The sequence below is a fragment of the Psychromonas arctica DSM 14288 genome (genome assembly GCF_000482725.1).
Classification (GTDB): domain Bacteria; phylum Pseudomonadota; class Gammaproteobacteria; order Enterobacterales; family Psychromonadaceae; genus Psychromonas; species Psychromonas arctica.
Genome location: NZ_AXWP01000025.1, coordinates 1 through 115,343, shown reverse-complemented (window position 1 = coordinate 115,343; position 115,343 = coordinate 1). Strand labels below are relative to the sequence as shown.

The following is a 115,343-nucleotide window of genomic DNA, read 5'->3' as shown; positions in this document are numbered from 1 at the left end:
TTTATCACAATACTTTTCATGATAACTGGTGTGTTGGTATTGCCATTGGCAGTGAAATAGAAAAATTTACAGATAATCAGTTTATAAATAATATTCTCTGGAATAATCAAGGATTAGGTGCAAGCCAATGCAGTGATAACAATGCAAAACAACTACTGTTTCGGCAAAAAGAGGGGGATGAATGGTTTGTTAATAACAATATCGGTAGTCACCTCAGTGATAAAGTGATTGGTTTGTGGGCAAATCCACGCGAGATGAGCGTGTATGACTTTGAAGGCAGCTTTATACCGGTTCGCTTTAAGGACACCTTAGCCAGTGATCCCTTGTTTGTTAATCAAAAACAGCATGATTATAGATTATCAACCGACAGCCCGATGCTTGATACTGGCCTACATCTAAGTAAAATCATAAGCGCAACGGGGGAGGGGGATAGTTTTCAAGTACAAGATAGTCAGTTCTTTTACGACGGAGCAGGGATTACTAATGAAACAGGGGATCAAATTATGGTTCGCTCAGCGTCAATCGCATCTAAAAAGCCACAAGTTGCAACAATTGTAAAAATTGATAGGCTGTCTAATAAAATATACCTAGATAAAAACATAACTTGGGGAAAAGGCGACTTAATTTCTCTCTCTTATAATGGTCTAGCGCCGGACATTGGTGCGTTTGAATCAAAGTGATTCTTGCTTTCATTATGCAGAACATTTTATGATGAAAAACCATTTTATTATGGGTAACAATTTGATTATGAACAACAAAGGCTAACGAACCAATATTAGCCTATTTTATGAAGTCTAATTTATTTTTATAATGATCAAATTCCCCATTAAATACATCAAGAAAAGTGAATACTATGAATAACCGTAAACTTGCTAATAAGCTGGATCAGTTTTTAGAAATACATCAATTTAAAGATTATTGCCCTAATGGTCTACAAATAGAGGGCCGTGAGCAAGTCAAAAAAGTGGTGACCGGGGTTACTGCTAATCAGGCATTAATTGATGCGGCTATTGCCCATAATGCGGATGCAATTTTAGTGCATCACGGTTTTTTCTGGAAGGGGGAAGCACAACAAATTGTTGGCATGAAATATCATCGCATTAAAGCGCTGATAGAGAATGGCATCAATCTTTATGCCTACCATTTACCCTTAGATGTACATCCTGAATTAGGCAACAATAAACAATTGGCTGAACTACTCAATATTATTGATAGACGACCACTTGAACCTTGGGATAAACGCAGTGTAGGCCGAGTTGGGAAATTTGAAAATGCGATTACGCCACAAACACTGGTTGCCTCTATTACCCAACAGTTGCAACGAGCCCCTTTATGGATAGATGGTGGTAAACCAGAGATTAAAACCATTGCTTGGTGTACAGGTGGCGGACAGGATTACATTACTATTGCTGCAGAACAAGGGATTGATGCATTTATTAGCGGCGAGATATCTGAACGTACTACGCATATTGCTAAAGAAATGGGGATTCATTACTTTGCGGCGGGGCATCATGCAACGGAACGTTATGGCGTAAAAGCCTTAGGTGAATGGTTAGCTGTAGAAATGGATCTTGATGTGATCTTTATAGATATTGATAATCCTGTTTAATATTCACTTATTTTGCTTAAATATGCTAAAAAAGTGTTTCAAAAATTGAAACTTAGTGTGCTTTTACTTTATTATGCCAAGCATGCTTACCCGTTATTATTCAAGATCTAAAAACCAGCAAGCTGTGAGTTGAAAAGATTCTAGGCTTAAGGTTAAAAAATGACGAGTATAAATACAATTCGATAATTCATTTAGGGAAAAAAAATGACAACATATAACATTGCTTTACTAGCAGGTGACGGTATCGGTCCTGAAGTAATGAAAGAGGCAGTAAAAGTTTTAAAGTTAGTTGAACAGCGTAATGCAGATGTTAACTTTGAATTAAACGACGTTTTATTTGGTGCCGCTGCTTATTTTGCTACTGGTAAAGCTTTCCCTGAAGAAACTAAAGCAGCTTGTGACAAAGCTGATGCAATTCTAAAAGGGACAATTGGTTTAAATCATGAAGACTCTAAAAAAATTCCTGTAGATGAGCAACCTGAACGTGGTGCTTTATTGCCATTACGTCGTCGTTACAATACCTATGCTAACTTCCGCCCTGTTTACTTACCAAAAGGCCTAGCTCACTTTTCTCCATTAAAAGAGTCGGTAGTGGGTGAAGGTATTGATATCATGTTAATTCGTGAACTAGTAGGTGGCTTATACTTTGGTGAAAAAGAAACTGGCGTAAATGCTGATGGTAAACGTTTTGTTCGTGAAGTATTAGAATACGATGAAGATCAAATCCGTCAAATCGTTCGTGTTGGTTTTGAAGTTTCAATGAAACGTAAAAAAGTGATGCACAATATCCATAAATCAAACGTGTTAAAATCAAGCGTTTTATGGAATGAAATCGTAGAAGAAGAAAGCAAAAACTTCCCTGAAGTGGAAGTGATCAACATTTTAGTTGATGCTGCTGCGACATACCTATGTCTAAAACCAACTATGTTTGACGTAATGGTAATGGAAAACATGTTTGGTGATATTTTAAGTGACCAAGGCGGTGGTATTTTAGGTTCTTTAGGCCTAATGCCTTCTGCGTGTAAAGGCCCTGAAAAATCTTACTACGAACCATCTCATGGTTCTGCGCCAGATATCGCTGGTAAAGGTATTGCAAACCCATACTCAATGATCGGTTCTGTGGCGCTGATGTTAGAGATGAGCTTTGGTATGGAAAAAGAAGCTAAAAACCTTTGGAATGCAATGCAAAGCGTATTTGAAAATGGTTACTCAACATCAGACCTATCTAAGCCAGGTGAAGCAAATTTAGTTAGTACTGCTGAGTTTGGTGATATGGTATGTGAAGAATTGGCGAAAATGCCTGTATAATCATTTTATCAAGTGATTAAATAATTTTAAACCACGTTTTATAACGTGGTTTTTTTTTGGAGAAAGATCATGGCGTTAAAGCCTACTATTTTTAAAATGAACATTAATGTTTCTAATTTAGATCAAGATGTTTATGAAACTATTCCGTTAACTATTGCACAACACCCATCGGAAACAACGGAACGCATGGTGACACGTATTCTTGCATTTGTACTTAATAACCAAGAGTTTTTAAGTTTCACTAAAGGCTTGAGTGAGGCCGATGACCCAGATATTTGGGCTAAAAATTATAGCGATGAATTTTTGTTATGGATTGATGTCGGTGAACCTGCTTTTGATCGTATTAAAAAAGCTAGTCGACAAGCTAAACAGACAATCGTTTATACGTTCAACACTAAATCTGGTGTGTGGTGGAAACAGTCAAAAAAAGATTTTGCTACTATTAATGCAGAAGTGTTTCAATTTGAATTTGAGCAAATTCAAGTTTTGGCCGCTTTAGTTGAACGTACAATGGATTTTAGTATGACGATTACTGACAATGTTTTGTATATTGCAGCCAATAAAGGCAGTTGTGAAATCAACTTAAAACGATTACAGCCCGAGTAAAGATTGCGCACAACAATGTAGTGCGTATAATTCGCACTTCAAAATTATTACAGTCCTGAATTCAAGAGTGGTACCCATGAAATTTATCGTCAAACTTTTTCCAGAAATTATGATGAAAAGTAAACCTGTGCGCAAGCGCTTCAGCAAAATGTTACAAGGCAATATCCGTAACGTACTTACTCGTCATGATGAAGAAATAAAAGTGATTTTAGAGTGGGATAAAATTATTGTACGCAGCGAAAATAATGATCCTGATAATAAAGCGAAGGTGATTCATTATTTGCAAAGTACACCTGGTATTGCACATTTTTTAGAAGTAAGCGAAAGTACTTTTACCGATATTCATGATATTTACGAACAAACTAAAGTCAGTTTTGGTGAAAGTTTAGCGGGTAAAACATTTTGTGTTCGTGCTAAGCGTATCGGTACCCATGATTTCGGCTCAAATGAAGTAGAACGTTATGTTGGTGGTGGTTTAAATCAGCATACGGATGCGCTTTCAGTTAAATTAAAAAATCCTGACGTTACTGTTAACATTGAAATTAATGAAAATAAATTATTCATGGTTGATCAACGTTATAAAGGCTTAGGCGGTTTCCCACTAGGAACACAGGAATCAGTGTTATCCCTTATCTCCGGTGGATTTGATTCAGGCGTCTCTAGTTACAAATTATTGAAACGTGGTTCTCGTGTACATTACTGCTTCTTTAATTTGGGCGGTGCAGCTCATGAAATTGGTGTGAAGCAAGTCGCTTATCATTTGTGGGAACGCTTTGGTGCTTCTCATCGTGTGAAATTTGTTTCTGTGCCTTTTGAGCCTGTTGTTGCTGAAATCCTAGAAAAAGTAGATAACGGCCAAATGGGGGTTGTACTGAAACGTATGATGATGCGTGCTGCACGCAAAGTGGCTGATAATTTAGCAATTGAAGGATTGGTAACAGGTGAAGCATTAGGTCAAGTTTCCAGTCAAACATTACGTAACCTATCTGTGATTGACCAAGTGACTGACATGCTGATCTTACGTCCGCTAGTTGCAACCGATAAACAAGAGATTATTGATTGTGCACGTGAAATTGGTACTGCAGAAATTTCTGAAACGATTCCTGAGTACTGTGGTGTTATCTCTCAGCGTCCAACGGTTAAAGCGGTGATGAGCAAGATTGAGAATGAAGAAGCTAACTTTGATATGTCATTAATTGATAAAGTTGTGGCTGAAGCGCAGACTCTCGATATTAAAGACATTGCAACGGCAGCAAAAGAACAAGTGACTGAAGTCGAATCAGTATCAGGTTTCTCTACTAATGATATTGTGTTGGATATTCGATCTGCCGATGAACAAGAAGATAAGCCATTACAGTTAGATGGGGTTGAAGTACAACATCTTCCTTTCTTTAAACTGGGTAGCCAATTCGAAACACTTGCTCAAGATAAAACTTATTTACTGTATTGTGACCGTGGTGTGATGAGTCAATTACAAGCTTTGTATTTGAAAGAAGCGGGTTTCAATAATGTGAAAGTGTATCGTCCTTAACTTTTACATGACGCAATAAAACTTTATATACGCCTTCGTATATTATTGTTTATGTTGAAATGCTTTGATGAGATGGTAAATACATTAAGTACGGCCGATTAAATGCCGTATTTTTAGTCATCCACACTGTTTATTCACAATTTTGTCTATAAATAATAGGCCTTTACGCTAATTCATCGTATGCTGAAATGACTTCATAAGCACGATTAAAGGATATTAATATGCCAAATTCAATTGATAGTTATAAACTAATCACGGGTAAAGATGACGCCGAGTTTTGCAGTCGAATCACTAAAGTATTAAGTGAAGGTTATGAACTATACGGTTCACCAACCATGACCTTTAATGGTGAGCATGTTGTTGTTGGGCAAGCTGTAATTAAAAGGCCATCACAACTAGTCTAAATGGGTTAATTACTTATTTACTACTATATATTGCCAATCAAAACAGTTGCTCAATACCCACATAATAGTCAAATAAAGTCTGCTCTTGCAGACTCTTTTGTATATCACTAAACCTTTAAATTTTATCTTTCGCTTTTCACTCATTAGTTTCTATGGCTTATTTATCTATGCTCTACTCTTATAGTGGTAGTTATGCCAGTCTAAGTAATTATCTAGTCATTTATGCTTGTTAAAATGAATCCTAGCTTCGTTGTTGATTTGATTCAGAACACCCTGTTCTTCACCACTCAGGGGCCACCTAAAGCTGTTCAAAATTATTCCATACTATTTTGTGTTAAGAATAACTAGTTACTGCAATCAACGCCTTGCTATCATCCATTTTCTCTAACACCTAAATAGACCATTTATTTATCCAGATTGGTATTATTTTAATCAGCTAGTGTCCTAACCAACCATTGTTGTAAAAAACCGAGGTACTCGTGTAAAGCGACTTGTGATTTATACAACTGATAAGCCGATGGAATATAATAATAGGTGGGTAGACTATGTGTGTTTTCTTTAGCAATATACATCGCCGGTGCGGCTATTGGATATTGATTATAATGCCTGAATAAAGCCATGGCTCTTGGCATATGCGTTGCTGAGGTTACTAGCGCTGCTTTTTTACCTTGTATCAGTGTAGACATTTGTTGCGCTTCTTGTTGTGTGTCCTTACTGCTATCTAATCGTATGATTCTTTGCTCAGGTATTGTAAATGTTAAAGCCAGTGTTTGTAATAATTGCGCATGGCTCTTTGTATCTCCAAAGCCTGAGCCTGAAACGACAAGGATGGCATTAGGGTTCGCATAATAGAGCCGTAATGCTTCACTAAAACGACTTAGTGCCGTTGCGGAAAGTTGTCCTGTAATTGGCAAGTTTTTATCATTTATACCCGATGAACCCAATACTAGAATATAGTCCAAAGATTGTTCTGCAACTAGCAATGGAGGATATTGGCGCTCTAGAGGTTTTGCTAAGTGATAAGCACTTGGTAATAAGCTGAACACAAAGAGAATGATGAAACTAAATAACGCGAGAACTTTAGCTAATAGCTGACGTCGACTAAAAAAAAGCAGTAATAAACTGACTAATAATAATAATAAAGAGAAGGGCAGTGGCATTAATAACCCTCCAATCCATTTTTTTAATACAAATATCATGTATGACCTTTATTAAATCTTATAATTTCTTTTCAAAACATAATGCATCTTGACCATCAGCGTAATAAGCGGGTTTGATATTGAACTGTACATAGCCTATTTTTTGATACAACCTTATAGCATTAGTATTGCTTACCTTCACTTCTAATCTAATCAAATGGCGCTGATGATGCTGTGCAACTTGTTCTAGCTCGCGCATCAATTTTTCACCACAACCTTGGCCGTGAAAGTCAGGGTGAACTGCCAATGAATATAAACGAGCCCTGTTGCTGCCTTTACGGTAAAGCAATAACCCGTATGCGCTTATTGTATTGTTTCTTAGCTGCATAATAAGGTCACAGTGACCTTGTTGTATAAAATAATGAAAATTTCTACGGGTCAGCTGGTCATAATTAAAATTTAAATTTTCAATGTCCAGCAAGCGCTTAATATCTTCTATTTTTGCCTTACGATACTGCATATTTAACTTTCCTTATTAATCCTTTAGGTTCAGAATCGGCTCAATTATATAGGAGAGGAAATTTTGTGGATAACTTTATTGTAGTCGTTGATAAAATAGAAGATTGGCAACCGTTTTTTCCTACTGAACAAGTGGTAACAACCGATAGTTACTTATTTGATCAACAATACCAAAATGCTAAAAATCTTAGGGTTTTAAACTTATCAAGAAAGTATAAGTATTTGTCTCATGGGTACTATTGTAGTCTCTTAGCGGAAGCGAGAAACCATAAAGTATTACCCAATTTAAAAACAATCAATGATCTCAGTAAAAAAAGTTTATACATTAATGATCTTGATGCGTTACAGCAGATCACTACTAATATAAGTAGTAAATTTCTTAAGCAAGAAGGTGACATTAAGAAATTAAGCTTTAAAGTTTATTTCAGTAAATCGCAAATAAAAGGCTTCGATAAGCTTGCTCGTCAAATTTTTGAGTATTACCCATGCCCGATTTTAGAGGTGACATTAATACAAAATACTTTCTGGCAGATTGACTCCGTTGTACCGGTTAATATCAACCAACTCTCCGACCTAGAGCAAGACTTTTTTGCTAGTGCTTTAGGAAAGTACAGCAATAGAATGTGGCGTACACCTAAAAAACAAAAAGCGTACCTTTATGACCTTGCTATTTTAGTTAACCCTGAAGAAAAAATGCCGCCCAGTGACAAGATAGCCATTGAAAAATTTATGGGATCTTGTGAAAGACACGCTGTTTATTCAGAGTTAATTACGAAAAAGGATTTTGCTAGAATAAATGAATTCGATGGGTTATTCATTCGTGAAACAACTTCGATTAGTAACCATACTTATAAGTTTTCAAAAGTGGCAGCCTCGGAAGGGATTGTTGTACTGGATGATCCCAATTCTATTTTAAAATGCACTAATAAAATTTTTATGGCTAATCTATTAGACCGTTTAAAACTACCTGGTATTCCAGGGCGATTTGTCTCAAGCGCTAAAGCATCAGTATTAAACGCATTAATTAATGAATTTGGTTTTCCGCTGGTGGTAAAGATCCCCGATGGATCTTTTAGTATCGGCGTTAAAAAAGTTGATGATGTTGATCAATTGAAAGTTGTGCTCGAACAAATGCTGAAAAAAAGTGACTTGATCCTGGTACAAAAATTTCTCTATACAAAATACGATTGGCGAGTTGGTGTATTAGGCGGTGAAGGCTTGTTTGCTTGTAAGTATTTTATGAGTGAAAACCATTGGCAAATATACAATCATGAAAAAGATAAAGACAGCGACCAATTTAGTGGTGACTCTGTTACTTTAGCTTTTGAAGACGTGCCAGAAAAGGTTAAAAAGGTCGCAATAGCCGCTGCTAACGGCGTTGGGAATGGATTATATGGCGTTGATTTAAAAGAAGATGAACAAGGTAATGTTTACGTCGTTGAAGTAAATGATAACCCTAGTATCGACCATCAAGTCGAAGATGATTTCTTAGGTGATAAGTTGTATGATCGCATTATCACTTGGTTTATTGAGCAGATGAAATCTAAAAAATAACGTTAATTTATTATAAGAGGCAGCTGTATTGATAATACAGCTGCCTCTTTTTTATGCCTGCTTTTTAGTTTATGTTTGCATAATAAGTGCAATTTTTAAGGAAAATGCTGTTAATTCAAATAAGTCACGTTAATTTAGGTAAATAAAGGCAATTTTAAGCGCCTCCTCCCTTTAACAAAAACCAATAAAGATGAGAATATAATTTAGTGATTGATCATAATTTTGACCCTATAGCACAAAAATTTATTAATAATATTTATGGAAGCGATAAAGGTGCAATCCGAAAAGAGGTTGTTTGGCGAGAGTTGTTAGCGTGCATGCAGCGATTAAACAAACCAACATTACGTATTTTAGATGCTGGCGGTGGTTTTGGTTATTTTAGTCAAAAACTAGCTGCTTTAGGTCATCAAGTGGTGTTATGTGATATTTCTGGTGAGTTACTTACGGTCGCTAAACAACAATTAGCGGATAAACCCTATAAAAACAATGTAACCGTATTACATTGTGCGATTCAAGCGTTAAATGAACATATTGAGGGACAGTTTGATTTGATTCTAAATCATGCGGTATTAGAGTGGTTAGCTGAACCTGAATTGACCTTACATAGTTTATTAAACTGGCTCAATGATGATGGCTTAGTGTCATTGATGTTTTACAACAAAGAGGCACAACGTTTCTTTAATTTAGTATCGGGTAATTTGAATTTTGTCGCGTTAGGCATGCCACGGAAAAAGGTAGTGCGCTTATCACCTACGAATCCCTTATTTGAAGCCGATGTACTTGATTGGCTTAAACGTGCAAACATGTCTGTCATAAAAAAAACCGGCGTCCGCGTTTTACATGATTATATGAAATCTGCAGACTTTTCTGAACATAATTTTGAACAGTTATTGGCAATGGAACTGAAGTATTGTCAACACGAACCTTATGCGTCATTAGGACGTTATACTCACTTGACCATTACTAGGAGTTGTAATGAAGCAGTATCATTTTAGAATAAGCATCAGTTACCAAGAGTTTGAAAAATTATATCGTGTTCCTAATACGGTAGTGAAAGTGCGTAGCGAACAAGGCGCAATGTTGCAGTTACCTGCGATGCGTTTTGTCCCTTTTTTTACTCAGCTAGGTGTGCGTGGATATTTTGAATTACAGTTAAATGATGACAATAAATTTCAAAAGCTTATTTGTTTATATAATTAAGATAATACTAACGATTTATTTTGTGAATTTTTTGAGCGTTATTAGGCTGTTTTTACAATGAACTCTGTTATTTTAAAACCCTGTAAGTAATGGATCCGTATATTTTGATAGCGCATGAGTTATTTATAAAAATAGTGATTTACGTAAGTGGGCAGTAATTCAGCTTGAAACGCTTTTTATAGTGACATTATTGTTCATTGATGAAATGTCCCCTAAGCGCTGAAAAAACTATAAAATCGAATTGCTCGTTTGTTATTGTTTTTTTTATGTCATAATTGAGTTTGTTTTTTTATAATTAATTAAAACAGTTGCTTATGATTAATTTAGAGTTTGATAGTGCAATTTTTACTGCTATTATGGCCTCCTTATTCACTAACCCATCTTCATTCTATTAACTTTCTCATTATCTGTTTTTATTTTATGACTTTTTATTTCTCTCGTTATTATTTAAACTTTATTTAATTGTTATCGGAGTGATATTGTCAATGATCTTTCCCGTAAACTAGCTATTATGTAATAACAATAGAAATTACGCTTATCTTCAACGTGATAAGTTGATTTTTAATTAATAAAACTGTCATAATTGATAAATTCAAACAATAATGTTTTTTATATATAATAAAACTACGTAACCTACACTCGTTAGTCAGAACATGTGAGAGTAAGTTGAGACTTTGGCTTTTAACTATTTTAAAGTTGAATTAAGATCAAAGAGTTAAATAACTGACTTATGTATATTAAGCATTGAATAACTTGTAAGGCTCTGAAATGAAAAAAGTGTTAACAGTCTTCGGTACACGCCCCGAAGCAATAAAAATGGCGCCTTTGGTTCATGAGCTTGCCGCAGAGCCTGGAATTGAGAGTAAAGTATGTGTGACTGCTCAGCATAGGGAAATGTTAGATCAAGTCTTGCAGTTGTTTAACATTAAGCCCGATTATGATTTAAATATCATGAAGCCAGGGCAAGATTTGTTCGATGTAACCGAAAATATATTGAATGGCCTCAAGCAGGTACTGGATGACTTTAAACCTGATGTTGTACTTGTTCATGGGGATACAACGACGACTTTCTCTGCCTCATTAGCTGCTTTTTATAAGCAAATTGATATTGGTCATGTAGAAGCAGGATTGCGTACCGGTGATCTGTATTCTCCTTGGCCTGAAGAAGCAAATCGAAGATTGACTGGGGTATTAACCCGCTATCATTTCGCCCCTACCGAATTATCAAAATCTAACTTACTTAGAGAACATGTTCCCAATGACCATGTTGTTGTGACGGGTAACACTGTTATTGATGCCTTGTTATGGGTTAAACAAAAATTAGAATCGGATACTGGCTTACAAACTTCTCTGGCTGAGCAGTTTCCCTTTTTGGATAGTAATAAAAAAATGATCTTAGTGACAGGACATCGTCGAGAAAGTTTTGGTGGTGGATTTGAACGTATTTGCGAAGCATTGGCTAATATTGCTAAAGCACAACCCGATGTGCAGATTGTTTACCCAATGCATATGAATCCCAATGTAAGAGAGCCTGTTAATCGTCTATTAAGTACATTGAATAATGTGTTTTTAATTGAGCCTCAAGATTATTTGCCCTTCGTATATCTCATGAACCGCTGTTATCTTATTATTACCGATTCCGGTGGTGTACAGGAAGAAGCCCCATCTTTAGGTAAACCGGTTTTAGTGATGCGAGATACCACCGAAAGACCTGAAGCTATCGAAGCTGGCACAGTAAAATTAGTCGGCACGGACGTTCAACGTATTACTTCAGAAACTATTTTGTTATTAACTGATGATGAAAAATATCAAACAATGGCTAAATCGCATAACCCTTATGGTGATGGTTTTGCATGTGCTCGTATTGTTAAAGAATTATTAAAGGATTAAATAAAAAATGCCATTTAAAACTATATCTGTTATCGGTCTAGGTTATATTGGACTACCTACCGCTGCTGTGATTGCCTCTCGTGGTTTTGACGTAATAGGCGTTGATGTTAATGCCGATGCGGTTAATACCATTAATGCAGGTCAAATACATATTGTAGAGCCTGATTTAGACATCGTCGTTCGAAGTGTTGTAACCACTGGCAAACTTCGTGCGACAACAACCGCTGAACCTGCGGATGTATTTATGGTCGCGGTGCCGACTCCTTTCAAGGAAGACGCTACGTCATCTCATTCGCCTGACTTATCCTATATCGAAGCCGCTGCAAATATGATTGCTCCCGTGCTAGTTAAGGGTAATCTAGTTATTTTAGAATCAACTTCTCCTGTTGGGACCACTGAAAAGTTAGCGGGTTGGTTAAAGTTGGCTCGACCTGACTTAACTTTCCCTCAGGATAAAGGCGACGCTGCCGATATCAAAGTGGCTCACTGCCCTGAACGAGTTTTACCTGGACATGTATTAACTGAACTCGTTTCAAACGACCGCGTGATTGGTGGCATGTCTGACGCATGTAGCCAACTGGCGATACAATTGTATGAACAATTTGTACGTGGTGAGTGCATTGTTACCAATGCGCGTACAGCCGAAATGGCAAAACTGACTGAGAATTCATTCCGTGATGTTAATATTGCCTTTGCTAATGAACTTTCTGTTATCTGTGATAAGTTAAAAATTAATGTGTGGGAACTGGTTAAGCTAGCGAATCGACATCCACGAGTGAATATTCTTAACCCTGGACCGGGTGTTGGTGGGCATTGCATTGCTGTTGATCCTTGGTTCATTGTTGATAGTTGCCCTGAAGAAGCAAAAATAATTAAACAAGCACGTTTGACTAATGATGCTAAACCACATTATGTTGTGGATCAGATATGTAAAGCCGCAGATGAATTCAAACGTCCTGTTATTGCTTGTTTAGGATTATCTTTTAAAGCAGATATTGATGACTTGCGAGAAAGTCCTGCGTTAGAAATCGTTAAAGACCTCGTTGCTAAAGGGCTAGGCGATATTATTGCCGTTGAGCCTAATATTAAGCAACTTCCTACTTCTTTGTCAGAATCTGGTGTAACACTTTCTTCCTTGGGCGATGCTTTAGACAAAGCAAATGTTGTCGTCGTCTTAGTGGATCATAAGCAATTTAAATCAACAGATCGCACTCAGTTTGCAACAAAAGTGGTGATAGATACACGCGGTATTATTTAATACGTGCATTAAAACCGTTTATAAGTTGAAATAATACCCATATATGACTACTTTTATGGCTTCAACTTATCGAAAAAAATGTTTTAAAGGGAAGTAAATGCCTGTTCAACACAATGTTAAAGATAATAGTGCTCATGCATATTCAGCATTATACCGTTGCATTGATTTTGTCATTATCCAATTAACTCTGTTTTTAATTGTTCACTTTAAAGGTGAACAATTAACAGATACTTATTTGGTGGTTGGCTTAATCGCTTCACTTGGTTTTGCATTTTCTGCTGAAAGCCAAATGCTCTACCGTAGCTGGCGAGTGGGAGAGTTCTCTCGTATCACCAGTTATACTTTTTTATCCTGGGTGGCAGGCATTTTTAGTGTCGTTATCTTTCTATTCTTTAGTAAAACCAGCGTAGATATTTCGCGAGTGATTATCGGCTCTTGGATCATCATCAACTGTTTTGCACTGGCTGGTTGGCGAATTCTTTTTTACCTGTTTTTATTCAAACGAAGACGAGCAGGGTATTACACTAAGAAAGTCGCTATTTTTGGTTTAACATCTTCGGGTGAACTATTAGCAGATGAACTTATTCATAAGCCTGAAACTGGGTTTACATTACTCGGCTTTTACGATGATCGAGCTGATCATCGTTCTACCACCAAGCACATGGATTGCTTGCTAGGAGATATTAGCCAAGGGTTAGCATCTGCGCAGGCCGGAGAAATCGATGTCATCTATATTGCACTCCCTTTGGCTGCTCAAAAGCGCATTGAGGAATTGCTTCGATCATTAGGTGATACGACGGTTGATGTGTTTTTAGTACCTGACTTTTTTACTTTTAATTTAATTAACTCGCGCTTATCTAATGTGGGTTCGATTCAAACTATTAGTGTCTATGAATCACCAATGACAGGGCCTGCAAGTTTAATCAAACGTATTGAAGATGTAGTCGGTGCAGTATTGATTTTATCTGTCATTGCTTTACCGATGTTAATCATTGCCTTGCTTATCAAAAAAGATTCTCCTGGGCCGGTTTTTTTCAAGCAAATGCGTTATGGTTTAGACGGGCGGCCTATTAATGTATGGAAGTTTCGTTCCATGAATTCGATGGATAATGGTTCTTTTGTGAAACAAGCGGTAAAGGGGGATTCTCGTATCACCAAGTTAGGGCATTTCTTACGTAGAACGTCGTTGGATGAATTACCACAATTCATTAATGTGTTGTCTGGCAGTATGTCATTAGTTGGGCCTCGCCCACATGCTGTTGCCCACAATGAAGAATATAGAAAGTTAGTTGATTTTTATATGTTACGCCATATCGTCAAACCCGGTATTACGGGCTGGGCGCAAATTAATGGATGGCGTGGTGAAACGGATACACTTGATAAAATGGAAAAACGCGTTGAGTTCGATTTAGAATATATTAGAACTTGGTCAATTAGTTTTGATATAAAAATTATTTTCATGACCGTTTTCAAAGGTTTTGTAAATAAAAATGCCTACTAAATATAATCGCTTATTTTTTATTATTGCTTAACCCTTCAGGTATCAAACACTGCTATCAATGATTGATTAGCTGGCCCCTAAAGCCAGCTAATCTTATTTTCAAGCATTAACACGTATAATTACTGTTCAAATAGATTCTTATCTATGATCAGATCTCTTGGCAAACTATTTTTAATACGGTTATCGAGTGATTTACCTAGGCCAATAATATACCCCTGATAACTCAGCAACACTTCGCCCTTGCTATTTTTAGTATCGATATCATGGATATCTCTACCTTGAAAGTATTCTCGTGCTTGATGTGCTAATAGGTTAATCGATGATGTTGTTTGTTGGCCATAACAGGTGGCAAATTCATGGGTACATTTGAAGCCTGATTTGCGTCCTTTGCCAAATTGCTCGGCAATTTTTATTCCTAATCTAGAAAAACGTAACTCATTAATCAAAGGAATTATATTTTCTGGGAATAACCAAAACTCATCATCTCGTTGGTATAAAACCCCCTCTATTTCGGTGATACCAAATTGTTGCTGAAAATAGTTAAATAATTTTTCTTTCGTTGTTATAGCGGCAGGCTGAAAAGGAAACTTACCTAAGCGTTTATTTGCTTGAGGGGATTCAACATGACCAGTCTTTTTAATGCTTGCTACAAAGAACCCCTCTGTATCATAAACTTGCGGCCATATATGTAAAAAACCTTGCTCTGTTACTGTTTTATCTGCCCCTTTAAATAAATCACCTAATGATAAGAATTCAACTTGCTCAGGGTAGGTTTCCTGTAGGTGCAAACAAACCTCTTGGTTCTCTTCTAGACTTAAAGTACAGGTTGAATAGACCATTACTCCGCCGGGTTTAAGCGCCTGAAATGCACTTTCAATGAGTGTTTTCTGAGTGGCTGAAATGCTTTCAATCGCACCTTGCCCCCAGTTTTTCATTGCTTGTTTGTCTTTTCGTACTGTGCCTTCACCAGAGCAAGGGGCGTCTAACAAAATAGCGTCAAAAGTGTTAGGTAACCATTGCCCAAATACGTTGGCATCAAAGTGTGTCAAGGCAACGTTTTTAATACCACAACGTTGTATATTTGCGTGCAACATTTTGATCCTGCTTGATGAGTATTCATTAGCAATGATCAAGCCCTGATTGTTCATTTCGGCTGCTAATTGTGTTGTTTTGGAGCCAGGTGCGGCTGCGGCATCTAATAAGGTGGATTGTGCTGAACCTTGGAAGTGGTGGGTAAGTGCGGACACCGGCATCATTGAACTTGCTTCTTGCACATAGAATAGGCCTGCCAAGTGTTCCGCACTATTACCTAAAGGGCATTGCTGTTCATCAAGTTCTATCCAAAATCCATTTGTACACCAAGGGATAGGCGTCAATTGCCAATTCTTATTTTCAGCAATGACCAAAAATGCCTCAATACTGATTTTAATCGTATTAATGCGGATAGCTCGGCGTAGAGGGCGTCGGCAGCTAGCCACTAAATCGTCAATATTTAAATGAGCTGGCAAAATCGTACTCATTTTATCGATAAATGCTTGTGGTATAAACGTATTACTATCCATTTCAATCCTTAAAGAGTGCTCACTAATACCAATTCACTTACGTTACCGATCATTTTGGTGGTTAATAAAGTTAATAAAGTTAATAAAGTTAATAAAGTTAATAAAGTTAATAAAGTTAATATTTGTATTGATCTCAATGCCAATAATTAGCTATTGACCGAGTGGATACATTAACTTCTAAATCAAAACACTGACCATTTCAGCAGCGTAATGGTATAAAAATTCGCGAAAGATAACATAAAGTTAAATTAATTACCGTTGGGAATTTTCATTTTCCATTGTAACCATTCATCCTCTATTTCTATTTGCAGTTTAAAGCGAGAGAATGCATTGCTTGCGGGTTGTAATTTTTGGTCATCAGGCGTACTCATATTAATGCCACCTTTAAGCAGTGAGGACAGTGATGTTGATTTTAATGCCGCACCGGTAATGCCAATGTCTAAGTTAAAACCAGAAGCAGGCCAAAAAACACTATTAGTACGGATCAAGTGTGCATATTGAGGGTATATGTTAATAACAATTTCAACACCCGATGCGTTGTTATTTAAACGTTTATCGATGACTTCCCCAATTTGTATTTGACGATGATAAACAGGACTTGAAACATCAGTAGAGCCAGCATTATTGGCTAATAAAGTGATTGGCAGACCGGTTTTATGCTGTGCTAATAAGGGTTCATTTGTTTCACCCTTAAAGGTTGTCATTGCATTGCCTTTGCCGGGTGATACATTAATAAACACACCACTAATTAAGGTGTCTAAATTTTTAGTGCCTGATAATGAAATATTACTGCGTACAATCCAGAATCTACTCCCTTGCTTAGCTATTTTATTAAAATATTGAGGCTCTATATCCAATGAAACAATGACTTTATTGTGCTTGCTAAGTTTAAGCTGATTGACTTTACCGACCACTAAACCTTGCAGTTTTACTTGATTACCCGTTTTTAGGTCATAGGCGTCGTCATAGGTCAGTGTTAATTGTTTAGGCGGATTGGTTGCTTGTTGGAAACTATCAAATAAACGATACTGGCCTGTGCTCACTTTATTACCGGTTGCTTTTGAAGAAAGTTCAAGTGCGATACCGCCTGCAGCTATAGCTAACAAAGAATCTGTATTGATATTGATACCGGAAAGGCTCGCGTCAACCTTAATACCACTAATATTCCAAAAGACGGTGTTATCTGAAATTAAATGTTTGAACTGTGGATTAATTTTAAGGCTCGTTTGCATTAAGCTTGAATCATGCAGTGCTAAAGCGCTTACTTCACCGACTTGTAGTTTATGATAATAGACTGGTGATCCGACACTGACAGAAGGTAACTCTTTACTTAGCAATGAAACATTAAGTGGTGAAGCAAATGCATTTTTACCAAGCTTAGCCGTTTCTTTAGATGAATATAAATAAAAAGGTGTATTAAATGTATTGCTTGCTGAAGCTTGCTTTTCAAAGACCTGTTTTTTTAGTACTCGCTGGCTATTATATAAGGTAATGCCTCCTTGGATAATATGTTGTATCGGTTTACTACTTAGCTCAAGCCCAGTTAAGGATGCCTTGAAATCTAGACCACTTGATAAGTGAAATTTACTTTGTGGGGTGATCAAGTAAGCAAATTGATTTTGTATATTGAGCAACACTTTAATATGTTGACTGTCTTTGCTCAATTGTAGTGTACTTATTTTGCCAATGCTTAGGCCTTTATAGGTGACGGGTGCACCTTCCGTTAAACCGTCAGCATTGTCGGCTGTCAGCGTGACTGTCGTATATTCGTTGTGTGAATCTTTATGCTGTGCTAATACAAATTCCGATTGTGGCACTTCTTGTTGGTAATGTTGACTGTGTGTGAAGCTAATATAATCGCCAGTAATAATATTACCTAGGTTTTCTATTTTAGAAAATGAAAGGGTCGTTTTTTCTATCCAAAATTGTGCGTTTTCTGTCATCATTTCAGAAAATGCGGGGTTAATCGTTGCTTCAGCTAAAAATAATTGGCTATTACTGTCGTAACGAATTTTATCGATTCGTCCAATACCATGACCCTTAAATAAAATGCCTGCTCGGTTTGGTAAATTATGAGTGTTTTTTAATTTTAATAAAATCGACAAGCCTTGCTCGCTGTCGTGAATATTATCAAATAACTGATATTGCTTATCGGCTTCCGGTGGTGAAGAAGCTGCAGGGCTATTAAAAGTAATACCTCCAGCAATGAGCGCGGTTAAGCTATCTAGTTTAAAATCAATACCTGCACGCGACAGGTTGGCATTTAACCCACTAATATTCCAGAAACGGCTTTGTTGCTTGACCAGATGACTATATTTACTTTCAATAAATATTTGAATATTGATAAATTGCCCTGACTTATCAATGCGAACGCGGGCGACTTCCCCAACTTGTATCTTTTTGTAGAAAATAGGGGTACCTACATTGATTGACGCTGCACTTTTACTTCTAAGCGTAAGTAATAATGCATTTTCAGGAATATTAATAGGCTGTTCATTAGTGGCATTAAATTCGTTTTCTGGTTCACCTTCACCGGGTAATAAATTGATATAGCTTCCTGAAAATAAAGTATCTAAACCTGATATTGACGTTAATGAAGCTTTTGGTGAAACTAACCAAAATTGACTTTTCTTTTTCAATAGAAATACGGCATGAGATTCTATTTCTGCAATAACATTAACGCCATCTACTTCATCGAGCTCCACTTTCTTTACTGTTCCAACAATGACACCTTTATATCTCACTTTTGTTTTATCAACGATAATACTGTCGGCACGCTTAAAGTGAATAGTGACTTGTTCATTTTTATGGGTGATATTTTGAAATAAAATCCAGATGCCTAATAGGGCTGCAATACAAGGTAAAAACCAAATTGGGGAAATTGAACGTGACTTAGCAATAATTGCTTGGTCAGTAGGGTTATTTTGCATTGGTGTTAGCATCCCATATTAAACGAGTATCAAAACTCTGCGCAGCAAATAATGTGGTGATAACCACAACGGTAAATGAAGTAGCTGCGATACCTGGGTAAACAGACAAAAAGTTTCCCTTATCGAAGACGGCTACCATGATTGATATAACAAATAGGTCGAGTACTGACCAACGTCCTACCCAGTCAACTATTTTGAAAGCAAAAAGTTGTTTTTTAGGTGACAGCTGCCATTGAAAATGCACTGCGAGTGAAATGAAAGAAAGTGCAATAATCTTTAAAATAGGTACCAGAATAGAGGCAATAAAAACAATCAAGGCAATGCCTATCATACCACTTTCAAATAAGCTGATTATACCTGAAAAAATAGTATCAGGATAAAGTGTACTATTTTTTAGTAAATAGGTAATAGGGTATAGGTTGGCAGGGATTATAAAAACCATCGCGGTCAGCAGCAAGGCCCAGGTTTTTTGTTGGCTATGTTTGATGCGCACTGAAATTGGACTACCACAATAAGGGCAATGCGTTGTGTTAGCTGAAATCGAAGAGTCCATGGTACAGACCCTGCATAATTGCGTACCCTGTTGCATGGCGCTGATACCGGGTTTTAATAGCTTACTCATTACGTGAATATTCCCAATATTTTGTATTACTATATTCACAGAGCATCGTCATATTTAGTATCAGTAATGCCACAAAAAAATACAGTCCACTATTAAAATAGACATCAGCATAACTAATTAATTTAAAAACAGCGACCATAAAGCTAACGAGATATACCTCTAACATTGACCAGTGGAATAAAATAGCAGTTAACTTAAGTACAGAGTTTAATAAAGAGGGACGTTTGTTAAACACCACACAGCCGCTACTAAAGGCAATACATACAGTTAACAATGTTGGCGCAACAACCGCACAAAATAGCACCACAAAAGAGACAAGAGGAGCAATATCAATCATCATTATTGCACCCTGTAATAGATTCGCTTCTTCTGTAACGCCTAATAAGTGAATAGATATCAGAGGTGATGAAAAGGCCGGAATACAGATCAGTAAAGCCGTTATTGATAAGGCAAATAACTTATTCGCATTAACCGCTTTATTTTTGTAAAGAATACGCTCGCAGCGTGCACATTTTGCAACATAGCCAGGCGCTAAGATTGGTTTTTGTGATACTAAGTCACAGTGACTGCAAATAATTGTCTGCATTGTTTATTATCAATAATTTTACATTAATGGAGGATAGCAAACTAATTTTAAGATGACAAAAGTTGCATTCTATTACAAATAGTTTTACTGTATATAAAACCATGTTTAATTCGTTATTAAAAGAGGCCACCGTGGCAGTCATCATTAAATACATAGTAGAAAGAAAAGGTGTTGAAAAAATGACCTTTACCAGTAAGAAAGAAGCAGATGCATACGATAAAATGTTAGATAGCGCTGATCAAATTGCATTGTTCTTAAGCCAGAGTCCAGTTTCATTGGATGACCAGCAACTGGAAGAGTTAGGGTTATATGTTGCAAGTAATAAAGATGTATTACAAAACCTATTCAAGGGGCAATTGTTTGACCAAGAGATGATTGATAAAGCCGAAGTATAAAAGAAGTATAAAAATAGATAGAATTTAGGGGAGTATTGATAAATTAACCTTCAATACCTTTTATTGTGCTCCTTAATACATTAAAATACGTTCCTCATTTTTAACAAATACAAATGCTTTTTGGTTGGAAGCATCACTGTGAGGAATTAGCATGCCAATTATTACTCTTCCCGATGGAAATAAACGTCAATTTGACAACACTACTTCAATTATGGAAATCGCTGCAGATATCGGTCCTGGACTTGCAAAAGCCTGTATCGCTGGACGTGTTGATGGAAAATTAGTGGATGCAAGTGATCCTATTGATCACGATGCAAGTGTTGCAATTATCACCGCTAAAGATGATGAAGGTTTAGAAATTTTACGTCACTCATGTGCGCATTTATTAGGTCATGCAATTAAGCAACTTTATCCAGATGCTAAAATGGCAATAGGACCAACCATTGATAATGGTTTCTACTATGATATCGACCTTGATGTCACCATCAATGATGAAGAGTTAGCTAAAATTGAAAAACGCATGCAACAATTGGTAAAAACAAATTACCAAGTGGTTAAAAAGAAAGTATCTGTTGATGAAGCGATTGCGGTATTTAAAGAACGTAATGAACCTTATAAGTTAGAAATATTAGAAGGTATCGATAAAGACGACCGTCCTGGTTTATATCATCATGAAGAATATGTCGATATGTGTCGTGGTCCACATGTACCGATGATGAAATTTAGTCAATGGTTTAAATTGATGAAAGTGTCTGGTGCTTATTGGCGTGCAAATTCAGACAACAAAATGCTACAACGTATTTACGGCACTGCATGGGCTGATAAAAAACAATTAAATGCTTATTTAAAACGTCTTGAAGAAGCGGCTAAACGTGACCACCGTAAAATTGGTAAACAATTAGATTTATACCATATGCAAGAAGAAGCACCGGGTATGGTGTTTTGGCATCCAAATGGTTGGACTATCTTCCGCGAGCTTGAAAGTTACATTCGTGAACAAACCGTTGCTTTTGGTTATCAAGAAGTGAAAGCTCCACAAATTTTAGATCGTTCTTTATGGGAAAAATCTGGTCACTGGGATAAATACAAAGACGGCATGTTCTGTACTTGTAGTGAAAACCGTGATTATGCAATTAAACCAATGAACTGTCCTGGTCATGTACAGATTTTTAACCAAGGTTTAAAATCGTACCGTGACTTACCATTACGTTTATCAGAGTTTGGTTCATGTCACCGTAATGAACCATCGGGTTCTTTGCACGGTTTAATGCGTGTTCGTGGTTTCACACAAGATGATGCGCATATATTCTGTACAGAAGCTCAAATTCTTGAAGAAGTATCTGCTTGTATCAATATGGTATTTGAATGTTATAAAACATTCGGTTTTGAAGATATTGTGGTTAAATTATCTACTCGTCCTGAAAAACGTGTGGGTGATGATGCTACATGGGATAAATCTGAAGCGGCATTAGCACATGCATTAGATGAAAATGGTGTTAAGTTTGAGTATCTACCAGGCGAAGGCGCTTTCTATGGCCCTAAAATTGAATTTACCTTGTATGATTGTTTAGGTCGTGCATGGCAATGTGGTACAATACAGTTAGATTTTTCAATGCCGGGTCGTTTAGACGCAACTTATGTCGGTGAAGACAACGAACGACATACTCCAGTTATGATCCACCGAGCAATTCTTGGTTCATTAGAACGTTTTATTGGTATCTTAACTGAAGAGTACGCAGGTATTTATCCAACTTGGTTATCACCTCAACAGGTGGTTGTGATGAATATTACTGACAAACAGTCAGATTTTGTCACGGAAGTAGTAAATAAATTGAAAAAATCGGGTGTTAGAGCAATTTCGGACTTGAGAAATGAGAAGATAGGCTTTAAAATCCGCGAGCATACATTAAAGCGCGTTCCTTACTTATTAGTTGTGGGTGACCAAGAGGTCGAAGCAAATGAAGTTGCAGTAAGAACACGTAAGGGCGATGATCTTGGTAAAATGCAGGTTAATGATTTTGTTGACCATGTAAAACGAGAAATCATTGCACGATCATAAATCACTTGGAGGAATTTGTTATAAAAGGTGCAAAAAAAGCCCCGCAAACGGGCAATAAACATCGTTTAAACGATGAAATAACTGGTACTGAAGTACGTCTTTCTGATTCAGAAGGTAAGCCGGTAGGTATTGTTTCTTTAGATGAAGCAAAAAACATGGCGTTTGATGCAGATTTGGATTTAGTAGAAATTAGCCCAAATGCTGAGCCGCCAGTTTGTCGCATCATGAACTATGGCAAATTTCTCTTTGAAAAGAGTAAATCCGTTAAAGAACAACGGAAGAATCAGAAACAGGTTCAGTTGAAGGAAATAAAATTCCGTCCTGGGACTGATGATGGCGATTATCAGGTAAAACTACGCAGCCTGATACGCTTTCTTGAAGAGGGTAACAAAGCCAAAGTAACGCTACGTTTTCGTGGTCGTGAAATGGCGCATCAATCACTTGGGATGGAATTACTTAATCGCGTTAAAAACGATTTAGCTGAAATCTCAACTGTCGAATCTTTCCCTAAACTGGAAGGTCGTCAAATGGTGATGGTACTTGGCCCTAAACGTGCTAGCTAAGGCATAAAGTAGTATTGATGTGCGGATATGAGAATATTCGCACTATTTACTCGCCTTACTGGTTTAATTTAATATTTTAACAATGCGGAGTTCGCAATGCCTAAAATGAAATCTAACAAAGGTGCTGCAAAGCGCTTTAAAAAGACTGCTTCTGGTGGTTTTAAACGTAAGCAATCTCACTTACGTCATATCCTTACTAAGAAATCTACTAAACGTAAACGCCATCTACGTGCTCAAAGCATGGTAGCTAAAGTAGACGTACCTAGTATTAACAGAATGTTACCATTCGCTTAAGTAAGGAATATATAAAATGCCAAGAGTAAAACGCGGTGTACAAGCTCGTGCACGCCATAAAAAAGTCTTAAAACAAGCTAAAGGTTATTACGGAGCTCGCTCACGTGTTTATCGCGTAGCAGTTCAAGCAGTAACTAAAGCTGGTCAATACGCTTACCGCGACCGTCGTCAACGTAAACGTCAGTTCCGTCAACTATGGATTGCACGTATTAACGCTGCATCTCGTATTAGCGGATTATCTTACAGCCGTTTCATCAATGGTCTTAAAAAGGCTTCTGTTGAAATCGATCGTAAGATCCTAGCTGACATCGCTGTATTTGATAAAGCAACATTTGCTCATTTAGTAGAAGTTGCAAAAAAAGCGCTAGCTTAATCATTATTGATTAACAGAATTGAAGAAGGAGGCATTTTGTCTCCTTTTTTTTTGATTTAAAATTTCTTTCCTCTCTCTCCCTACTTTGATGACATCATTTAAAATTTATACCGATTACATTAAATAAGTGCTCTAAATTTTGCGCAGGAAAAATGACTTAGTTTAAGGCGTAAATTGAGCTAAATGGTTGTTCCCTTTACGAAATTTACAACGAAGAAATAAATTATTTTAACAAGTAAAATAGAACAGTTAATTAGTGTGATTGGTATTACCTTACTAAAGAGGGAAATTTTACTGAAATACTATCCCTAACCCCAAATCTATAGTTCAATATTTGTAACGTAATGCTTTATCCCTTTGTTACTTTATAACCTGGCTGTGATGCCTTTTAACTAGCAAGATTGATCGGCTATTTAACGGAGTTAATGGTATAAATGTCAGTATCAATAACGTTGTCATATAACTGTCACAAAATAGCAATATAATCGTGCCCATCAATTATGTTGGAGATAGTAAATGGAACGTGATTTAGCGACCACGCTGCAAGCGAATAAAAAGCGTGTGGTTAAGGATAAGTTAGTTAAATATGGTGTAACAGGAGGCGGCACTTTGGTGCTTGTCGCATTGTTATTAATTTTTGGGTATCTATTGTATGTCGTGTTACCTATTTTTGCGCCCGTGAGTATCGAACAAACACAATCTTTTCAACGTAAAGATTCAACTGCCATTTATGCATTGGGCCTCGATGAGCAAAATGAAGTTAGCTATCAATTAAATGAGAAAGGGTTGTTAAGCTTTTATTCATTGAGAAACGATGATTTAGGTGAAAATTTATTACAATACCAAGCTTTTACTAACACTCATAACATTGCTAAAACAATGGCTTCAACCGGTATTTATGCGATCAGTAATGAACGCGGTGAAGTCAAAATTGTTAAACCCAGCTTTGTAACATCTTACCCTAATGATAAACGCTTAATTACGCCTGAAGTCAGCTTTCCATTAGGTGAACAGGACTTTATTGTTTCTGAAGATAATCAACCATTGACTCATTTAGCCTTTGAAATGAATCCTGAATATGCAGGTTTAGCTGGCGTACAAAGTAATGGTGAAGGGCTTTTCTTACTATTAACAGCCGAAGAAAATATGATGACTGATGAAGTTGAATGGGAACAGTCATTATTCAAGTTGCCTTCATTTCCTCAGCAAGTTGAACAGTTATTACTCACACCTAATCTGAGTAAATTGTTTGTACGTAGCGGTAATGACTTATTAGTTTACGATGTGTCTGATAGTGACAATATTCGTATTACTGCGGCATTTAAAATCAATGCGCCTGGCAGTAACGTGACTAAGATGCAATTATTGACGGGTGCTAGTTCTTTACTTGTTGCTAATGAAAATGGTGTGATTAGCCAGTGGTTTGAAGTGTTAAATGACAATAAACGCGAGTTCACCTTAATTCGAGATTTTAAAGCATCATCAGGCGTGACAAGCATAACACCTGAATTTTTCCGTAAGGGATTTTTAACAACTACAGCATCAGGTGACTTATCTATTTTTCACACTACCGGTGAAACTGAACTATTAACTGAATCGATTACTAAAGCAGGGTCATTAGTTGTTGCTATTTCACCTCGTGCAAATGCAATTCTTGCTGCTGATAGCAATACCATTAAACTTTACCATGTTGATAATGAACATCCTGAAATTACTTGGTCTGCCTTATGGCAAGAAGTTTGGTATGAAGGCTACCCAGAACCGCAATATGTTTGGCAATCAACGTCAGCTAGTGATGATTTTGAAGCCAAAATGAGTTTAGTTCCAATCTCGTTCGGCACTATTAAAGCCGCATTTTATGCGATGCTATTTGCTGTGCCTATTGGTATTTCTGCTGCTATTTATACAGCTTATTTCATGGCACCAAGTATCAGAACTTATATCAAACCGACCGTTGAAATAATGGAAGCATTACCGACGGTTATACTTGGATTTTTAGCAGGGTTATGGTTAGCACCGATTGTTGAAAACCAATTACCGGGGATTGTCTTATTATTAATCACCTTACCTGCGAGCGTGTTAGTCGCGGCAATGATTTGGTCTAATCTGCCAAAATCACTAAGTGATAAAATCAGTGAAGGCGTATTACCGTTAGTACTCCTGCCAATTCTTGTTGTTACTGGCTATTTGTCGATGGCCTTTAGTGACACGCTTGAATTATGGTTATTTAATGGTGATACCCGTATGTATTTAACCAATGAGTTAGGTATTAACTTTGATCAACGTAACTCGCTTATTGTTGGCATTGCGATGGGGTTTGCGGTGATCCCTACTATTTTCTCGATTGCTGAAGATGCCATCTTTAGTGTGCCAAAGAGTTTAACAATGGGGTCGTTAGCGTTAGGTGCAACACGTTGGCAGACATTGTCTAAAGTAGTTATTTTAACGGCGAGCCCAGGTATCTTCTCTGCAGTAATGATGGGAATGGGGCGTGCAGTGGGTGAGACCATGATTGTACTGATGGCAACGGGTAATACGCCAATTATGGATTGGAACATCTTTGAGGGAATGCGTTCTTTATCAGCGAACATCGCTGTAGAAATGCCTGAGTCTGAAGTGGGTAGCTCACATTACCGTGTGTTATTCCTCGCTGCGTTTGTATTGTTTATCTTCACATTCTTTTTCAACACCATTGCTGAGTTTGTTCGTCAGCGTTTGCGTGAAAAATATTCAAGCCTATAAATAGGAGTTAGTTATTATGGGTAAGTGGTTTAAATCAGGCACACCGTGGATTTGGATGACCGGTGGTGCTGTAAGTTTGAGTTTGATTGCAGTAATAGGTTTGTTTTTATTAATCGGATGGAGAGGATTAAGTTTCTTTTGGCCTGCGACTGTGTATGAGTTTGATATGCAAAATGAGCAAGGTCAAAAATCAGTATTAATAGGTGAAATATACGACACTGAAGATGTACTAAAACAACAGTTACTCGATGCAGGTGTAACTGGTCTTGACAACGAAGGTGATTCTTTACAACGTTTCTTGATTAAAATAGGTAATCGTGAATATGTTGATTTAGATTTTCAATGGATATTGGAAACTATCATTAAAGATAAAAAAATTGCCAATGATATTGTGGTGTTTGAAAGAACTAAAAACGGTAATTTTTACGGCTACCTAGAGGCTATCAATGAGGGCGAGCAAAAATTAAATATTGAAAAAAGTGCATTAGTTGGTGAGTTAAATAAACGCATTGAACGTGCGCTTGAGTTTAGAGATAAAGAGCATGGGTTATTGACTGGTGATATCGGGCGTATCAACTATGACTTAGATCGAATTCGCTTAAATAAACGTAAATTAGAGCTTGATGGCAGTCTAACACCACAAAAGGTCGCTGAATTTGCTGCTCAAAGTGATAGCTTACGCGCCGAGTACTTAGCATTAGAAAATGAGTTATTTGATTACCGAGATCAAGCTAAACGCGATAGTGTGGTTGTAAAAGATATGACTGGGCGTTTAGTCACTATGCCGCTTTCATATATTTTAGATTTTTACCAACCTAATGATATGAGCTTTGTGGAAAAGGTAGGGCATTGGTTTCATCAAGTTTATAAGTTTGTAAGTAGCGACCCGCGTGAAGCTAATACCGAAGGTGGTGTTTTCCCTGCTATTTTTGGTACTGTATTTATGGTGATGTTAATGGCGGTGATCGTGACACCCTTTGGTGTGGTTGCTGCTATTTATCTGCATGAATATGCCGGCAAAAATAATATTACTAAATTTATTCGTATTGCTGTGATTAACTTAGCGGGGGTTCCGTCAATTGTTTACGGTGTATTTGGTTTAGGGTTTTTTGTCTATATTCTAGGTGGCAGTATTGACCAACTACTTTACCCAGAAGCATTACCTACACCTACTTTTGGTTCACCTGGTGTATTGTGGTCAGCATTAACTTTGGCTATTTTAACCTTACCCGTGGTTATTGTTTCGACAGAAGAAGGCTTAAGCCGTATTCCAAGTACGCTGCGTGAAGGATCGCTAGCATTAGGCGCGACCAAGTCGGAAACGTTATGGCGTATTGTTATTCCAATGGCGAGCCCTGCAATTATGACGGGACTGATCTTAGCCGTTGCTCGTGCAGCCGGTGAAGTGGCTCCTTTAATGTTGGTTGGTGTGGTGAAGATAGCACCTACATTACCTGTTGATGGCAACTTCCCATTCTTGCACTTGGATAGAAAGTTCATGCACCTTGGTTTCCACATCTATGATGTTGGTTTCCAAAGCCCAAATGTTGAAGCAGCACGACCACTGGTGTATGCCACTTCATTCTTATTAGTGACTGTGATTATTGGCTTAAATTTAGCGGCCATTTCAATCCGTAATAATTTACGTGAAAAATACCGCTCATTGGAGCATTAAAAGGTAGCGATAAAATAGGTAGGTAGCGTTGATAAGAATCTCGCATGGTTACACATTATCTATCAATAACACATTTTAAAAACAGACACAGTCTTGTGTGTGAATAAAGATTAGGAAAGACAATGATTGATTTATCAAATTTGAATGTAAAAGGTAGTGATTTAAGTGCTTTAACCGCTGATAATACAGCATTGGAAATTAAAAACTTAAATCTTTTTTACGGTGAAAAACAAGCGTTATACAACGTATCGATGAAAATCCCAAAGGGTAAAGTAACCGCATTTATCGGACCATCTGGTTGTGGTAAGTCAACGTTATTGCGTTGTATTAATCGCATGAATGATTTAGTAGAAATTTGTCGAGTGGATGGCAATATTGAGCTACAAGGTATTAACATTTATGATAAATCGGTCGATGTTGCTTCATTACGTCGTCGAATTGGTATGGTGTTCCAGCGACCAAATCCTTTCCCAAAGTCAATTTATGAAAATGTAGTTTACGGTTTACGACTACAGGGAATAAACGATCGCCGTACCTTAGATGAAGCCTGTGAGACATCACTGCGTGGTGCTGCTTTATGGAATGAAGTAAAAGATAGACTGCATGATAATGCATTTGGTCTTTCTGGTGGTCAGCAACAACGTTTAGTCATTGCACGTGCGATTGCGATTGGGCCAGAAGTGTTGTTATTAGATGAACCAACTTCTGCACTGGACCCGATTTCGACATTAACCATTGAAGAACTGATCACTGAGCTTAAGAAAAAATTTACCGTGGTGATTGTGACACATAACATGCAACAGGCGGCCCGAGTCTCGGATCAAACGGCTTTTATGTACATGGGTAAATTGATTGAATACTCAGATACGAATACATTGTTTACTTCACCAAAACAAAAACAGACAGAAGATTACATCACCGGTCGTTACGGTTAGATAAGGAAATAAAATGGAAAACTTAAACTTAAACCGTCATATTTCAGGACAATTTAATAGTGAACTGGAAAGTGTGCGTAACCAAGTTATGCAGATGGGTGGACTCATTGAACAACAGTTAGGCGATGCTTTATCAGCCATGGCGGATAATGATTTAGAGCTGGCACGTAAAGTAATAGTGAAAGATAATGAAGTGAATCAATTTGAAACCAAAGTGGATCAAGATTGTTCACGAATCATTGCTAAGCGCCAGCCCGCCGCTAGTGATTTACGCTTAATACTGACCATTATGAAAACGATAACTGAACTTGAAAGAGTCGGGGACAGTGTTGTTGCGATCGCTAAAATGGTGATTGAGAATCACGGTAAAAAAGTGCCTTCATTAATTGGATTAGAGAACATGGGGCAGATTGTATTAAAAATGTTACATAATGCCTTAGACGCATTTACGCGTTTAGATATTAATACCGCTATTGCGGTGCATAATGAAGACAAAAAAGTAAACCGTCAGTACGAGAGTATTCTGCGTGAACTGATGACGTTTATGATGGAAGATCCGCGTTCAGTACCGTTTGTTTTAAATGTATTAGCTTCTGCGCGTGCTATAGAACGTATTGGTGATAGATGCCAAAATATTTGTGAGCAAATCGTGTACTTAGTAAAAGGGATTGACGTTAGACATGCAACGGAAGAAGAGATTAATTCATTGATTGAGTAAAACTCGATAGCGTATACCTGAAACGCTTATATTTATGTTTTAAAGGTTTTTTGCCGTTTATAAAAGCGAAGTTGAATACAATCAACTTCGCTTTTGTATTTCTGTAGCTTTTAAAATCGAGAAACCTTTTCAGCCCATGTGGCATCAGGTATACTGCGCGTTTTATTTACTGGAACCGTTACATGAAAGTTGCTGATTTTTCTTTTCACCTTCCTGAAGAATTGATTGCGCGTTACCCAACGCCTGAGCGTACCCATAGCCGCTTACTTTCATTACAGGCGAACTCGGGCGAATTAAGCCATTTAAACTTTACTGATATCATTGATTTAGTTAATGCTAATGATTTACTCATCTTTAACGATACACGGGTTATCCCGGCGCGTTTATTTGGTAGTAAAGAAACGGGTGGCAAAATTGAGGTACTAGTGGAGCGGGTGTTAGATGAACAGTCTTTTCTCGCCCATGTGCGCAGCTCAAAATCGCCTAAACCAGGTTGCCAGTTATTATTAGAAAATGACGTTAAGGCTGAAATGGTGCAGCGTCAAGGCCCATTATTTGAAATTAAAGTTGATAGTGATGAGACGGTATTACAAATATTAGAACGTATTGGCCATATGCCTTTACCGCCTTACATCGATAGACCCGATGAAGATGCCGATAAAGAACGCTACCAAACGGTATATAATAAAAATCCAGGTGCGGTTGCTGCGCCTACTGCCGGATTGCACTTTGATCAAGCCATTCTAGATAAGTTAACGGCAAAAGGTACTGACTTTGCCTTTGTTACATTGCATGTGGGAGCTGGGACTTTTCAGCCCGTCAAGGTTGATAATATACTCGATCATCAAATGCACAGTGAATATGCTGAGGTATCGCAACAAGTTGTGGATAAAATCAATGCCACTAAAGCGGCGGGAGGCCGAGTGATTGCAGTTGGAACAACGTCGGTACGTTCCGTGGAAAGTGCGGCTAGTGTGACCTTAGCAAACGGGCTGCCGCTAGCACCGTTCTTTTCTGAAACCAGTATCTTTATCTATCCGGGTTATCAGTTTCAAGTAGTTGATGCCATGATCACTAATTTTCATTTATCAGAATCAACTTTATTAATGCTGGTTAGTGCTTTCTCTGGTAAAGAGAATATAGATAAAGCTTATCAAACTGCGATCGAAGAAAAATATCGTTTCTTTAGTTACGGTGATGCGATGTTTTTGACCAAAAAAACTAACTAAAAATTAACTAAAAACTAATTAATAAAGCCCTAAAAAGAGATTTTTAAGCTATTAATCTAAAAAAGTAAGACATTAAAACTCGAATCGATGACTAAGATCAAAGGGCATGATTCAGTTCGTTTTAATAATTGTTCAATCAAAAATCAGACTGTTTCTCTGATAAGGAAAACCATGAAATATGAATTAATAACAACCGATGGACGCGCTCGTCGTGGCCGCTTAACTTTTGAACGTGGTACGGTGGAAACACCTGCGTTTATGCCAGTCGGTACCTACGGCACGGTAAAAGGCATGACGCCTGAAGAAGTACATGACACAGGCGCAGAAATATTATTAGGCAATACATTCCACCTGTGGTTACGCCCAGGGCAAGAAGTGATCCGCCAACACGGTGATTTACACGACTTTATGAATTGGAGTGGTCCGATATTAACTGATTCAGGTGGTTTCCAAGTATTCAGCTTGGGTAAAATGCGTAAAATAAAAGAAGAGGGCGTTTATTTTAGAAGCCCTGTCAATGGCGACCAAGTATTTTTATCTCCAGAAGTCTCTATGGATATTCAGTATGACCTAGGTTCAGATATCGTAATGATCTTCGATGAATGTACTGCGTATCCTGCAACAGAACAAGAAGCAGACGTGTCAATGAAGCTTTCTCTACGTTGGGCTGAACGCAGTCGTCAACGTTTTGATGAGTTACAAAATCCTAATGCGCTGTTTGGTATTATCCAAGGTGGCTGTTTCGAGCACTTACGTGATGTGTCGTTAGATGGTTTAACTAAGATTGGCTTTGATGGTTATGCTATCGGTGGGCTAGCAGTAGGCGAGCCAAAAGATGATATGCACCGTATTTTAGAATACATTGCCCCTAAAATTCCAGAAGACAAACCGCGTTATTTAATGGGCGTGGGTAAACCTGAAGATTTGGTTGAAGGTGTGCGTCGTGGTGTTGATATGTTTGACTGTGTGATGCCAACAAGAAATGCGCGTAACGGTCACTTATTTACTACCGATGGTGTGATTAAAATTCGTAATGCCAAACACCGTGAAGATACTAGTCCATTAGATGCAGAGTGTGATTGTTACACTTGTAAAAACTATACGCGTGCTTATTTATACCATCTTGACAAGTGCGGAGAAATACTGGGAGCACGCTTAAACACGATCCATAACTTACGTTATTACCAACGTTTGATGAAAGGTTTGCGTGATGCGATTTCAGCAGGTACATTAGACGAGTTTGTTGATATATTTTATAAGCGAATTGGAAAAGAAAAACCAGTTCTAAATAATTGATAACACAATACAATTACCATACTATTACATAGTTTAATTTTTATACAATAAAGGATATAACATGAGTTTATTTATCTCTCAAGCACATGCAGCAGCGGAAGGTTCGGCAGATGGCGGCGGCATGCAAATGATTTTTATGTTAGTTGTTTTTGCAGCTATTTTCTACTTTATGATCTACCGCCCTCAAGCGCGCCGCACTAAAGAGCATAAAAGCCTGATGGAAAGCATTAGCAAAAACGATGAGATACTAACATCTGGTGGCCTAATCGGTCGTGTTGTTAAAATCAGTGCTGAAAGTGAATACGTTCAAATAGAGTTAAATGAAAATAACACTATCGTAATCAAAAGAGATTTTATTTCAGCGGTACTACCTAAAGGTACGCTTAAATCAATCTAAATAAGAAGGGCAGGTTATCCTGCCTTTTTTGTTCTCTTTACCTTTAGCATCTAATAAAGGACATTATTGTGTTAAACAAATACCCTCTTTGGAAATATTTACTACTTGGGTTTATCGTTTTATTTACTCTCGTTTATGCTGCACCCAATCTCTATGCAGAAGATCCCGCTGTGCAAGTTTCTGCAACACGTGGTGCTAAAGTTGAACTATCTACTTTAGACAAAGTTCAAGATATTTTAAAACAAGTTAATATCTCACCTAAATCAACTGTCTTAGAAAATGGTCAAATATTAGTACGCCTTTCTTCTAGCGAAGATCAATTAATTGCCCGTGAAACTATCAGTGCACAAATCGGCGATGGTTTTGTGACAGCACTAAATTTAGCCCCATCGACACCAGCTTGGTTAGAAGCGATTGGTGGTGGTCCTTTAAAATTAGGTCTTGACTTACGTGGCGGTGTACATTTCTTAATGGAAGTGGACATGGATGAAGCGATCAGTAAAGAACAAGATCAAATGGTACAAGACTTACGTGCTGAATTACGTGAGCAAAAAATACGATTTCGTGGTATCGAAAAAGCATCTACTGAAACTGGCGTAATATTGCGTTTTACGTCACAAGAGATTCTAGATAGTGCAATTGATTACTTAAAACCGATTAACCCAGGTTTTGTGTTTAGCGAAAAAGAAAATAACGGCGCTTTCTACTTAACCATCAGCATGACAGAACAAAAACTAAAGTCTGCAAAAGAAGATGCATTACAACAGAATTTGAGCATTTTACGTAACCGTGTTAATGAGTTAGGGGTTGCAGAACCGCTCGTTCAACGTCAAGGTGTGGACCGTATTGTGGTTGAATTACCGGGTATTCAAGATACAGCTCGTGCCAAAGAAATATTAGGCGCAACGGCGACTCTAGAATTCCATCCTGTTGATTCTGAAACCGATTTATCAGATGCTTTAGCAGGTCGAATTCCAGCTTCTTCTATTTTATATAAAGAGCGTGATGGCACTCCTGTTGTTATCAAGAAAAAAATCATCTTAACCGGTAACCATATTGTTGATGCTCAATCGAGCGCTGATGAATATGGACGTGCACAGGTAAATATTTCTTTAGACTCTAAAGGCGGCAGTAAAATGTCACGTTTTACTAAAGATAATATCGGTAAACCGATGGCTACGTTATTTATTGAGTATTTACCAACGGGTAAAAAGAAAGCTAATGGAAAATCAGAAACTAAAAAGCGCATAGAAGTGGCTAACGTCGCGACTATTCAAGCTCAGTTGGGGCGTAGTTTCCGTATCACAGGTTTAGATAATACGGCTGAAGCGCATAACTTAGCGTTATTATTACGAGCAGGTGCATTAACAGCGCCGATTCAAATCGTGGAAGAACGTACTATTGGTCCAAGCTTAGGTCAGCAAAATATTGATAATGGCATGAAAGCAATGATCTATGGCTTGTTAGCCGTGGTCATCTTTATGTTTATTTACTACCGTAAATTTGGTGCAGTTGCAAATACAGCACTGATACTTAATATTGTTATGATCGTTGGTTTGATGTCGATGATCCCGGGGGCAACATTAACCTTGCCGGGTATTGCAGGTATTGTACTAACAATTGGTATGGCTGTTGATGCCAATGTACTTATTTTTGAACGTATTCGTGAAGAGTTACATGCTGGTAAGTCGGTTCAACGCGCGATCAATGAAGGTTATGCTAATGCGTTCTCTACCATTGCTGATGCGAATATTACGACCTTTATTACCGCCGTTATTCTGTTTGCTGTAGGTACTGGCTCAATCAAAGGTTTTGCTGTGACACTGGCAATCGGTATCTTAACTTCAATGTTTACTTCTATCTTCGGTACCCGTGCAATTGTTAATGCACTTTGGGGTGGCCGCAATGATATTAAAAAACTTTCAATCTAAGCAGGGTCAACTATGTTGGAATTAATTAAATCGAAGCAAACTATTCGCTTCATGAAATATGCAAAGCCTGCAACTTGGTTATCCATTTTATTAGTGGTTATCTCGGTAGGGTCGTTAAGTACAAATTGGATAAATTGGGGATTAGATTTTACCGGTGGTACATTAATTGAAGTTGGCTTTCAACAACCTGCTAACTTAGAGGATGTGCGTTTAACATTAAGTGAAGCTGATTTTTCCGATGCTGTTGTTCAGCATTTTGGTAGCAGCCATGAAGTGATGGTTCGTTTAGCACCACGCGAAGGTGTTAAAGGCGAAGTGATCGGTAATCAAGTGTTAAATGCACTAACTGCTGGTGATTTCGGTGATGTGGATATGCGCCGTATCGAGTTTGTTGGCCCAAATGTGGGTGATGAACTGGCTGAGAATGGTGGTATTGCTATCATCATCGCACTTATCTGTATCATGTTATACGTGAGTATGCGGTTTGAGTGGCGATTAGCGATGGGCTCTGTATTAGCCTTGGGACACGATATTATCATCACGTTAGGTGTTTTTTCGTTATTCCAAATTGAATTTGATCTTACCGTCTTAGCGGCTTTATTAGCGGTGATAGGTTATTCACTCAATGATACGATCGTGGTATTTGACCGTATTCGCGAAAACTTCAGACTCATTGCAACCGCAACACCTAAAGAGATCGTTGACCAATCTTTAACACAAACATTAAGCAGAACAATCATCACATCAAGTACGACTATTTTTGTATTGATTTCACTGTTTGTTGTTGGTGGCGCGCTTATTCACGGATTTGCGACTGCGCTGTTAATTGGTATTTTTGTTGGTACTTATTCTTCAATTTATGTGGCCAGTGCGTTAGCGATTAACTTAGGTATATCGCGTGAACACATGATCCCTGAAGTGATTGAAAAAGAAGGCGCTGATCAAGACGCCTTGATGTAATCAATTTTATAACCTGTTTATAGCAATTAAAAAAGCACTGCATAGCAGTGCTTTTTTGTATCCATTGAATGGGTTTACTTCGTTGGGTTTATATCATTGGTTTTAAAAAAAAGATATAACAGCCTTTATTGCTTGGCTCTATATTACTTACCCTTTATTTTTACTTCTGGAGTACCAAGCAATAAGTGCTAGATAGTAAAAGGCAAAACGCGCTAAGCCTATTACCTATCGGTACAATTTTTAGTCATCCCCACTCTTTTATTGTAAATATTTTGTCATAAATAAGCCTTATTCCGTGAAAAATAGTGATTATTTATTGAATATAATGGGTAAAACTTTACATTATCAATGATATGGTACACTCTTGAAAATCTTGTTTATAAGGGTTCAACGATGCGATTATCTTTTAATAAATGGGCTATTGTCCTGTCTTTTGCCACATTGACTGCGTGTTCAAACAATCAACATGAAAGTAAAAGTTATACTTTAGAAGCTACCGGTAACGGTAATTCAGTGTTTCCTCTCGCGACTCCTCTACAAATAACGTACCAAGATGAAGTCAAATTATTACGTATTAATCAATTAATTGCCGACAAAGATAAAGTCGATGATAAGCAACGCGCTGCTTTATTGTATGAGCGTGGATTGATTTATGATCGAATGGGGCTTAATGCACATAGTCGCTATGATTTTACTCAATCGATTCAGATTGATCCAACCTTTGCTCAATCCTATAACTCTTTAGGTGTTTATCTATTAATGGGTGAAGCCTATGACGAAGCTTTTGACGCTTTCGATTCAGCGATTGAACTCTCCGATAAAATGCAATACAGCTACCTTCATCGTGCGATTGGTTTATCACTAGTTAAGCGTTATGATGGCGCGCAGAAAGATATAGAGCATTTTTACGAGCTTGATAAAAGTGATCCTTATCGTTCATTGTGGCGCTATATTATTAATGCACACGTGGATCAAAAGCTAGCAGAAGGGCAATTGAAGGCAACACAACCGGAAGAGCAAGATAAACGATTTGCATGGGCGATTATTGATGTTATCAACGGTGATTTATCTGAAAAAGACTTTTTTGACAATATCGCAAACGGTGTAGAAACAAATGATGAGTTAGCACAACGTTTATGCGAAGCTTATTATTACTTAGCACATTGGCATATGAATAATAATCATCTTAACAAAGGTATTTATTATTTAAAATTAAGTGTTGCAACCAATGTAAAAGATTTCATTGAGTATAAATATGGGTTGATTGACTTAAGCCACATTCAAGAGAAACTACAGGCGCAAGCGTTAAAACTACAACAAGCTCAGAAAGCCATTAATCCAAGCAGCTAAGCTGAATTAAAAGCTCACTCCGGTGGGCTTTTTTAGTTTTATTGTTCTATTTTATGCCTAGAATGATAGTGATTATTTGGCAAATAAGAAGTTAGTAACAAAGCGGCTAAAGGCTAAAGTATCTATCTTAATTTCTTCTTTTATTGTCGCGCTTCAATTTCATCTTGTTGAAATATATCTAAACGCACCACTCATACACCACATCTATGTCTCGAAATATTGGATCTGCCGCCGACTGTGAATGTATTTCTAGTCAACAAGTGCGACAGCAATGGCGAAAACCACGAACGAGAGTGAGAGCATTGATCAAACTGGGAGTCAGTGAACGTTTAGCTATTTCCTGTGCCAGTGGGTTTATAAAAGTACCAGTAAAGGACCTTGTCGTAGTTCGAAAACCAAAGGGATCAATATAGCGATCAGTAATGAGTTTTTAGCTAGACAAGGTTTGATATCATTAAAGGATCTGTGGATTAATATTCACTATTAATCATAAGATGAACCGCCCTGTGCGGAGCCGCATGCAGGGTGGTGTGGGGGCTGGAGGTTAGATACCTCCGGCTACCCGATTAGGCAATTATTTTTGAGTGTAACCCTTGACTTTCGTAGGGGCTAAAGTTTCCTTTGAAACCAATAAGTCTTAAGAAATATTCAGTTACTATATCTCTACAATCTGCATAAATAGAGACCTTTTCATCAATCGACATTTTACTAAGTCCCGAATGTATAATTTCATTTCTTAAGTTTTTAATTTTCGTAAGACTAACATCCATTTTTACCACACAAAACATTTCAAGGAGTAAAGATTCAAAAGTGTAATTCTTATTATCAACTGTTTTATAGCAACCTTTGAACTTATAGCCTTGGGAGTCTGCATATGTAGATTTCAAATTTTCTAACAAAATAAACATAGTTGCTAGTTTGAGTTCTAGTTGTAAGCTATTAACCTCTGGAGTATTAAGCATATCAACAACTACGTTTAATGCTCTGAGTTGATGAATTTCAGAGTAAGATTCATAGCAAGACTCTATTAGCATTTTTATACTACTAGTATTAACACAACAGAATGGTGCTCTAAAGGAACAATATCTTGCTCTTACACTCCATTGATGTGATTGGTGAGTCCCATCAATACTCCAACCATAAAAACAAACTTCAGAGCTAGTAGCGAATGAGAGCAAATTGCTAATATTTTTTACAATAGTAAGTACTGGTTCTAGATTACTTTCATCAACATTTTTTACTATTAACTTAGTAGACTCTACAAATTGCCCTCTAAGTTTGGTTTTATTGATGTTAATGAATTTAGGATCCTGAATAATTTCAATATTCAATCCAGCTACAGATAATGGTATTTTATTTCTTATCCATCCACCGTTTTCTTTTTCTGTAGTTTCTATACCTACAACCAAAAAGTTTGATAAATAACAGACTAGTTCCAATGAAATACCTCGATTGCCTAGACATAATGACTTCCCACTAAGGTGCTAGCCTCTACAGTGGGTTAGTTTTTCAACCAGAGCCATAATATATCTATCAACAATATAATGTGGAGGCTAGCATGAATAAACATAGCATACTTTTCATTGGGTTAGATACTCACAAAACATTTACTGAAGTCGCATATATCGAAGATGTTCGTGGTGCAAAACCACAACATTTAGGTCGCATACTCAGTAACAAATCAGCATTTAAAAAACTCGTTAGGCAACTGCAATCTAAATACCCGCAAGCAACACTGCATTTCGTTTATGAGGCTGGCCCTTGTGGTTACTGGATATATCGATTACTCACCAGCTTACACCAATGTTGCTACGTGATTGCTCCTTCACTCATTCCAAAGAAACCTGGCGACCGTGTAAAAACAGATAAACGTGATGCATTGAATCTTGCAAAGTTACTTAAATCTGAAGACCTTACACCTATTTACGTACCTGAGCCAGAAGATGAAGCGATGCGGGATCTTTCTCGCGCACGCGAAACAACCATGAAGGATCTCAAAGATGCAAAATATCAGCTTAAAGCACTCCTTTTACGCAATAACATAAATACCACAATAAAAGATAATTGGTCATCTCAACACCTGAGATGGTTGGCTGAATCGCAGAAATCGCGGACACCCATTAATTTGAATAATTGTAATAGTTAAACTATCTTTTAGAAATGCTTATTTCTGCATTTAGGAGTGGTTTATTATGACTCAATCTCGCCAATCACAAGTATCGCTATCTGATACGCCTTATTATCATTGTATTTCACGCTGTGTTCGCCGTGCTTATTTATGTGGTGAAGATAAATACACTGAAAAGTCTTTTGAACATAGACGCCAGTGGGTTGTTGAACGATTGCATTACTTAGCTTCACTGTTTAATATCGACATCTGTGCTTATGCAATTATGTCTAATCACTATCATTTGGTATTACATGTTGATGAGATATTAAATGAAAATCTAAGTCATGAAGAAGTTTGTGAGCGTTGGTGTCAATTATATTCAAAACCAGTATTAATTGAACGCTGGCAATCAGAGCAAGCAACATCAGAGGCTGAGAACAAAGCGGCCTTAGCTATTATCGAAGGGTGGAGAGGGCGCTTAGCTGATATTTCATGGTTTATGCGTTGCTTAAATGAGTTTATTGCGCGTAAAGCTAATAAAGAAGATGAATGTTCAGGCCGTTTCTGGGAAGGTCGTTTTAAATCTCAAGCGTTATTAGATGAAGATGCTTTGCTAACTTGTATGGCTTATGTTGATTTGAATCCAGTACGTGCAAAGATGGCGGATAGTATTGAAACCTCTGAATATACATCCGCTTACGAACGCATTCATGGCGTTGCTCAAGCGAAAGAAAAACCGTTAGAGTACTCTTTTACTAAAAAATCTTTATTTGGTTTCGTTGGTGATGAAAGCGAGAAATCAACGAAAGGTATCCCATTTTCATTATTAGATTACATAGAGTTAGTGGATTGGAGTGGTCGCATACTAAGAGAAGATAAACGCGGTGCAATTTCAAGCCAACGTCCCAGATTACTTTCCACGCTTGGGTTAGATGATAAAACTTGGTTATCACTAGCAAGTAGTTTTGGTAAAGATTATCACGGAGCTGTTGGTTCATTAGAGGCATTAGCAGCTTATGCCAGTAATACAGGGAAACGTTGGATAGCCAGTAAGAACCAACTGCGACTGCATTAACTAGCGTAGTTTACGAAACAAAATTCAATAAATCCGCAATTAGCTACCGCTAAAATTTGTTATGCATGAGAAAGCTATTATTTGTTTAAAACTCCCAGAAATTTATAACCTTTACGTTTCAATAAACTATTTCCGTTATGACTTTTATTTTTCACTTACGAAAATAGTTTTGTTTTTAGTTATTTAAATTATTGGCTGTCCAGAGCTATTCAGAGCTATTATAAATCTGCAATTAGCTACCGCTAAAATTTGTTATGCATGAGAAAGCTATTATTTGTTTAAAACTCCCAGAAATTTATATCCTTTACGTTTCAATAAACTATTTCCGTTATGACTTTTATTTTTCACTTACGAAAATAGTTTTGTTTTTAGTTATTTAAATTATTGGCTGTCCAGAGCTATTCAGAGCTATTATAAATCTGCAATTAGCTACCGCTAAAATTTGTTATGCATGAGAAAGCTATTATTTGTTTAAAACTCCCAGAAATTTATATCCTTTACGTTTCAATAAACTATTTCCGTTATGACTTTTATTTTTCACTTATGAAAATAGTTTTGTTTTTGGTTATTTAAATTGTTGGCTGTCCAGATCTATTTTTTTCTTATATGTTTTCCGAGGACTTTCAGGCTCTGCACCTAAATGAGCTTCTTGAAGAGCAAAATAACACTCATCATTGCCAATATGTGTCCAACGATAACTAGTAGGTGATTTCACATCTTTTCTTACTTTAAAATCAGGTGCGACAATTTGAATAAATTTAATCGCTTCATCTATATCTGGAACAGTGATATTTAAATGTTCTATTTTCGACACGAATAACTCCTAAAGGTATAACAGCTTTATTAACTCACAAAATGTCATTTTAACGGTGGAAAAACGACAAGAGTTAATGATTAAAATATTATTATTACTTTACGTTGGTTTATCTATAAAACAAATAGATATAGTTATTTGTGAATTTTTAATCATCTAAAAGCGTGGGACGTTGCAATATTTACGGTGGAAATACTGCAGGTGAGAGAGATATCACAAAATTTTTGGACAGCCATTCATTGAAGTTAGTTCGAAAAATAAAGGGATCAATATAGCGATCAGTAATGAGTTTTTAGCTAGACAAGGTCTGATATCATTAAAAGATTTGTGGATTAATATTCACTATTCATCATAAGATGAACCGCCCTGTGCGGAGCTGCATGCAGGGTGGTGTGGGGGCTGGAGGTTAGATACCTCCGGCTACCCGATTAGCTGTACTTACTCTTGAACGATTTTATTCAAATGCCAAAGCTTATAGGTGAGTTTAATAGCGCCTTGATCCGTATTGGGGGATGAACCAAATAGTTTGCTAAAGTTATCGTGAACAGACTTAACAAGCGAGTTTAAATTAATATTACCATCTTGTTTTAACTCTTCAATTGCCATCAATGCGTACACACCATTTACGGAGTCATTAATCTTAATATCTTGGAATGAAACCTTTTTAAAAGGTTTGTTTTGTCCTTGAATTCTGCCGCTTTGGTAAAGGACTCTTGCAGCGTTTTTAGGGCAAGATTTTTTGCCACTATCTTCGCTTTTTCCACCTAATTCCTGATACGTTTTTAACCAAGCTTTATTCCAATTTTCATTGTTTTTTACTTTGCTAATTGTACCTATAAGCCAATCCTCAAGGTTGACTCCGAACATTACTCTATCCATGTTAATGACTCCATATTCGTGGTACAGCTAACAAACAAGGATAGGTGTCGCGCAGCCGACACCTTATCTGGTCGTTGAACAAGCCCATCCGAGATTGCATCTTATTATAGTAAATAGTTATTTTAAAGGTAGGATTGAGGCACACAGGTACTTTTCTTCAGGCGAGTTTCATCATGATATAATTAATAAGGTAACTATATCAGCCTGTTACATGTTAGTTGATTGCCATTACACCTCTTTGTATTAGATTTATTCTTTTAGACTTAAAGCCATCGTGGTTGTACATTAGTTTCTCAGTCGGTTCACGCCTAAAAAATGCATTTCATACTGACAAAATGGGCAAATACATACAGCATGTTTCATCACTTTTTGTTGTTTATAGACTTTGCCGACAATAACTCCAAGTAGAAGTGAGATCTTTAACCTTAACTGTTTTGCGTTACCTCTTAAGAAACCATAATCTCTGACGCGCTGTAGCCCTTTAGGCAATACATGTTGTAAAATTAACCATAAAAACTTTAGCACTGGCAGTTCGCGCGTCTTAATGATATCGGTTTTCCCCTCTTTATATCTGAAAGTCACATTTTCATCGGTTATATTGATAATGTCTTTATCAGGCAAAACCCCTCTATAAAGATAACGAGATAGGTATTGTAATGAAGACAAACCGAACCCCACCTTACGACAATCAACGACCCATTTTTTAGGAATTTCATTGGGTAGTGTTAACTCTATAGCGTGATTAATTGCATCAAGCATCCTTGCTCTCCACACTTTCGCCAATGAAAAAGCGTTAAATAGATAATGGTTATCACCTTTATGCCACTGTTGTTTGCCAGCATCGTACCGCCCACAGGGAATAATAATATGTAGGTGAGGATGCAATTCTCTTTTACGGTTATGTGTATGCAGTACGCTGGTAAACCCTAAACTACCTTTATCCTCTCTTGATGCAAAATCTTTGAGTAAGTTCGATGTTACTTTAAACATCAATTGATATAGGGTTTTAGGATGTTTTCGAGCAAGTATTCTGAACTCATAGGGTAAGGTAAACGTCACCATAAAATAGTGTACGGGTAATAATTTATCGGTTTGTTTGGCCAACCAATTTGATGTGGTTTGATGCAAACATTGTGGGCAACTTCTATTACCACACGATGTAAGGAGTTGTTGATCATGCTGACAATGCCCGCAATGCCATTGGGTGTAACGAGTGGGATCACTCTTACAATGTAACATATCAGTGATTGCTCGGCGGATATCTTGCGTCAATAATCCACCATAATGTAGTTCCAATTGTTGATGGTAACGTTGAAGTAATGTAATAAATTGACTCATAACGTCCCCCAATCAATCTGCAATTGATCTGTTAATTGATTAAGTGCCTTTACGTTGTTTTTTTGTTTGGGTGCTGTGAGTTGAGTATATCTTGCAGTAGTGTTGAGGTTATTATGGCCTAAGAGTATTTGTAGGGAACGCAGGTCAACGCCTTGCTCTAAAAGATGCGTTGCAAAACAGTGTCGTAACGAGTGTGGGCTTATGCTCTTCTTAATGCCCAATTCAGAAATCACTTTTTTCAACGCTTTTTGAACACCACTTTTATCCATGGGGACGTCGTCAACGATGAGTTGTTTCTTTTTACCGAAACGAGGAAATAACAACACAGGGTGACGATGTATTTTCCAGTAATAACGCAAGGCATGTAATGTACGTTCGGGTAATGGTACTAAACGATCTTTTCCACCTTTTCCATTTCGTATATGAACTTGCATCATTTGGCTATCAATGTCATTCACGGTTAAACTAAGCGCTTCACTTAGTCGTAAGCCCATACTGTATAGCACTAGAAAAAAGACCTGATAACGTAAAGAGTAAGTGTGGCTAATAAGCAAACCAATTTGTTTATTCGTAATAATGTCTGGAATGCGTTTTACTTGCGGCGGTTTGACAATACTTAGCCATTCCCATTCGCGCTCAAGAGTGTATCGATAGAAAAACTGTAAGCCATTACGATCTAACTTTATGATGCTCCATGAGTGAGTTTGCAGCAATTGTGCAAAGTAGTATTTTAAATCAGCTTTGGTTAACGTATCAGGTGTACGATCGAAAAAGGAGGATATCCTACGCACGGCACGAGAGTAAGCATCAATAGTGGCAGGACGCTTACCTTGTAGTGTTAGGTTAGTTAAATGTTGTTGATATAAAAGGTCAAAGTGTTGCTTTTCTGAAGTATTCATTGCTTAAACTCCTATTAAGCATCACCGGAAAAGTGATGTAGGAAGTAAGTATGAATGATATTTAAGTTTTGTTCCTTCTGCCGCAAAGCGGCTTCGTTCAACAGTATAACTAAGCCAAAGTATTCCGTATTTATGGTGGAAATACGGAATAGTTTAATTTGATAAATTAGAGGCTACTTTAGTGTAATAGAACATTAAATCAAGAAATTAAATAAAAACATAAAACCTTTCTCATGTGGAAAGGCGGAAAAGTTCCGTATTTACAGCAGAAACACGGAATTAAGTTTTCTGTAGATAATAAAATATTACTTAATATGGCTACGACATCGCCACCGTTGAGCTTTCCCAAATAATACATTGCTTTTAGCAAACCCAAACAGGATGTTTGGGGGAGGCTCGTTCTGGCCATGGATGGCCAGCAAGAGCCGGTGCGTTATAAAAGCAATTTAGTATTTGGATAAGAAAGCGATTAGGTGTGCCTTTTTCTTTGGTTACTTTCATTTGGGCAAGCAAAAGAAAGTCACTCGCCGACAGGGCGAAAACACAGTAATTAACAATCGAGATGACTGGACGAGCGAAGACGAGCCTAACCAAAAAGTAAAATAAGATATAGTATGAATCCCCACGGAGAACATGGGGACTAGAAAATAATGAAGCATCGTGAGCATGGGAATTAGGGATAAGTTTGGCAGGATAAATCCTGCGCCCCAAAATCAGCAGTACCATTCCTGCACTGAATAACTACTTCCCTAATGTCGCTTTAAAATCCTCATACCCAAACTCATTTAATACTTCAATATCACCATCAACTCTTTGAAAATAAATACTCGGCATTTTTAAACCATTAAACCAGTTTAACTTCACCATTGTGTAACCTGCACTATCTTCAATATGTAGCTTTTGGCCTATTTTTAAGGGCTGTTCAAACTGTGCTTCACAAAATTGATCACCGGCCAAACAAGAGCAAGATCCAATCACATAATTGTATGTAGCACCTTTTGTTGCTTCTCTAATCGTCGCAGGTTCGTTATAAATGAGAGTATCTAGGCGATGCGCTTCGGTAGCGCTATCAACGATCGCGGTCTTTTTGTCATTTTCAACAATATCAATCACACTAACCACTAAATCTGCAGTACGTGTAATGATTGCTTCACCGGGTTCTAAATAAACTTGCAGGCTATGTTTTTCAGCAAACACTTTTAAGGCTAACCCTAGCTTTTCAATAGGGTAGTTTGGATAAGTAAAAAAGATACCACCGCCTAAACTAAGCCAAGTTAATTGATCAAGGTATTCAGTGAAGGTCGTTGATATATGGTCGAGTACTCGAATAAACGCATCGACATCTTTATTTTCACAGTTCATGTGAAACATAAAACCATCAACTTTATCCAGTACATCTACACTTAAAAGCTGTTGTTTAACGCCCAGACGAGAATAAGGGCGTGCTGGGTTGGCTAAATCTTGTCCTGCAACACTCATTTCTGGGTTGATACGTAAACCTAATGAAGCACTGTCTTTACAGTTTTCATAATGTGCTTCAAGTTGTGAAAGTGAATTAAAGATGATTTTATCTGAAAGGGGCTTAACCGCTTCAATATCAGCATTGGAATAACCCACGCTATAAGCATGCGTTTCACCACCAAACTTTTCATGCCCTAATCGTACTTCATAAGGCCCTGAGCTTGTTGTACCGTCTAAATAAGGTTTGATGGTGTCGAAAGTTCCCCAAGTTGAAAAGCATTTTAAAGCGAGCACTAATTTAGCGCCTGATATCTCTTTCAACTGTTTTGCTTTTTCTAGGTTATCAATCAATGCTTGTTCATTGATCATAAAGTAGGGAGTATTTAAATTCTTCATTTGTTACCAAGTATTAAATTAAATTATTGTAGATAATAAATTGCTAGATAAAAATAATCCACTGGTAATTACACTCTAAAATTTGTCGAATATATTTACAATACTTTATTAACCCACGTTATGGTGCTAGGCTTTATAAGGGGTTGTAATTTTGGCTTGATATTTGCTTTCATATATTTTTAATTACCTTTGCAATCAGTTACTTTCTTAAATTTAACTAACCACTTGGCGTTGCAAATGATGGCTTTCGAAATAACATTAAGAGATGAAATATGAATAAAAGGATTTTTTTACTAACAGCAACTGTTCTGTTAACTCAACCACTTTATGCGGGCACAATAGCTGAAGTAGAATCAAACTCAACCCTGTTTACCGCTCAAAATATAGATGGATCATTCAGTACCGGTGTAAATGATGATATTTATAATGCGAGTGCGCTTGATTGGGAATGGAGTTCAATAGCTTCTTTAGACGGCGATGGAACCTATGATTATTATTCATTTACCGCATTAGCAAACCAAAATTATATTTTTGATATTGACTATGGTATGCCAAATTTAGATGCTGAAATTGGTTTATGGTCAATTGATGGTACTATTTCAGGTTTACTTGCTGAGCAGGATGATGGTTGTGTCGAAAACGGAGTATCGTTTTGTAGCATGGTAGATAATGGTTCTGTGCATTCATATGATCCTAAATTCTCTTGGCAATCAAGTTCTGCAGGCCTTTATGTTATTGGTGTTGCTCGATTCTCTACAAGTGCAAACGATAGTGGCTTTAATGGTAACGCACCGGTTGCCGGGGATGACTACACTTTACAGGTCTCTCGAGATCTTGCGGTAGATGTACCAGCACCTGCTGGTGTTATGTTGTTTGCATTAAGCTTGGTGGGTTTTGCAGCGACACGTAAAGTAAAAAAATAATATTCCGACTTTAGTTTTTAATTAATGGAACCCCTTTAATTATAGGTGCACATTAATTATTAATGTAATAATTAAAAAATCCTGAATTCATATTCAGGATTTTTTATATTTTAGACAGTATTAATTTTATTTAAATAAGTTTTAATACTTTTTATATCTGTTTCATTTATTACGTTAATTCTAATATGTCCCAGCTAAGACCAATTTTAGGCATTAATTCCAAGAAATGATCTGGGTTTAGTTGTTCAACGTTGTATAAACCTTTATCGCTCCATTTACCTTGAAAATAAAGTAAAGCTGCTGTGATCGCTGGTACACCTGTTGTGTAAGAAATCGCTTGGTGCTCTACTTCATTGTATGACTCTTTATGGTCACAAATGTTATAGATAAAGATACTTTTCGCGACACCGTCTTTTTTACCGCGTAACCAAGTACCAATACAGGTTTTACCCGTGTAGCCAGGTGCTAAAGAAGTTGGGTCTGGCAAAATAGCTTTCAATACTTTAAGCGGTTCAACAGTAATACCATCGCAGGTTGTTACAGGTTTTGTATCTAACAAGCCGATGGTACGCATTACGTTGAAGAAGTTTAAGTAGCTGTCTGAAAATCCCATCCAAAACTCAATACGTTTAGCGGGAATAAATTCTGCCATTGAACGTACTTCATCATGCGCCATAGAATAAACTTTTTGTTTACCGACAACAGGAAAATCAAATTCCATCATACGACTATGGCAAGGCACTTGGTTCCATTCTCCATTTTCATAATAGAAAGAGTCACCTTGAATTTCTAACATATTTGTTTCAGGGTCAAAATTAGTTGCAAATTTTTGACCATGGTCGCCCGCATTTACATCCATAACATCTATGCTATCGATTTCATCGAAGAGGTGTTTATGAGCGTAAGTAGCAAATACACTTACCACACCGGGATCAAAACCTGCACCTAAAATACCAGTAATACCTGCTTCTTTAAAGCGCTCCGCAAAAGCCCATTGTGGATCATATGCTTCAGGTACTTGTTGTCCTGGACTACAAAGATCAGTCGCAACAGAGGTATCTAGATAAGCAGTTTTAGTTTCTACACATGCTTCCATGATCGCCACGTTCACCCATGGAGGTCCAGCGTTGATCACTAGATCGGGTTGCACTTGATTAATCAAAGTAACCAAGGCTGCAATATCGTCGGCATCAATTGCTACCGCGTTGATACTTTTGTTGGTGTCTTTAAGGTTATTACGATCTTTGATCGAGGTAATAATTTTTTCGCATTTAGAAATAGTGCGAGAGGCAATTGTAATATCGCCAAATACATCATTATTTTGTGCGCATTTGTGAGCAATAACCCAGCCTACGCCACCGGCGCCAATTTGTAGTACAGACATTTTTTTAGTCCCTATTCATTAATTTTATTGCTTAGCTAACTACTACTTAACGTTAAGTTAGTGTTAGTAATCTCATGTGTGTGCTCTGTACTGCTTAATTAACAGTTAGCTAGTTTGTTATTAACAAAGCTAGCTAACTTTATTGTTAACCGTATGTAATTAGAACGGATTAACTACTTTTCTATTTATTCATTCATTTTTTTTGAGCATCGCTTGTAGTGCGTTTTCTATTTTTTCGATTAGCGTATCAAAATCATGCAAGGTTAAACATGGGTTTAACAGTGTGAATTTTAATGCTAACTGCCCATTAACTTTTGTTTCAGCAATCACTGCTTCACCACTTGTTAATAGTTTTAAACGCAATTTTTGATGCAATTGATTAAATTCCTGATCAGTTAAATCACCCTGTAAAACAGGCGACAAACGGAATAACACTGTTGATAATAGCGGTGTACAGCATAATTCAAAGTGTTTATTTTGAGCAATTTTAACTGCAACTTGCTGCGTTAAGTTTAATAAATAATCGTAAAACTCACCGAGTTGTTTTGCTCCGACGGCTTTGAGTGTCATAAATAGCTTTAGTGCATCAAAACGCTTTGTGGTTGCAATGCTTTTGTCGACTAAATTAGGTAATTCATCGCCTTCACGATTTAGGTAATCTGCATGATGCAATAAAGTATTAAAGTTAGCTTTATTTTTAATAAGCAGGGCACCACAACTGATTGTTTGATAAAACAATTTATGAAAATCTACGCTAACAGAGTCTGCTAATTCAATGCCTTTTAAGCGAGACTTATGTACTTGGCTAAGTTGTAGCGCTGCACCATAAGCACCATCGACATGCGACCAACAACCCGCTGCACGTGCAATTTCAACCACCGCTTGTAAATCATCAATTGCGCCATGATCTGTTGTACCTGCCATTGCTACGACAGCAAAAGGTAGTAAATCTTGTGCTTTTAATGCATCAATGGTCATTTGTAGTTCATTAATATCGATTTGGCCTTGTACATTGGTTTTAACTAACACCACACTGCGTTCGCCCAAGCCCATTAATGACGCAGATTTTTGTACTGTAAAATGGCTTTTATCTGAACAGATGATACGCATTTTTTGTGCGTAATCAGGTAAACCATCTTGCTGAACATCATGTTTTGATTGATTATAAGCAAACCAATCGCGAGCCAGTAATAAACCCATTAAATTGCTTTGTGTGCCACCACTCGTGAATACACCGTCAGCGCGTTCACCTAGTTGGTAAGTTTGACACAACCAATCAACCATTTGCTGTTCAACAAAAGTTGCTGCGGGAGCCTGGTCCCACGAATCCATTGATTGATTTAATGCGGCAATAAAATGCTCAGCGACAATTGATGCAATCAATGGCGGAGTATGCAAATGTGCAATCGTATGAGGGTGTTGCACTAATAGAGAATTTTTAGCGATTAATTCATTGGTGGTTGCTATCACTTCCTGTAAAGGAGCTGCTTGCAAAAAATCCACCGCATTAATTTGCTGTTTTAATAGCGCAGGCTCGACACCTGAATAGGCATTTTGTGAATGCCTAAACAAACTATTGATTGCATCTTGTGTTTGCTGGGTCGCTTGCTCAAAAGCTTGGTTTTCACCAAGCTGAGCGAAATAATGTGACCAGTTGTTCGTTTGGGTCATTATTGTGCTTCCACTGCAATTTTAATTGCTTTTGCCATGGTTGTTGCAACAAACTCTATTTGCGTTTGACTAATAATAAGGGGTGGCAAGAAACGTAATACCGCACCACGACGACCGCCTTTCTCAATGATTAAGCCTAACTCTAGTGCTGCACGTTGAATCGCAATCGCTAATGTTGGATCGGCTTCGGCTTGACCAAGGCTATTTAATACACCCGGTTTAACAATTTCAATACCATTCATTAAACCACGGCCACGTACTTCACCAATTTGTGGGAAGTCAGCTTGAATATCGCGTAAAGCTGTTCGTAGTTGTTCACCGCGTTCCGCTGCATTTTTTGCTAGGTTATCACGTTGGATAATTTCTAGTGTTTTTGCACCACTTGCCATTGCTAATTGATTGCCACGGAAGGTGCCTGTGTGCTCGCCTGCATTCCAGCAATCGTATTTTTCATTAAATAAAATAATCGACATTGGCATACTGCCACCAATTGCTTTAGATAAGATAAGCACATCTGGTTCAATACCTGATTCTTCAAATGCAAAGTGGTCGCCACTGCGGCCAATACCACATTGAATTTCGTCAAAAATCAGTAAAATACCGTGCTCAGTGGCAATACGACGTAATTCTTGTAACCATTTTTTGGGAGCAGGTAATACGCCACCTTCGCCTTGAATTGGCTCAACGATGATCGCAGCAGGTTTAGTGATACCTGATTCATCATCACATAAAACAGATTCAAGATAACGAATGCTTTGTGCAGCACCTTCTTCACCACCTAAACCAAATTTACAACGGAAGTTGTATGGGAAAGGCATAAAATGTACATCTGACATTAATCCAGTACGGCGGCTTTTAGAGCTTAAGTTACCGGTTAAAGAGAGAGAGCCATTGGTCATACCATGGTAAGCACCGTGGAATGAAACCATGGTATTACGTTTGGTGTATAACTTAGCCAGCTTGATAGCCGCTTCTACTGCATCAGCGCCAGATGGCCCACAGAATTGAATACGCGCTGTTTTAGCAAAGTTAGCCGGTAGAAATTGCATCACAGCTTTGATGAATGCATCTTTGCTAGGTGTCGTTAAATCCAATGTTTGGTAAGGCACACCTGCATTGATTTGGTTAATCAATACTTGGTTGATTTCACTATGGTTGTAACCTAATGGTAATGCGCCAGCGCCAGCTAAACAGTCCAGGTATATCTGTCCTTTAGTATCCTCAATAATGGCACCACGGCCACTTTTGATAGCGATAGGTAAACGTCTAGGATATGAACGAACTTCAGATTCATAATGTTCTTGGCTTAATAACATTTCATCTGGTGTTAAGTCATATGGTGTTGTAATAACTGGGACTTCTAGTTCGTTTGTTAATTTGCACTCTGGTGCTAAATTAAGGACGTTTTGCATTTTACGCTCCACTAATTGGAAATAAATAAAGTACGAAATTGGTTTATCAGCAGATAAACAGAATTGTGTAAATAAGGTATAGCAATAAATTTAATTACAAATATACGTTGCACTAAAGGGTTTTAAGCGTCTTAGCTCAAGGTTCTACTGTGCGTCCAGGATACTGTAATAAGTATTGATTTTGAGGTGTGAAATAACGATTCAAAGGTTCAGATGAGTCAATGTAAGTGTGTTGCATTGTTTGAGCCTCCGTATTGAGTTAATCGTTATAATAAAATTGATTGAGTGTTAAAACGCGCGCATTTTATCATCCATTTTTGCTATAGCAAGGGTAAAAACTAACTAAAATTAACCTTTTTTTTTAACATACTGATTAATAATTATATTTTTTATATAAAGCGCAAAAAATAAACACTTTAAACACACTCGAGGTTTCCTATCTTTAACACTACCCAATGTTGGGTTATTTGGGTATTCTTCGCATCACAGACAGCAATAAAGTGGGGGTAATAGTGAGTAACATAAAACAGATATTAGTAGTTGATGATGATCAAGATATTAGGGAATTATTAGCACAGTACCTTTCGAAAAACAGTTTTGATGTGATCACTGCTGCGGAAGGCATTGAAATGGATTCGTTATTAACACAACATACACCTGATTTAATTATTCTGGATATTATGTTACCTGGTGATGACGGGTTTACGCTGTGTCAACGCATTCGTCAACATTCAAATGTACCGATTATAATGCTCACAGCAAACTCAGATGAAATGGATAGAGTATTAGGATTGGAGATCGGTGCTGATGACTATATTGCGAAGCCTTTCAGTCCTCGCGAATTATTAGCTCGTATTAAAGCGTTATTAAGACGCACTCATTTCTCCCAACAACAAAATACTGAGCAAAAAAATCAGGAAAGTAAACGTTTTTATTCTTTTGCTCATTGGCAATTAGATACACAACAACAAGTATTAATAGATGACCATCAAAATGTATTCACATTAACTGGGGCGGATTTTCAATTATTAATGTTATTTATTTATAGTAACAATCAGCCTATTTCCAGAGATCAGATCTGCCAAGCATTGCATGGTCGAGATGCCTTTGCTAATGAGCGTGGTATTGATGTTCATGTTAGTCGTTTACGACACTTTTTAGGTGACGATGCCAAAGCCCCTAATATAATTAAAACCGTGCGTGGCAAAGGTTATTTATTTATTGCGCCGCTTAAAAGTGCTGATTAATGTCGATGTTTAAATTATTTTTTCGCTCACTTATATCACGCATGTTATTACTGACGATTTGCTCTGTTGTCGCAGGACAAGCTATCAGCAGCTTTTTTTGGGTTCACCAGTTCTCCGAGAGTGAAAAAAAATCGGTGATTGCTAATGCTCAACATCTCGCTGAAAGCGCGCTAAGTACGGTCGTGTTTTTTAATGATTTACCCCTTAAATATCGTCATCTTGTGCTTGAACAATTGCGGGGCATGGGAGGGAGTCGTTTTTTTGTTTCTCTGAATAGTGAAAAAATACATATTAATCCTATTCAAGATAGCAAATTAAAAAGGCAAGTTATTGCAACCGTCAGCGAAGTATTAACTGCGGGGATCGCCGCAGATAAAAATTTAGAAATTGAATTCTCGTCTCCAGATGATTTACACGTTTTAAAAAATGATATTTTATTAAAAGATCTGCCACCTTCATGGGGCGCTTACTCGCTCATTATTCCAACTGCAGAGCCACCTATATTGGTGTTGCAAATTGAAGTAGAAAGCAATGAGTGGTTGTATTTAGCCGCTATTTTACCCCCCCCTTATTTACTTTCGGATAACCAGTTGATCTCCGCGCAACAGATTTTGACCTTGTTTTTTACAACATTATTATTATTGTTATTTATCTATTTATTATTTAGACAACAAACTAAACCCTTACAAAAATTAGCGAAGGCAGTCTCTGTGATGAGTATTGACCTAGACCAAGCACCGCTAAAAGAACACGGCGCCACAGAAATTGTTGATGCAACCCGTGCTTTTAATCGTATGCAACAAAAGTTACAACGTTACATACAAGATCGTGAATTGTTATTTCGCTCCATATCACATGATTTAAAAACGCCCATCACTCGTTTACGATTACGCGCCGAGTTATTAGATGATGAGCAACAAACAGAGCGCTTTAACCACGATTTAGATGATTTAGAGATCCTTGTAAAAGGGGCGATACAAAGCGTTCAAGACACAGATATTCATGAGAATATTCAATATGTTGATGTGCTTAAGTTATTATTACAAATTAGTGAAAATCGTACTGAAAAAATTGTGATCAAACCGGCCAGTATTTCTCCTTATCAAGGCAAACCATTAGCGTTAAAACGTTGCTTATCTAACTTAATTGAAAATGGCGTTAAATATGGCGGCAAGGTTGATGTTCAAATGGTTGATAGTGATGAAAAATTAGAAATTATTATTCAAGATAATGGGCCTGGTATTCCCGAGCATGAACTAAAAACTATTTTTCAACCCTATAAACGGTTACACAATGATGACCAAGGGCATGGACTTGGGTTGGGTATTGCACGTAATATTATTCATGCTCATAATGGTGATTTACACCTGATCAATCGTGAGCAGGGCGGGTTGGAGGTTGTTATTATCTTCCCGCGTAATTATAAAAAATAAATTGAATGGCCTTCCCGCCCTAATTTAAAATGCTGGACGAAAGTAGCAATTGCGATTAATGAGAAATATGAAGCAGAGAAAAATGAAGCTGAAAAAAATACTGCCGTTACTTCCATTACTGTTGAGTATGCCAAGCAGTGCAAACTCTTTGGAAGTGTTGCACTGGTGGACGGCTCCCGGTGAGTTTGAAGCACAGAAGGTGTTGAAGCAGGCATTAGCAAAGCAAGGCATAAGCTGGCAAGACTTTGCGATTGTAGGGTCCGGTGGGGGCAGTGCTATGCGAGTATTACAAATGCGTGCATTATCGGGGAATCCTCCAGATGCAGCACAAATCAAAGGCCCTGATATTGCCGAATGGGCAAAAATAGGCATGTTAAAAGAAGTTGATAATATTTTAAATAATAAATTGTGGGACAAAAATATTCCTGATGTGGTGAAGCAAACCATTACCTATCAAGGCCACTATATGGCACTGCCACTTAATATCCATCGCGTGAATTGGTTGTGGCTAAATAAGGCCATTTTTGATCAACTTAAGCTTTCTCCTCCTACTACATGGAGTGAGTTCTTTAGTGTTGCAGATAAGATTCAAGCGGCAGGTTATATTGCACTGTCTCACGGCGGTACAAGTTGGGAAGATAATTTATTATTTGAATCGGTTGCGTTGTCGATTTTAGGTGCAGAAAAATATAAACGTGCTTTTGTAGAGTTTGATGAAACGGTTCTCACTTCCTCTGACATGATCGATGCTTTTAAATTGTTTAAACGATTACATCAGTATGTCGATAAAAGTATGGTCGGTAAAGATTGGGAAATTGCGAGTAAAATGCTTACTGATAAAAAAGCGGGCATGTTATTTATGGGCGACTGGGCTAAAGGCTTATGGCATAGCTCTGGTAAGGTCGCTAATAAGGATTATTTGTGTGTGGATGTGCCTGAAAGCAAAAATTTGTTCAGTTACAATATTGACAGCTTTGTTTTCTTTAAAAAGCAACATCAGAATAGTGATAATTTAAATACGGAAATATTGGCTAATACTCTTCTCTCCGAACAATTACAGCATGACTTCAATATTGATAAAGGTTCTATTCCGGTGCGAACGGATATTGATATTAGTGATTTTGATGCCTGTAGCCATAAATCATTCAATGACTTTAAACAGTCCGCTTTAGTGCCTTCTTTTTCACAAAATATCGCCACTAGCAGTTTTTTACAAAGCGAAATGAGGAAAGTGATCAGTACTTATTTTAAGAGTGATAATCTCAGCGCAGAACAAGTGACTAAACAATTGGCGTTAGCCATTAGAGCGGTTAATAAAAAGTAAAATAGGCTGACTAAGCCGGTTATCATTCAAAATGCAAAAATAAGTAAGTCGAGAGGCGAGCAGGTTTAAGCATCAGATTGGATATATAACAGAGTAAATCGTAATTTTTATTCCAATCTATAACGACAACCAATAAAAGTTAACTTGTTCCCCTGAGTGCCGCTAACTCGAAAATCCGTGTTTACACAATAAGACCAATTCCGTTAATTTAATAATCAAATATTACACAGGAAAAAAGGAGCTAGTTTAAGGCATAAATTGCCGTAAATACTTGTTCTCTTTATACAAATTTTAACGCGAAAATAATTCCTTTTAACCAGTAAGATTGAACAGTTAGTTAGCGGACTTGGTATCATATAGCGTTGTAGCTTTCGATAAAGGTGTTCGGTAATCAATTAATCGCGCAGGAAAGGTCGTTATGTTAAGCATTGTCTAAATGTCCGAGTTAACCATTTAATAATGCATATTGATTGAAAACGATATAGATAAAACCAACAGACAAAAAAATAGGCATCTCAGAGATACCTATTTTATATTGAGTAGAAAGCTGTGTATTAAAGCGTTACTTAGCTAAGTAAGCTTCCATATCTGTTTTTAAGTTATCTGACTTAGTACCAAAGATAGCTTGTACGCCATTACCTGAAACAACTACGCCAGCAGCACCTAGTTTTTTAAGACCAGCTTGGTCAACAAGTGCAATATCAGCAACACTGATACGTAAACGTGTGATACATGCATCTAAGTTAGCGATGTTTGCTTTGCCACCAAATGCAGTGACTAACGCGGCAGACATCTCTTCATTATTTAATTTAGCAGTTGAAGCTTGCTCTTCATCTTCACGACCTGGTGTTTTTAAGTTAAGAGCACGAATTACGATGCGGAATAAAGAGTAATAAACAGCTGCGTAGATAAGGCCAATAACAACAAAGTAGACAAGTTTTTGTGAGTTAGCAGAAAGTACCAAGAAATCGATTAAACCATGTGAGAATGAAGTACCGTGAACCATACCTAACAGGTTAGTTACAACAAACGCTGAACCGGCTAGTAATGCATGAATTGCATATAATACAGGTGCAACGAACATGAATGAGAATTCAATTGGTTCAGTGATACCTGTTAAAAATGAGGTTAACGCAGCAGATACCATGATACCCATTACTTTTGCACGATTTTCTGGTTTTGCAGAGTGTGCAATAGCAATAGCAGCGGCTGGTAAACCAAACATTTTAAACATGTAACCGCCAGCTAACTGACCAAAACCATTACCAGCAGCACGTGAAGCATCATCTGCAGATAAGTAACAAGTTAAAATACCGTTTAATTGCTCGCCGTTTGCATTAACACATGAACCTGCTTCGAAGAAGAAAGGTACATTCCAGATATGGTGTAAACCAAATGGAATTAATGAACGTTCAACCGCACCGTAGATACCAAAAGCTAACGTTGGGTTTTGATTTGCAGCCCAGTGAGAGAATGAAGCAATACCTGCGCCAATTGGAGGCCAGATAATTGATAAAATAGCACCCATGATAATTGCCACAAAACCGGTCATAATCGGTACGGCACGTTTACCGGCAAAGAAACCTAAGTAATCAGGTAATGTGATGTTGAAGAAACGATTATACATCGCAGCAGCAATACCACCTGCAATGATACCACCTAATACACCTGTGTTAGCGCCTGGTGCTAATGTTTCAATAGTTTGCATCATGATGTAGTAACCAACTGCAGCAGCAAGACCGGCTACACCATCATTTTTAGTAAAACCAAGTGCTACACCAATAGCAAATAGTAACGCCATGTTACCAAACACAGCACCGCCGGCTTGTTCCATTAATTGTGATACAACATCAGGTAAGATACTAAATTTAGCAGCACCTACACCCAATAAAATACCTGCGATAGGTAAGACTGATACAGGAAGCATTAAAGACTTCCCTACTTTTTGTAAATTCCCAAATATATTCATAGATTTCTCCAAGGTGGTTAAGTTTTAATAAAATATCTGTAGCGATATTTGATGGCTGGAGTGTAACGATCGAAATGCTAAAAAAATGTGCAAATGATCACATAAAATAAGAAGTTACGTTTACTTACATTGTAGATAGTGCTGTTGCAATATGTTACAAATTAAAATTTGAAACTGTTTTTTTTATAGTCTAGGCATATCGTGGATTAATGGTATTTGATACAAGGTTTATAGGAAAATTGTTTTTGAAGAAGGTGGTTAGGGTAAGAGAGGGGGCTCCATTTTAGTTCATTATTGATAGGCTAAATTATTGATAGGTTAAATTGTAGAGTTATAGATTATAGGCGATAAAGAATAAATAAGGCTCTAAATATTGCCCGTTTAGGTGCTAAATTGACTAAACGGGAAATTGATGTTTTTAAAGCCCTTTGATTCAGATTATAAGTGCATAACTATTTTATTCTAGTCATGGGTAGTTAGCTAAGTTAGCCTCTCACTACCATTACACGGAACTTTCTGCCTTTTAGTTTGCCTTCGCTGAGTTTTTTAAACGCAACTTTTAGCAATGCTCGATTGACGGCAACATAAGACCAGTTATCGGCAACATAGATTTTACCTACTTGTTGTCCGGTAATACCATCCTGACCAGTTAATGCGCCCACGATATCACCTGGACGAATTTTTTGTTTTTTTCCACCTTCAATACGAATTGTGATCATCTCCGATGGGGGAGGTGTTACTTCAAGTAAAGAGGCATCCGGTAGCGGACTAGCACTGATATTACGATCTAGAATATCTTCTAATAATTTAATACGATAATCATCTTTAGTGCTAAAGAAAGTAAAGGCTAATCCTTTACTACCCGCACGACCGGTGCGGCCAATACGGTGAACATGTACTTCTTGGTCATGGGCGACATGGAAGTTGAACACTGCACTTAAATTATCAATATCCAAACCTCGCGCTGCAACATCCGTTGCAACTAAAATGCGCGCACTTTTGTTGGCAAAGCGAATTAATGCTTGATCACGATCTTTCTGTTCTAAATCACCATGTAATGCGATGGCACTGTAACCTCGGTTTGCTAGTTCTTCAGCAACTTCAGTAACTTCTCGCTTTGTATTACAAAATACGACACTAGATTCAGGTTGGTGGCTATTCAATAACAAACGTAACGCGATCATTCTTTCTTGATTATTTTGTACCGAGTAAAATGTTTGCTCAATGATATTATTATCGTGTGTTGTGGCGACGGTGACTTGTTTTGGTGCATTCATAATACGCTGTGCAATTTTTTGTATCTGCTCAGGGTAAGTCGCACTAAATAGAAGTGTTTGGCGTTGTTTTGGACTGTGCTCTATGATGCTATCAATGGCATCTTGAAAGCCCATTTCTAACATTCTATCTGCTTCATCAAGGACTAATACGCTGACATGTTCAAGGTTTAAAGAACCTCTACTTAAATGATCTTGAAGTCGACCTGGTGTGCCTACAATAATATGAGCGCCATGCTCTAAAGAAGCGGCCTGTGGACTCAGTGGTGTACCACCACATAGTGTCATTACTTTAATGTTATGGATAGATCTTGCAAGTTTTCTAATATCCGTCGCTACTTGATCTGCTAATTCACGAGTGGGACACACAACTAATGACTGGATCCTAAATTGTTTTACGTTTAAGCGATGTAAAATACCTAACGTAAACGCAGCTGTTTTACCTGAGCCCGTTTTACCCTGCGCAATTACATCTTCTCCATTTAGAATTAATGGTAAAGATTGAGCCTGTATTTCAGTCATCTTTTGGTAGTTTAAAGAATCTAAATTGCTTAAGAGGCTTTCTGATAGTGGCAAGGATGCAAAAGAGGTTTCACTCACGATAATAATTTCCTGATAGGGTAATGTTAATGATCGCTACCATAACAGTTTGTCTGCTTGGTCACAAAATAATGTTGTAAAAATAAGCCACTAAAATACCACAATAACCAGTAAACGTTTTTTAAAAGTGTTAAAAAAATATAATTTTAAAAAACGTAAGCAAATGGGTTATTGATAATAATAAGGATCAATGTGGTCGTTGAAAAGGTAACAACCGCTGTTTATAACAGGCTAGTAACAGCAATAAAAATAAACTCCAATATTGTAAGCTGCCTCCGCCGCCTGAGCTTTTTGAAACAGAAGTATTAGTAAAAACCAAAGTAGGTGCGGTGATATCATTATTATCTATTTCACCTGTTTTTTGAAAACGTAAATTGTGGATAAATGCTTTATCAGATCCACTGTTAACACTGCTATCTTTTGAATACATCCAAGTAACAAGGTTAGTTGTGCCTGACAATGAGTAGGTTTTCGCGGAAAATTGTTGATCACCTGAAATCCTATCCATTTCAATCCCATTAATCAGTAAGGTTAATGCATCGTAGCCATATTCAGAACTGATTGCCCAATTAAAATGTAAATTTCCTTGGCCTGAGATAATAGCAACAAATTGAGTTTGTTGATTAGCGTTGATAGTGGGTGAGGTTAAATAGTTATCATCACTGGCGACTACCCAAGGTGTCGAGTCTGATTGATACCACCTTACTTGATCATTATTAGGGAGTGATACTGCATCGGCACTGACTTTATGCATTGCGATCGCCGTTAATGATATCGGTGAATGAGCGATGCTGCTTACGCCTGTATCAATCTCAATACTGCTTAAATCTTCACTATCATAGGAACTGCTATTAGGGCTATAGGTTAAGTTTAGTATGCAGGTCGCTTGTGTTACTAAATTGCCACAATTGTTGCTTTCTAATTCAAACCGCGTGTCGTTTGTGAGGGAGAAGATAGGAGCAATCAATTGTGTTGACTGGTTTTGTATCAATATTTCAAAGGTATTGCTTTCATCAATATCAGCCACGAAATAGTGGGTATCAGTGAGTGCTGTAATACCTGCGATGCTCGCCTCTATCCAATCTTGGTAGTGAGATACTTTAGTATAAATACCTGCTGTTTGAGGTTGAGCGCATCCTTGACCAAAACTGACAATACCAATCTGTTGTTGTATTGCTGCGGTGGCCGATTCAACTAATAACGGCCCGCCGCTATCACCTTGGCAAGAGTCTGAACCACCATTGATAACATCCCCAGCACAGATCATGTTATCTGTGGTATTTGGCATCACATCTTTACAATTTTGTGAAGATAAAAGTGGCAGTGTTACCTGTCTCAGAATACTTGGGTAGCTTACTGGTATATCTTGATCATCGCTTGAAGAGGCATAGGCCGCAGTAGAGCCCCAGCCGATAGCAGTAGCAATGATATTATCAACACTAATTGATTGTGCTGTTTCTATGCTCGATAAACGGCTAACCGTTTCCTGTGTTAGCGTTTCAGATAGTTTTAATAAAGCGATATCATTGTTAAATGTTTTTTCATCAAAACCAGGGTGCATGATAATTTTATTTATAGTAGTGGAGGTGCTACTAGGGTTGGAAGATAAATTGTATTCACCCACGGTGGCGATGATCTTATTTGCTGTTAGATCAACGACACAATGTGCAGCGGTCAGTACCCATTGTTTACTGATTAAGGTACCCGCACAAAAATGTTGTTTATTTGATTGGTATTTTAAACTAACCATCCAAGGGTAATCCGACTGATCTGAGACCTGATCTCCACCGACGATTCGACTAGATATTTGAGACTCATCAGCCAAGACATAAAAGGATGGCAATAATAAAAAGCAAAGGCTAATAAGTTGATACAATTTGTTTTTTTTCATTTTATCTCTGTCCATGTTAAAGCAATAAAATCCTGTAAAGTGTAGGTAAATTACTTCAGTATATAATATTGTTATGGCTCTTTATTCGTCGAATGTAGTCTCAAAACTTCATTATATTAATAACTGTATAATTAATATTTTTATAGGATGGGAGCGTCGTAGTGATGTGGTTGGTCGCTATAAACACACACATTATGAGCTTCAACCAAGCCCGTTGCATCCACACATTGTTGCTGAAAAAACTCAAGGATCTCTTGACGTTGGCAATGAGCTTCAAAGGCTGCTCTATTTGCCCAAATTTCATTAAAAACGAGTGAAAAGCTGTTGCCCGAAGCAAATTCGTTTTCTATTTTTCTGGTCACGATATATTGTAAACACCCATCTTCTCTTAGTGTATTTGGCTCAAGAGACTGTAATATTTTAAATAGTGCTTCTTCTTTGCCGGGTTTGGCTTTAAACATGGCGATACAATAAATTTTTTCTGACATGGGTTATCCCGCTTCAATTCAAGTAATAGGTTAATTAAAACGATATTACTGATTAGCCCTTTAATTAACAACTTTATAGCAAGACTAATTAATAAAAAAGCACCTAGCTATTTCTTTAGGAGTGTTTTTTGTACACAATGCTTTTATTTAACGAGTAGCTAGGACAAGAAAAAAGGACAAGACAAAATACATTAAGTTAACTTAAGGTAACTTAATGTAATGTTGGCGTCAGCATGTGTAGCGAATAGTCATCAATATAGAAAGACTGCAAATTAATGACACTTGCCTGACAAGAATCCTTAATTTGCCGTGATGGCCTTACGGATTTATGATTCGATGCGTCTATGACCCGAAACATCTATGACTCGGTACTTCTATGGCCCAATCCAGTAATAGAGTCGGTTCATTTAGATAAGCAAAAAAAGATTTGATAAATGCTTAGTCAAGGTAATAGGTAAGTTCTATTAAACTGATTCTTTAACCGGCTCAACTGTTAGTAAACCCACTTCCATTTTTACGATACTCACTTCTGTACCAGCAGTTAGAGGCTGTTTTGCTTTAACTTGCCAATCAATCCCAGAGTAACGGTGGGTGATTGTTTTCCCTAGGGCTAAATCTTCAGATAAAGTAAATTGATGACCTATCATGTCATTGTTAGCTTGATTTAATGTTACATTATTTTGCATACGTTTCATCGGCTTCCAACTGATCACCGCTACAATACTAGAGATAATGGCGATTGCTAACAGTGCACTCAACATCGTTTCCGATAGCATCCCTAGCAGCATCAATAAACCCGTAATTATTGTACCAATACCAAGGAAAAAGAGTACAAAGGTTGAGAAACCTAATACTAGTACTTCGGTCGCCAACATGATTAATCCTAATACGATTAATATCTCTGGCAGGTGAGAAAGTAAGTAGTCCATAATTAGCCTTTATTTAAGCTATTAATAATAGTCATAGCTTGTGCAACCATTGATGCTGCATCATTACCACTATCCGGTAATAACACAACAGATGATTCTTTTGCGATTGCTGCTTTTGCTTCAATTGCTTTAGTCGCTAAGTCGAGTTGAATCGCCTTTTGACCTTCCACTGTATTAGCTGCTTCACCGACCATGCGTAATGATTCTGCTTGCGCTTTTGCAACGGCAATAATTGCTTGTGCTTCACCTTGAGCTCTTAATACTTGCTCTTCTTTTTCCGCTTCAGCATTTAAAACCACAGAACGCTTTTTACCTTCGGCAACGTTAATAGCCGCTTGGCGATCACCCTCAGATTCTAAAATTTGAGCACGTTTAATACGTTCTGCTTTCATCTGTGTTTCCATCGCTTCCATTACTGTTTGCGGTGGTACAATATCTTTTATCTCATAACGTAAAACTTGTATGCCCCATGGGCCAGATGCCTCATTAATAGCTGCAACTATGTTGGTATTGAGTACATCACGCTCTTCAAAGGTTTTATCTAATTCCATTTTACCTAATTCAGAACGCATAGTTGTTTGTGATAATTGTGTCACTGCAAACACATAATCATCTACGCCGTAACTGGCCTTCACCGGATCTAACACTCTGAAATACAAAACTCCATCGACACTAAGTGAAATGTTATCCCGAGTGATCGCACTTTGACTCGGTACATCGACAGCTTGTTCTTTTAACGATCTATCAGCACCAATACGATCTATAAACGGAATAATAAAATTAAGGCCTGCTTCTCGAGTTGATTGGTATTTACCAAATCTTTCAATCATGTAAGCTCGATTTTGCGGAACAAAAATGATTGATGACTTTAAAATAACGATCACTAACACAAGAATAAAAATTTCTATTCTTAAAAAGTACTCAAACAAAATATCCATAGTAAATCCCATTTTTAGAAATAAATCAGTTAACAATCAATAGTCTTAAAATAGCAGGTTGCTTGACACATTCATACACTATTTATACCAATTTCGTTAATTTAATGATCAAATGTTACGCAGGAAAAAGGAGCTAGTTTAAGGCAAAAGTTGCCATAAATGGTTGTTCCCTTTACAAAAATTTTAACGCGAAAATAGTTCCTTTTAACCTGTAAGATCGATCAGTTAGTCGAGTTGGTATTACATAGACATACGACATAATGGATTGTATTGGTTGGTTTAGTATTGAAGACGATCACGTTTTTAAGGAAAGGATGATTTTTGAAAATTATTTATTGAGGTATCGCAAAATCTTTTATTGCAGTGTAAAGAGAAGCCGGTTTTAAAACCGGCTTCTTATCGAGGAGTTTACCGAATACCCTCAATTACTTAAAAGGGGAATGGTTTTCCTAAGGTAGATTTAGTGTAGACCTACATTGTTAGATTAGAATCGACATTAAAGTTATGCGCGACCCATAAATTTCTTCTCAGTAGTGTTTACACGTATTTTGTCGCCAGTTGAAATATGCTCAGGCACTTGTACGGTTAAACCAGTAGATAAAATAGCTGGTTTAGTACGTGCAGTCGCTGAACCGCCTTTGATTGATGGGTCTGTTTCTACAATAGTTAAATCGACACTGGCTGGTAATTCAACACCAACGGGTGAGCCATCAACAATAACGACTTGTAGACCCTGTGTATTTTCATCAATAAATAAAACTTCATCAGCGATGCTTTCTTTATTTAAGTTGTATGGCGTGTAGTCTTCGTTGTCCATGAATACTAGCTCATCACCATCAAGGTATGAAAACATAACATTACGACGAATTAAGTCAGCCAGTGTTAACATATCGCTGTCTTTAAAGGTTTCGTCGGTTTTTGCGCCGGATACTACATCGTACATACGCATGCGATATAAACTACCACCTGCACGGCCCTGAGGTACTGAGCGTTCAATGTCTTTGATAATGTAAACACTGTTGTTAAATTCAACAGCTGTATTTTTTTTGATATCACTTGCCTTAGGCATATTATATTTCCTTTATGTAGTGCTTATATACATCGTGCAGGTTTAGGTAAACCGGCAATTTTAGTCGCTTGTTTTGCTGGCCCGTCTGGGAATAATCGGTATAAATAACGGCTATTTATTTTCTCCGCGCCATACTTGTTTTGCATCGCCTTTACTAATGCGCGTATTGCCGGAGAGGTATTAAACTGCTCATAAAAATCGCGTACAAAATAGATAACTTGCCAATGCTCGTCGGTCATGGTGATGTTTTCTAAATCAGCGATAGCAGCCGCGAGAGATACATCCCAACCCTTAGCATCAAGTAGGTAACCCTGCGCATCTGTTGCTATTTCTTGACCGTTAAATATCAAGTTTAATTCCTCTAACTAATGAACGCTTAATGGGTGCAAAATTCTATATCAAAAATATTCAGTTGCCTATTCAAAAATATTAATCTGAGACTTTACTTTCAATTTGTTGCAGTAGTACTTGAATATCCATGGCGGTAAAAGCAATTAAACGTAATTGTTCAACGATTAATTTGGATTCATCTGATAAACCTTGTTTATAAGATTCAAAAGATTCAATCTCAATTTTATCAATTGCTGTCTGTTTTAGCTCCGGCCGGTAGGTATATAAAATTTGTTCTGCGGTGCTATCAAAAAGACGCTGTAATATTGCTAAATCTTGATGAGTCTCTATTTTATGACGATGTGAAGAGAGTGCTGCCATATAGCAGTTGAGCGCATCACAACGGTTTACTAGTCCATACATTTCTTGTTTAAGGTGCTGTTTTGAACTTGGTTCAAATAACATACTTTGCCAAGCAGTGGTTAAACCTGCATCCGCTTTAAAAGAAGCAAAACGGGTTTGTCTGAAAACCATACTTTCACTACGACCAAACTGGTACTGCTGAGCGATTTGCTTGAAATAACGACTGCTATTGAGCAATAAACCATTGACCATTGCGGGAAAACGTTTGAACTGCCAATCAGGATAAATAACGCTGATCGCTATTGCACTCAACACACAGCCTATGATGGTTTCATAAATTCGCTCATATAAGACATCGACTCCGGAATGTGCGAGTAAATTAGTTAAGAACATCACGAATAAAGTGATAAAAATAACGGCTAAACCGTAGTTTGTTCTGACGTAATTAATGAATAAAAAGGCAGATAAAATCATTAATACAATTTGTACGGGAATATTCTCGATCAATATGAACGCCGGGAAACACATTAAAATACCGAGTAGGGTGCCAAAACTCCTTAACACTAAACGTTTACGAGTCTCGCTAAAACTAGGCTGGCAAACAAACAGCACCGTCGATAAAATCCAGAAGCCGTTATGAAGTTGGAATTGAACTTGAATTAAATAGGCAAATACCAGCGATAAACTGATCCGTACCGCATGCTTATATACGCCGGTTTTTTGTAGGTATGCATCGTGAATGCTTTTCCAGAATGAGTTTTTAAGTTGTGGCTCATTATCAACGATAATCGGGTCGCTATGTCCTGATTTATGAAGCTTATGAATATCTTCCAAAGAAACGAGCAAGCAATCTATCCCTTCGAGGTTGTCGTAGATAGCTTGTAAAGCTTGCATTGCCTCTTGATTATTATCAAATAATTGCAGTTTTTGCTTTAATAAATAAAGTTGATCTGAAAGGGCGTGAATAGTCCACTTCAAACGTCTTGAGTGTTGGTATTGTTTTTTATCATTGATACTGGCACCCAGCATATGACAATCATCGCTGAGTTGTAAAAATAGTTGGTGAAAGCCTTCTAGAATTTGACTGCGACCAAAGGTATGCTCTAGTTGGCTATATAAGTATTGGCTAGCGCTAATACGTTCATGTATTTGCTCCGCGACCAAATAGTATTGATTTAATAAACTCAATTCGCGCTGGTGGTTATTTGCTCGGTATTGACCTCGAATCATATCCCGTGATGATTCTAATCGCACCATTATACTGATATTCAGTTGGGCTAATTTTTGTCGTGTTTCAGTGATGGCTTTTCGTGAATTACCTTTTTGAGCATCAAAGAGGTCTGATTTTTGATGTTGATAACGGCTGATGGCATAAAATAGTTGTGCCAGTTGTTCCCGAATAGTGCGGTTAGGGCTAAAATGGGACCAAAAAATAGCAAATAATCCATACCATAATACGCCTATGGCTAATAACAATGGTTGTTCAAACCAAGCAACGTTATCTCGATGTCCTATCATGGTATAGATAGCAATTAAAATGGCACCAAAGCCAATTTTACTATAATGCATACCTAAACTTGCCAACATCATAAATGCAAAGGAAGATGTGCCTAAACCAATGGCAAAAAAAAGTGGGTAGGGCAGTAACAGTTCCACACTGGATGCGGCGATAAAAAAACAGGCTATGACGGTTGCAATGAACTTTTGTCTGTCTTTAGTATTTTCATCTACCTCTACAATCGCTGAAGCCATTACCCCTAAACATAGTGACAATGAAATGGCTAAATTGGATTGTTCAAATAAACCAATATCGAGATCAAATATAGCAGGGATAAAAGTACAGGTCATTGCAATCACGACTCTAAAACCAGAGTGGGCATTGGAGTCGGAAATTAAGCGTCTAACCATCAACGTTAAAGGGTTTTGCATAGATGACTTCTCATGGTTTCAATACTCAAGAATGTAAAGATAGATGCTGTTATTCACATAACTCGGAGCAACATATTATTGAATACTTATATTAATATCAGCCTATTTTTCAAGTAACTTACTGCGTTAAATAAAAAACCAACTAATTTTGATTTAAAGTCAGGATATTACCTTAAAACCCTAACGCTAAGTTACTAAATTTTGTATCTTTGATGTGACATTTTAAGTGACTTTTGCGACAATAGCGTGGAATTTTTTTAACTAAAAAGAGTAATGTTTGATGTCCGCACAAATCATTGATGGAAAAGCGATTGCCGCTGCAATTACCGATAAGGTAACTGCGGGTGTAAATAAACGGAAAGAAAAAGGGTTACGCGTACCTGGACTTGCCGTTATATTGGTAGGGGGCGATCCTGCTTCACAAATATATGTACAAAGTAAGCGCCGTACCTGTGAAAAAGTAGGGTTTGCTTCGAAAGCTTATGATTTACCAGAATCAACTTCTCAAGAGACATTATTAGCATTAATTGACGAATTGAATGACGATAAGACCATTGATGGTATTTTAGTGCAATTTCCATTGTCTGATGGGTTAGATGAAACATCGGTGATAGAGCGTATTACTCCAAGCAAAGACGTAGATGGGTTTCATCCTTACAATGTTGGCCGTTTAGCACAACGTATCCCCTTATTAAGATCGTGTACTCCGCGTGGCATGATCTCTATGATTGAAGCAATTGGTGTTGATATTCGTGGTATGCACGCTGTAGTTGTTGGTGCCTCAAACATAGTGGGGCGTCCGATGACGTTAGAGCTTTTATTAGCGGGATGTACTACCACCACTTGTCATCGTTTTACTAGGGATCTTGAGTACCATGTTCGTCAAGCTGAAGTCTTAGTGGTTGCACGTGGACAAGCCAACTTTATTCCCGGTGCATGGGTAAAAGAAGGTGCAATTGTATTAGATGTAGGTATTAATCGTTTAGAAAATGGTAAAATAACCGGTGATGTAGAGTTTGATGTAGCGAAAGAAAGAGCGGCATGGATATCACCAGTACCAGGTGGTGTAGGGCCAATGACAGTAGCAACATTAATTGAAAATACGTTGTTCGCTTGTAATGAATTTCACTCATAATTTGCGTGAATATTGTTAACTAATTTTTCTGTTTATCATTATTTTCATAAATAAAAAAAGACTGCAAATGCAGTCTTTTTTTGTACACTAGTTTGTAAAAGTTATTACAAGTTATCTAGGTATTTTTCAGCATCTAGTGCGGCCATACAACCTGTTCCTGCAGAAGTGATTGCTTGACGATAAATATGATCAGACACATCACCGGCGGCAAAAACACCTTCAATAGAAGTTTGAGTTGCATTACCCTCGCTACCTGTTTGTACTTTTAAGTAACCATGGTTCATGTCTAATTGGCCTGCAAACATATCTGTATTCGGCTTATGACCAATGGCAATAAACACACCCATTACTGCCAGTTCTTCTGTTTTGTCTGATAATGTATCTTTTAAACGTAATCCTGTTACGCCCATATCATCACCTAATACTTCATCTAAAGTGCGATCAGTATGTAAGATGATATTACCATTTTTAACTTTCTCATTTAATCGGTCCAAAAGAATTTTTTCAGAACGGAAACCAGTACGACGATGTATTAAATGCACTTCAGAGGCAATATTTGATAGATATAAGGCTTCTTCAACAGCCGTATTACCACCACCCACAACCGCTACTTTTTGGTTACGGTAAAAGAAACCATCACAGGTTGCACAAGCAGAGACACCGCGACCTTTAAATGCTTCTTCAGAGTCTAAGCCTAAATAACGAGCAGAAGCTCCCGTTGCAATGATCAACGCATCACAAGTGTAAGTGTCAGTATCGCCTTTTAATGTGAAAGGGCGTTTAGTTAATTCAACTTCGTTGATATGGTCAAAAATGATTTCCGTATCAAAACGTAAAGCATGTTCTTTCATACTTTCCATTAGACCAGGACCTGTCATATCCGCTGCGCCGCCCGGCCAATTTTCTACTTCAGTTGTTGTTGTTAATTGTCCACCTTGCTGCATACCCGTGATCATAACAGGGTTAAGGTTTGCACGTGCGGCATAAACTGCGGCCGTGTAACCTGCAGGGCCAGATCCTAGAATTAACAATTTTTTATGTATAGTTTCGCTCATATCGTTACCTTGAATAATAAAAAGATTAGCTAGTTGAATTTTTTAAACTGCGCTAATTAATAATTGATAAAGTTTATTAATACTAAACTTTTGAACTGACAATTTCAGTAAAAAAAAACGGATATCTCATCGAAATATCCGTTCTCATTGATAGGTAAAAACTACTAAATTATAAAGAAGTTTTTACCATTTCGCTACTTGCTCGGTTACTTGCGAATGAACTACCGGCTTGTTGTGAAGCTTTCACAATTACTTGGCGTTCAGTTGCAGCTACAATTTGAATCTCTTTAGTTAAATCTAAAGGCTCTGAAATTGTTTTAACCATTGCTGAAGTTGATTTACCCTTAGCGTTGCTGACGGTGCCGCGCAAACTTGAGGTCGATTGGTTGCTAACAACTTGTGCAACGTCTTCTACTTTATCCACAACAGGCACGATTTCAGTTTCAACTTCTTCAGCCTTAATTTCTTCTACCTTAACTTCAGCGACAGTTTGCTCAAGTTTAGTTGCTTCAACCTTAGTTTCATCAACGTTAGTTTCCTCAGCTTTAGGAGCTTCAACCTTTGCAGTTTCAACTTCTACAGTATCAACGTCATCGGTTTTTTCAACTACTGGCTGTTCGCTAGGCGTTGTTGCTAACTGCTCTGCTATTTCTGATTTAACAGCTGCAGATTTTTTTGCAATCGGTAAGATCTTTTCAGCGGCTGTTACAGGCACTTGTTGAATACTTTTTTGTAGTTGTTCAGCTTCCTGTTGAGGTGCTTGCTTATCCGCAATGTTATTAACATTTTCGGCAACAGGAACAGTGGCTTGTACTGAATTTTCTTCAACTGCTTGATCGTCTGATTCAGGGTAGCGACTGGTTACTGCTACTTCATCTGCATTCTCTTGGTTACGTTTGTTATTACGTTGTCCATTGTTGCGCAAGTAACGTGAGCGACGGCTAGGAATAGTAACAGGCGTATGAGCTTCTTGATTAGCTTGCTCTGAAGTTTCGTTCTCTTTTGAGTCTTTAGCATCATTAGCAGCAGGTGTTTCTGTTACTTGAGTTTGCTTAGTTTCTTCAGGAGATTTTTTAACCTTAGCTTTCGGTTTTTTCGTTTCTACTGCTGCTGGTTGATGATTTGTTTCAACTTTTGCATCAGCAATATCTGCGCTTTCTACCTTGTTGGTCTCGACCGTATTTTCAGGCTGTTGAACACGAACTTTTTTACGCATGTTACGGCGCTTACGGCGTGCGACGATAACTTCTTGGTTATTATCTTTGTCGTTGTTCTCTTGAACCGGTTTTGCTTCGCTTTCGTATTTTTTAGTCTGCTGTGTTGCTTTGCGATCTGGCGACTTACGATTGCTGCGGCGTTCAGTACTATTATCCGTTGTTTTATCGTTACGATCAGTGCGGTCGTTACGAGGGTTACGGGTACGATTCTGATTACCTTTAGTATTACGTGGGTTACGCGTATTACGAGGTTGCTCTTTTTTCTCTTCCGGTTGAGGAGACGTCTCTGGTTTTACTTCTGCTTCTTTTTTTGAATCATCACTGAAGAATTTTGCAATAGATTGCACTATTTTAGTGAATATAGAAGTCGTCGGAGCAACCACAGCTTGTGGAGCAACTTTAGTCTCAACAGCTGCAGTTTCTTTATTTGGCGCACTAAAGCCAGTTAATAAAGGTTCCTCAATTTCATTACTTTCTATCTGAGCGATATTAGGAATGTAGACTGTATGCTGCTTTTCAAGTGCATCGTAATTGATGTCTTCTTTACCGTCTTTACGCGTACGCTTCACTTCAAAATGAGGCGTAAGCAGATTTGCGTCAGGTATGATGTAAACTTCACAATTATGACGATTTTCGATTTTAGCAACTGATTTTCGTTTTTCATTTAACAAATAAGCAGCTACGGCAACCGGTACACGTGCCTGAATTTGAGCCGTATTTTCTTTAAGTCCTTCCTCTTCAATCAAACGTAGGATTGCAAGTGATAAAGAGTCATTATCACGAATTGTACCTTGGCCATGACAGCGTGGACAAACACGCGATGCAGATTCACCTAAAGAAGGACGAATACGTTGACGAGACATTTCCATTAGACCAAAACGTGAAATACGACCTAATTGAATTCGCGCTCTATCTTGACGTACAGATTCACGCATTCTGTTTTCAACTTCACGTTGATGGCGAGCAGGTGTCATATCGATGAAATCGATAACCACTAAACCACCCAGGTCACGTAAACGTAATTGACGAGCAATTTCTTCAGCGGCTTCTAAGTTGGTATTAAACGCCGTTTCTTCGATATCGCCACCACGTGTTGCACGCGCAGAGTTGATGTCGATAGAAGTTAGTGCTTCAGTTGGGTCAATAACAATTGAGCCACCAGAAGGTAAACGAACTTCACGTTGGAAAGCTGATTCAATTTGGCTTTCAACTTGGTAATGTGTAAAGAGAGGGATCTCACCTTGGTATAGTTTAAGGCGATTAACGTAATCAGGACGGATCATTTCAATATGATTTTTTGCTAATTCAAAAGTCTTAGCATGGTCAATCACAATCTCGCCAATATCACGGCGAAGATAATCACGAATAGAACGAACAATAACGTTGCTTTCACGATGGATTAAAAAAGGAGCTGCTTTAGTTTTAGAAGCTTGGTCGATGGCCTGCCAGTGATTAACCAGAACGTTTAAATCCCATTCTAATTCTTCAGCCGATTTACCTACGCCTGCAGTGCGGACAATCAAACCCATACCATTTGGTAATTTAAGGTCAGATAATGCTGCTTTTAATTCAGTACGCTCATCACCTTCTATGCGACGTGAAATTCCGCCAGCTCTAGGGTTATTTGGCATTAGAACTAAATAGCTACCTGCTAAACTAATAAAGGTAGTGAGTGCTGCACCTTTATTACCACGTTCTTCTTTTTCGATTTGAATAATAACTTCTTGGCCTTCTTTAATAACATCTTTGATGTTAGGGCGGCCTTTGAATGAATATCCTTCTGGAAAGTAGTTTCGAGCAATGTCTTTAAGTGGTAAAAAACCATGGCGGTCAGCGCCGTAGTCTACAAATGCTGCTTCTAAACTTGCTTCAACACGTGTGATTTTACCTTTATAAATGTTTGCTTTCTTTTGTTCGTGACCTGGACTTTCGATATCAAGATCGTACAGTTTTTGCCCGTCAACGAGGGCGACACGTAACTCTTCTGCTTGAGTTGCGTTGATTAACATTCTTTTCATTTGTGAACTCTTGTTTTATTTTTTTCGTTATTTTTATATGTACTAACTGTTTTTGCATGCTTGACCTCATGTCTGGTTATACAATCTCTCGACTGGAAGTATTCTGAGGTGCGTTACAAAGCGGATACAAAAAAGTGTTAAATCAAAAATAATTTAACACTGCAGCGTTACATTCTAATCATTTGATTTGCTTTCGTAAAATGCTATGCCTACTAGCGCTTTTAAAATCCTAAAATCACGAGGCATTAACTTTGTTATTGTCGCATTTATATCTACTTACAAGCAACAAAGTTTTTACATATTATGTGATTAGGCGTGATAAACTTAACGAATGGAACAGATAAATCACTCAGTACGCATTATTGACATTGCTCAAGAAAATGCACAACAACGTATCGATAACTTTCTTCGCTTACATCTTAAGGGCGTGCCTAAGAGCATGATCTATAGAATTGTACGCAAGGGAGAAGTTCGTGTTAATAAAAAACGCATCAAACCCGATTATAAACTACAGGTAGGCGATAGTGTTCGTATCCCACCAGTAAAAGTAGATCCGGAAAATGCGTTACCGTCCCCTAAGCTTAACAGTATTAAAAATCTAGAATCAGAGATTGTTTATGAAGATGAAGGTTTAATCATACTCAATAAACCTTCTGGCCTTGCGGTTCATGGTGGCAGTGGTCTAGATTTTGGTGCCATCGAAGGATTACGCGCCTTAAGACCTGATGCTCGCTTTTTAGAATTGGTGCACCGTTTGGATAAAGCAACTTCGGGTTGCTTATTAATCGCCAAAAAACGCAGTATGTTACGTGCGCTACACGAGCAGCTTCGTCAAAAAACAATGAAAAAACAGTACTTTGCTTTAGTTAAAGGGCAGTGGGATAAAAAAGACCGCCTAGTACGCGAGCCATTATTAAAAAATGCACAAGATTCAGTGGTCAAAGTTAGCCCACTGGGTAAAGCCTCAGAAACACATTTTAAAATTATTCAACGTTATGAAGGTGCAACCTTGGTTGAAGCCAGCCCGGTGACAGGAAGAACCCATCAAATACGCGTACATAGTGCATGTAAAGGTCATAATATTGCCTGTGATGAGCGCTATGGTGATAAACAGTTCGATAGTTTGATGAAAGATTTAGGGTTAAACAGACTCTTTTTACATGCGGCACATATTACTTTCTTTCACCCTGTGTTAGAAAAACGGATGACCGTGAGTGCGCCTCTTTGCCCGCGTTTAGAGGAATTATTAGGTAAATTACAGCGAAGCTAATATGAAACATCCATTAATTATTTTTGACTGGGATGGTACCTTAATGGATTCCATCGACAAAATAGTCTTGTGCATGCAACAAGCTGCAAAAAATCAGCAACAAATTGTACCTACTGAACAGGCAGTTAAGAATATTATTGGTTTAAGCTTACTAAAAGCAATGCAGCAGTTGTTTCCCTCGTTATTGTTAACACAGCAAGAATTCCTGGTTGAGGCTTATCGAGAGCAATATAATACAATGCATCATCTCGATACTCCTTTTTATCACGGAATCGCAGAATTATTAACTAACCTGAAAGCACAGGGGTATATTCTTGCGGTTGCGACGGGAAAGGGACGTAATGGCCTTAACCGCATGATGCAAAAGACAAATACTGAACATTTATTCGCAGCAACGATATGTGCCGATGAATCGAACTCAAAACCCGATCCTTTAATGATTCATTCATTATTAAAACAATTGGATTTCAGCCCTTCACAGGCATTAATGATAGGTGACTCGAGTTACGACTTAGATATGGCTGCTAATGCAGGTGTTAAAAGTTTAGGTGTGAGTTACGGTGTACATGGACGAGAAAAATTAATGTTATCTAATCCTGTTGCCGTTGTTGATTGTTTGGTATCGCAACTACATCGATATATTTAACCTCAATTCTAGATAATGAAAGTGTTCCTGTAGTTAAATTCATCTCGTTAAATTCATAACGTTATATTAATTACCATACAGTGCAGTGAGTGTTTTGCTTATCCTGAATAGAACATTTTTAGTTATGTTAGTTATTGTTTAAACATAGTCTTGGTTGTACGGCCATAGATTAAAAAGGATCATAATGTTTAGCGAATATATAAAATTAACCGGTCGTGGTGAAAAAGGGCGTCGTTCGTTAACGATGGATGAAGCACAACAAGCATTGACTGATTATTTAGAAGGTAGGGCAAGTTTATTACAATTAGCCGTATTGTTAATGTTACAACGTGTCCGCTGTGAAACCCCTGAAGAAGCTGCGGGTTATATTGCCGCGTTACGTAAAAAAGTGCCATGTGCATGGCAGGGGTTATCCGTGGATCTGGATTGGCCATGTTTTGCTGGTAAAAAAAGACAGCCACCTTGGTTATTGCTAGCGGCAAAAGTATTAGCCGCTAATGGTGTTAAGATTTTATTACATGGACATATGAGCGTTGACTTGGTGAAATATCAAGTTGAGTCCGCTTGTCCTGTTTTGAATATCACTATTGCAGATACACCCGAAATGGCACAACTGGCTTTGCAAAATGACTCCTTAGTCTATGTTCCTTTATCTGCCTATTGCCCTGAATTAATTGAGTTATTAGCATTAAGAGAGCAAGTTGGTTTGCGTACTCCTCTTAATACGGTGGCGCGCAGTGTTAACCCAAGTAATGCTCCCTATAGTATTCATGGTGTATTTCATAAAAGTTACGAAAAAATACATGCACAAGCTGCGCTGTTAAATAATGAGCATAGTATTATAGCCTTTAAAGGTGAAGGCGGAGAAAGTGAGGTTAATCCTCGTGTTTCAACGCTGGCTTGTGGTGTTATTCAAGTCAATGGTAAAGCACAATATATTGAACAAGATTGGCCTACTTATTTAGAAGATTTCACCGGTGCGCATACTGAGGTATCTGCACAATATCTATTAAAAGTATGGAATAAAGAGATTGATGATGCCTATGGCGATGCTGCAGTGATCACCACTATTGCAATGGTTTTGAAGCAGATGCAGCCTGACTCTTCTCAAGACGATGCATTACAAAAAGCCAAACAATTATGGGAAGGTAGGACGTTATAAATTCTCAGTTAATTAAATAGGTATCATTGAGTATAAAAAAGGAAGCTAATTAGCTTCCTTTTTTATTTTACCCTTCAGTATTGCGGTTATCTAATTTTTCGAATTTGTACAATCATGCCAAAAAGAGGGTGGTCTAAGTAATGAATTTCACCGCTGCGTAAACGTCTAGTTTGGTCAAATAAGGCTTCGGTCACCACCGTTTTTGTTTTAACACGTTGTTGTGGCACTACCTGATTTACAACTTGAACGGCGTCATCCGCTGTACCAGAAATATCCGTTTCCAATTGTGGGTTGGCTAATACAGATGTTGAAGATGACACTTCTTTTTGCGTTTCGGTACGCACAATTAATTGGCTCTCAATTTCTAAGTAACGTTGAACATATAGCAAGAAATTGCCATCTATTTCATATAAGTCCCTCATCGCATTATCTTTTTGTAACTCATCCAATACATCTAATTTATCAGTTGCTGCAATGAGAAGAGGATCTGTTTGCTGGGGCTTATTAAGTTGTGCTTTTGCTGCGTTTGTCGCTTCTTGTCTTTTTTGCGCAATGATTTCTTCTTTATAGATATCTAATGCATAGTTCTCACCAGCAAAAAGGTGAATAGGCACTGCGTTTTGTTTACTTTGTACTGGCATACGCCATGCAACATGCAATAAGGGCTTAAATAATTGATGGTTTTTAAGTCGATTCAAATGTGCTTTAAGTCTAAGATGATTACTGCTCAATCGCTGTAATCGATGCCCGCCATTGACCATTTCTGCATCTGTAATTTGAACTGGGTTTTGTTCATGTAAACACGGGTTATCACCCAAGCAGTTTGTTGCTTGTTTAGCTTTTAACACCTCAAGGCGATCTCGTTTTTTTAAGTAAACATTATTTTGATCTAATTGCTCACTGAGTTTTTGAACGTCAACATTACGTTTAAAAACGAGTATTTCAACATCAAACCAGCGGCCACTAGCGGCTTGTATGTTAAGTGAACATAGTGATGCGACGACTAATAATAAAGTAGAGCGAAAATTCAAAAGGTTGTCCTTTTATGAGATTTATTTGACAAGGTGTAATTTAAAGCTATCAAGTAATTGTTTCAACCAATTTATGCGTTCTGCACTACTTTCTAGCGACATTGTGAATTTTAATTTACTGGGTCCGTCTAGTTTAAAGGTATTTGATTGTGTTTGCAGTAGTGAAACAAGAAACATTGGATCCACTTTGGTATGCTCGGTAAACGTAACAGCACCACCAAGTGCATGTGCTTCAATTCTTGCAATGCCAAGTTTTGAACAACGTTGCTTAATAGAGGTGACTGCTATTAAGTTTTTAGTCGCATCTGGTAATAAACCAAATCGGTCAATAAGTTCAACTTGGATTTCATTTAATTCATTATTATTCTTACTATTGGCAATGCGTTTATATAACGATAAACGTGTATTCACATCGGCAATATAATCATCTGGAATGAGCGCAGGTATACGCAGTTCTACTTCTGCTTGTGTCGCTAATAGGTGCTCTAAGCTAGGTTCTTGTCCATTACGTAAAGCTTCTACTGCTTGATTAAGCATGTCCATATACAAGTTAAAACCAATACTGGTAATTTGTCCGGATTGCTCATCACCTAATAACTCACCTGCACCACGTATTTCTAAATCGTGTGTTGCTAGTGTGAATCCTGCTCCTAACGTATCTAATGAACCAATCGCTTGTAAACGTTTTTTTGCATCTTTGGTCATTAATTTTGGCGTTGGGGTTAATAAATAGGCGTAAGCTTGATGATGTGAACGACCTACACGACCACGTAATTGGTGTAATTGCGCTAAACCTAAGTGATCTGCACGGTTTATAATGATCGTATTTGCCGTTGGAATATCGATACCTGTTTCGATAATAGTGGTACACACTAATACATTTTGGCGTTGATGGTAAAAATCTGACATCACTCGCTCAAGTTGTTGCTCGTTCATTTGACCGTGCGCCGTTGAAATTCTAGCTTGTGGTAATAACTGTTGTAAATCAGCTGTGGCTTTGGCGATGGTTTCTACATTATTGTGTAAAAAGTACACTTGACCACCGCGCATAATTTCACGTGTGATAGCATCACTGATCGTCTGATCGCTGCGTTGCTGCACGAATGTTTTTACTGCTAATCGTTTCGCTGGTGGTGACGCGATAATCGACAAATCACGCATGCCATTCATGGACATATTTAAAGTACGCGGGATCGGCGTTGCGGTCAGGGTGAGAATATCGATTTGTGCACGTAGTCGTTTAATCTTTTCTTTTTGGCGGACGCCAAAGCGATGTTCTTCATCGATAATTAATAACCCTAGGTCAGCAAACTTAATGCCATCACTCAATAGCTTATGGGTACCTATTAATATATCGATTTTACCATCGGCAGCTTCTTGTAAAATTTGTTTTTGTTCTTTAGCTGTTTTAAAGCGAGATAATACTTCGACTCTTACTGGCCAATTAGCGAATCTATCTCGGAAATTTTCGAAATGCTGTTGCGCAAGTAGGGTGGTGGGGACTAATAAAGCCACTTGTCTCGCATTGTCCGTTGCCATGAATGCCGCGCGCATTGCTACTTCAGTTTTACCAAAACCTACATCACCACAGACTAGCCTATCCATGGGTTGCGATGAACACATATCCGATATAACAGCATTGATGGACAGTGCTTGGTCATGGGTTTCTTCAAAGGGGAAATCATCACTGAAGGCCGCATAATTAGCTTTATTTAATTGGTATTTGTAACCTTTTTTTGCTGCACGTTGAGCGTAAATTTCTAATAATTCAGCGGCGACGTCACGTACTTTTTCAGCTGCACGTTTTTTCGCTTTGGCCCAAGTATCGTTACCTAATTTACTTATAGGCGCTGTTTCTACATCACTACCGCTATAACGCCCGATTAAATGCAATGAAGTAACCGGTACATAAAGTTTGTCTCCACGTAAATATTCAAGGGTCACAAACTCATTAACATTACCTGCCACTTCAATGGTTTGAAGGCCCAAATAACGTGCAACACCATGGTCAATATGCACAACAGGTTGGCCTACTTTTAACTCTGCTAAATTACGTACTATATGTTCAGAGTTTTCTTCATTTTGTTTATCTTGGTTTTGACGCCTACGTTGGGTTATTTTATTACCAAGTAATTCCGTTTCAGTAATAAATGCAAATTCACTGTCTATGATTAAAAAGCTATGTTCAACGCGACTGACTGTGATGAAGACTTTGCTTTTACTTTTGATGCATTCGGAGATGCTTGAGACTGATTTAATAGCAAGCTTGAGCGGGTGTAATAGTTCTAATAAAGCTTCTTTTCGTCCTGATGATTCAACACTTAATACGACCTTACCGGCAAACTGTTTAATAAACTGTTCAATGTTTGCCAGTGGTGCTTTGGCTTTATGGTGAATTTTAATATCCGGTAACGTGGTGAAAGGCAGATTGGTTTTCCCTGCTTTCGGTAATGCAAATGAGGTTGGCTGTAATTGATATTTAGGAAAAGCATTGATCTGTTGAAAGCATTGCTCTTGGCGAAGGTATAGCTCAATTGGCTGCAATAATGGACGTAGTAAATCTACTCCGCGTTCTTCAAAACGATGTGCAATGGTTTTCCAAAAATCATCCATCGCTTTTTGTATATCTCCGACAACACATAAACGTGTTTGTTTAGGAAAATAATCAAATAAAGTGGCTGTTTCATTAAAAAATAACGGTAAATAATACTCGATCCCGGCGGGCAAATTGGTTTGCGAAATTTGTTGGTAGATAGAATCGGCACTAGTACATATCTTTGCTGGAAACTTATCGCTATAGGCCGATTTAAACTGGCTGATTGCTTCTTTATCCGTTGCAAATTCATGCGCAGGCAATAATTTTATCTGTTTAATAGTGGGCAGCGAGCGTTGCGTTTCTGTATCAAACGGGCGTATCGAATCAACTTCGTCATCAAAAAAATCAATACGATAAGGCGTGTCACTGGCCATCGGATAAACGTCTAACAAAGAGCCTCGAGCACAAAACTCACCATGTTCTCTTACTTGATCAACTGCATAATAACCCGCTTCTTGTAATTGCTCGCGAAGTAATTGTAACTCTAGTTTTTGTGCAGTTTTAACCACTAAAGTGTGTTGTTTTAAATAACTGGGTGGCGCTAATCTTAATAATAACGTGGTGATCGGAACGATTAATATGCCATCTTTCATGGATGGTAATTGATATAAGGTTTCTATACGTGTGGATATAATGTCTTGATGTGGTGAAAAATGGTCATAGGGCAACGTTTCCCAGTCAGGAAACAAATTTACGTCGTATTTTTTTTCTGCAAAATAAAGTAATTCTTGGTGCAACTTAATAGCACTCGGTGTGTCATTAACGATCACAACTAAAGGAGATTTTTGTGGGTTCGCTTGAGCACATTGATTAATGACAAAACTTTGGCTACTGCCTACTAAATTGCCAAATTGTTGTGTATCAGTAGATGATTTTAAAGGCGGTATCTCGAGTAAATTTTTCATATTATTGATTTTTCTTTATTATTTTTTCTGATGATTGTTGCGTTATTAAACAGATTCTCAATGACTATTTTCAGTTATTAACTATTTAATTCACGCTGTTTTGCTCGATTTTTAAGTTGTTGTGATTGCACGTGTAAGCTGGCTCTAATTAATAACTCTCGATCTTGTTCTCGAATAAAGGTGTAGGTAAAAACACATTCACTTTCAGAGCTATCCGAAACACAGGCATAACAGTATATGGCAGCAGATTCTTCAGGTAAAAATATTTTTAACCTGACATTGTCACCCACAGCCCATTTGTCATTGCCTGCAATAATGAGACTACCTGCACTGAATTTAAGGCTTTGATGACGCGCCTGTTGTTCATCCTGCTGTGTTAATACATAACTTAATAGGGTGTTTATTTTTTGATTTTGTGCCTGTAAAAAATGCCAAAGTGCTTGCGTATTTTCACTATTGAGTTTTAAAGGGGCTAGCATACTCACATCTGCTTGAGCGAGATCACTGGCCATTCTAAATGGACCTGGTATCTCTTCTTCAAAGGCATTTTGGTCAATGGGTAACTGAGTTTCATTAACAGGGTGCAAGTTAATAGAGAGTGTGTGTTGCACTAAAAAATATTCGTTATTATCCATGTCTGCTAACCAAGTCATTATTGAGTGTGAGTGAAATTATACCCATCTTACCTCAAGATGCTTTGGCAGGCACGAGCGTAATATAAGATAATGGTATTCCCTTTTTATTATTACAACATTGAATTGGCATTTGAATTCGAGCCAGTCTGGGCAAGGAGAATAATACTAATCCAAGTTGTTATAAAATCGCTATGTAGAATAACTATCAAAGAATGATGTTTCTTAATTATTCTATCGAGAGAGGGTTAACCTAGTTAATCTCTCGAAAACTCAATTTTATGCCTATCAAGTTGGCGCTAGTTTGCCATGCTGACTTTATACCTTGAAGTCTGAACGGTATATTTTGTAAGAGTTTTGTCTGTCTTAGCGAATAAAGATACATTAGAATGGCGACTATTAAAATGTAATCAATGGGATATGTCTATATTTAACCTTAATTCTGGTTACAGAGATCGCAGTTATCTATTAAATATCTTGTTCGTAATGTTATCTTGTTAGCAATGTTATCTAGATTGCCGATAGCTTTACCTTATGAAAGGCAATCAGTCTAGCAATTACAAATTATTGCTAGATAATTTAACTTAAAAACCCGTACACAGTACGGCATTGACTCACTTTACTTATCCCCGTTTTAATTATAAGTGTGTCATCATAAACAACTATTAAAAGGCAATTATGTTTTATCCTTTAAGTGTATTTATCGGTTTACGGTATACAAAATCTAAACGTAATAATCAATTTGTATCGTTTGTTTCAATATTTTCAACCGGTGGAATTATTTTAGGCGTATTAGCATTAGTCACCGTGTTGTCAGTCATGAATGGTTTCGAAGGAGAATTAAAACAACGTATTCTTGGCGCGATCCCACAGGCGAAACTTAGTAATCAAGCATTAACCATTGATCATTGGCAACAACGTGTTGATGTTATTCCTGAAGATCCATTAGTCATTGCTATTGAGCCGATGATTAATGCTGAAGCGATATTGCAAAGTACAACGGCTTTACAAGGTGTTAAGTTAGAAGGAATCTATCCGCAAAAATATAACAGTAAAATAGTCAAAGATAATATCTTTATGGGTGGCCTTGAACTGTTGAAACCTAGTGAGTATAACATCATTATTGGCGACCAATTAGCAAAGCAATTAAATGTGGGTATTGGTGATAAAGTACGTGTTATTTCCACCAGAGGGGCTCGTTACACGCCAATAGGACAAGTTCCTAGCCAGCGTAATTTTACCGTGGTTGGTTTATTTGATGTAGGCTCTGACGTTGATAAATATCTGGTCTTAATGCATGTCCAAGATGCGGCGCGTTTAATTCGAATTCAAAAAGATCAAGTGACGGATCTGCGTTTTTATTTTACCGAACCCTTTGCTGTTGAAGATTGGCATCCTCCTGTACTGGAAAAAGATGAAATATTATTAGATTGGCGCAGTACACATGGTGAACTATTTGCTGCAGTTAAAATGGAAAGGAACATGATTTGGTTATTATTGTGTTTAATTATCGCGGTCGCTGCATTTAATATTTTATCGTCATCGGTGATGGTGGTAACGGATAAAAGTGCCGAAGTCGCCATATTAAAAACCCTAGGTATTCAATCGTCTACGATCAACCTTATTTTTATTATTCAAGGTGCTTTCAGTGGTATTCTTGGTGCATTATTAGGAACAGGTTTAGGTTTGTTATTAAGTACCTACATTAATGAAGTGATGTCATTTTTAGGATTACATTTATTAGCGAATGCTTCCGGTGGCACTCGACTCTTACCCGTTATACACGAACCATTACAAATAGTATCAATTATGCTTGGTGCTATGTTGTTAAGTTTATTAGCCACTTTATATCCTGCTTATAGAGCCGGTACAGTGAGCCCAGTCGAGGCATTAAGATATGAATGATTCAATTATAGTTTGTCAGAACTTAAGTAAAGTTTATCAAGAAGGGCGCCTAGCCACGACTGTGTTGCAAGGTGTTAATTTGACCGTGGAAAAAGGAGAGTTACTCGCGATTGTTGGTACTTCTGGTTCAGGTAAAAGCACACTATTGCATTTGCTTGGTGCACTCGATGCACCGACTACTGGAGAGGTCACTTTTAATGACAATAACATCCATAAACTATCTTCAAAGCAACAAGCTAAGTGGCGTAACCAGGAGCTAGGTTTTGTTTATCAATTTCATCACTTATTATCAGAGTTCACTGCATTAGAAAATGTTGCTATGCCGTTATTAATTGCTGGTGAGCCAGTTAAAGTTGCGCAACAAAAAGCAACGGCATTATTAGAACGAGTGGGGCTAAGCAAACGCATTCAACATCGACCTGCTGAATTATCTGGCGGTGAAAGGCAACGTGTTGCAATAGCACGCGCATTAATTAATAAACCTTCTCTCGTATTGGCAGACGAACCTACCGGAAATTTAGATGCAAAAAGTGCAGAGTCTGTTTATCAGTTGTTACGTGAATTAAATAGTGAACTTGGTACCGCTTTTATTGTGGTGACACATGACCAACAGTTAGCTAATAAATTGCACCGACAATTATACATGGCTAACGGTATTTTACAGGACACTCCGTAATGTTTAGACCTTTACCATTATTTATTGGGTTACGTTATAGCAAAGCAAAACATAAAAATAAGTTTGTTTCCTTCATTTCAATGGCCTCTATATTTGGCATTATCTTAGGTGTTGCTGTCTTAATTGTTGGCCTTTCAGCGATGAATGGCTTTGAAAAAGCATTAAGGGATCAATTGTTAACTGTGGTCCCGCATGCAGAATTAGAGGTGGTCAAAGGAGAGTTTAAAGATGAATCGGCTATTCTTTCTAAAATAAGAGCACATAAAGGTGTATTAGGTGCAAGCCCTTACATAGTGATGAATGCCCTGTTGCAAAAAGATATTAATATGAAAGCGTTGCAAATGCGCGCCATCACGCCTGAAAGTGAAACGCAAGTGACCGCGATAGAGCAGTATATTAAACAAGGAGGTTGGGAGTTATTAAGCGCAAATGAAAACAGTCTCATTTTAGGTGAGCCGGTTGCCAAACAACTTGGCATTGAGGTCGGGCAGTCGGTGTCATTATTATTACCTCAAATTGGCTCAACGAAACTTAAAGCGCCGCGCAAGTTCACATTTATTTTAACGGGTACCTTTAAAATGGGCGGGCAAGTTGATACTACATTGGGTTTTATCCATATCAACACGGCTAAAAAAATGCTTAACCTTAACCATGCCACAGGCATTGCTTTTAAAGTTGAGGATGTCTTACAGGCACAGGTGCTCTCACGAGAGGTGGCGTACAGTATTCCTGTGTATATGTATATTAAAAGTTGGATCACAAGCCAAGGGTACTTATATCAAGATATTCAGATGGTTAAATCATTGATGTACGTTATTTTATTATTAGTGGTTGCTGTTGCTTGTTTTAATATTGTGTCTACATTGGTGATGGCTGTGAATGAAAAGCGCAGTGACATTGCTATTTTAAAAACAATGGGGATGGGGAAGTGGTCTCTACGTGCTATTTTTATAGTTCAAGGCGCGTTTAATGGCCTCATGGGTAGCCTCTTAGGGGCTTTACTCGGTATGTATTTAGCGAGTAACTTAAGCCAATTCTTTAGTGCTGTTGAAAATATCTTGGGGCGAAAGTTTATTTCCGGAGATATCTATTTTATTGATTATTTACCTTCACAAATTAACTATGACCAAGTGATCATTATTACACTGATTGCTTTTATTATGAGTATCGTTGCAACAATATACCCTGCATGGACCGCGAGTAATATTGAGCCTGCAAAAGAGTTAGGTTACAGCCACTAATAATCTATCACTTTATCTCGATGGCCGAAAATCATGATGATTACAGGCCATCTAATCCACAGTATTACCATTTAAGAATGTAGCTATTTAGACATTCACCTATATAGCTTAGATATCTAAGAATGTAGCTATTTAGACATTCACCTATATAGCTTAGATATCTAATCATTTAACCGTTTATGCCACCTACATCAGTTTTACGGTAGCTATTAACCGTATATGTAGTAATCAGGCAATAATACCAATCACACTAATTAACTGATCTATTTTACTTGTTAAAATAACTTATTTTTTCGTTGTAAATTTCGTAAAGGGAACAATCATTTAGCTAAATTTACGCCTTAAACTAAGTCATTTTTCCTACGTAAAATTTAGATCACTTATTTAATGTAATAGGTATAATCTAATAAACCTTTCTTTCGTCCATTTTAATAAATAATTATTTAGGGCAACCTATGCTTTAAGTAAGGCTATTTTTGCTGTGTAAAATTCTATTGCTCGTCATCCCGGTCAATAAAGTATTATGAAGGTTAAAAACCGCTATAAAAGTTAAAAAACGAGCAAAAAAAAGCGCATTAATAAATGCGCTTTTAAGAATATATCAGTAATTTAGTAAGCTAAAGTAGCATCTAAAATACTATCGGAAACTGATCATTAATCGTCTAAAATGCCAAGAATGCTTAATAAGTGGATAAAGATATTAAAGATGTTTAAGTATAAAGAAACAGTCGCTCTAATGTAGTTAGTTTCACCTCCGTTAATGATACGGCTAGTATCAAACAGAATAAAACCAGACATGATCATGACTACAACACTACTGATCACTAATTGGAAAAGTGGGATCTGTAGGAAAATATTAGCAATAATTGCAACAATTACAGCAATCATACCTGCCATTAAAAATCCGCCCATAAATGAGAAATCTTTACGGCTAGTTAATACGTAAGCTGATAATGCAAAGAATATAATTGCAGTAGTACCAAGTGCTTGCATAATTAAAGCAGGGCCGTTTGGCATTGTTAGGTAATGGTTTAGCATATTACCGAGTGACGCACCCATCACACCAGTAAACATGAATACCCAGAATATCCCCTTGCTAGAATTCGCTGTTTTTGACACAACAAATAAAAGACCAAATCCAACTAGCATTAAGACAAGTGACATCATTGGGCCGATACCTACCATTGTCGCAATAGTTGCAGTGACTGCACTAAACGCTAATGTCATGCCTAATAGCATATAGGTATTCTTTAATACTTTATTAATTGAAACTCCAACACCTTGTGCTTTAGTGTTAATTGAAGAATTCATAATTTACTCCGTTGAATAATGATTGTTAACAACATCATAACATCAGATTTTTTGCTTGTGCAGTATTTTTTATTGAGATGATGAAATAGTAGAAAATTTTCAACAGCAAGTCATACTAGTACGTGTAATCGCCCGATCATTGTTATGGGTTAAAAAAGAGTATTACTGCATTGTATTTGATAGGAAAGCTAAAAATGAAAAAAGGCACTATCAAAGTGCCTTATTAGTATTAAAATATTGTGCTAGGAAGTGCTTATTTAGCGCCTTCGATAATACCTACAAATTCTTCAATAATAAGTGCTGCACCACCTACTAAACCACCATCGATGTCTGCTTGAGCAAATAGCTCTTTTGCACTGTTTGCTTTAACACTACCGCCGTAAAGGATCTGTACTTTCTCAGCAACAACTTCACTTTGTGCTTTTAACCAAGAACGGATATGAGCATGAACTTCTTGTGCTTGCTCTGAAGTTGCAACTTTACCTGTACCGATAGCCCAAACTGGTTCGTAAGCGATCACTGAGTTTTCTAATGCTGCGATACCGGCAACTTCAACCACTGCTTTAAGTTGAGTTTCAACAACAGCAAATGTTTTATCAGTTTCACGTTCTTCAAGTGTTTCACCGATACATAATACAGGTATTAAACCATTTTCTTGAATCGCAACAAATTTAGCTGCAACGACTGCATCAGTTTCGTTGTGGTATTGGCGACGCTCCGAGTGACCTACTAGGCTATATTTTGCGCCAAACTCTTTAACCATAACTGGAGACGTTTCACCTGTGAATGCGCCTGCAACATTTGTGCTCACATCTTGTGCACCAAATTCAATGCGGCTGTCTGCTGTTAGGTTTGCAACTTGCTCAATAAAAATTGCTGGTGGGCATACCGCAACTTCAACATTAGTTGCTGCATTTGCTGCACTTTCGATACCTTTGATCAATGTCGCTACTGATTCTTTTGTACCGTTTAGTTTCCAGTTACCCATTACAAGAGGTGTTCTCATGTTTGACTCCGTTTTTTATATTGAAAGTTATATTAAAGTTAAATTGAAAAATGATATTGAAAATAAAATTTAAACTAAATGTTCTTAAATAGGCCGGCGACCATGAATAAGTTTCCCATTAATCAGATCATTCTTTGATTCTGGGCGTAAATTATCTCTTATCGGCCCTAAATACAAGGCTAGGTTGACTTAAAGGCAACGCTTTATTGGGTTAAATCAATAAAGCGTTTAATTTAGCTGAGTAACGAGATTAATTGACCTCTGTAATTTGCACTGCTTGATGTTGTTTATAAAACTCATTGTCAGGTGTTACTTGCTCTGCTAGTGGAGCACTGAATGGTTTATTAAATGATTCTTTATCAAAGCCAATATCTCCTCCATCAATCACACCGGAATCCTTAGTGATGGATTTAAAATCAAATAAGCTAGTATCCGCTAGATGCGAAGGAACTACGTTTTGCATAGCAGTAAACATGGTTTCCAAACGACCTGGATAATTTAGTTCCCAATCATTGAGCATATCTTTGGTCAATTGACGTTGTAAGTTAGGTTGCGAACCACATAAATTACAAGGAATAATAGGGAATTGTTGTAGCGTAGCAAACGCTTCAATATCTTTTTCTTTACAGTAAGCAAGCGGGCGAATAACGACGTGTTCACCATTGTCTGAAACTAATTTAGCTGGCATTGACTTGAGTTTACCCGCAAAAAATAAGTTAAGCATCATGGTGGCCAACATATCATCACGGTGGTGTCCAAGAGCTATTTTAGTTGCACCAAGTTCTTTTGCGGTTTTGTATAAAATGCCGCGACGTAAGCGCGAGCAAAGGCTGCAAGTGGTTTTTCCTGGTTGTAGCTTATCTTTGACGATACTGTAAGTATCTTGTTCTACTATTTTGTAATCAACACCTAATGAGTCAAGATATTGAGGTAATATATGCTCAGGAAAACCAGGTTGTTTTTGATCTAGGTTGACCGCAATGATATCAAAGTTAATAGGTGCAACTGCTTTAAGTTGGCTTAGTATTTCTAGTAGGGTATAGCTGTCTTTTCCACCTGATAAACAGACCATGATTTTATCACCATCTTCAATCATATTATAATCTGCAATGGCTTGTCCGGTTTGTCTACGCAACACTTTATTTAATTTTTTAAGGTTGAATTGATCTTTTTCTGTGAGTTGCTGCGTCATGGTATGCCTTGTTAATGGAGTATTAAAACAAGGCGCATTGTATAAAAAGAGGGGCGCAGATGCAAAGAGTAAAGGTACTGCTAATGCATCTATAATGGAGCCGGTTCGGCTATTAAATAACCTTGGACCCCATCGATGTACATGCTTTCAAGAATTTGTTTTTGTTCTAAGTGCTCAATACCTTCAGCGATAACTTGGCACTCCATGCGATGTGCAACATCAATGATCATGCGAATAAATTGTTGATTTGCACTATCTGATTCAAGGTTAGCAATTAAACTTGCGTCAAGTTTAATGTAATCAGGTTTTAACTCTTCAAATAAACGAAAAGAACTGATCCCTTTGCCAAAATTGCAAATAGCAGAACGACTTCCTGCTCTTTTGAACATATTAAAAACACGTTTATTAGCAATCAAGTTATGACCTAATAAACTTTCCGGAACTTCAAATACTAAGGACCTCGCTACATCGGGTTCTCTTAATAATAATCGCTCTAGCCATACCATAAAACTACTATTGTGCATCGCTGAAGAGCTAAGGTTAATTCCCCATCTAGTGTTATGTTCTTTGCGAAGACGACTGCGATAAATTATCTTTTCAAGAATAACTTTTTCAAGCTTAATAATAGTATCAGTACGTTGTGCCATAGAAAAAACAGTATCAGTTGGGATGGTATTGTTATCCTCACTGACAAAACGTGTAAATATTTCCTGATACCCTTTCATATTGCGATGAATGGCTTGAACAGGTTGTTGTAAAAAAGTTAATGAGCGATTATTTATGATATCGGTAATAATCGATCGCCAATGCTGCTCACCCACTTGCAGCGTTTGGTTATCAATATTCTCTTCAAAAGCCCATGCATTAATGCCACTGGTTTGAGCCTTTGCGAGTGCAATATCGGCTCGAGCTAAAACATGTTCCGGCAATTGATTGGAGGAAATTAAAGTCATGCCATTAAAAGCTACATTTTCAAGGTTGTTAAGTAGCTGATATTGATCAAACTTTAGTTTTAGTTCATTGGCGAATTGCTGCGCATCTCCAATACTCATATCATGGCTAATCAAAGCAAATTCAGACCCTGAAATCCTAAATAGATGTATATCTTTATCTTTATATTTATCAAGAATATCGTTAATGATGTTTGCAACGTTTATTACAAATTGATCGCCTTGTTGAAATCCACGGTGCATGTTAACCACTGATAACTCAAAAAGTCTAATGATAGATAGGATGGCATGTTTACGGTTACTTTCATCGGATAAAAATTCAGTGAGCTCTTTTCTAAACACATGACGATTATTTAAGCCTGTCAAAGCATCAACATTTATTTGTTTTGATAATCGAGAGATCTTTTCTTTTTTACTGTGTAGGGCAGAATCAAATAGACGCCTTTGTTCAACTAGTTCGATAGTTACTTTTTTAAAGGGAGTTATTTTAGATTTTTCATTAACAATTTCATTGACCAAGGCACTTTCTATTTTTTTTAGTAGTCTAAATGAAATGATATGATACAACAGCAAAGTGATAATAAGTGCGGTGACAATTAGCACTATAATTGATTGATATAATTCAAATAGTTCAGGGTGAATACTTGTATATTGAATGCTTTGATTTTCGGTCGCGCTGTTAAAACTAGAAATTGGGGTGGGCAGTAAATTATTGAAAAGCTGATTCACTGCTTTTTGACTATAAACAAGCGGGCTATTAAGACGATTATTATTAATTTTTATATAACTAAATTGACTAATATCGAGGCTTCCTTGTAGGTCACCCATAGCCGTAATTGTGGGTAACAAAGCTAGCTGAGCACGCGTTTTAGGAAGCTGTTGTTGCTCAAGTAGTAGCGTATTAAACGCACTTTTGGTTGCAATTATTAACGCCAAGGCGATTAATAAAGTGATCAAGGTAGAGGTCCAAAGGCTTTTTTTATAATCGTTCACTAACCTGCTCCTCGCATTAAGCAATTATTTGTATCAATAAATGGTAATTGGTAAATATCTGTTAGTATTTTTTTATAAAGATGAAATAAAATACTGATCATTATATTTTCTTATCTTTGATATTAAACTATTTCGATGATCCTATAACAGAACTTGCTTTATATAGGATCAAAGAAATGCTTTAAATCGGAGAGTATAGACCAAAAGAGGTATTTTATTTATTTTTTATCAAATAAATACTACTTTCGGTAGTCTGGCTGGTGACTTAATAACAAATATTTTGTTTGTTCTTCCTGTGGCGACTCGCAAACGCTTTTAGCTGTGCCTTTTTCAATAATTTTTCCCTGATGTAATACTAGGATTTGATCACTCATGTGTTTGACTAAGTGCATATTATGCGCAACAAAAATATAGCTAGTCCCTTTAGCCTTTTGTATCTTTAGCAATAGGTTGACGATTTTAAATCGCAGTGAAATATCTAATGTAGACAAAATTTCATCGGCAATAATAATGTCAGGATTTAAGATCATGGCACGAGCGATGGCCACTTGGTGTTTTTGAACACTGGAAAGCATATTAGGATAAAAAGCTAAATAATCAGGTAATAATCCCACTAATTTCAAGGTTTCCAGAATTTGTTGATGGCGTTGCTTGTCATTTAAATCTGTATTTAATTGTAAAGGTGCATGTAGTATTTTCCCTACCGTCGTTTTAGGGTTTAACGAACTACTTGGGTCTTGAAAAATCATGCGTATAGACAAACAACGTTGCTGAGAGTTAAGCGAACTAAGATGCTGTCCTTTTACGTATATATCTCCGGAGTTTGCTATTAACATACCGCCAATCGTCCTGACCAATGCACTTTTTCCAGATCCACTTTCACCAACCACAGCCAATGTTTGACCCGGCTCTAGGGTAAAGCTGACAGGTCCGAAAGCGAGTTGCTCACGACTACTGAGAATACCCGTTGCATGTTTAAAGCTTTTACACAGATCCGTTACTTTTAATAACGGCTGCACATTTAGCTCACTTTGGTTGGATAGTGACATCGGAAACTATGGCCTTTTTTAGTCGTTAAAGTAGGGTTTTCAACACATATCTTTTGTGCTCTAGGGCATCTAGGCCCCAGTCGGCAACCGATCGGTAATTGGTTAGAAGAAGGAATATTACCGGGTAATGTGTACAGTTGCGCTTTATGCTCATTAAATTGCACATTATTGATCAATGTTTTTAACATCGATTGTGTATAGGGGTGCATTGCACTGCCCATTATTTGCTTATAAGATCCTGATTCAACCGTTTGTCCACAATAAACTAAGGTCATGTAATCGGATATGTTACTAGTATTGGCAAAATTATTACTCAATATAAGCAGAGTCGTATTATTTAATTGGTTAAGCTTGTACAGCAAACGAAATATTTGTGATTGGGTAACCGCTTCCATCGCAGTGGTTGGCTCATCGGCAATAATCAAACGTGGATTATTAGCAATTGCCATAGCAATCATCACTTTCTGGCAAACACCTTCTGAAAGTTGGTGTGGGAAACAATTTAATACTGCCACATCGTTCTGAATACCTACTTTGTGCAACAACTCTTTTATTTGTAAGCGTCGTGATTGTACGTTTACTTTTTTAATCTTGGTCAAGATCAAACGAAAGCGTTGTTGCCAAGTTTTTTTGGGTAAAACTGATTCAATTTGAACGCGTATTTTTTGACTTGGATCTAGGTAAGAGCTGGGCTCTTGAAAAATAACTGAAATCTCTTTACCTAGGATTTGACGTCGTTCTTTATGCGTGAGTTTTGCTAAATCTGTCTTGCCTAGAAACATGCGGTCAGCCGTAACCGTCCAGTTACTGTTATGTAAACCTAATATAGCTTTAGCGATCAGGGTTTTACCTGACCCTGACTCACCAATCAAACCATGGATTGAACCATCCACTATATTTAATGAGGCTTTATCGATAACGCGAATTTTTCCCTGTGCAGTATCAATATCAATGCTTAGGTTTCTGATATCTAATAAAGCCATTATTCTTCACCTTCAAGTACTGCGTGCCGTAAACCTTCTGAAAGTACATTTACGATAATAATTACTGTGAAAATAGCAATCCCTGGGAAAGTAACCAGCCAAGGAGAAAGATAAATTAGTTCCATACTACTGGCGATGATAGATCCCAATTCAGTTTGGGGTAATTGAGCACCAAAACCTAAAAAACCTAGTGTCGCAATTTCGATAATAGCCATGGTAAATAAACGGTTAATAATAGTAATGGTTGGCTCTAAAATATTAGGCAAAATTCCGTATCTAAATAAGCGCGTTTTTGTTGCACCATCTAGTTGTATCGCAACAATATATTGTTTACTTAGTTCTTGTTCAATGGCCAAAAAACTAGAACGTATGAATTGCGGTAACAATGAAAGAGATATAGCAATCAAACAGTTTGTATAACTTGGTCCAAAGATAGTGATCAGTATTAATGCAGAAAGTAATGTTGGAATCGCTAACAAAGCATCTAACAAGTGATGTAAAACACTTGCTTTAACACCTTTTGTAAGAGCCGCAGCAGCCCCGATAAGCATTCCAATTATACCGACCAACAGCGTAATGAGTAGTGCGCCACCTAAAGTAAGTTGTAGTCCATGAAATAAACGAGAGAGTGAGTCTCGACCTAAATCATCGGTTCCCAAAATATGGTTAATATCTCCTCCCTCGACCCAATACGGAGGTAATAACATGCTCTCAGGGTTTTGTGCCAAGGGAGAATGTGGCACAAACCAAGGGGCAAATAGCGAGACAATAATCAAAACAATAATTAACCACATAGCGACTACTGCAATGGTTTTGGTTTTAAAAATGGACCAAATATAACCTAGTGGTGATTGAATTTTATCTTCATTAAAGCCGTTATTTATCAGCATATAAGGAACCTCGTCTTAATGGACTAATAATAACCATGAGAATTTCTATGAAAATACTGAATGATAAAATAAATCCGCTAATAATTAATATACCAGCAGGTAATACTAAATAATCACCTGTTTTCAATGAAATAAATAACCATTTTCCAATACCATTTAAGTTAAATACAATTTCAATGGTCATCGCAAAAGATATGATGGTGCTTAATTGCAGCCGTAATTGCGGAATAATAGGGGGCAGTGCATTTTTTAATGCATGTGCAAAAACGATTTTTGTTCGAGAAAAACCTTTTGCATAGGCGGCTTGTATATAATTACTGCGCATCACCATGGTCATGGAATGACGGGTTAAGCGTACAATTTCAGTGATTAAGAAAAATGATAAAACTAATGCAGGCAGAATTAAATGTGCAACACGGTCTATAAATGCAAATAGCTCATATTGTTCGGTAACCATTAATGTATCAATTAACAAAAATCCAGTCACAACGGGTACTTCATAAATTAAACTTAAGTTGCCATCAACGGGTAAAACTTGGCCCCACACACTGGGTAATAATACCGCCATTACGCCCACCCAAAAAACAGGTAAAGCGAGTCCAATAATGGCAATTGTCATTATTCCATAATCTAAGCGTGTATTTCTGAATAAACCCGCTAATAAACCGAGTGGAATGGCGATAATGCTGGAGAAGATTAAAGCAGTGAAACAAAGTTCTAATGTCGAAGCAAAAAAGATTAGACCACGATCAAGCAGCGCTTGGTTATCCACCGAAGAGTGCCCTAAATTACCATTAAGAATATTCCATAGATAAGAAAAATATTGGCTGATGTATCCATTATGGCTTACTACTGCGTCAGCGTTGACAGAGACAATACGGTCCACAGCAAAGGCGATGATGGTTAATATCAACGCAGTAATTAATAATAGGTTCAAACGTCTTAGTAAAAATGACAGCATATTAATTCAAATCTTGTTTAATGGCATTTTGGAAATTAATACCAGTTAATGGATTGACTTCAACATTTAAAATTGATTTCGAAATAGCGTCCAACCTTAATACATGTGCAATAGGCAGGTAAGGGCGTTGCTTATAAATTTCGTCTTGAATCTGATAATAGTTTTTAATACGTTGTGCAAAATTAGACTCTGTTAATGACTGGTCTAACAATACTTGTATTTTTGGTGAGCACCAATGGCTGCTGTTGCCCGTTTCTGCGGTCGAATTACAGCTTAAAAGCGGTCTAAAAATACTATCAGGGTCGTTAATATGCACATTAATGCCGGTTAAATAAGTATCGTAATCACCACTTCTTAAACGTGCTTTTAAAGCCGCACCACTTAAATTGATAATATCTGTTTTAATACCAATATCACCTAAGTTAGCTTGGATTAATTCCGCTGTTTTATGAAAGTTAGGGTTAAATACATCGGAACTATCAGGCAATAAAATCGTTAACGTTTTAGAAAAATCGTAATTTAATAACGTTAAGTTTTGTCGTGCTTTATCTGGGTCGTATTGATCGTTTTCAAATCGAGGTTTTAATGCCCATGACTGTTTACTTAATAACGTATCCGTTTGTATTGCACTTTGAAAATAAACAGCCTGTAAAATGGTTTTTTTATCAATAGCCTGCGAAAGTGCTTGGCGTACTTGATAATTCTTTAAAATATCTCGCTTTGTATTAAATGCCCACAACGCAATATTTTCCGTTGATTTACTGTTTAGGGTAATATTTTTATTTTTACTTAACGTTTCTAATTGGCTCGCTGCAGGGTAAGAGATTGCATCACATTCGCCAGATAATAATTTGGTGTAACGTTTGGTTGCACTTGGGTTAGTAAAATAAATTAAGTTTTGAATATTGGTCATTGATTGCCAATAAAGTGCATGTTTTTTATAACGGATAGTGCCGTTACTATCAAAACTTTTAAATTTAAAAGGCCCAGTTCCGATAGGTTGAAAGTCCAAATTCTCTGGCTGGCCTTGTTGTATCAACTGATTTGCATATTCTTGAGAATGGATCACTGCGTAATGTGCTGCAAGATTTGCAAGTAACGTTACATCGGGTTTAACTAAAACAAACTCAACAGTATGATCGTCAATCTTATTAATTTCAGATAATAAATTAGTGAAAGGGTGATTATAAAAATAGTTTTCAGCTTGATTATTCACCATATGATAGGGATGTTGGTAATCTAGCATGCGATTAAAACTAAATAACACATCGTCAGCATTTAAAAAGCGAGTTGGTTTAAAGAAGTCTGTTTGGTGAAAGCTAATGTTGCTGCGCAATGTAAACCGGTAACGTAATTTATCATCGCTACGTTGCCAACTTTCAGCTAAGTCAGGAATGAATTTATTGGTTTTAGAGTCAATGGTGACTAAGCGGCTATAAATTTGATGTGTGGTTGCATCTAGGCTCGCAATATCATGACTAATTTGAGGATTAAACGAAGTAGGTAAACTTTCAGTGCAATAGATAAGAGTATTTTGTGTTAGTGCTTTATTTTGATAACAGCCGCTAAGGGTTGTGATAAAGAACAATAAGCATATTAAACGCATAAAGCTATTCTATTCCATTAGAGTGAGGTGTGTAATTTAACATTAGCGCCGCTTAATTAACATATTAAATATGCGTAAACCTATTCGTTCCTGCTAAAGATAGAAATAAAGTAGCGATTTAATGCGTTAGGTCATCATTATGCCTAACATTTCTTCAACCCATGGCTTACTGGTAGCCGAATTTTAGCTTACAGATCCTTGTATCTTAAAGAGTAAGCACTATAAATCATTTTATTTTGCTTAATGATTTTTAATTAATTACCTTTAAGTGACCACCTTCAAGTAACTACCTTCAAGTCATCACCATTAAACAATTACTTCTAATTTAGTGACAATACGATAGCACAATATAATGGCGGCTAAGCCAAATATAATGCTACCTAAAGCTTGCCCAATCAATATGCCTTGAGCGCCATAATAATAGGCACCGACACTCACAAAAGGAATCGTCCCTAAAGACATTTTCCCAAGATTCAATAAGGTGGCCATTTTAGGCCGACCAACATTATTCAGAAAAGACATCGCAACTAAATTCATTGCAACAAATATAAAGCTAACGCTGACATATTGACAAAAAAAGCGGATTAACATTCCAGTATCTGGGCCAGCATTAAACAAAGCGACAAGGTACTCTTGCATTAGTGACAGAGTTAATGCTAAAACAAAAACATATTTAATAATAAAGTTAAGTGATTGATTTAAAGTTGTTTTGACGCGTTTAAACTGCCTTGCACCCAAGTTTTGGCTGATGATAGGGCCGATTGCGCCAGGCATTGCAAACAACATCACAAAAGCGACGGGGATCAAACGACTAATGATTGCCCAGCCCGCAACAAAACTACCTCCAAATTTAGCCATTTCATAAGTAATATATAAATGACTCAGTGGTGTGGCGATTTGTGTTAGTGAAGCAGGAATAGCAACTGCACTAATATTTCTCATGTGCTTGATAAAATCAGCAAAAGTAATGCGACTAATAAAACCACAAATCACAATTAGATAAAAGGTGGCAATCAATAACATCATACTTCTTGCAACGATTGCTGCAATGGCTGCCCCTTCAATATTTAACTTAAAGTAAAAGATAAACAGAGGATCGAGAATAATATTACATATACCACCTGCTAGGGTGCAATACATACCTAATTTAGGTTTACCTAATGACCGTAATGTAGCTGTGATCTGCATTGCCATAGCAATCAGTGGAAAAGAAAAAATGGTTATTTTTAAATAAGCACTGGCTGCATCTAAAGCAATACCATTGGCACCTATTAATGTTAATAGGTGGTTAGCATTAAAAAAAACAGTAAGGGTAATTAGAGAACTAATTAATAAGGTTATTAGATAACAGCTCATTGAAGCTTGTTTGGCTTGTTGCTGATGGCCTTGACCTATTAACTTGGCAACGATAGCCGAGTTCGCAATGACCATAGCAATCGTCAATGAGGTGGTAAAAAATAACAGGGCTGCTGCATAGGCAATGGCAGCAACCAAGTGAGGTTGATTTAATAAACTAATAAAATAGATATTAATCAAATCAACAACAAAAAACACGCTTAAGGCCACCGCATTAGTCAGCGCCATTTTTAATATATGCTCAGGAATATTACCCTGCGTAAATTTAGGCGCGAATGAACTCATTGATTAACGTGTAAATCTGCAAATTTATCCAGCAGCTGTTGCTCTGTTTCAACATGCTTAGGATCGATAATGATACAGTTGATAGGGCAAACTGCGACGCAGGTTGCCTGTTCATAAAAACCCACACATTCAGTACATAAATCTGGATTGATTTCATATATTTCAGCCCCAAAGGTGATTGCTTCATTAGGACATTCTGGATCGCACATATCACAGTTGATGCAACTGTCTTCTATTAATAAAGCCATGTTATTTACTATGCGGGTTACGAGTATCAGTACCCTGAGTCAAGTTTCTCATCAGTAAACCGTGGCTTAAATCTATCTCTTTTGGTACTGGAATATATAAGACATGACCTGAACCCGGCGCCACATCGACTAATTCACCTTTACGATTATGTAACTCTTCTAACTTAAAGTTGATGTTACCCTGCGGTGTCATTAGCTCTAGTTTGTCCCCGACTAAAAACTTATTTTTTACGTTTATTTCAGCAAGGCCTTGTTGATTACGTCCAGTAATTTCACCTACAAACTGCTGAGTCTCGCTGATTGAATAGCCGTAATCATAATTTTGGTATTGATCATGAGTATGGCGGCTTAAGAAACCTTCGGTGTAACCTCGATGAGCAAGGTTTTCTAATGAACTCATTAATGATGGGTCAAAAGGGCGCCCTGCAATTGCGTCATCCATCGCTTTACGGTATACCTGAGCGGTACGAGCACAATAATAGAAACTTTTAGTACGACCTTCTATTTTTAAAGAGTGTACACCCATTTTTAAAAGACGTTCGACATGCTGAATCGCGCGAAGGTCTTTAGAGTTCATAATATAAGTACCATGCTCATCTTCAAAAGCAGGCATATATTCATTCGGTCTTCCTTCTTCTTGTAATAAGAAGATTTGATCCGTGGTCTCGCCACTACCTAACGTTGGCTCAGGTTTATGGATAGCAACAATATCACCGGTTTCATTTTCCGTCGCTTCATGGGCATCGTATTTCCAGCGACAAGAGTTTGTACATGTACCTTGGTTGGGATCGCGTTTGTTAATGTAGCCTGACAACAAACAACGGCCAGAATAAGCCATACATAGTGCACCATGAACAAATACTTCGATTTCAATTTCAGGGCAATGGAAGCGAATATCTTCAATTTCATCCAGAGAAAGTTCACGCGACAAAATTACGCGTTCAATACCTTGTTGGTACCAAAACTTTACCGTGGCCCAGTTAACTGCATTCGCTTGCACACTCAAATGAATTGGCATGTCAGGAAAAACTTCACGTACCATCATGATTAAACCCGGGTCAGACATGATTAATGCGTCGGGTTTTAAATCAACCACGGGTTTCATATCGCGGATAAATGTTTTTAGTTTAGAGTTATGTGGTTGAATATTGCACACTACATATAATTTTTTACCCTGTGCATGGGCTTCATTGATGCCTATTTGAAGCTTTTCAAGATTGAATTCATTATTTCTAACTCGTAAAGAGTAACGAGGTTGACCTGCATAAACAGCATCGGCCCCATAGGCAAAAGCGTAACGCATGTTCTTTAAACTACCTGCAGGGGATAATAATTCTGGTTTCATCTAAGCCTCTTCAATATAAAATTTGGACATTCCCACAAAAGGAAAGCGGGCATTCTACTTGTTTTTGTAAAAAAGGTGTAGCTGAAGGCTGGAAATATTGAGTATTGATGATAAATGGCAAAAAATGGTCGGAATAGGCGTACTGAGGTGATAATTAGTTTCACATTTAATAAACGCACCTCTATACTAGCGAATAATTTTCTTACTGATTATCAGAGATTTACTCTGGATATCTTTCAACATCGTTTTTAAATATTAGGTTTTACATGGAAAACACAGAAAAGTTTACAAATAACAAACAAATCATTGCCTTCTTAACGGAACAGTTTCCAGCTTGCTTCATCGCTAGTGCTGAGCCTGCAAAACCATTAAAAATTGGTGTGTTTCAAGAACTAGCAACTCGTCTAGAGAATGAAACTCGCGTCAGTAAAACACAGCTTCGTGGTGCGTTACGTCAATACACAATGAGTTGGCGTTACTTGCACTGTGTAAAAGCAGGTGCAAAACGTGTCGATTTAGATGGTGTTGAAGGGGATGAAGTTTCTCAAGAGCATGCTGACCACGCACAATTGTCGCTAAAAGAAAGTAAAGAAAAAGCATTTGCGAACAAGAAAAAAACAGACGCCAATAAAGCACCAGCTCGTGCTGCTAAAAAAGTGACTGTGCCAAGTCGTAAAAAAGAAGCGCCTAAAAAAGCAGTTAAAAAACCTGAGATTGACTTAAGTCAGTATAAAGAAGCTAATCATAATGAACTTAAAGTATCGCAATCAGTCAAAGTTCTTTTAGGAAAATCGCCTGTTTCGGCAACCGTTGTTGAAATTTTAAAAGAAGAAGTTCAAGTGCAACTAGACTCAGGAATGGTTGTAAAAGTTAAAGCTAAGCATTTAATCGTATAAAAGGTATTTTAATGAATAAACTCTTTCGTCATGCATTAATTCTATCCCAAATCATTTTTATCGGAGCAGCTTTTGCTTCTTCCTCAAATGTAGATTTAAAAGATATCCCGCAATTGCATCAAGAGTCTCAGCATGCAAAAGTGGCGAAACGAGTGAGCGATTTATTTAGTCGCTCTCATTATAAATATATGCCTTTAGATGACCAGTTGTCTGAAAAAGTGTTCAATCGTTATATTGAACAGCTTGATTACAATAAACAGATCTTCATGCAAAGTGATATTGATGCGATTAAAGCTTATCAATATTCATTTGATGATAATCTTAAATTTGGTCAACTTGAACCTGCCTACAAAATCTACCAACTTAACTTAACGCGACGTTTTGAACGTTTTACCTACGCTTTGTCGTTACTAGATAAAGAGATTACTTTTGATACTGAAGAAGAATATCAATATGACCGTAGTAAAGCTCAATGGGCAAAAGATAAGCAAGCGTTAGATAAACTATGGCATGCGCGAGTTAAATCTGATGCATTAACGTTAAAATTAGCTGATAAAAAATGGCCTGAAATTAAAACGTTATTAACTAAACGTTATACTTATGCACTCAAACATTTAACACAAACTGAAAGTGAAGATGTATTCCAAGCTTTCATGAATGCCTATGCACACACAATAGAGCCTCACACTAGTTACTTATCGCCACGTAATGCTGAACGTTTTAAAATGGAAATGAATCTTTCTCTTGAAGGGATTGGTGCTGTTTTACAACTTGAAGATGATTACACAGTGATCCGCAGTTTAGTTCCTGGTGGTCCAGCTGATAAGTCAAAACAATTGGCTAAAGATGATAAAATCATTGGTGTTGGTCAAGAAGGCGAAAAAATCATAGATGTTGTGGGGTGGCGTTTAGATGATATCGTTGAACTTATCAAAGGCCCGAAAGGTACCAAGGTTAAGTTACAAATTTTGTCGGGTAAAGCCGGCGATATTAATAAAGTTATCGAAATTGTGCGTGAAAAAATTCACCTTGAAGACAGAGAGGCAAAATCATCTGTACAAGTGATTAATGGCGAAAATATTGGTGTCATTACCATTCCAAGTTTTTACATCAAACTCAGTGAAGACGTAGAACGTGAATTAGACATCTTAGCTAAAAAAGATGTAAAAGGAATTGTGATTGATCTTCGTAATAACGGTGGTGGAGCATTAAGTGAAGCAACACTATTAACTGGTTTATTTATTAAAACAGGTCCAGTTGTACAAGTGAGAGATAGCCGTCAGCAAATTGCTGTGCAAGCCGATGATGATGATAATATCGCTTATAATGGTCCTTTGACGGTATTAATCAATCGTAATAGTGCTTCTGCATCAGAAATATTTGCCGCTGCACTACAGGATTATGGCCGTGCCATTATTATAGGTGAACAAAGCTTTGGTAAAGGTACTGTGCAACAACATCGCCGTATCGCACGTTACTACGATACCAACCAAGATGCAGTCGGTTCAGTACAATATACCATTGCTAAATTTTATCGTATTAATGGTGGCAGCACACAAAATAAAGGGGTTATCCCTGACATTGCTTTCCCAAGCGGTATTGACCCACAAGATACAGGTGAAAGTTTAGAAAAAAATGCATTACCTTGGGATAATATTCGTTCTGCTAAATATCGAAAAGTCGCTGATTTAGATAAAGGAATTAAACAATTAATAGAAGCTCATCAATTACGCATCAAAAAAGAAATTGAGTTTAATTATTTGGCTGACGATATTGCAGATTATCGTGTCGATAAAGATAAAACCAGTATTTCGCTAGTTGAAAACGTACGTGTTAATGAACGCGAAGTAAAAGAAGCTGAAAGTTTACAGCGCACTAATGAGCGACTAAAGCGTGCCGGGTTAAAAGAGGTCACGTCTTTAGACGATATTCCGGATGATTTTGAGCCCCTTGACGCATTTTTGATAGAAGCTAGCCACATTACGTTAGATTACGCTAATCTATAGGTAACTGTTTGGTGTTAATAATAAAACCGACTTTTATAGTCGGTTTTTTTGTTTTTAAAAGGAGTTTTTATGTTTAAACCATGGCTAGATAAATACCCTGAAGGTATTAACAGTGAAATAGATGAAAGCTCATTGATTAATTTAGTTGATATGTTTGAACAAACATTTCAACAACATCCAGAACATATTGCTTTTATCAATATGGATGAAACGCTGACCTATGCAGAGTTAGACCTTCAATCAAGGAAAATTGCAGTCTATCTGCAACAAACTTCGCAACTTGCGAAGGGGGACCGTGTCGCGATCATGATGCCAAATCTATTGCAATACCCTATTATTTTATTAGGTGTTTTAAGAGCGGGGTTGGTGGTCGTCAATATAAACCCACTGTATACCGCATCAGAATTAAAGCATCAGCTTAATGACTCAGGCGCAAAAGCTATTTTTATTGTGTCTAATTATGCACAAACGCTACAGAGTATTGTGAAACAAACTCAAATCAAGCATGTGGTGTTAACTAAAATTGGTGATGCATTACCTTTATTAAAGAGAAAGTTCGTTAACTTTATTGTTTCCTATGTCAAACGAATGGTACCCAAGTATCAGTTACCTAGTGCAAAAAGTTATCGTAATGCACTTAAACAGGGTGAGAAAGGGCAATACATTCGTCCTGTGATTAATTTAGATGATATCGCACTGATACAATATACGGGAGGAACTACAGGTGTTTCAAAAGGCGCGGTAATGACTCAGCGTAATATGGCGGCTAGTTTAGCGCAGGCAGACGCTGTATTTGGTTTAACTGTTGATCAAGAAAGCGAAATAATGGTCACTGCATTACCTCTTTACCATGCATTTGCGCTGACGGTTAATTGTCTATTTTTTATTAAAAAAGGCGGCACTAATTTATTGATCACTAATCCTCGTGATCTCGATACTTTTATTAAAACCTTAAGTAAGTATAAATTTACCTTCTTTACTGCATTGAATACATTATTTAACGCCTTACTACATCATCCTAAAATTAATGACGTAGACTTTTCTTCGCTAAAAATAACTATAGCAGGGGGCATGGCAACACAAACTAAAGTCGCTAATTTGTGGAAAGAAGTTACAGGCAGTACGGTCATTGAGGGCTATGGATTAACGGAGTGCGCTCCTATGGTAAGTGTCAACTCTTATAATGTGACAGCGCATGATGGTTCAATTGGGTTACCTATGCCTGGAACTGATTTACGCTTAGTCGATGATAATAATAACGTTATCGAAGATTATAACAGCCCGGGCGAAATAGAAATTAAAGGGCCTCAAGTCATGCCGCACTATTGGCAAAATGAGGAAGAAACTGCGTTAGCGTTTAATGATGGCTGGTTTAAAAGTGGTGATATTGGTCTATTTGATGAACAAGGTTTATTACGTTTAGTTGACCGTAAAAAAGACATGATATTAGTATCAGGCTTTAATGTTTACCCTAATGAAATAGAAGATACTGTGGTGCAAATGCAAGGAGTCTCAGAGGCTGCTGTCGTAGGAATTAATGATGAGCAGTCTGGTGAGAGCGTGAAACTGTTTGTGGTGTTAGATGATTATAAAGTCACCGTTGAAATGATTAAACACCATTGTGAAGGTCAATTAACGCGATATAAACAGCCTAAATTGATAGAAATAGTGAGTGAGCTACCAAAAAATAACGTGGGCAAAGTGTTACGCCGTTTATTAAAAGACAGATAATTTTCTTGGCTTAACACTCTATGGCTTCAGTGCTTACCATTTTTATCTGCGTTTTTGTATAGACAATGATTCTGCCAAGGGCAGTATTTAAAGGTGACGATTGTGCAATTAACGTATGGGAGTGTGGTTAACTTAATGCCAATGATTAAGGGATTAAATAATCGATAGCATTAAATAATTAGCTGTATTAAACACTTCGTATTTCATATCTATCTAGTCACTACTCGTACTTACCTAGTACCAAATAGTACCGAGCAAATGCGAACTGTATTTTTATTGCTGATAATAATCAATGGGTAACACAACTAGGTTAATATTATCTGGGTTGGCATCAACAAAACTTAAGTTGTTGTACCAGTCTCCCACATCAAAGCGTTGCCCAGCCTTATCATTAACAGTCAAATCATGTACAAAAGCTTGGTGCGTATGGCCATGAATTAAACGTTGTACTTGATGTAATGTCATCAAACGATGCACTTCTTGCTCTGTCACGCCCATCATATTTGTATTTTTATATACTTTTTTAGATTGGCTCGCAGTGCGGATCTTCCAACCAATACGCTTGCGCAGCTTGAGTGGTAAGCAATTAAAAATAAATTGCATTACAGGGTTATGGATCACTTTACGCATACGTTGATAGTTTTTATCAAACAAACACAAAGTATCACCGTGCATAATTAATGTTTTAGTTCCGTATAAATCTATTTCGGTATGCTCTGGTAATAAAGTCATTGAAGACTGCTGTGCATAACGTTTGCCGATCATAAAGTCTCGGTTACCGTGAATATAGAAAATTTGAGTATTATTTTTTTTAGCATAAGCTGTTAATTTCTGCGCAACTTCATCCATTAAAGGAGTATGTTCATCATCTCCTATCCACACCTCAAACATATCACCAAGGATATAAAGTGTTTCAGCATTAGCTGCTTCTTTTTCAAGAAAAGCAAAAAAGGCATCGCTTATATGACGATGATTTTCGCTGAGATGTAAGTCTGCAATGAATAAAGTGCGCATAGTCAGTTACGCTACGGTAACGTTAGTGATCACAACGTCATCTAGTGGCACATCTTGATGAACATAATGTGCATTACCTGTTGCTACGCCTTTGATTTTATCTACTACATCTTCACCAGCGACTACTTTAGCGAATACACAGTATCCCCAACCATCAGTTGTTTCTGATTTAAAATCTAAAAATTTGTTATCGCCGACATTGATAAAAAATTGTGCAGAAGCTGAATGCGGTTCCATAGTACGCGCCATTGCTACTGAATATTTTACGTTTGATAAGCCGTTATTTGCTTCGTTTTTAATAGGCTTTTGGCTGTCTTTCTCTTCCATGCCCGGTGCAAAACCACCCCCTTGAATCATGAAACCATCAATAACACGGTGAAAAATGGTGCTATCGTAATGACCACTTGTTGCATATTTAATGAAATTAGCCACTGTTTTAGGTGCTTTCTCTTCATTCATTTCTAATGTGATGTCGCCAAAATTTGTATGTAAAGTAATCATTGTTAAATCCTATCTTCAAAAAGAGCATTATCATACCTCAACTCGTTAATTCATTAAATACAAAGGATGAATTTGTCACTTGGTCAGGTTAGAATAGGCGTTTTTACAGTAATCGCATTGGATGGAAAATGTTAAAAATCTACAACACCTTAACTCGAACTAAAGAAGAATTTAAACCCCTTGTCGCAGGCAAAGTGGGAATGTATGTGTGTGGTGTTACCATCTATGATTACTGTCATATAGGACATGGTCGCACATTTGTTGCTTTTGATACCGTGGCTCGCTACTTACGTTTTAGTGGTTACGACTTAACTTTTATCCGTAACATTACAGATGTAGACGACAAAATTATTAAACGTGCCAATGAAAACGGCGAGACTTGTGACCAATTAACGGCTCGTTTTACTGATGCAATGCATGCGGACTTTGATGCATTGAATATGATCAGACCCGATATTGAACCACGAGTAACGGATCACATGCCTGAAGTGATCGAAATGATATCAACACTGATAGCAAAAAATCATGCCTATGTTTCTGACTCTGGTGATGTGCTTTTTTCTGTCTCATCATTCCCAGAATATGGCCAATTAAGCGGTCAAAATCTTGAAATGTTGCAGGCCGGTTCTCGTGTTGAAGTTGAAGATAGTAAACATGACCCATTAGATTTTGTGCTATGGAAAATGGCGAAAAGTGGCGAACCATCATGGTCATCACCATGGGGAGAAGGTCGCCCAGGTTGGCACATTGAATGTTCAGCAATGAATAGAAAACATCTTGGTGAAGTGTTCGATATTCATGGCGGTGGGTCGGATTTAAGTTTCCCGCATCATGAAAATGAAATTGCGCAGTCATGTTGTGCGCATCACGGTGAATACGTTAATACTTGGATGCATTCGGGTATGGTGCAAGTTGATAAAGTCAAAATGTCTAAGTCTTTAAATAACTTTTTCACTATCAAAGATGTATTAGATGTCTATGATAGTGAATCTGTTCGTTACTTTTTAATCTCTGGGCACTACCGTAGCCAACTTAATTATTCAGAAGATAATTTGAAACAAGCAAGAGCTAGCTTAGAGCGTTTATATACTGCTATACGTGATGTAGCTGTCAGTGATATTGAGATTGATCAAGCAATTAAAGACAGTAAGTTCTATCAAGGTTTTGTGAAAGCGATGGATGATGACTTTAATACACCTGAAGCGTTGGCAGTATTATTTGATTTAGCCAAAGAGTTGAATCGCGTTAAAGTAACTGATTCTAAAAAAGCGGTTCTTTTGGGTAGCATGCTGGTCAAATTTGCTAATGTGTTAGGTTTGTTGAGCCAAAGTCCAGATCAGTTTTTACAAGGCGTTGGAAAAGATCATGAAAATGATCAACAAGTTGCTGACATAGAAGCATTAATTTTACAACGTAATACGGCAAGGGCAAATAAAGATTGGCCAAGTGCTGATGATGCTCGTGATAAGTTAGCGGCATTAAATGTGGTGCTTGAAGATGGCCCTAATGGTACAACTTGGCGTAAAGTCTAATGCCTAGCCTTGTTGCCAATCGCTAAAAGAAAAGGACATCATTTGATGTCCTTTTTTCAGATTGGTTGTAATGGTTCGATTTACTACGCTTAGAAATTAGTTGTAACGGTAGGATCTACTAAGCTTACAAAATAATTGTCTGTATCTACAACGATGTTTTAGCGTTTAGGCTTTTACTTTTGGGGGCTTTAAGTTGCGTAAGCTGCTTATTTTTAAAGTCTCGTAAGGTTATTTCCAAAGCTTTAATAGTCGCCTCTAACGGCAGGTTGTTGTCTTCTAATAATTGAATCAAATCTACAGCCAGTTTAATCTCTAAAGGCGCAGATACTAATCCTGAATCAATCGTACTGTCACTATTCGTCATTGTCTAAAGCTTCCATCTTAAATTCTAATGCTTGCGTAAACTCGTTACACTTTTGATAACGTTCTTTGAGTGCACTCACTCGTGATTTATGAATTTCTTTATTATTGGCAGTGTTTGCTTGTTGGTAAAGGCTATTTTCTTCATTAATCATCGCCAATAGTCTTTTTTCATATTGATATTGACGTTGCAACTGTTGATATACTTTTTCTTGTTGTGTTGAATAGCGTTTATATAAACCTTCAGCTTTACCCGCATCCAACTGATTCACGATATTCAATAAAGCTGAAAATTGATTGATGAACTTTTCACATTCATAATTGATGATTGTATTACCCATCTCTTTAGTAATAACGTGTTTTAAATGTTCAAAGGTCGTCTGGATTTGTTGACAGTAACCAGACAAGGTTAAGCTACTCGTATTAAATAAATGTACTTCAAAACGAAATGACTTATTTTCCGATAAAGTAATTTTATTATCCCACTCTCGACAACGTAAACTAAGCGTTGCAAGTTGTTCGGATAAGGCGCTTAAGTGCTTTAAATCTACTGACTGAACCATGCGTTATACCCAAGGTTAATTGCCATAATTAGCACAATGATAATAAAGACAGGGCGGATAAATTTTGCACCAAAATAAATGGCTGAATGTGCACCGATAAAAGCACCTAGCATTAAGCAAGCACCCATTGTTAATCCGATAAACCAGTCAACTTGACCAAAATAGATGAAGGTTAATAAGGAAACAAAATTACTAGTGAAGTTCATTGCTTTAGCTAAACCACTGGATAATAGAATATTCAGACGGTATAAGTGCATATTAGAGATAACCCAAAATGCCCCCGTGCCAGGGCCAGAAACACCATCATAAAAACCTAAAACAAAGCCTTGAATACGCTGAATAATTCTTAATAAAGGAGTGTTTTCAGGAAGCGTTGCATTATCAATTTCTTTTACTCGGCTAAATAAAGTATAAATAGCGACTGTTAAAATCACTAAAGGCAAGAATTTATTCAGAAACTCCGTGGAAATATAGTTTACTAAAATGGTCCCAAACATGGCGCCAATTAACGTACTATAAAAGGTATGTTTCCAAAATTCGGGATTAAAAAGTTCTTTACGGAAATAGGTATAGGCCGCCGTACCAGAGGCAAAACATGCAGATAATTTATTAGTTCCTAACGTCAGGTGGGGTGGTAAACCAACACTCAATAATGTCGGTACAGTGAGCATACCGCCTCCGCCTACTACTGCATCGATAAAGCCGGCTATCAAACCAACTAATGCCAATAGCACCCAGCTATTGGGATCTAATACAAACTCTGTCATTTTATTTCTCTACATTTAAAGCAAAAGGGGGAAGGGCATCAATTAAACTTTTGCCATAACGTTTGGTTATTACGCGTTTATCTAATAAGGTAATTTGTCCTGTGTCTGTTTCTTTACGAATTAAACGCCCACAGGATTGTATCAATTTTTTACTGGCCTCTGGTATGGTGATTTGCATAAATGGATTGCCTCCTTTTGACGTGATCCATTCTGCATGCGCCTCTTCAACGGGTGAGTCTGGTACTGCAAAGGGTAGCTTGGTAATGATTAAATTGGTCAGGTAATGCCCTGGCAAGTCTAAACCCTCTGCCAAACTGCCTGTACCAAATAGGATACTGGTCAATCCCTGATCGCAGTTCTTTTTATGGCTGCTGATCATTTTTGTGCGAGACGTTTCACCCTGTACTAATAACGCTTTAGGAAATTTTCGGCGTAACTTATCCGCCACTAAGTTCATTTGCCAATAAGAAGCGAATAAGACTAAATTAGCTTGTTTTTCTTGTATACGTTGCGCAATGTTATCGATTAATTCGTTATCAAAACCAGATTCAGTGGGATCCTTTTTCATATTGGCAATATTGAGAGGGATCGCAGGATAATCGAATGGAGACTTAAGACGTAGGTATTGTGTACCATCATTATTTTTCAAACCAGATTGACGCATAAAATAATCAAAACTGTTTAATGACGTTAATGTCGCGGAGCATAAAATAATACCTGCCGCTTGAGACCAGAGCATATATTCTAACAAACCACCGACTTCAAGTGGACTTGCGCAAAGGGTAAACCCATCATTTTCATTGTTTACCCATGCTGCAATGGGGGCTTGATGCGTCGCTCGATCTTTTAATAGCATTTTCCACAGCGCAAGCAAGTTCTCTAAACGTTGAATATAGAAACCTGTTTCAATCAAAATAGGTTCTGCATCGGATAATTTTATATTAGCGTCTTTCAGCTCTTCGGATGTGATGGTAGAGAGTTTATTGACTGCACTTAAACACTTTTTGGTCTCTTCTTTTAAATTAATCAGTGCATTCACAATACCTTCAGGGACTTCACCCATTGGAAAACGATATTGATTAGACTTATTGTAATTAAGCGGATTATGACGAAAATATAGTTCAATTGCTTGTAAATCATTAACCATTTCATTAGCACTTTCTAACATAGTTAGGCCGGGGGTAATGGTCGTTTGGCGATGCACAACACGATTAATATGTGTGCTGACTTGCTTGATTTTTTTTAGCCAATCTTGACTCGTTTTGATATTCACGCTTGCGCTGGAAAAGTCGCGTGATATTTTGGGTAAATGATGAGCTTCATCAAGTACATAGAAACAGGCATCGGGCTCAGGTAAAATAACGCCTCCTCCTAATTCCAAGTCTGCTAGTAACAAAGCGTGGTTAACCACAATTACATCGGCTTTATTGATATTGTCCCGTGCTCGATGAAATGGGCATTGTCGGTGATTTGATAAGGCTTTTTTACAGCTGTGTTTATCGGACACGATTTGTTGCCAAATACGACGAGGGATAGGTGTTGCCCAGCTATCTTGATCCCCATTCCATTTACCATCTAAATATGCGTTACGCATTTTGCTTAATAATTCACTATCACCCGGTTGCGGTTTTTCAGTAAACAGGAGTGTTTGTTGAGACTCATCTTGTTGTTGGTTGAGTAGCTTATGTTCGCAACAGTAGCGTTGTCGACCCTTTGCTAAAGTGAAGGTAAATTTAAAATCACTGTGGCGTAGAAAAAACGGTAAATCTTTACTGATTAATTGTTCTTGTAAGGTAACCGTTGCAGTAGAGATAACTAGTTTCTTATTCAGCCTTAAGGCCACCGGTAACCCTGCCAATATGTAAGCTAAAGACTTACCTATTCCAGTGCCGGCTTCAGCCACTAAAATACGTCGTGACTTATCATAGTTACCTGCTAGCACTTTAGCGATTTCAGCCACTAAATAGTTTTGAGCTTTACGTGCTTTAAATTGCGGCAGGGCTTTTGTTATGAGTTCATAATTAGCTCTAATTTCTTTTTTTAGTGAGTCTGAAAGCATAAATATAGGTAGTCTTCTCGGCGCAATGAATAAACAAAAATAAATGGCAATTAAAAACAAAAAACCTTTATTTCGGGAGTCTACCAAAATAAAGGTTATTTAGCTGGGAATTATAACAAAGGAGTCATTTTTTCACGTTATATTGAGCTTATAAGCTCTGATGCAAAGGGGTTACTTAGGTTGTTCTAAGAATAATACCGCTGCTTCAACACGTGATTTAATGCCTAGTTTTTTAAGCAAACTTTTAACATGAACTTTAACCGTACCTTCTGAAATATTCAGGTTTTCTGAAATTTCTTTGTTACTTAAGCCACGTGAAATTTCTTGCATTATTTGGCTCTCTCGGCGCGTAAGCGAAGAAAGTTTGTCTCGAATGTTGTTTTCTTGATCCAAGCAATCTAGGTAAGGGCGTAAATCGTCACTGACTACTAATTTACCTTGTTTAATATCGTATAAATTCTCAAGTAAACGTTCAGGGTCGGTATCTTTTAAAAGATAGCCATCAGCACCATGATTAATTAACGAAATAACATCTTGTTTAGCATCAGAAACAGTAAGCATGACAATTTTACTGGTGATGCCATCATTACGTAATGCTTTAAGTGTTTCTAAACCAGACACAGCCTTCATGTTTAGATCTAATAACACCATATCGGGATGTTGTTTTTTGACCATACTGACGGCTTCAATTCCGTTTGTTGCTTCATCAATTACCACAAAATTTGGGTCAATACTGAGTAGTTGAGTGATGCCTTTGCGCATAAGTGGGTGGTCATCAACAACAATAACTGTAGATACATTGTTCATTTGTGATTCCTTTAATTGGTCATGATTAACTTACAATTGCTCATAAGTATAAATGTAAACGGTGAGTGGGGGTATAACTGTTATCAATCAAAATGAAAAAAAATTATTTGCGAGTCATAAATGCCTATACACAATATAAAACAAGCAGGTATTGAACCTGAGTTTTTACATTAAGTCTGTCTATGATTATTTGCTTAAACACTTGAACCTGAGCATTAATCATATACCTTGGTTAAGAACAGGTATGTGAATTATAAGTGATTTATAATCATAGGTATAAACAATTGTAAATATTTGCTCAAATTTTGAAGGTAAGTTTGACTTCGGTGCCAATCGTTAGGTTTTTTATTTGTAAAACAGCATTAAGTTCTTCTGCACGTTGATTCATTATTTCAATACCGTAGTGATTATTTTTACCCGGTTTATCTTCAATACCAATGCCATCATCGCGCACGGTAATAACGACTTGCTTTTCTTCAGCCACACAGTTGATCACAATGTTATTACAATCAGCATGTTTCATTGCATTGATCATCGCTTCCCTGACTATCTGTAGCATATGGATGTGTTGATTCGCGTGAGTTTGGAAATTAGAATCGAATTTTCCCATCTTGATCTTGGCGGTCGTTTGTTTTTGTAGTTGTGAAATCATTATAACGACGGCTTCTTTAAAGTCAGACACGCCAATGTTTAAGCGGAAAGTAGAGAGTAATGAACGCAACTGAACATAGGCTTCCGTTACTGCCTCTTCGATATTGTTAACAGATGTTTTTGCACCTTGATTCTCTTTGTCAGCGCTGGCCTCTAATTGTCGACGTAAAACAGTACATTGAATTTTCAGGAAAGATAGAGCTTGCGCAATAGAGTCGTGCAATTCTCGTGCAATAACACCACGCTCTTCGACTAATAATAGTTTTTGTTCTTGTAAACTGTATTCTTCTTGGTACAAGGCGCGAGCAAGTAAACTACTGAAACTATTAATGATGGAGTTATCTTCACTGTCGTTAATGCCATTAATATAGTTTAAATAACCGTATGGGCTACCGTTAATATTGATAGGAATACGTTTATTATTACCTGTTTCTGTGGCACACCCAATATCGCTGTCAATTTCAATTCCATTCACTAACTCCAAACATAACTTCGTTAAGTTGGTTTGTTTAGCGAGTGCATTTAAGGCATCACGAATAATCGAGTGGGTTAGCTTAACGGTACTAAGTTGCTGCGAAATAGTGAACAAGAATTGAATCGTTTCATTGGCTTTTTCTAATTCTGTTTTTTTATCAAATACTTTTTTCTGCATCGCGTTAATCAAAGATTCAAGTTCTGCTGACATACTTTGAAGGCCGGTTGAAAGCGCACCAATTTCATTATCATGATCAGAGAATTCGACATTAAAGTGATGGTTTGATATCGAGTTAACATTAGCTTCTAGCTGGTTAATTGGCGCAACGATGTAACGTCGGCAATAAATAAGTAGGAATAGGGCACTTAATGAAATAAGCAAGAAAACAACGATTTCTGAGACTAAAATAACCGATGATTCTTTTTCTAGCAGTTGCTGATATTGATGAATAGTAAGCTCTGCGTTTTCAACAACATTGTTTAACTGAGCATGCAATTCTTGCTCTGAAAGTTGATATAACTGGTGTTGTAGAGTAACTAGCTCTGCACGTAGGTTAATGTTCGAAAAATGAATCGCATTGACATCAAAATACTTATTCTCCAATAGTTTATTCGCTAATAAAGGGGAAAAACTATTAAGAGAACGGTGGATTAAATCGCGGTCCAATGAATCTGCATGTAGAAATTGAATAGCTTTGTGTTTAAGCTTCACCAGATTAGTGATAGCTTCTTTGTTATTCGCTTGGCTGTGAGACGTTGTAATAAAAATCAGCGTATGCGTTCCTGCTATAATAAGTAGCAGTACAGAGAATGTTGAAATCACTCTTGTGATAGAAAGTGAATGAAATAGTAGATTAATCTTCATACATAGTTAAGAATAATAGGTAACGAGTTGATAGAGTCTCCTTGATAGGGAGGGTGATGTCATCTTATTTAATTTAGCTCCGAGCTTGTTTCACTAAGTTTACCATAACTTTTGGTAAATATGTGAGGCAAGCCGCTTAACCCATAAATGGTTAAGAAGGGTAAACTTAGAAATGGGTTTGCCTCCCGTGTTTGGAAAGGAACTGACCATGCAATTAATAGATAAATACCACCGTAAATTTGAATATTTACGGTTGTCGATCACCGATGAATGTAATTTTAAATGTAATTATTGTTTGCCCGATGGCTACCAACGAACCCATCAAAAACAATTTTTATCAGAAGGTGAAATTAAAAACTTAATCAATGCCTTTGCAGAACTAGGCACTACCAAAGTAAGAATTACCGGTGGAGAGCCAAGTTTGCGTAAAGATTTTGCTAACATTATCAAGCAAGTGGCTAATACCGATGGGATCAAAAAAGTAGCCACCACTACTAACGGTTTTAATTTAAGTAAACATGCAGTGGAATGGTTTGAAGCCGGCCTAAGTGCGATCAACGTGAGTGTGGATAGTCTTGATGCGAATACGTTTAATCTTATTACCGGTAAAAATATCTTTCATAAAGTCATGGAAGGGGTTGAAGCTTGTGCAGGCGCTGGGTTTAAGCAAGTTAAAGTAAATAGTGTTTTGATGAAAGGCTTGAATGATACCGATCTCAACACCTTCATAGAGTGGATCAAAGATCAGCCGATTCAACTGCGCTTCATTGAATTAATGCAGACCGAAGATAATACTGAGTTTTTTAATCGTTATCATTTATCCGGTCAAAGTATTAAAGAGGCCTTATTAAGCCAACAATGGATACAAAAAATTCGCTACGCAAACGATGGTCCAGCAGAAGTTTTTACTCATCCAGATTATAAGGGTGAAATAGGGTTGATCATGCCCTATAGCAAAGATTTTTGTGATAATTGTAACCGTTTACGCGTGTCATCTGTTGGCCGATTACATTTATGTTTGTTTGGCGAAGAGGGAGTTGACCTTCGTCATTTGTTACAAAATAGTGATGACAAGGAGCAACTGAAAGAGACCATCGTTGCAGCTTTACAACTGAAAAAATCATCACATTTTCTTGATTTAGGACTTTCAGGAGGCACTCCACACTTAGCTTCAATAGGCGGTTAGTTCTTGACTTGATTAAATATTCTCCGCTTTTTGCGGGGGATGTCTCAAACCTTCATAAATCTCTTGATCCATATCAAACACACTTCAGATAACCTCTTTTTTTATAATACTTCTGCTAAAGTTAGTTGAATATTTCATTCACATTAATTTAACAATTAGTTTAACCATGCCTGACATTGATATAAACAAACGTAATTTATTTCGTCGACAATCAGATTTGGTGATTAACAATTTAATGCCCTGGATTGAAGACAACCAACAATTTGTAAATAACTGCACTCAGTGCAAAAACTGTATAAGCAGTTGTCCTGAAAAAATCATTGTGCAAGGTGATGCAGGTTTCCCAGTGATAGATTTTTCACTCGGCGAATGTACGTTTTGCGGACAATGTGCCGATGCTTGTCAAGAAGATATTTTTACCGCAACAACAGAAATACCTTGGCATAAAAAAGCAATGATTGCAGACAGTTGTTTAGCAAACCAAAACGTTTACTGCCGCAGTTGTGGCGAAAGTTGTCCCGAACAAGCTTTGAGCTTTCAAATTGGGATCAACGCAGTACCTGAAATTGATTTAGAGCTATGTAATGGCTGTGGCGCGTGCTTTTCTCCTTGTCCAACCAGCGCCATTAGCATTAAGGAACATAAATGAAAGGTAACTACTCAGCAGGGATAAAAATATTAGGTAGCATGCCATTCAACAATAGCGTTAAAGCAGTAGAGCCACTTACTCCCTGCTTTTTACAGCTTGATAAGTAACTACGAAGACCAAAAAACATTTCTGCTCCATATTCGCTCCTGAAGCAGCCCGAGATCTTCTGCTGAACTTTTGCCATCCTCAAGTCATTTTCGCCTTGATTATTAGTAAAAGGTACGGCTTTATCGATCATAAACCTGAGTACGTCATCTTCATAATTTTGTAAACGCTCAAGTAAATTTCTAGATTTTGTTTTTTTCACCCTGCCTCGTTGGCGGGTAGTTGGTATTG

Annotated in this window: 94 protein-coding genes, 2 pseudogenes and 1 riboswitch (1 of these 97 running past the window's edge); of the genes and pseudogenes, 46 read left to right on the top strand and 50 right to left on the bottom strand. The window is 37.4% G+C overall.

The window, feature by feature from the left end; translation table 11 throughout:
- The 6 genes from H592_RS0104190 to H592_RS0104165 form a co-directional block, all read left to right on the top strand.
- Window positions 1-680, top strand: partial view of a NosD domain-containing protein gene (locus H592_RS0104190; RefSeq protein WP_028867669.1) — the end only. The gene continues 1,060 nt to the left of window position 1, outside the view; 680 of the gene's 1,740 nt are visible here — the last part of the coding sequence; the start codon falls outside the window, past its left edge; the stop codon is at window positions 678-680.
- 173 nt (window positions 681-853) lie between these two features.
- Entirely contained in the window at window positions 854-1,609 is a 756-nt protein-coding gene (locus tag H592_RS0104185) for a Nif3-like dinuclear metal center hexameric protein (protein ID WP_028867668.1), read from the top strand.
- Between the two features lie 204 nt (window positions 1,610-1,813).
- Entirely contained in the window at window positions 1,814-2,917 is a 1,104-nt protein-coding gene (gene leuB / locus H592_RS0104180) for a 3-isopropylmalate dehydrogenase (RefSeq protein WP_028867667.1), read from the top strand.
- A gap of 69 nt (window positions 2,918-2,986) precedes the next feature.
- Window positions 2,987-3,523: a YaeQ family protein gene (locus tag H592_RS0104175; protein ID WP_028867666.1), complete on the top strand. Its 537-nt coding sequence runs from the start codon at window positions 2,987-2,989 to the stop codon at window positions 3,521-3,523.
- Window positions 3,524-3,599: 76 nt separating this feature from the next.
- Window positions 3,600-5,054, top strand: coding sequence for a tRNA uracil 4-sulfurtransferase ThiI (gene thiI, locus H592_RS0104170; protein WP_028867665.1), 1,455 nt, complete (start codon window positions 3,600-3,602; stop codon window positions 5,052-5,054).
- 221 nt (window positions 5,055-5,275) lie between these two features.
- Window positions 5,276-5,458, top strand: coding sequence for a DUF1737 domain-containing protein (locus H592_RS0104165; protein WP_028867664.1), 183 nt, complete (start codon window positions 5,276-5,278; stop codon window positions 5,456-5,458).
- A gap of 428 nt (window positions 5,459-5,886) precedes the next feature.
- Here H592_RS0104165 and H592_RS21455 read toward each other — a convergent pair whose 3' ends face one another.
- Together H592_RS21455 and H592_RS0104155 are read right to left on the bottom strand one after the other, a co-directional pair.
- Window positions 5,887-6,657, bottom strand: a complete 771-nt coding sequence (locus H592_RS21455) for an ElyC/SanA/YdcF family protein (RefSeq protein ID WP_051368964.1) — start codon at window positions 6,655-6,657, stop codon at window positions 5,887-5,889.
- A gap of 19 nt (window positions 6,658-6,676) precedes the next feature.
- Window positions 6,677-7,117 (bottom strand): GNAT family N-acetyltransferase, encoded by a 441-nt coding sequence (locus H592_RS0104155; RefSeq protein ID WP_028867663.1) that lies wholly within the window; start codon window positions 7,115-7,117, stop codon window positions 6,677-6,679.
- Window positions 7,118-7,182: 65 nt separating this feature from the next.
- Between H592_RS0104155 and H592_RS0104150 the strand changes: the two genes are divergently transcribed.
- From H592_RS0104150 to H592_RS0104125, 6 genes are all read left to right on the top strand, one after another.
- A complete protein-coding gene (locus H592_RS0104150; RefSeq protein ID WP_028867662.1) occupies window positions 7,183-8,670 on the top strand; it encodes a RimK family protein in 1,488 nt (495 codons plus the stop codon).
- Between the two features lie 206 nt (window positions 8,671-8,876).
- Window positions 8,877-9,665: a methyltransferase domain-containing protein gene (locus H592_RS0104145; RefSeq protein ID WP_028867661.1), complete on the top strand. Its 789-nt coding sequence runs from the start codon at window positions 8,877-8,879 to the stop codon at window positions 9,663-9,665.
- Entirely contained in the window at window positions 9,646-9,870 is a 225-nt protein-coding gene (locus tag H592_RS0104140) for a DUF2835 domain-containing protein (RefSeq protein ID WP_028867660.1), read from the top strand. Before H592_RS0104145 ends, H592_RS0104140 begins: the two co-directional genes overlap by 20 nt.
- Before the next feature lie 768 nt (window positions 9,871-10,638).
- Window positions 10,639-11,760, top strand: a complete 1,122-nt coding sequence (gene wecB, locus H592_RS0104135; RefSeq protein WP_028867659.1) for a non-hydrolyzing UDP-N-acetylglucosamine 2-epimerase — start codon at window positions 10,639-10,641, stop codon at window positions 11,758-11,760.
- A gap of 7 nt (window positions 11,761-11,767) precedes the next feature.
- Window positions 11,768-13,018 carry a UDP-N-acetyl-D-mannosamine dehydrogenase gene (gene wecC / locus H592_RS0104130; RefSeq protein ID WP_028867658.1) on the top strand — a complete coding sequence of 417 codons (1,251 nt, stop codon included), beginning with the start codon at window positions 11,768-11,770 and terminating at the stop codon, window positions 13,016-13,018.
- A gap of 97 nt (window positions 13,019-13,115) precedes the next feature.
- Window positions 13,116-14,519: an undecaprenyl-phosphate glucose phosphotransferase gene (locus H592_RS0104125; RefSeq protein WP_037070874.1), complete on the top strand. Its 1,404-nt coding sequence runs from the start codon at window positions 13,116-13,118 to the stop codon at window positions 14,517-14,519.
- Window positions 14,520-14,638: 119 nt separating this feature from the next.
- Here H592_RS0104125 and rsmF read toward each other — a convergent pair whose 3' ends face one another.
- The 4 genes and pseudogenes from rsmF to H592_RS0104100 form a co-directional block, all read right to left on the bottom strand.
- Entirely contained in the window at window positions 14,639-16,081 is a 1,443-nt protein-coding gene (gene rsmF, locus H592_RS0104120) for a 16S rRNA (cytosine(1407)-C(5))-methyltransferase RsmF (protein ID WP_028867656.1), read from the bottom strand.
- 452 nt (window positions 16,082-16,533) lie between these two features.
- A pseudogene (locus H592_RS0104110) lies at window positions 16,534-19,011 on the bottom strand (PqiB family protein); the annotation flags it as partial.
- Window positions 19,001-19,633, bottom strand: coding sequence for a paraquat-inducible protein A (locus H592_RS0104105; RefSeq protein ID WP_084296194.1), 633 nt, complete (start codon window positions 19,631-19,633; stop codon window positions 19,001-19,003). The pseudogene H592_RS0104110 and the gene H592_RS0104105, both read right to left, overlap by 11 nt.
- Window positions 19,626-20,219, bottom strand: coding sequence for a paraquat-inducible protein A (locus H592_RS0104100; protein ID WP_028867653.1), 594 nt, complete (start codon window positions 20,217-20,219; stop codon window positions 19,626-19,628). Before H592_RS0104100 ends, H592_RS0104105 begins: the two co-directional genes overlap by 8 nt.
- Window positions 20,220-20,350: 131 nt before the next feature.
- Between H592_RS0104100 and H592_RS0104095 the strand changes: the two genes are divergently transcribed.
- The 15 genes from H592_RS0104095 to nlpI all read left to right on the top strand — a co-directional run bounded on the left by H592_RS0104095 (window position 20,351) and on the right by nlpI (window position 37,136).
- On the top strand, window positions 20,351-20,614 hold the full coding sequence (locus H592_RS0104095) for a YebG family protein (protein ID WP_028867652.1): 264 nt from the start codon (window positions 20,351-20,353) through the stop codon (window positions 20,612-20,614).
- A gap of 151 nt (window positions 20,615-20,765) precedes the next feature.
- On the top strand, window positions 20,766-22,673 hold the full coding sequence (gene thrS, locus H592_RS0104090; RefSeq protein WP_028867651.1) for a threonine--tRNA ligase: 1,908 nt from the start codon (window positions 20,766-20,768) through the stop codon (window positions 22,671-22,673).
- A 5-nt stretch (window positions 22,674-22,678) separates the two neighbouring features.
- On the top strand, window positions 22,679-23,236 hold the full coding sequence (gene infC, locus H592_RS0104085; RefSeq protein ID WP_220486010.1) for a translation initiation factor IF-3: 558 nt from the start codon (window positions 22,679-22,681) through the stop codon (window positions 23,234-23,236).
- 96 nt (window positions 23,237-23,332) lie between these two features.
- Window positions 23,333-23,530, top strand: a complete 198-nt coding sequence (gene rpmI, locus H592_RS0104080; RefSeq protein ID WP_025564055.1) for a 50S ribosomal protein L35 — start codon at window positions 23,333-23,335, stop codon at window positions 23,528-23,530.
- 16 nt (window positions 23,531-23,546) lie between these two features.
- A complete protein-coding gene (rplT, locus tag H592_RS0104075; RefSeq protein ID WP_025564056.1) occupies window positions 23,547-23,903 on the top strand; it encodes a 50S ribosomal protein L20 in 357 nt (118 codons plus the stop codon).
- 516 nt (window positions 23,904-24,419) lie between these two features.
- Window positions 24,420-26,645 (top strand): ABC transporter permease subunit, encoded by a 2,226-nt coding sequence (locus tag H592_RS0104070; protein ID WP_028867649.1) that lies wholly within the window; start codon window positions 24,420-24,422, stop codon window positions 26,643-26,645.
- A 13-nt stretch (window positions 26,646-26,658) separates the two neighbouring features.
- The gene (gene pstA, locus H592_RS0104065; protein ID WP_483826402.1) at window positions 26,659-28,320 is read left to right on the top strand and encodes a phosphate ABC transporter permease PstA; all 1,662 of its coding nucleotides are present in this window, start codon (window positions 26,659-26,661) and stop codon (window positions 28,318-28,320) included.
- A gap of 122 nt (window positions 28,321-28,442) precedes the next feature.
- Window positions 28,443-29,255 carry a phosphate ABC transporter ATP-binding protein PstB gene (gene pstB / locus H592_RS0104060; protein ID WP_028867647.1) on the top strand — a complete coding sequence of 271 codons (813 nt, stop codon included), beginning with the start codon at window positions 28,443-28,445 and terminating at the stop codon, window positions 29,253-29,255.
- A 13-nt stretch (window positions 29,256-29,268) separates the two neighbouring features.
- The gene (gene phoU / locus H592_RS0104055; RefSeq protein WP_028867646.1) at window positions 29,269-29,973 is read left to right on the top strand and encodes a phosphate signaling complex protein PhoU; all 705 of its coding nucleotides are present in this window, start codon (window positions 29,269-29,271) and stop codon (window positions 29,971-29,973) included.
- Between the two features lie 182 nt (window positions 29,974-30,155).
- Window positions 30,156-31,202: a tRNA preQ1(34) S-adenosylmethionine ribosyltransferase-isomerase QueA gene (gene queA / locus H592_RS0104050; protein WP_028867645.1), complete on the top strand. Its 1,047-nt coding sequence runs from the start codon at window positions 30,156-30,158 to the stop codon at window positions 31,200-31,202.
- Between the two features lie 171 nt (window positions 31,203-31,373).
- Window positions 31,374-32,498, top strand: coding sequence for a tRNA guanosine(34) transglycosylase Tgt (gene tgt / locus H592_RS0104045; RefSeq protein ID WP_028867644.1), 1,125 nt, complete (start codon window positions 31,374-31,376; stop codon window positions 32,496-32,498).
- Window positions 32,499-32,559: 61 nt separating this feature from the next.
- The gene (yajC, locus tag H592_RS0104040; protein WP_028867643.1) at window positions 32,560-32,895 is read left to right on the top strand and encodes a preprotein translocase subunit YajC; all 336 of its coding nucleotides are present in this window, start codon (window positions 32,560-32,562) and stop codon (window positions 32,893-32,895) included.
- A gap of 68 nt (window positions 32,896-32,963) precedes the next feature.
- Complete coding sequence (secD, locus tag H592_RS0104035; RefSeq protein WP_028867642.1) at window positions 32,964-34,826, top strand: protein translocase subunit SecD; 1,863 nt, start codon at window positions 32,964-32,966, stop codon at window positions 34,824-34,826.
- Window positions 34,827-34,838: 12 nt separating this feature from the next.
- On the top strand, window positions 34,839-35,786 hold the full coding sequence (secF, locus tag H592_RS0104030; RefSeq protein WP_028867641.1) for a protein translocase subunit SecF: 948 nt from the start codon (window positions 34,839-34,841) through the stop codon (window positions 35,784-35,786).
- A 393-nt stretch (window positions 35,787-36,179) separates the two neighbouring features.
- Window positions 36,180-37,136, top strand: coding sequence for a lipoprotein NlpI (gene nlpI / locus H592_RS0104025; RefSeq protein WP_028867640.1), 957 nt, complete (start codon window positions 36,180-36,182; stop codon window positions 37,134-37,136).
- Window positions 37,137-37,702: 566 nt separating this feature from the next.
- Here nlpI and H592_RS0104020 read toward each other — a convergent pair.
- Window positions 37,703-38,575, bottom strand: a complete 873-nt coding sequence (locus H592_RS0104020) for a hypothetical protein (protein ID WP_028867639.1) — start codon at window positions 38,573-38,575, stop codon at window positions 37,703-37,705.
- 119 nt (window positions 38,576-38,694) lie between these two features.
- Between H592_RS0104020 and H592_RS21450 the strand changes: the two are divergent.
- Together H592_RS21450 and H592_RS0104010 are read left to right on the top strand one after the other, a co-directional pair.
- Window positions 38,695-39,234 (top strand): annotated as a pseudogene (locus H592_RS21450) (IS110 family transposase); the annotation flags it as partial.
- Window positions 39,235-39,328: 94 nt separating this feature from the next.
- Complete coding sequence (locus H592_RS0104010; protein WP_028867638.1) at window positions 39,329-40,321, top strand: transposase; 993 nt, start codon at window positions 39,329-39,331, stop codon at window positions 40,319-40,321.
- Between the two features lie 565 nt (window positions 40,322-40,886).
- Here H592_RS0104010 and H592_RS21445 read toward each other — a convergent pair.
- The 5 genes from H592_RS21445 to nspC all read right to left on the bottom strand — a co-directional run bounded on the left by H592_RS21445 (window position 40,887) and on the right by nspC (window position 46,108).
- Window positions 40,887-41,135, bottom strand: a complete 249-nt coding sequence (locus tag H592_RS21445) for a hypothetical protein (protein ID WP_245600360.1) — start codon at window positions 41,133-41,135, stop codon at window positions 40,887-40,889.
- Between the two features lie 438 nt (window positions 41,136-41,573).
- Window positions 41,574-42,014, bottom strand: coding sequence for a DUF6979 family protein (locus tag H592_RS0104000; protein ID WP_028867637.1), 441 nt, complete (start codon window positions 42,012-42,014; stop codon window positions 41,574-41,576).
- A gap of 285 nt (window positions 42,015-42,299) precedes the next feature.
- The gene (locus tag H592_RS0103995) at window positions 42,300-43,352 is read right to left on the bottom strand and encodes an IS91 family transposase (protein ID WP_028867636.1); all 1,053 of its coding nucleotides are present in this window, start codon (window positions 43,350-43,352) and stop codon (window positions 42,300-42,302) included.
- Window positions 43,349-44,251 carry a site-specific integrase gene (locus tag H592_RS0103990; protein ID WP_028867635.1) on the bottom strand — a complete coding sequence of 301 codons (903 nt, stop codon included), beginning with the start codon at window positions 44,249-44,251 and terminating at the stop codon, window positions 43,349-43,351. Before H592_RS0103990 ends, H592_RS0103995 begins: the two co-directional genes overlap by 4 nt.
- 741 nt (window positions 44,252-44,992) lie before the next feature.
- Window positions 44,993-46,108 carry a carboxynorspermidine decarboxylase gene (nspC, locus tag H592_RS0103985; RefSeq protein WP_028867634.1) on the bottom strand — a complete coding sequence of 372 codons (1,116 nt, stop codon included), beginning with the start codon at window positions 46,106-46,108 and terminating at the stop codon, window positions 44,993-44,995.
- A gap of 272 nt (window positions 46,109-46,380) precedes the next feature.
- On the opposite strand from nspC, the gene H592_RS0103980 reads away from it, so the two are divergent.
- Window positions 46,381-47,031, top strand: a complete 651-nt coding sequence (locus tag H592_RS0103980; RefSeq protein WP_028867633.1) for a PEP-CTERM sorting domain-containing protein — start codon at window positions 46,381-46,383, stop codon at window positions 47,029-47,031.
- Window positions 47,032-47,200: 169 nt separating this feature from the next.
- On the opposite strand, the gene H592_RS0103975 is transcribed toward H592_RS0103980, so the two are convergent.
- The 3 genes from H592_RS0103975 to H592_RS24165 form a co-directional block, all read right to left on the bottom strand.
- Window positions 47,201-48,415: a carboxynorspermidine synthase gene (locus H592_RS0103975; protein WP_028867632.1), complete on the bottom strand. Its 1,215-nt coding sequence runs from the start codon at window positions 48,413-48,415 to the stop codon at window positions 47,201-47,203.
- A gap of 189 nt (window positions 48,416-48,604) precedes the next feature.
- Window positions 48,605-50,086 (bottom strand): pyridoxal phosphate-dependent decarboxylase family protein, encoded by a 1,482-nt coding sequence (locus H592_RS24170; RefSeq protein WP_028867631.1) that lies wholly within the window; start codon window positions 50,084-50,086, stop codon window positions 48,605-48,607.
- The gene (locus tag H592_RS24165) at window positions 50,086-51,498 is read right to left on the bottom strand and encodes a diaminobutyrate--2-oxoglutarate transaminase family protein (protein WP_028867630.1); all 1,413 of its coding nucleotides are present in this window, start codon (window positions 51,496-51,498) and stop codon (window positions 50,086-50,088) included. The genes H592_RS24170 and H592_RS24165 overlap by 1 nt, the downstream gene beginning before the upstream one ends.
- 512 nt (window positions 51,499-52,010) lie before the next feature.
- On the opposite strand from H592_RS24165, the gene H592_RS0103960 reads away from it, so the two are divergent.
- The 3 genes from H592_RS0103960 to H592_RS0103950 all read left to right on the top strand — a co-directional run bounded on the left by H592_RS0103960 (window position 52,011) and on the right by H592_RS0103950 (window position 55,502).
- The gene (locus H592_RS0103960; RefSeq protein ID WP_028867629.1) at window positions 52,011-52,745 is read left to right on the top strand and encodes a response regulator; all 735 of its coding nucleotides are present in this window, start codon (window positions 52,011-52,013) and stop codon (window positions 52,743-52,745) included.
- Window positions 52,745-54,178, top strand: coding sequence for an ATP-binding protein (locus H592_RS0103955; protein ID WP_028867628.1), 1,434 nt, complete (start codon window positions 52,745-52,747; stop codon window positions 54,176-54,178). The genes H592_RS0103960 and H592_RS0103955 overlap by 1 nt, the downstream gene beginning before the upstream one ends.
- Before the next feature lie 82 nt (window positions 54,179-54,260).
- Window positions 54,261-55,502, top strand: coding sequence for an ABC transporter substrate-binding protein (locus H592_RS0103950; RefSeq protein ID WP_028867627.1), 1,242 nt, complete (start codon window positions 54,261-54,263; stop codon window positions 55,500-55,502).
- 562 nt (window positions 55,503-56,064) lie between these two features.
- Here H592_RS0103950 and ptsG read toward each other — a convergent pair.
- The 9 genes from ptsG to H592_RS0103905 form a co-directional block, all read right to left on the bottom strand.
- Window positions 56,065-57,471 (bottom strand): PTS glucose transporter subunit IIBC, encoded by a 1,407-nt coding sequence (ptsG, locus tag H592_RS0103945; protein ID WP_028867626.1) that lies wholly within the window; start codon window positions 57,469-57,471, stop codon window positions 56,065-56,067.
- A 485-nt stretch (window positions 57,472-57,956) separates the two neighbouring features.
- The gene (dbpA, locus tag H592_RS0103940) at window positions 57,957-59,345 is read right to left on the bottom strand and encodes an ATP-dependent RNA helicase DbpA (protein ID WP_028867625.1); all 1,389 of its coding nucleotides are present in this window, start codon (window positions 59,343-59,345) and stop codon (window positions 57,957-57,959) included.
- A gap of 187 nt (window positions 59,346-59,532) precedes the next feature.
- Window positions 59,533-61,236, bottom strand: coding sequence for a S1 family serine peptidase (locus H592_RS0103935; RefSeq protein ID WP_028867624.1), 1,704 nt, complete (start codon window positions 61,234-61,236; stop codon window positions 59,533-59,535).
- Window positions 61,237-61,376: 140 nt separating this feature from the next.
- Window positions 61,377-61,724 (bottom strand): putative quinol monooxygenase, encoded by a 348-nt coding sequence (locus H592_RS0103930; RefSeq protein WP_028867623.1) that lies wholly within the window; start codon window positions 61,722-61,724, stop codon window positions 61,377-61,379.
- Window positions 61,725-62,188: 464 nt separating this feature from the next.
- The gene (locus H592_RS0103925; RefSeq protein WP_028867622.1) at window positions 62,189-62,653 is read right to left on the bottom strand and encodes an NfeD family protein; all 465 of its coding nucleotides are present in this window, start codon (window positions 62,651-62,653) and stop codon (window positions 62,189-62,191) included.
- A gap of 2 nt (window positions 62,654-62,655) precedes the next feature.
- Entirely contained in the window at window positions 62,656-63,591 is a 936-nt protein-coding gene (locus H592_RS0103920; RefSeq protein WP_028867621.1) for an SPFH domain-containing protein, read from the bottom strand.
- Between the two features lie 502 nt (window positions 63,592-64,093).
- Window positions 64,094-64,660 (bottom strand): elongation factor P-like protein EfpL, encoded by a 567-nt coding sequence (gene efpL, locus H592_RS0103915; protein ID WP_028867620.1) that lies wholly within the window; start codon window positions 64,658-64,660, stop codon window positions 64,094-64,096.
- Window positions 64,661-64,683: 23 nt separating this feature from the next.
- Window positions 64,684-65,010, bottom strand: coding sequence for a TusE/DsrC/DsvC family sulfur relay protein (locus H592_RS0103910; RefSeq protein WP_028867619.1), 327 nt, complete (start codon window positions 65,008-65,010; stop codon window positions 64,684-64,686).
- Between the two features lie 79 nt (window positions 65,011-65,089).
- Window positions 65,090-67,282 (bottom strand): FUSC family membrane protein, encoded by a 2,193-nt coding sequence (locus H592_RS0103905; RefSeq protein ID WP_028867618.1) that lies wholly within the window; start codon window positions 67,280-67,282, stop codon window positions 65,090-65,092.
- A gap of 280 nt (window positions 67,283-67,562) precedes the next feature.
- On the opposite strand from H592_RS0103905, the gene folD reads away from it, so the two are divergent.
- The gene (folD, locus tag H592_RS0103900) at window positions 67,563-68,417 is read left to right on the top strand and encodes a bifunctional methylenetetrahydrofolate dehydrogenase/methenyltetrahydrofolate cyclohydrolase FolD (protein WP_028867617.1); all 855 of its coding nucleotides are present in this window, start codon (window positions 67,563-67,565) and stop codon (window positions 68,415-68,417) included.
- 104 nt (window positions 68,418-68,521) lie between these two features.
- On the opposite strand, the gene trxB is transcribed toward folD, so the two are convergent.
- Complete coding sequence (trxB, locus tag H592_RS0103895) at window positions 68,522-69,472, bottom strand: thioredoxin-disulfide reductase (protein ID WP_028867616.1); 951 nt, start codon at window positions 69,470-69,472, stop codon at window positions 68,522-68,524.
- 169 nt (window positions 69,473-69,641) lie between these two features.
- Window positions 69,642-72,707 (bottom strand): ribonuclease E, encoded by a 3,066-nt coding sequence (gene rne, locus H592_RS0103890; RefSeq protein ID WP_028867615.1) that lies wholly within the window; start codon window positions 72,705-72,707, stop codon window positions 69,642-69,644.
- 331 nt (window positions 72,708-73,038) lie between these two features.
- On the opposite strand from rne, the gene rluC reads away from it, so the two are divergent.
- The 3 genes from rluC (at window position 73,039) to H592_RS0103875 (ending at window position 75,785) form a co-directional block, all read left to right on the top strand.
- Window positions 73,039-73,977 carry a 23S rRNA pseudouridine(955/2504/2580) synthase RluC gene (rluC, locus tag H592_RS0103885; RefSeq protein WP_028867614.1) on the top strand — a complete coding sequence of 313 codons (939 nt, stop codon included), beginning with the start codon at window positions 73,039-73,041 and terminating at the stop codon, window positions 73,975-73,977.
- Window position 73,978: 1 nt separating this feature from the next.
- Window positions 73,979-74,623: an HAD-IA family hydrolase gene (locus tag H592_RS0103880; protein ID WP_028867613.1), complete on the top strand. Its 645-nt coding sequence runs from the start codon at window positions 73,979-73,981 to the stop codon at window positions 74,621-74,623.
- A gap of 184 nt (window positions 74,624-74,807) precedes the next feature.
- A complete protein-coding gene (locus tag H592_RS0103875; protein ID WP_028867612.1) occupies window positions 74,808-75,785 on the top strand; it encodes a glycosyl transferase family protein in 978 nt (325 codons plus the stop codon).
- A gap of 86 nt (window positions 75,786-75,871) precedes the next feature.
- Here H592_RS0103875 and H592_RS0103870 read toward each other — a convergent pair whose 3' ends face one another.
- The 3 genes from H592_RS0103870 to H592_RS0103860 form a co-directional block, all read right to left on the bottom strand.
- The gene (locus H592_RS0103870) at window positions 75,872-76,816 is read right to left on the bottom strand and encodes a CsiV family protein (protein ID WP_028867611.1); all 945 of its coding nucleotides are present in this window, start codon (window positions 76,814-76,816) and stop codon (window positions 75,872-75,874) included.
- 21 nt (window positions 76,817-76,837) lie between these two features.
- Entirely contained in the window at window positions 76,838-80,317 is a 3,480-nt protein-coding gene (gene mfd / locus H592_RS0103865; RefSeq protein WP_028867610.1) for a transcription-repair coupling factor, read from the bottom strand.
- 77 nt (window positions 80,318-80,394) lie between these two features.
- Entirely contained in the window at window positions 80,395-80,952 is a 558-nt protein-coding gene (locus tag H592_RS0103860; protein ID WP_037070876.1) for a PilZ domain-containing protein, read from the bottom strand.
- 675 nt (window positions 80,953-81,627) lie between these two features.
- Here H592_RS0103860 and H592_RS0103855 point away from each other — a divergent pair.
- Genes H592_RS0103855 through lolE form a run of 3 tightly spaced genes read left to right on the top strand, consistent with a single transcriptional unit; the run spans window position 81,628 to window position 84,771 of the window.
- Window positions 81,628-82,854 (top strand): lipoprotein-releasing ABC transporter permease subunit, encoded by a 1,227-nt coding sequence (locus tag H592_RS0103855; RefSeq protein WP_028867608.1) that lies wholly within the window; start codon window positions 81,628-81,630, stop codon window positions 82,852-82,854.
- Window positions 82,847-83,530: a lipoprotein-releasing ABC transporter ATP-binding protein LolD gene (gene lolD / locus H592_RS0103850; protein ID WP_028867607.1), complete on the top strand. Its 684-nt coding sequence runs from the start codon at window positions 82,847-82,849 to the stop codon at window positions 83,528-83,530. Before H592_RS0103855 ends, lolD begins: the two co-directional genes overlap by 8 nt.
- Window positions 83,530-84,771: a lipoprotein-releasing ABC transporter permease subunit LolE gene (gene lolE / locus H592_RS0103845; protein WP_028867606.1), complete on the top strand. Its 1,242-nt coding sequence runs from the start codon at window positions 83,530-83,532 to the stop codon at window positions 84,769-84,771. Before lolD ends, lolE begins: the two co-directional genes overlap by 1 nt.
- A 654-nt stretch (window positions 84,772-85,425) precedes the next feature.
- Here lolE and H592_RS0103840 read toward each other — a convergent pair.
- The 12 genes from H592_RS0103840 to trhP all read right to left on the bottom strand — a co-directional run bounded on the left by H592_RS0103840 (window position 85,426) and on the right by trhP (window position 98,946).
- On the bottom strand, window positions 85,426-86,082 hold the full coding sequence (locus H592_RS0103840) for a Bax inhibitor-1/YccA family protein (RefSeq protein WP_028867605.1): 657 nt from the start codon (window positions 86,080-86,082) through the stop codon (window positions 85,426-85,428).
- A 253-nt stretch (window positions 86,083-86,335) separates the two neighbouring features.
- Complete coding sequence (gene tpiA / locus H592_RS0103835; protein ID WP_028867604.1) at window positions 86,336-87,088, bottom strand: triose-phosphate isomerase; 753 nt, start codon at window positions 87,086-87,088, stop codon at window positions 86,336-86,338.
- Window positions 87,089-87,338: 250 nt separating this feature from the next.
- Window positions 87,339-88,280, bottom strand: a complete 942-nt coding sequence (gene ttcA / locus H592_RS0103830; RefSeq protein ID WP_028867603.1) for a tRNA 2-thiocytidine(32) synthetase TtcA — start codon at window positions 88,278-88,280, stop codon at window positions 87,339-87,341.
- Between the two features lie 89 nt (window positions 88,281-88,369).
- On the bottom strand, window positions 88,370-90,223 hold the full coding sequence (locus H592_RS0103825; RefSeq protein ID WP_028867602.1) for an EAL domain-containing protein: 1,854 nt from the start codon (window positions 90,221-90,223) through the stop codon (window positions 88,370-88,372).
- A 239-nt stretch (window positions 90,224-90,462) separates the two neighbouring features.
- Window positions 90,463-91,272: an ATP-binding cassette domain-containing protein gene (locus H592_RS0103815; protein WP_051368961.1), complete on the bottom strand. Its 810-nt coding sequence runs from the start codon at window positions 91,270-91,272 to the stop codon at window positions 90,463-90,465.
- Window positions 91,245-92,255 (bottom strand): oligopeptide/dipeptide ABC transporter ATP-binding protein, encoded by a 1,011-nt coding sequence (locus H592_RS0103810; RefSeq protein ID WP_028867600.1) that lies wholly within the window; start codon window positions 92,253-92,255, stop codon window positions 91,245-91,247. Before H592_RS0103810 ends, H592_RS0103815 begins: the two co-directional genes overlap by 28 nt.
- A complete protein-coding gene (locus H592_RS0103805; RefSeq protein ID WP_028867599.1) occupies window positions 92,255-93,145 on the bottom strand; it encodes an ABC transporter permease subunit in 891 nt (296 codons plus the stop codon). Before H592_RS0103805 ends, H592_RS0103810 begins: the two co-directional genes overlap by 1 nt.
- Window positions 93,132-94,106, bottom strand: a complete 975-nt coding sequence (locus H592_RS0103800) for an ABC transporter permease subunit (protein WP_028867598.1) — start codon at window positions 94,104-94,106, stop codon at window positions 93,132-93,134. The genes H592_RS0103805 and H592_RS0103800 overlap by 14 nt, the downstream gene beginning before the upstream one ends.
- A gap of 1 nt (window position 94,107) precedes the next feature.
- Entirely contained in the window at window positions 94,108-95,712 is a 1,605-nt protein-coding gene (locus tag H592_RS0103795) for an ABC transporter substrate-binding protein (protein ID WP_028867597.1), read from the bottom strand.
- 306 nt (window positions 95,713-96,018) lie between these two features.
- Window positions 96,019-97,353 carry an MATE family efflux transporter gene (locus tag H592_RS0103790; RefSeq protein ID WP_028867596.1) on the bottom strand — a complete coding sequence of 445 codons (1,335 nt, stop codon included), beginning with the start codon at window positions 97,351-97,353 and terminating at the stop codon, window positions 96,019-96,021.
- The gene (locus tag H592_RS0103785; protein ID WP_028867595.1) at window positions 97,350-97,601 is read right to left on the bottom strand and encodes a YfhL family 4Fe-4S dicluster ferredoxin; all 252 of its coding nucleotides are present in this window, start codon (window positions 97,599-97,601) and stop codon (window positions 97,350-97,352) included. Before H592_RS0103785 ends, H592_RS0103790 begins: the two co-directional genes overlap by 4 nt.
- A 1-nt stretch (window position 97,602) precedes the next feature.
- Complete coding sequence (gene trhP, locus H592_RS0103780) at window positions 97,603-98,946, bottom strand: prephenate-dependent tRNA uridine(34) hydroxylase TrhP (RefSeq protein WP_028867594.1); 1,344 nt, start codon at window positions 98,944-98,946, stop codon at window positions 97,603-97,605.
- Window positions 98,947-99,212: 266 nt separating this feature from the next.
- Between trhP and proQ the strand changes: the two genes are divergently transcribed.
- The 3 genes from proQ (at window position 99,213) to H592_RS0103765 (ending at window position 103,579) form a co-directional block, all read left to right on the top strand.
- The gene (proQ, locus tag H592_RS0103775; protein ID WP_028867593.1) at window positions 99,213-99,842 is read left to right on the top strand and encodes an RNA chaperone ProQ; all 630 of its coding nucleotides are present in this window, start codon (window positions 99,213-99,215) and stop codon (window positions 99,840-99,842) included.
- Window positions 99,843-99,853: 11 nt separating this feature from the next.
- Window positions 99,854-101,848, top strand: coding sequence for a carboxy terminal-processing peptidase (gene prc / locus H592_RS0103770; RefSeq protein ID WP_037070872.1), 1,995 nt, complete (start codon window positions 99,854-99,856; stop codon window positions 101,846-101,848).
- Between the two features lie 69 nt (window positions 101,849-101,917).
- Complete coding sequence (locus tag H592_RS0103765; RefSeq protein WP_028867591.1) at window positions 101,918-103,579, top strand: AMP-binding protein; 1,662 nt, start codon at window positions 101,918-101,920, stop codon at window positions 103,577-103,579.
- 273 nt (window positions 103,580-103,852) lie between these two features.
- Here the strand turns inward: H592_RS0103765 and H592_RS0103760 are convergent, their stop codons facing one another.
- Together H592_RS0103760 and H592_RS0103755 are read right to left on the bottom strand one after the other, a co-directional pair.
- Window positions 103,853-104,593, bottom strand: coding sequence for a UDP-2,3-diacylglucosamine diphosphatase (locus tag H592_RS0103760; protein ID WP_028867590.1), 741 nt, complete (start codon window positions 104,591-104,593; stop codon window positions 103,853-103,855).
- A 6-nt stretch (window positions 104,594-104,599) separates the two neighbouring features.
- Window positions 104,600-105,094, bottom strand: coding sequence for a peptidylprolyl isomerase (locus tag H592_RS0103755; RefSeq protein WP_028867589.1), 495 nt, complete (start codon window positions 105,092-105,094; stop codon window positions 104,600-104,602).
- A gap of 128 nt (window positions 105,095-105,222) precedes the next feature.
- Here H592_RS0103755 and cysS point away from each other — a divergent pair, with 128 nt between their 5' ends.
- On the top strand, window positions 105,223-106,626 hold the full coding sequence (gene cysS / locus H592_RS0103750) for a cysteine--tRNA ligase (RefSeq protein WP_028867588.1): 1,404 nt from the start codon (window positions 105,223-105,225) through the stop codon (window positions 106,624-106,626).
- 145 nt (window positions 106,627-106,771) lie between these two features.
- Here the strand turns inward: cysS and H592_RS0103745 are convergent, their stop codons facing one another.
- From H592_RS0103745 to H592_RS0103720, 6 genes are all read right to left on the bottom strand, one after another.
- Window positions 106,772-106,990 carry a DUF2496 domain-containing protein gene (locus H592_RS0103745; RefSeq protein ID WP_028867587.1) on the bottom strand — a complete coding sequence of 73 codons (219 nt, stop codon included), beginning with the start codon at window positions 106,988-106,990 and terminating at the stop codon, window positions 106,772-106,774.
- Window positions 106,980-107,549, bottom strand: coding sequence for a primosomal replication protein (locus H592_RS0103740; protein ID WP_028867586.1), 570 nt, complete (start codon window positions 107,547-107,549; stop codon window positions 106,980-106,982). Before H592_RS0103740 ends, H592_RS0103745 begins: the two co-directional genes overlap by 11 nt.
- Window positions 107,534-108,316: a TSUP family transporter gene (locus H592_RS0103735; protein WP_028867585.1), complete on the bottom strand. Its 783-nt coding sequence runs from the start codon at window positions 108,314-108,316 to the stop codon at window positions 107,534-107,536. Before H592_RS0103735 ends, H592_RS0103740 begins: the two co-directional genes overlap by 16 nt.
- Before the next feature lies 1 nt (window position 108,317).
- Window positions 108,318-110,375: an ATP-dependent DNA helicase DinG gene (gene dinG / locus H592_RS0103730; RefSeq protein WP_028867584.1), complete on the bottom strand. Its 2,058-nt coding sequence runs from the start codon at window positions 110,373-110,375 to the stop codon at window positions 108,318-108,320.
- Window positions 110,376-110,546: 171 nt separating this feature from the next.
- Window positions 110,547-111,182 (bottom strand): two-component system response regulator NarL, encoded by a 636-nt coding sequence (narL, locus tag H592_RS0103725; protein ID WP_028867583.1) that lies wholly within the window; start codon window positions 111,180-111,182, stop codon window positions 110,547-110,549.
- Window positions 111,183-111,480: 298 nt separating this feature from the next.
- Window positions 111,481-113,172 carry a histidine kinase gene (locus H592_RS0103720; RefSeq protein WP_084296192.1) on the bottom strand — a complete coding sequence of 564 codons (1,692 nt, stop codon included), beginning with the start codon at window positions 113,170-113,172 and terminating at the stop codon, window positions 111,481-111,483.
- A 65-nt stretch (window positions 113,173-113,237) separates the two neighbouring features.
- Window positions 113,238-113,390, top strand: a riboswitch (molybdenum cofactor riboswitch).
- Here H592_RS0103720 and moaA point away from each other — a divergent pair.
- Both moaA and napF read left to right on the top strand, forming a co-directional pair.
- Window positions 113,381-114,358 (top strand): GTP 3',8-cyclase MoaA, encoded by a 978-nt coding sequence (gene moaA / locus H592_RS0103715; protein WP_028867581.1) that lies wholly within the window; start codon window positions 113,381-113,383, stop codon window positions 114,356-114,358. It overlaps the preceding riboswitch by 10 nt.
- A 166-nt stretch (window positions 114,359-114,524) precedes the next feature.
- A complete protein-coding gene (gene napF / locus H592_RS0103710; protein ID WP_028867580.1) occupies window positions 114,525-115,007 on the top strand; it encodes a ferredoxin-type protein NapF in 483 nt (160 codons plus the stop codon).
- 7 nt (window positions 115,008-115,014) lie between these two features.
- Here napF and H592_RS0103705 read toward each other — a convergent pair.
- Window positions 115,015-115,343: IS66 family transposase (locus H592_RS0103705; RefSeq protein ID WP_028867579.1), on the bottom strand; the 329-nt coding region annotated here is incomplete at its 5' end.

Excerpts from the sequence above, each read along its gene's own strand:
- moaA (WP_028867581.1), top strand. The coding sequence starts at position 113,381 with ATGCAATTAATAGATAAATACCACCGTAAATTTGAATATTTACGGTTG.
- cysS (WP_028867588.1), top strand. The coding sequence starts at position 105,223 with ATGTTAAAAATCTACAACACCTTAACTCGAACTAAAGAAGAATTTAAA.
- rpmI (WP_025564055.1), top strand. The coding sequence starts at position 23,333 with ATGCCTAAAATGAAATCTAACAAAGGTGCTGCAAAGCGCTTTAAAAAG.
- H592_RS0104185 (WP_028867668.1), top strand. The coding sequence starts at position 854 with ATGAATAACCGTAAACTTGCTAATAAGCTGGATCAGTTTTTAGAAATA.
- H592_RS0103720 (WP_084296192.1), bottom strand. The coding sequence starts at position 113,172 with ATGAAGATTAATCTACTATTTCATTCACTTTCTATCACAAGAGTGATT.
- thrS (WP_028867651.1), top strand. The coding sequence starts at position 20,766 with ATGCCAATTATTACTCTTCCCGATGGAAATAAACGTCAATTTGACAAC.
- H592_RS0103950 (WP_028867627.1), top strand. The coding sequence starts at position 54,261 with ATGAAGCTGAAAAAAATACTGCCGTTACTTCCATTACTGTTGAGTATG.
- H592_RS24170 (WP_028867631.1), bottom strand. The coding sequence starts at position 50,086 with ATGACCCAAACGAACAACTGGTCACATTATTTCGCTCAGCTTGGTGAA.
- H592_RS0104175 (WP_028867666.1), top strand. The coding sequence starts at position 2,987 with ATGGCGTTAAAGCCTACTATTTTTAAAATGAACATTAATGTTTCTAAT.
- nlpI (WP_028867640.1), top strand. The coding sequence starts at position 36,180 with ATGCGATTATCTTTTAATAAATGGGCTATTGTCCTGTCTTTTGCCACA.
- wecC (WP_028867658.1), top strand. The coding sequence starts at position 11,768 with ATGCCATTTAAAACTATATCTGTTATCGGTCTAGGTTATATTGGACTA.
- H592_RS0103955 (WP_028867628.1), top strand. The coding sequence starts at position 52,745 with ATGTCGATGTTTAAATTATTTTTTCGCTCACTTATATCACGCATGTTA.
- ttcA (WP_028867603.1), bottom strand. The coding sequence starts at position 88,280 with ATGACGCAGCAACTCACAGAAAAAGATCAATTCAACCTTAAAAAATTA.
- rluC (WP_028867614.1), top strand. The coding sequence starts at position 73,039 with ATGGAACAGATAAATCACTCAGTACGCATTATTGACATTGCTCAAGAA.
- H592_RS0103735 (WP_028867585.1), bottom strand. The coding sequence starts at position 108,316 with ATGACAGAGTTTGTATTAGATCCCAATAGCTGGGTGCTATTGGCATTA.
- pstB (WP_028867647.1), top strand. The coding sequence starts at position 28,443 with ATGATTGATTTATCAAATTTGAATGTAAAAGGTAGTGATTTAAGTGCT.
- lolE (WP_028867606.1), top strand. The coding sequence starts at position 83,530 with ATGTTTAGACCTTTACCATTATTTATTGGGTTACGTTATAGCAAAGCA.
- tgt (WP_028867644.1), top strand. The coding sequence starts at position 31,374 with ATGAAATATGAATTAATAACAACCGATGGACGCGCTCGTCGTGGCCGC.
- H592_RS0103740 (WP_028867586.1), bottom strand. The coding sequence starts at position 107,549 with ATGGTTCAGTCAGTAGATTTAAAGCACTTAAGCGCCTTATCCGAACAA.
- H592_RS0103745 (WP_028867587.1), bottom strand. The coding sequence starts at position 106,990 with ATGACGAATAGTGACAGTACGATTGATTCAGGATTAGTATCTGCGCCT.
- secF (WP_028867641.1), top strand. The coding sequence starts at position 34,839 with ATGTTGGAATTAATTAAATCGAAGCAAACTATTCGCTTCATGAAATAT.
- H592_RS0103860 (WP_037070876.1), bottom strand. The coding sequence starts at position 80,952 with ATGGATAATAACGAATATTTTTTAGTGCAACACACACTCTCTATTAAC.
- H592_RS21455 (WP_051368964.1), bottom strand. The coding sequence starts at position 6,657 with ATGATATTTGTATTAAAAAAATGGATTGGAGGGTTATTAATGCCACTG.
- proQ (WP_028867593.1), top strand. The coding sequence starts at position 99,213 with ATGGAAAACACAGAAAAGTTTACAAATAACAAACAAATCATTGCCTTC.
- wecB (WP_028867659.1), top strand. The coding sequence starts at position 10,639 with ATGAAAAAAGTGTTAACAGTCTTCGGTACACGCCCCGAAGCAATAAAA.
- yajC (WP_028867643.1), top strand. The coding sequence starts at position 32,560 with ATGAGTTTATTTATCTCTCAAGCACATGCAGCAGCGGAAGGTTCGGCA.
- H592_RS0104000 (WP_028867637.1), bottom strand. The coding sequence starts at position 42,014 with ATGGATAGAGTAATGTTCGGAGTCAACCTTGAGGATTGGCTTATAGGT.
- H592_RS0104155 (WP_028867663.1), bottom strand. The coding sequence starts at position 7,117 with ATGCAGTATCGTAAGGCAAAAATAGAAGATATTAAGCGCTTGCTGGAC.
- H592_RS0103760 (WP_028867590.1), bottom strand. The coding sequence starts at position 104,593 with ATGCGCACTTTATTCATTGCAGACTTACATCTCAGCGAAAATCATCGT.
- rsmF (WP_028867656.1), bottom strand. The coding sequence starts at position 16,081 with ATGGATAGTAATACGTTTATACCACAAGCATTTATCGATAAAATGAGT.
- H592_RS0103935 (WP_028867624.1), bottom strand. The coding sequence starts at position 61,236 with ATGAAAAAAAACAAATTGTATCAACTTATTAGCCTTTGCTTTTTATTA.
- thiI (WP_028867665.1), top strand. The coding sequence starts at position 3,600 with ATGAAATTTATCGTCAAACTTTTTCCAGAAATTATGATGAAAAGTAAA.
- H592_RS0104125 (WP_037070874.1), top strand. The coding sequence starts at position 13,116 with ATGCCTGTTCAACACAATGTTAAAGATAATAGTGCTCATGCATATTCA.
- nspC (WP_028867634.1), bottom strand. The coding sequence starts at position 46,108 with ATGAAGAATTTAAATACTCCCTACTTTATGATCAATGAACAAGCATTG.
- efpL (WP_028867620.1), bottom strand. The coding sequence starts at position 64,660 with ATGCCTAAGGCAAGTGATATCAAAAAAAATACAGCTGTTGAATTTAAC.
- trhP (WP_028867594.1), bottom strand. The coding sequence starts at position 98,946 with ATGAAACCAGAATTATTATCCCCTGCAGGTAGTTTAAAGAACATGCGT.
- H592_RS0103795 (WP_028867597.1), bottom strand. The coding sequence starts at position 95,712 with ATGCGTTTAATATGCTTATTGTTCTTTATCACAACCCTTAGCGGCTGT.
- H592_RS0104010 (WP_028867638.1), top strand. The coding sequence starts at position 39,329 with ATGACTCAATCTCGCCAATCACAAGTATCGCTATCTGATACGCCTTAT.
- H592_RS0104165 (WP_028867664.1), top strand. The coding sequence starts at position 5,276 with ATGCCAAATTCAATTGATAGTTATAAACTAATCACGGGTAAAGATGAC.
- H592_RS0103920 (WP_028867621.1), bottom strand. The coding sequence starts at position 63,591 with ATGGATATTTTGTTTGAGTACTTTTTAAGAATAGAAATTTTTATTCTT.
- H592_RS0104140 (WP_028867660.1), top strand. The coding sequence starts at position 9,646 with ATGAAGCAGTATCATTTTAGAATAAGCATCAGTTACCAAGAGTTTGAA.
- H592_RS0103980 (WP_028867633.1), top strand. The coding sequence starts at position 46,381 with ATGAATAAAAGGATTTTTTTACTAACAGCAACTGTTCTGTTAACTCAA.
- H592_RS0104100 (WP_028867653.1), bottom strand. The coding sequence starts at position 20,219 with ATGCAGACAATTATTTGCAGTCACTGTGACTTAGTATCACAAAAACCA.
- trxB (WP_028867616.1), bottom strand. The coding sequence starts at position 69,472 with ATGAGCGAAACTATACATAAAAAATTGTTAATTCTAGGATCTGGCCCT.
- rne (WP_028867615.1), bottom strand. The coding sequence starts at position 72,707 with ATGAAAAGAATGTTAATCAACGCAACTCAAGCAGAAGAGTTACGTGTC.
- H592_RS0103930 (WP_028867623.1), bottom strand. The coding sequence starts at position 61,724 with ATGTCAGAAAAAATTTATTGTATCGCCATGTTTAAAGCCAAACCCGGC.
- folD (WP_028867617.1), top strand. The coding sequence starts at position 67,563 with ATGTCCGCACAAATCATTGATGGAAAAGCGATTGCCGCTGCAATTACC.
- prc (WP_037070872.1), top strand. The coding sequence starts at position 99,854 with ATGAATAAACTCTTTCGTCATGCATTAATTCTATCCCAAATCATTTTT.
- H592_RS0103975 (WP_028867632.1), bottom strand. The coding sequence starts at position 48,415 with ATGTCTGTACTACAAATTGGCGCCGGTGGCGTAGGCTGGGTTATTGCT.
- H592_RS0103790 (WP_028867596.1), bottom strand. The coding sequence starts at position 97,353 with ATGAGTTCATTCGCGCCTAAATTTACGCAGGGTAATATTCCTGAGCAT.
- napF (WP_028867580.1), top strand. The coding sequence starts at position 114,525 with ATGCCTGACATTGATATAAACAAACGTAATTTATTTCGTCGACAATCA.
- lolD (WP_028867607.1), top strand. The coding sequence starts at position 82,847 with ATGAATGATTCAATTATAGTTTGTCAGAACTTAAGTAAAGTTTATCAA.
- H592_RS0103855 (WP_028867608.1), top strand. The coding sequence starts at position 81,628 with ATGTTTTATCCTTTAAGTGTATTTATCGGTTTACGGTATACAAAATCT.
- phoU (WP_028867646.1), top strand. The coding sequence starts at position 29,269 with ATGGAAAACTTAAACTTAAACCGTCATATTTCAGGACAATTTAATAGT.
- H592_RS0104070 (WP_028867649.1), top strand. The coding sequence starts at position 24,420 with ATGGAACGTGATTTAGCGACCACGCTGCAAGCGAATAAAAAGCGTGTG.
- tpiA (WP_028867604.1), bottom strand. The coding sequence starts at position 87,088 with ATGAGAACACCTCTTGTAATGGGTAACTGGAAACTAAACGGTACAAAA.
- H592_RS0103925 (WP_028867622.1), bottom strand. The coding sequence starts at position 62,653 with ATGGACTACTTACTTTCTCACCTGCCAGAGATATTAATCGTATTAGGA.
- queA (WP_028867645.1), top strand. The coding sequence starts at position 30,156 with ATGAAAGTTGCTGATTTTTCTTTTCACCTTCCTGAAGAATTGATTGCG.
- rplT (WP_025564056.1), top strand. The coding sequence starts at position 23,547 with ATGCCAAGAGTAAAACGCGGTGTACAAGCTCGTGCACGCCATAAAAAA.
- leuB (WP_028867667.1), top strand. The coding sequence starts at position 1,814 with ATGACAACATATAACATTGCTTTACTAGCAGGTGACGGTATCGGTCCT.
- H592_RS0103755 (WP_028867589.1), bottom strand. The coding sequence starts at position 105,094 with ATGATTACTTTACATACAAATTTTGGCGACATCACATTAGAAATGAAT.
- mfd (WP_028867610.1), bottom strand. The coding sequence starts at position 80,317 with ATGAAAAATTTACTCGAGATACCGCCTTTAAAATCATCTACTGATACA.
- H592_RS0103800 (WP_028867598.1), bottom strand. The coding sequence starts at position 94,106 with ATGCTGTCATTTTTACTAAGACGTTTGAACCTATTATTAATTACTGCG.
- H592_RS0103840 (WP_028867605.1), bottom strand. The coding sequence starts at position 86,082 with ATGAATTCTTCAATTAACACTAAAGCACAAGGTGTTGGAGTTTCAATT.
- H592_RS0104105 (WP_084296194.1), bottom strand. The coding sequence starts at position 19,633 with ATGAGTAAGCTATTAAAACCCGGTATCAGCGCCATGCAACAGGGTACG.
- H592_RS0103815 (WP_051368961.1), bottom strand. The coding sequence starts at position 91,272 with ATGTCACTATCCAACCAAAGTGAGCTAAATGTGCAGCCGTTATTAAAA.
- narL (WP_028867583.1), bottom strand. The coding sequence starts at position 111,182 with ATGAACAATGTATCTACAGTTATTGTTGTTGATGACCACCCACTTATG.
- dinG (WP_028867584.1), bottom strand. The coding sequence starts at position 110,375 with ATGCTTTCAGACTCACTAAAAAAAGAAATTAGAGCTAATTATGAACTC.
- H592_RS0103990 (WP_028867635.1), bottom strand. The coding sequence starts at position 44,251 with ATGAATACTTCAGAAAAGCAACACTTTGACCTTTTATATCAACAACAT.
- H592_RS0103995 (WP_028867636.1), bottom strand. The coding sequence starts at position 43,352 with ATGAGTCAATTTATTACATTACTTCAACGTTACCATCAACAATTGGAA.
- H592_RS0103765 (WP_028867591.1), top strand. The coding sequence starts at position 101,918 with ATGTTTAAACCATGGCTAGATAAATACCCTGAAGGTATTAACAGTGAA.
- ptsG (WP_028867626.1), bottom strand. The coding sequence starts at position 57,471 with ATGAATATATTTGGGAATTTACAAAAAGTAGGGAAGTCTTTAATGCTT.
- H592_RS0103880 (WP_028867613.1), top strand. The coding sequence starts at position 73,979 with ATGAAACATCCATTAATTATTTTTGACTGGGATGGTACCTTAATGGAT.
- H592_RS0103875 (WP_028867612.1), top strand. The coding sequence starts at position 74,808 with ATGTTTAGCGAATATATAAAATTAACCGGTCGTGGTGAAAAAGGGCGT.
- H592_RS0103785 (WP_028867595.1), bottom strand. The coding sequence starts at position 97,601 with ATGGCTTTATTAATAGAAGACAGTTGCATCAACTGTGATATGTGCGAT.
- H592_RS24165 (WP_028867630.1), bottom strand. The coding sequence starts at position 51,498 with ATGCAAAACGTCCTTAATTTAGCACCAGAGTGCAAATTAACAAACGAA.
- H592_RS0103805 (WP_028867599.1), bottom strand. The coding sequence starts at position 93,145 with ATGCTGATAAATAACGGCTTTAATGAAGATAAAATTCAATCACCACTA.
- H592_RS0103905 (WP_028867618.1), bottom strand. The coding sequence starts at position 67,282 with ATGCAAAACCCTTTAACGTTGATGGTTAGACGCTTAATTTCCGACTCC.
- H592_RS0103810 (WP_028867600.1), bottom strand. The coding sequence starts at position 92,255 with ATGGCTTTATTAGATATCAGAAACCTAAGCATTGATATTGATACTGCA.